The sequence below is a fragment of the Roseobacter sp. HKCCA2468 genome, assembly GCF_037805105.1.
Taxonomy (GTDB): Bacteria; Pseudomonadota; Alphaproteobacteria; order Rhodobacterales; family Rhodobacteraceae; genus M30B80.
Genome location: NZ_JBBLYN010000004.1, coordinates 114,910 through 203,209, shown reverse-complemented (window position 1 = coordinate 203,209; position 88,300 = coordinate 114,910). Strand labels below are relative to the sequence as shown.

Below are 88,300 nucleotides of genomic sequence, written 5' to 3'. Positions count from 1 at the left end.
CCGATCCTTCGGCGTTGATCCACCAAATGCGCAGATGCGATGTGCCCCAATCTACAGCCAACCAATTCGATGTCATCGCGTCTCTCTTATCCGATAGTCAGTTTTGAATGGCTGCGAAAATCAGCTCAGCAATGCGGGGCATTTGCGTGGCCTCATAGTGGATGCCATCCACGGGTGAAACCGTCACCGCGCCTGTGAGATCGACCAAATCCACGCCCTCGCGTGCCGCCATTTCGGCCATGGCGGGCGATAGGCCCACTGATTTTGCAGCGCCGCCACGGAACATTTCCGTCAAAACCCCCCGTTCCTCAATCTGTGGAGGGCAGACCACAATCACCCGCGGGATACCACGCGCAGGCCCGCAGCCAGAGGTGCGGATGATACGCACGAGTTTACCCACAGATTGCGCAATATCGAAAGCATTGACCGAAAAGCGCGGCTTTAGGTCATTGGTGCCAAGTTTCACCACCACCGTATCAATTGGGCTGTGGCTTTCTAAAATCCCAAGTAATGCCGCCGCGCCATTCTTATGCGGCCCTTCCACCGGGTCATCATGCAAAGTCGTGCGACCGGGCAAGCCTTCATCAATCACGCGCCATGTGGCCCCAAGTTTTTGCGCCAAAAGGGTCGGCCATCTTTGCGCAAGGGAATAGCGCTCTGGCTGCCCAAGCACAGTTAAAGGCACAGTGCCATGGGTATTGGAGTCGCCAAAAAGCAAAAGGGTTTTGGGGTCTTGTTCCATCTCTTCCCTTTCCCGACTGGCCCTTAGACCAAGGGCACAAATGGCACGCCACAGCCTGCAAGGATGATACAGGCCAACAGAATGCGATAATGGGTCATGTGATCGTTACTTTCCTGTTTTACTGCGCGAAACAATAAGCGCCACTTGGCTGATTGCAAGCAATGGCTGCGGGGTGCTAGGCAAGAGGTAGGCGTTACAGGAAATGTCAGGGCGCGTGATGGGCGATGCAGCGGCAGATTTTCGCAAATTGTCAGGGCTGATCCGTATCGTTGGCCATCGGGGCGCGCGCGGTGTGTTTCCCGAAAATACAATGCTTGGTTTTGATTATACGCTGGCCGCAGGTGTGCCGTTGCTTGAGTTTGACGTGGTGCTGACGGGCGATGACATCCCCGTCATTACGCATAATCCCACGCTGCACGCCGCAACTTTTCGGGACGAAACAGGACAGTTCATCACCAATGAGATGCCAATCCGTGATTTGAGCTATGCTGATCTCTGTCGCTATGAGGTTGGTAAAATTGATGGGCAGAGCGCTTATGGCGCGGCCTTTCCCGATCAGGCGCAGGTTGACGGGCTACAGGTGCCGCGATTGGCCGATTTATGCGCCCTCATTTCGCGGCCTGAACACGCCGCGGCGCGTCTGCTTCTGGAGATGAAATCTGATCCCGTGCTTGCCCAAGATACCGCCGCGCGGGCGCATTTTGTTGCGGCAGTTTTGGATGTGATCCGTAGCGCCCATGTGGTTGGGCAGACCGTCTTGCACAGTTTTGATTGGGCCATTTTGGCGGAATGTAAGGCACAAGCGCCAGAAATCCCGCGGTCATATTTGTCGATTGCATCCCAGCCCCAGTTTCAATTGCCGCCCGATATTCCCGCTCATATCAAGGCGGAAGGTGGCGCGCTCTGGTGCCCGCATTTCGCGGATATCACCGCAGCAGATGTTGCCTATGCGCAAAGCCTAGATTTGGGCGTAGTTGTTTGGACGGTAAATCAAACCGCAGATATCGATCGCATGATTGATTTTGGGGTGGATGCGATCTGTTCCGACTATCCCGCCCGCGTGCAGCGCTGCTTGTCGGACAGGGGTTTGCGCTGGCAGTAAGGCCGAAAGCGCAATTTTCCCAATGATTTCAGCGCAAAAACCTGTGCCAGACCTTGTTTGTGACAGCTTTTTGTTTTTTTTGAAAATAAATCTTCAGTTTCTGATTTAGCCTGCGATTTGAGCCATGCCTTTTGGGTCATGGTCTGTCGTTCCGTCCACAGGTCGGGCGGCGCTAAGCGCGAAGCGCGAACATTCGATGAGACTTTGTCGGAGGAGGAGCCGCCAAAGCATCGAAAAGGGAGGGACTAGAAGATGTCAGACGCATCAATTGGAACGCCAGAGCAGCTGCGCGATCCGAATTACACGCCGCCTTTGACACAGGCGGTGCCACTTGGAATTCAACACGTTTTGGCGATGTTTGTCTCGAACGTAACACCCGCCATCATTGTTTGCGGTGCGGCTGGGTTTGGCTTCGGCTCAAACAGCCCTGATTTTCCGCAGATGATCTATATGATTCAAATGTCGATGTTCTTCGCGGGCATCGCCACTTTGTTCCAAACCATTGGATTTGGCCCTGTTGGCGCGCGGCTGCCGATTGTCCAAGGAACGAGCTTTGCCTTTATTCCGATCATGATCCCCTTGGTCGCCGGCAAGGGCGTTGACGCGATTGCCGTTTTGATGGGGGGCATTTTGGTCGGCGGCCTGTTTCACGCTTCGTTGGGCCTGTTCATTGGCCGCTTGCGCTTTGCCTTGCCGCCCTTGGTGACGGGCCTTGTGGTGACGATGATTGGTTTGGCACTTGTTAAGGTTGGCATCCAATATGCTGCGGGCGGTGTGCCTGCAATTGGAACCGAGGAATATGGGTCTAGTCTGAACTGGCTCATGGCAGGCACAGTGATCCTTGTGACCTTGGGGCTGAAATTCTTTGCGCGTGGGATGCTGTCTGTCTCGGCTGTTTTGGTTGGCCTTCTGGCGGGCTACGCGGTGGCCTTTGCCTTGGGCCAAGTGAATTTGGGCAATGTTGGCCGTGCAGCAAGCTTTGCGATGCCAAACCCGCTTCACTTTGGGTTAGAGTTTTCGGTTGCCGCAATTATCGGCTTTTGTGCCATGTCTTTTGTTTCCGCCGTGGAAACAGTGGGCGATGTGTCAGGGATCACCAAAGGGGGTGCGAACCGCGAAGCGACCGATAAGGAAATCCAAGGCGCGACTTTTGCCGATGGTCTGGGCACGGCTGTGTCTGGCTTGTTCGGGGCATTGCCGAACACATCCTTCTCACAGAATGTGGGCCTGATTGCGATGACGGGCGTGATGAGCCGCGCGGTTGTCACGATCGGCGCAATATTCCTTATCCTTTGTGGCTTGGTGCCAAAGGTGGGCGCGGTGATTTCCTCTGTGCCGATTGAGGTTTTGGGCGGTGGTGTGATCGTCATGTTCGGCATGGTTGTCGCTGCAGGCATCTCGATGCTGTCTGATGTGAATTGGAACCGCCGCAACATGGTGATTTTTGCGATTGCCTTGTCCTTGGGGCTTGGTTTGCAGCTTGAACCTGACGCACTGCAATATCTGCCAAGCACGATGAAAATCTTGGCAACCTCGGGCATTTTGCCTGCGGCCCTCATCGCGATTATCCTAAACCTCGTGCTGCCCGCAGAACTCAGTGCAGAATCCACGGAAGAGGTTTCTGGTGGCATGTCGGGAAAGAGCTCAAAATAAGCTCACAGGTGAGCATGACCTAAAACGCGAAGCGGCAGGGGAAACCTTGCCGCTTTTGCTTTATCTGGCTTGTGCCTTTGCAGGGCTGGTGTAAATTTTCCCCGATGGCGCGACAGTCAGTCTCAAGCGAGGTGCAATCGGGTGGCAGGCACAGGAAAATACCTTTGGATCATGGTGCTGCTGCAGGCGGCGATTTCCGCATCAAGCCTTGTTGTGGAAATTGTCGCAGGCCGCATGATTGCGCCCTATGTCGGGATGAGCCTCTACACATGGACAGCCATTATTGCCGTTGTTCTGGCGGGCTTTTCCGTGGGTCATTGGTGGGGCGGTCGCATCGCTGCGCATGACAGTCAAAAAGCATTGCGCCAAACTGCATGGACAATGGTTGCCGCCGCTTTGACCACCGCTGCGGCAAGTCTGATGTTGCGCGGGTTTGCAGGGCCGCTGATTGAGGCCTTCAACCATCCCCTCGCCGCCATCACCGCCCTAAGCATGGTCGCGTTTTTCCTACCTTCGCTATTTGCGGGCATCCCTGCGCCTGTTTTGACGGTTGTTGCCATGCGTGGTCACAGCCAGTCTGAACGCGTCTTGGGGGTTATGTTTGCAACTGGGGCGATTGGGGCGATTTTTGGCACTTTGCTTGCAGGGTTTTTCTTTGTTCCGCGCTTAGGCTCGATGACCACCTTGATGGTCATTGCTGTGATTTATGCCCTTGCGGCGGTCGTCTGCTTTGCGTTGGCACGGGTTAGAGGGCGCGATCTTGTTCTTGGCTTCGCGGCATGTTTGGCGCTTGTGGGGCTCGGCTATCAGACCCTCAGCCTGCCAGCGATTTGTGACGAGGAAAGCGAATATTTCTGTATCCGCACAGTGACCCTTTCTGATGCCGAGGGCGCGCGCGTTCATCTGATGGTTTTGGATCACCTTGCTCATGGCATCAGCGGCGAGGCGGAACCGCGCCAGATGCAAACCGATCATGCTGCAATGTTGGACGCGCTGCCGCGCATGCGGATGGGGGAGAAGGATTTCTCATCCTTCCATATCGGCGGCGGATCCTTTTCCGTCCCGCGGGGATGGGCCGCGCATGGTTTAGGGCAGATCACGGTGGCTGAGATAGACCCCGCCGTCACGCAGGTGGCGATTGATGATTTCTGGCTTCCTGCAGATCAGGTCACCGTGCTGCATGAAGACGCGCGTATGGCGCTGCGCAACACCCCCACGCGCTATGATGTGATCATTGGGGACGCTTTCACCGATATTGCCGTGCCCGAACATTTGATCACGCAGGAATTTTTTGAATTGGTTGCAAGCCGCCTGACGGATGGCGGGGTCTTTGCAATGAACTTGATCGACAATGTTGACCGCATGGATGCTTTAGCGGCGATGATTGTGACCTTGCAGGCGGTTTTCCCAAGTGTCGAAGTCTGGACAGAGGCGCGCGGGCCAAGCATGGGTGAGCGGCGGATTTTTGTTCTTCTGTGTGGCGAAACACCAAGTCCTGTCTCTCGCCTCACGGCGGGGTCGCCTGATCCAATGATCTTTCAACCTCTCGATGATGCTTTCGTGGCGCAGATTGTGGCTGATAAGCAGCCGCGCGTTCTGACAGATGACTATGCGCCGATTAGCGCCCTGATCGGGTTTGAGCCCATCTTGAATTAAGCTTGCAACAGCGCCGCGCGCAACGCGGCCTCATCCACGCTGCCGCCCGAAAAATGTGCCCATGCGTGCACGCCTTGATAAAAGAATAATTCCCACCCAGAAATGATTTCTAGACCAAGGGCCGCTGCATCTTTGAGGAACGGTGTCTCAAGTGGGGTATAGACCGCGTCAAACACCCATTTTGCCTCTCGCATATGCGCAGCCGGCAGCGGGGTGCCGCCATAGCCAACCATGCCAATGGGCGTTGCGTTCACAAGGCCCGTGATCTCAGGTGGCAGATTGGACACCCCGCGCATTGTTGTGACCTGCAATGTCGGAAAGCCACGCGCCAGATCACGCTTTAGGCCATCGGCCTTAGCCAAATCTGTATCAACCAGATGCAACGCGCTTGCCCCTAAATCTGCAAGGCCAAAGGCAATCGCGCGTCCCGCCCCACCTGACCCGATGATCAGCACCTCGCTTGGCGCGTCATCGCCCCGCGTGGCCTGATAGGCGGCCTTAAAGCCCGTGTAATCTGTGTTATAGCCAATGGGCCCTTGGGCCGTGAAAAGAACGGTGTTCACGGCCCCAACCGCGTCCAACACGGGATCGGCCAGTTGCACAAGTGGCACCACTTTTTCTTTATAGGGATAGGTGATGTTGAGCCCTGAATAGCCTTCAATTTGCGCGGTCTCAAAGACCTCATGAAAGGTTTCCTCGCGTTCAGGGGGGATCAAGAGATCATAGCTGACCGCGCGGGCGTTCAGGTGGCCTGCAATTTGGTGCAAACGCGGGGCGCTGGATTGTTTTATATTGTCACCGATCAGCCCCAATTTGAGCGGGGCTTGGTTTTGGGTCGGGCTTAAGGACATATCGCCTGGTCTTTCTCTTCGCGCGTGATTTGGCCATCTCGCCACGAATGGCGGGCAGATGCAACTTTTGTTGGCGCTCCTTTTGGAATGGCGATAGCGTTAGATTTGCGCGATGTGAACAGGTCTGATCCATGCAAAGCAATATTCACGATAGCGCCTATTCTTGGGGTAGGCTCGCCATCACCTTGGCGATTGCGATGATTGCTAATGTGGGCATGTGGGCCATCATCGTGATCATGCCTGCGGTTGAGGCGGAATTTGGATCGCTGCGCGCGGCCTCGTCCTTGCCCTACACGATGACGATGGTGGGGTTTGGCGCGGGCAATCTTTTGGTAGGGCGCTTGGTGGATCGTTTTGGTGTCACGATTGCCCTCTCTCTGGCAGCGGTCATGATCGCGGCAGGGTTCGCTCTCTCCACTCTTGCAAGCAGCATTTACACGCTGTCCCTGATCCATCTGATTTTGGGCCTTGGAACGGCCGCGGGCTTTGGCCCTTTATTGGCGGATATATCGCATTGGTTCTTGCGCCGCCGCGGGATTGCCGTGGCCTTGGTGGCTAGCGGCAATTACCTCTCTGGTGCGATTTGGCCGATGGTTCTTTCTGGGATTTTGGCCGAGGATGGATGGCGGGCTGTCTACCTCACCCTTGCAGTGATTGCGCTTGTGGGGATCATCCCGCTCTCATTCGCGTTGCGGCGCAAACTGCCAGAAACCGCCCATGCCCAGTCCGAGGCAATGTCGCGCGCCAAGGCAAATTCGGTTGGCCTGTCCTCGCGCCAGTTGCAATATCTGTTGGGCTTTGCAGGCGTGGCCTGCTGTGTGGCCATGTCGATGCCACAGGTGCATATCGTATCTTACTGCGTAGGCCTTGGATATGGCCCCGCGGTGGGGGCCGAGATGCTGTCTCTGATGCTTCTGGGTGGTGTGGTCAGCCGCATCATTTCAGGCTTAGTCGCTGATCGTTTGGGTGGTGTGCGCACACTCTTGATTGGGTCGGTTTTACAAATGACGGCGCTGTTTTTTTACCTGCCCTATGATGGGCTTGTGTCGCTTTATGTTGTCAGCTTGATTTTTGGTTTGGCACAGGGCGGTATTGTTCCGTCCTACGCCTTGATTGTGCGGGAATATATGCCCGCCCGCGAAGCAGGTCAGCGGGTTGGATTTGTGATCATGATGACGATTGTGGGCATGGCGCTTGGCGGTTGGATGTCGGGGTGGATTTTCGATGTAACAGGCAGCTATCAGATGGCATTCATCAACGGTATTTTGTGGAACGGGTTTAATGTGGCGATAATCGCGTGGCTTTTGACGCGCAGTCGCCGCCCGCAAGCCCCCGTTTTGGCCGCAGGCTAGGGGAGGAGGAGAGTTCATGTTCAATGATGATGTTGCCGCCATTTGTCCTGAATGTGGGGCAAGCGATATCGCGATGGATGCGACAAAGATCACCTGTCAATCTTGCGGTCATTTCGAGGCTTTGGGCCTTGAGGCCGAAGGATCAAGCGCGGCACTCACAAGCCTCTCGCAGGCCTATGCGATTTCCGTTTTGCAACGCTGGAGTTTTGCAGGCTAGCGTTATTGTTGGACAATCGCGTTTTCCCATTCGGCCAAGAAATTGCGCCGATTGAGCGGGTCAAGATAGACCATCAGGGCGGGGCCGATCCGAATAGGCCCAAATCCCGCACTAGACGCAGCAGGCGATGCGTCATTGAGCGGTGGCAGGGGCCAACCATCGGCCCCATCGCGCAGGGCGATACTGAGCAGCGCATCAATAAACGCCCCTGCATCGTTTGGGTTCTGCGCCGTGCTTGGGATCAAGGCGGTGCGCAAAATCACGTTGGAAAAATCGGTCATCCGCAGAATTTGGACACGACCTTCGGATTGATCGGCCAAACGTTCCGCCACGTAACTGCCCAAGACATTATAGGCGAGGGCCAGTTTGCCACTCATCACATCCTCAATCATTTGGCTTGAACAGCAATAGAGCATGGGGTTGAGACGGCCCATCACTTCGGAGAGTCGCCAATAGGCATCTGTGGCACGGGCTTCCTGCGTGGCGAACAGATAGCCAAGCCCGCTGTCCCGCACATCATAGGTGCCGATAGACCCTGCGAACCGTGCAGGGTTGTCGCGCAAAACTTCGATCAAATCCTGCCGCGACTGCGGAATGGATAGCCCCTCAAAATATTCAGTCGAAACCAAGACCACCGCGGGCTCGGTCGTGAATGCGAAAATGACATCACGCCATGTGGCCCAGTCTGGCAGGCTTTGTGTCATGGGCGAGCGATAGCGTTGTGTCAGCCCATCATTGGCCAGTTGGAATTGCAAATCCATCGCCGATGAAATGGCCACATCATAAACCGCGCCTGAACTGATCTCGCGATGCAAATCCGCGGAGGAGGCAACTGTATATTCCAAATCTAAGGTTGGATTGGCGCGATGAAACGCTTCGAGATAGGGTGTGAAGACGTCCAAATCAGCGGTGGAGAGTATCCGCAAAACCCTGTCGCCCGTGCCTTCGATGCGTAGGAAATCCTCTGGTTCAAAGGCGGTTGCAGGGCTGATCCAGAGACTTAAAGCAAGGGTAAGACAAGCGAGGCGCATGTGCCCTTTCCTTCCTTATTATTTGACAATTCTAAGCGCCCCCCATGGGCGGCCAAAACATCAGCGGCAATGGTAAGACCCAATCCTGATCCCACAATGTTTTCGGTGTTGCGTCCTCGTTTGAAACGCTGCGTGAGAACCTCGGCAGGGTCATCGCCTAGCCCTGTGCCCTCATCGCGCACAGTGATGTAGCCATAGCCCCCTTTGGTCTCCACGCAAATTGATATGGTGGTGTCTTCAGGCGAATACTTGATGGCGTTGTCGAGAATATTGCGCAACGCGCTGTCGAGCAGCACCGCGTCACCTGCAACGATGATGTCCTCGGCTTTCAGGTCAATGTCGATATCCTTCATGCTTGCCGTGGGGGTCATTGCAGTCGCCGTTTGGGCGGCCAAACTTTTGAGCGAGATATGATCGCGCAAAAGATCATCCGCGCGGAAGGCTACGGTCGCGTGATCCAAAAGCTGTCCCGCCGAACGGGAGCTTTCGTCAATCGCGCGGATCATCTGGCGCAGGCGGTTGCGTTCAGCCTCGCCTGAGGCGTTGCGCAAGGCAAGATCCGCTTGCACCCGCACAGTTGCCAAAGGCGTGCGGACGCGATGGGCGGCCTCTAGAATGAACTCTTCCGAGCGGCGAATGGATTGCCCCAAACGATCCATAAAGCGATTGAGTGCGGCAATGAGCGGCGCCAATTCATCAGGGGCGGGGCGGCGCAAGGGGCGCAAATCGGATGGCCCGCGCCGCGAGACAGCCCCTGCAATCTCATTCAAGGGCCGCAATGATGTGCGGGCGGCAAAAAAGGACAGCAGCACCGCGACCAAGAAAAAGGCAATCGACAACAGGCCTGCTTGACGCGACAGGTCAAGCGCGATGGCGGCGATACCTTCGCGGGTTTGTCCGACTGTGACGATCACCAATGTCGGTTGATTTCCCGCCAATATGCGGCGCGAGAGCGTGGCCAGTCGCAAATCTTCGCCGCGATAAGATTGCGTTGCAAAACTGACCTCGCCTGCGCGGGTGTTCGGGTCAGTGGCAACGGGAAGATCTGCATAGCCTGTCAGCAATGCGCCATTCGCGGTGACCCGATAAAAAACCCGATCCTCGCTAATCGCGCCGAGCATGGAAAACGCAGAATAGGGCAGTTCAAGCCGCAATTCGCCCTGCTCGCTGCGCAGGGTTTCGGCGATTGCAGTCACAGCAGCGGCCAAGACGTTATCTTGGGTTTCTTCGGCGGCTTGGCGGGCAAATCCCGCAACCATCCCCCAAGACAGCAATGACAACAGTGCCGCCACAATCGCGAGATAGAGCGTTAATCGCCGACCAATGGAACCTGTGCCCTGTTGCGCCTCGCTCACGGGGTTTTCACCTCCATCCGATACCCAATGCCGCGCACAGTCTCGATGTGAATATCCGTTCCCTCAAGACGGCGGCGCAAGCGGCCCACATAGACTTCAATCGCGTTTTCTGTGATCTCTGCATCATAGGAAAACAGCCTGTCCATCAATTGCGCCTTTGACAAAATCTGTCCTTGATGGCGCACGAACACTTCCAAAAGACGCAATTCGCGGCTGCGCAATTCGATTGTATGCGCGCCATGGCGCAGCGTGCCTGCAAGCGGGTCAAAGATGGTTTGGCCAAGCGCGATATCATTGCGCGCGGCCCCGCCGCGGCGGCGCAAAACGGCGCGGCACCGCGCCTCTAATTCGGAAAAATCGAAGGGTTTCGTGATGTAGTCATCGGCCCCTTGGTCAAGGGCGCCGACCCGATCCGACACTTGGCTGCGGGCGGTTAACATGATCACGGGCGTTTCGATATGGATGCGGCTTTGCGCCAAAAATGCGCGACCATCGCCATCGGGAAGCATTACATCAAGCAAGATCAGATCGTAGCCGGCATCCGCAAGGCAAGCGCGCGCATGGGCCAAATCTGGGGCGTGATCGACCGCATGACCGTCCAAGACCAGACGTTTGACCACCGCTTCGGCCAATTCCTCGTTATCCTCTACAAGCAGATAGCGCATTGGGCGCGTGGCCTTTCCCTGACTATTCCCCAAACAGGTGGGCTGATGTTTTCGTCCTGCGTGTCAGGCTCGTGTCAGCTTTCTGTGGTCGGGTGAGACTATGGCGGTGGAGGATCGCCTGTCAAATGGGAGGAATACACTATGAACACCTTTGGGTGGACACGCCGCGCTATGATCGCGGCTGCAACTGCTACGCTTGCATTCTCGGGCATGTCCAATGCAGGCGGGCATCAAATGATGGATCAGGTTCACTTCCTCATCCCCGGCGGTGCTGGCGGTGGTTGGGATGGCACAGCGCGCGGAACGGGCGAGGCGTTGGTCAATTCTGGTCTCGTGGGCAATGCCACATATGAAAACATGTCAGGCGGTGGTGGCGGTGTCGCCATTGCGCATTTGATCGAAAATGCGGCCTCAAGCGATGGCACATTGATGGTAAACTCGACCCCCATCGTGATCCGCGCTTTGACGGGTGAGATTTCTCAAAGCTTCCGTGACCTGACTTTGATTGCAGGCACAGTGGGTGACTACGCGGCATTGGTTGTGACTGCAGATAGCCCGCTGGCTTCGATGGAAGACGCGTTGGCTTCATACCGCGAAGCGCCGATGGATTTCGCCATTGGTGGCGGTTCTGTTCCTGGCGGGATGGATCACTTGGTCGCCGCGATTGTGATGCAGGCTGCGGGCGAAGATCCTACTGCGTTTAACTATATCGGTTATGATGCTGGTGGCGAGGCGATGGCGGGTTTGCTGTCGGGCGAGATTGATGCGCTGTCCACTGGCTTTTCCGAAGCGGTTGCTTTGGCCGAGCAGGGCGAAGTCCGTATCTTGGGCGTGACCGCCCCTGACCGCGTTCCTGCCTATGCAGACGCGCCAACCTTCGCTGAGCAGGGTATTGATGCGCAATTCGTGAACTGGCGCGGGTTCTTCGCCGCACCTGGCATGGCGCAAGAAAAAGTTGAAGTCTACCAAGCGATGTTGGCGGCGATGATGGAAACCCCTGAGTGGGAAGAAGTGCGCGGCCGTATGGGTCTGGTGAATATCTACCGCCCCGGCGCTGAGTTCCAAAGCTTCCTTGAAGCACAAGAGCAGCAGATCGGTGATCTGATGCGCGAGTTGGGCTTCCTCTAAGAGGGGAAGCGCGTTTCGCGCGATTGATCTTTGGGTGGGCTGCCTCATTTTGTGGCCGCCCATCCTTGCAACAGACCCACAAATTTGGCTGAGACAAAGGGGGCGTTTATGGCCTTGGAACGTTGGATTGCATTGGCCTTTGTGGCGCTATGCTGCATCTATGGCTATGCTGCATTTTTCACGATGGATCATCTCTTGCCTGCAATTTTGCAGCGCAATCCGATTTGGCCATCAACATTTCCAAAAATCCTGAGCGTGCTTGGGGTGATTGTGGGTTTGGTTGTGCTGTTTTCTGGCAAGTCCGCAAAGACAGTCGAAGCAGATACAACAAAAGAGCAAAGCGCCGAAGATATCGATCACCGCCGTCTTGGGGATTACAATATCGGCCAAGCCCTGTCGCTTTTGGCGCTGATGGTGGCTTATGCGCTCTTTCTGCGCCCTGCGGGGTTTGTGGGGGCGACCATTCTTTTCCTTGCGCTAGGTGGGTTCATCTTAGGCGAGCGGAAATTTCACATTCTTATACCTGTGGCCGCGATTGCCGCAGGCACGATCTGGTATCTTGTGCAGGAGGTGCTGGGTATTTTCCTGCGCCCTTGGCCTGCGTTTTTGATGTGAGGGGGACGCATCATGCTTGAAGGTTTGCTTCTTGGCCTTGCAGCCGCAATAACGCCCTTTCATCTTGCGATGGTCGTGTTTGGCTGCGTGATTGGCACTATTATCGGTATGTTGCCCGGTCTTGGGCCAATGTCGATTATTGCAATTATGATCCCTGTTGCGATTGGATTGGGCGATCCAACAGGTGCCTTGATCTTGTTATCTGGCGTCTATTATGGCGCGATTTTTGGCGGGTCGACCTCGTCAATTTTGCTCAATGCGCCGGGGGTCGCGGGAACAGTTGCCACCGCCTTTGATGGATACCCGATGGCGCAAAAGGGTCAAGCGGGTAAGGCGCTGACGATTGCAGCCATTGCGTCCTTTGCAGGGGGCACAATCGGCGCGATCTTGTTGATGATCTTTGCACCTGCGCTGTCCTCGGTCGCGCTTTTGTTCCATTCGGCGGAATATTTCGCGCTTATGGTTGTTGGGCTTTCGGCCATTGCCGCCTTTGCGGGCACAGGGCAAGTCGCCAAGGCGCTGATGATGACCATTCTTGGCCTTATCATGGGCACTGTCGGTGAAGGGGCCTTGTCCAATATGCCGCGCTTCACCTTTGGGATCATGGAATTGCAATCGGGGTTTTCCTTCATCACCCTCGCGATGGCCATGTTCGCCCTGCCTGAGGCGCTGTTCTTAGTCTTAAACCCCGCGCGTGGTGCGCAAGGTGGTTCGGGCGGCGAGATCAAAGATCTGCGCATCACCAAAGATGAGGCCCGCAAAATTGCACCCGTCATCGGGCGGCAATCGGTGCAAGGGTTCTTCATCGGTGTCCTGCCAGGTGCGGGGGCCACGATTGCATCCTTTTTGGGATATGCGGTTGAGCGCAACATCGCCAAAGGCGAAGAGCAGGCAGAATTCGGCAAAGGCTCAATCAAGGGTTTGGCCGCACCCGAGACTGCGAATAATGCGGCTTGCACGGGCTCTTTCGTGCCACTGCTGACTTTGGGTATTCCTGGCTCTGGGACAACGGCGATTTTGCTTGGTGCGTTGATCGCCCTGAATGTCACCCCTGGCCCAAGATTGATGACCGATGAGCCTGATGTGTTCTGGGCGGTTATTATCTCGATGTATATTGGCAATCTGGTTCTTTTGGTTCTGAACCTGCCGCTTATCCCCTATATCGCCAAACTGTTGACGATCCCGCGGGCCTATCTGATCCCGTTCATTTTATTCTTCACGTTGATGGGCAGCTATATCGGCCAAAACAATGCGACTGAATTGCTGATCTTGGTGGGTTTTGGGGTGGTTGCTACGATCTTGCGCTTTGCAGATTATCCCCTTGCCCCGCTTCTGATTGGGTTCATCCTTGGCACGATGATGGAGGATAATTTTGCCCGCGCTATGCAGCTTTATCGTGGATTTGGCTTTATCCTTGAACGTCCAATGACCTTGGGGTTGTTGATCCTTGCGGTGGGTCTGGTTTTTGTGCCCGCCTATCGCGCCCGCCGCGCGCGCTTGCGTCAGGCTGGTGTTGCAGATGGCGATTGATCAGCGCAAAACATAAGTAATCGGGCGCGGGGGTAATCCGCGCCCCCTTTTGTTGAAAATTTCAAAGGCCCATCGGGTGCGTCCGACCGCTCAACGCATTGTCAAAGAAACTCTGCCCACGCTTGCGCTTGGCGCGGCGGGGGCTGGGCTTTTTTGGCTGATTGGGTTTCCTGCCTATATGCTGACTGGGCCTGCTGCAGCTGTTTCGGTTGCCACGATATTGGGGCTGAAAAGTTTAATCCCCTTGCCCTTGCGCGATGTGGTGTTCGTGGTGATTGGCGTCTCGATTGGCAGCACGGTCACACCTGAGGTGATCGAGACTGCGCTGACATGGCCAATATCCTTGGCCATTTTGGCGGTCACTTTGGTTGTGCTGATTTTTGCGCTGCGGGCCATCTTGATGCGCGGTTTTGGCTATGATGTGATGACCGCGACCCTCGCCGCCACGCCTGGGCATCTCAGCTATGTTCTTGGGTTGTCGACCTCAATGGGCGTGGATGTGGCGCGGGTTGCGTTGGTGCAGGCCACGCGGGTTTTGTTGCTGACCCTCTGTGTGCCCTTGCTGATCTCACTTTGGGGGATGACAGGCACGGCCTATGTCGTGGATCACGGGGCCATCAGCCTTTTGGCGGCTGCGGTTGTTTTCGCGGCAGCCTTAGCTCTGGGTCTTATCTTTAAACGGGTTTCGATACCTGCGCCGCTTTTATTGGGCGCGATGGCCGCATCGGCCATTGGTCATGGGGCGAACCTGACCCCAGGCAATTTGCCGATCTGGCTGACCTCACTGGCCTTTATGGTGATGGGCTGCTTGATTGGCACGCGATTTCGGGGGCTGGATCGTAAGGGCCTATTGGGGGCCTTGGCGGCGGGGGCGGTGGGAACGCTCGTCTCCTGCGCGGTGGCGGCGCTTGGCGCTATCATTGCGGCGGAACTGATTGGCTTGCCGCCTGCAGCCTTGCTTTTGGCTTTTGCACCGGGTGGGGTGGAGATCATGGCGGCTTTGGCGGTCAGCACAGGCCTTGAGCCTGCATTGGTTGCAGCGCATCATGTGGCGCGCCTCCTGATTTTAAGCGTAGCCGTGCCGCTGCTGATTGTTCGGATGAAGCCATAAGATCAGGCGGCGTGATACCACACCGCCCGATCATTTCTGTCTTTCGTCAGCCGACCAGATAATTGGCGGCGGCCATCCAAAGCGGGATGGAAAGAAGCGCAATCGGTGTCCCGATCCCCGTTGATGTGCCGATATAGGCCGAAGGATTGGCTTTGGGCAAAGCGCCGCGCAATGTGGGCGGGCCAGATATGTCGGAACTCGATGCGGCCATCACCGCCAGAAGCACCATTCCGCCCTCAGAAAAGCCCATGAGGTTATGCGCCACCAACCCAAGTCCAAGCCCGATTGCACCATGCACAAAGGGCGCGCACAGACCATAAAGCAGATAGGCATGAGCCACCTTGCGCAATTCGGACAGCCGCGCCCAAGCCTCCATGCCCATCACAAGCATCAAGAGAGACAGAAGGCCATGAAACAGCGGTTTGTAGAATTCTTGGTAGATGGCATCGGGCTTTGCAAAAAGACCAATGGCCAACCCCAAAAGGAGGGCAGAGATGGCAGGGCTGCGCAGCGTGTCCAATAATATTGTCTTGGCGATTGCGCCTGCCTCTGGGCCATCCCCTCCACCAAGAAGCCCCGCTTTTCTTGTGCCGCCCCCTAAGACCATTGCGCCGCCGTTTATGGTCATGCCCGCCTCTTTGCGGGCGGCGGCCATCCGTGCCACGAGAATTGCGGTGATCAAAGCGGCGACATCCATGAACGGATAGAGCGCGCCAATATAGCCTTCATAGGTGACTCCTTCGGCTTCTAGCATGGCCATGCCTGCGGCCAAGGTCGAGGCGGAAACGGCCCCAAACAGCCCCGCTGTCGCCATTGCATCCATGTCGGTGACCCCGTGTAATTTCCGCAGCGTCACCCGCCCCAACAGCACAATGGCAATACCTGCAACCGTTGCCATCAGCGCGGGCACGGCAAGCTCGATCAGATTGGATTGCGCAATCTCCATGCCGCTCGAGAGGCCGACCTTGAGCAAGAGAAGCATAACGATCAGCTTGTAGATTGGCTCGGGCATTTCAAATTTGCTTGAGGCTGCGGCCAAGACCATGCCGCCGATCAAAAAGGCAAGCGTTGGTTTCTGTAGCTGCTCAAGCATCGTCATCAAGATGTTAATGATAATATCCATGGCTCTCACCCCTTCGTTTGGTGGGGCGGGTGTCGCGCAAATACTGAATTATATCAAATATATGTTTTCTTTGTTTTTGTTCTATTTTATAGAATTATGGGGGGGTGCCATTATGCGATTAAACCTACATCACCTGCATCTGTTCCATGCCATCGCCCAAGATGGCACGTTGACGGGGGCTGCCGCGCGGTTGAACATATCGCAATCTGCTGTCTCGACCCAATTGCGCGCGCTTGAAGCCTCACTTGGGCATGATTTATTCGAGCGGCGCGGGCGCGGTTTGATCCTGACCGAAGCAGGCCGCATCGCGTTGGATCACGCCGATACGATTTTTCGTACCGCCTCTGACCTGACGGCCATATTGGGCGAGGCGGGTCGCGCGCGCAGTCGAGTGCGGGTTGGCGCCTTGGCGACCCTCTCGCGCAACTTTCAAATGCAGTTTCTAAAGCCGCTGTTGAACACCCCCGATCTAGAGGTCAGTGTGCAATCTGGTGTTCAAGATGATCTTTTGCGGGGCCTTGAAGATCTGTCCTTGGATGTGGTGCTGACAAATCTTGCGCCTGCGCGCGATGCGCAGACGCCTTGGCTGATCCATGCGATAGATGAACAACCCGTCAGCCTCATTGCAGCGCCTGCGCGTATCGCTGGTCGTATCACCGGGCGGGGCGATGATTTGGGCGCGCTGCTGCGGGACATGCCATTGATCCTGCCAAGCCCGCAAACCGCAATTCGTGCGGGGTTTGATGCTTTGGCGGCACGACTTGGGGTAACCCCGATTATTGCCGCAGAAGCGGATGATATGGCCATGTTGCGTCTATTGGTGCGCGAAGATGCAGGGCTTGGCGTGATCCCGCCCATTGTTGCGCGCGATGAATTGGCTTCGGGCCGATTGGTTGAGGTAAAGCGGCTAGAGGGCATCACCGAAAGCTTTTTTGCGGTGACCCGTGCGCGCCGCTTCCCAAATCCGCATTTGGCCGAGTTGCTTAAGGTTGCACGGGCGACCTAAAACACAATCTGCGCCAATTTTGTATCGAGGTAATCCTCGATTCCTTCGCTGCCGCCTTCACGACCCAAGCCAGAGAAATTCGTGCCGCCAAAGGGCGCTTCACTTGCGGCAAGGGCGAAACTGTTGATCCCGACCATGCCCGCATGCAGGGCTGCAACTGTGCGCTTGGCGCGGGCGGGATCGCGGGTGAACGCATAGGCGGACAGACCCATGGATGACGCATTGGCGCGGGCCAACACCTCGTCTTCATCACGGAAGCTGGTGATGGCGGCAATTGGGCCAAAGTTTTCTTCCGAAAAGACGCGCATCTGGTCGGTGACATTACTAAGAACCGTTGGGCGATAGAAATAGCCCGAGTTATGCCCACTGTCGCGCACGCCACCACAGTGCAAGGTGGCACCGTCTTGCACCGCCTCCTCGACAATTGCGGTGATCTCAGCGAGGCGACGGGCATTGATCAACGGCCCCATTTCGCTTTTCTCGTCCAAGCCATCGCCAAGCGTCAAAGCATCGGCTCGTTTCGTAAATTCAGTTATGAAGGCATCATGCAGGCTTTCATGGACGAAAAAGCGATCTGGCGTGACGCAGACCTGTCCCGCATTGGCGAATTTTGTGGGGACGGCCATGTCGAGGGCTGTTGCCAAATCCGCATCATCATAAATGATAAGCGGGGCATTGCCGCCCAATTCCATCGAAACTTTTTTCACCGTCTCTGCCGCATCCCGCAGCATCTCTTGGCCCACGCGTGTCGAGCCCGTGAGAGAGACTTTGCGCACACGCGGGTCTTTCATGATGGGCGCATATGTGTCGGCCGTTGCGCCTACGACCAGATTGATTGCGCCATCGGGCCATCCCCCTGCACGCAAACAGTCAATCATGATCATCGCAACCCCAGGTGTTTGGGAGGAGGGGCGCAAGATCACGGGGCATCCCGCGGCCAAAGCAGGGGCCAGTTTGCGCGCAGGGAGTGAGGCGGGGAAGTTCCATGCAGTGAAAGCTGCGGCAATTCCCACGGGGTCTTTGGTCACTTCGAAGCGACCATTGGGGACGCGTGATGCGATGATCCTGCCATAGATGCGGCGGGCCTCTTCGGCATACCAACGGAATTGATCCACAGCCAAAACCCATTCGCGGCGGGATTGTGCCAATGGTTTGCCTGTCTCGCGAGAGATCATTTGCGCAGCCTCTTCGGCGCGGCTTGCCATGGCATCGGCTGCTTTGTGCAACGCATCTGCGCGCCCAAATCCCCCCATGTCCAAAAGTGCGGCGCGGGCCTTATCCGCCGCATCGATGGCGCGCGCAGTATCTGTTGTGGCGGCCGTGTAGACCCGACCGAGAGGGGTTTCGGTGACGGGCGAGATCACATCGCTTTGTTGGCCAGACTTGACCCATGCCCCATCAATAAAAAGACCGAAATCAGCATACATCTTCAAAAACCCTCCCACCGATACACGGGTTAGGGCTATCTGAGTTTCAGGACTCAATCAACAAAAAATGCAAAATAAAGAATTCCGCAATCATTGTTGCAGGTCTGGTGTTAAGCCCCGGCCGCGATGGTCGCAGCAACCGCCCTTTGCCAACGCGCATAATCTGAAGCGCGGGTATCTGCATCCATCTTGGGGGTGAATTGACGATCTATGGCCCAAGTTTTTCTGAAGCCTGCTTGGTCTGGGTAAAGGCCTGCCTTATAGCCTGCCAACCACGCAACGCCGCGGGCAGTCGTCTCAAGGTGCGTGGGGCGGTCGACCGGCGCATTCAGGATATCGGCCACATATTGCAGGGTATAATCTGACGAGCTCATGCCACCATCCACCCGCAGAACCGTTTGGCCCGTTTGCGAAGCTGCCATATCGGCGGCCATAGCCTCCATCAGATCACGGGTTTGCAAGCCCACAGATTGAAGCGCGGCGCGCGCCAATTCATTCGGCCCTGTGTTGCGCGACAGACCGAAAACGGCCCCACGGCATTCGGAATTCCAATAGGGTGCGGCTAAACCCGTAAAAGCGGGCACAAGCGTGATGGCTTGGCCTTGATCTGCGGCTTTGGCCATGTCTTGTGTCTCTGCCGCCGAGGCGATGATGCCCAACCCATCGCGCAACCACTGCACCACCGCGCCCGCAATATAGATGGAGCCCTCTAGCGCATAGGCCGTTTGCCCATCCATGCGATAAGCGATGGTGGTCAAAAGTTTATTCTTCGAAGGGACAGCAGTTGCGCCTGTGTTCATCAGCGCAAAGCACCCAGTGCCATAAGTGACTTTGGCCATGCCTTTGTCAAAACAGGCTTGGCCAATTGTTGCAGCCTGTTGGTCACCCGCAACGGCGCGGATCGGAATTTCTGCGCCGATGACATCCATTGCGGTTGTCCCGAAATGCGCGTCACAATCGAGAACATTCGGCAGGACTGCGCGGGGGATGTTGAAAAGCGAAAGGATATCTTCGCACCACTCAAGGCTGTGGATGTCGAACAGCATCGTGCGCGCGGCATTGGTCACATGGGCCGCGCCCCCCGTCAGATGCCAAATCAGCCAAGTGTCCACTGTGCCAAAGGCCAATTCGCCCGCCTCGGCGCGTCTGCGGGCATCTGGGATTTCATCTAACATCCATGCCAATTTGCTGGCTGAGAAATATGGATCAAGCACAAGCCCTGTCTTGGCGGTGATCATCTCTTCATGCCCTGCGGAACGCAAAGTTGCGCAGCGATCCGCTGTGCGGCGGTCTTGCCAAACGATGGCATTGTGCAAAGGCGCGCCCGTTTTGCGATCCCACAAAAGCACGGTTTCACGTTGATTGGTGATGCCGATGGCCGCAATCGCCGTTGCGGGTGTCGCGGCATCGCGCAAGGCGGATGTGATGCAATTTCGCGTGGTCTGCCACAAATCCATCGGGTCATGCTCGACCCAGCCCGAGCGCGGGTAGTGTTGGGTAAATTCCTCTTGCGCCTGTGCAAGGGCATCAAACCCTGCATCGTAAACAATCGCGCGGGTCGAGGTGGTGCCTTGGTCAATTGCAAGAATATGGGTCATGGTTTAGGCCCCTGTCGAACTGTATGGGATTATATGTGTTGCAAGCCCCCAATCACGGCAACGTGCGGCCAATGGGGCGTCAAGCGGATGATCTGTAAACAGCGCATCAATTTGCGAAAGTGCAGCGATTTTTGCAGGCGCGCTGCGCGTAAATTTTGAGCGGTCGGCCACCAAAAACACGCGCCGCGATTGTGAGATGATTGTCTGGCTGACCCCCACCTCTTGGATGTCGAAATCCAACATATCCCCTTCCGCATCAATGGCTGAGCATCCTATGACCGCAAGGTCAAATTTGAACTGTGCCACCGCATCCGAGGTCAGCTTGCCGATCAGCCCCCCATCGGCGCGGCGCAATTGCCCGCCCGCAAGGATGATCTCGCAATTGGGATTGGCGGCAAGGATGGTCGCGACATTGATGTTATTTGTGACCACCAAGAGATTCTTGTGATGCAGCAAATTTTGCGCAACGGCCTCTGTCGTGGTGCCGATATTGAGGAAGAGCGAAATGTCATCGGGTATTTGGGCCGCACAAGCTGCCGCAATGCGTGCCTTTTCTTCAGCGTATAACCCGCGCCGCATTTCATAGCCGATATTTGATACGCTCGATGGCAGGATCGCGCCGCCATGGACGCGCTCTAATTTTCCCGCATCGGCAAGATCGCTAAGGTCGCGGCGGATGGTTTGGGTGGTCACGCCAAAATGCGCGGCCAGCCCTTCGACACTCACTTTCCCCTCGCGCCGTGCGATGTCGAGAATCTCTGGCCAGCGAAAGCTTTGCGACATGCGCGTTCCTTTTCCTTTTCGCGCATTTGCGCGGTTAACAGACCTTAGATGGCTTAAAATCGGGGGTCAATTCTTCGAATGACGTTAAAAATGAATAATTTTGAAGATTAATATTTTCGTTTGTGTTCGTTTGTGCCATAGCGGCGTTAGGTTTCGGTGGAATGAGGCCCGCAAGAAAGGCGCAATGGATATGACGAGCGAGATTGACGATCTTTTCATCATCGGCGGTGGCATCAATGGCTGCGGCATTGCCCGCGATGCGGCGGGACGCGGCTTGACGGTGCGTTTGGCGGAAATGAACGATCTGGCCTCGGCTACGTCTTCTGCATCGACTAAGCTGTTTCATGGTGGGTTGCGCTACCTAGAATATTTTGAGTTTCGCTTGGTGCGCGAGGCGCTGATTGAGCGTGAAATTTTGCTTAAAGCCATGCCTCATATTTCTTGGCCGATGCGGTTTGTGCTGCCCTACCATAAAGATATGCGCTTTGAGAGCCAAACCCCCACATCGCGACTTTTGGCGCGGCTTATGCCGTGGATGGCGGGGCGGCGTCCGCAATGGTTGATCCGATTGGGCCTGTTTCTTTATGACCACTTGGGCGGGCGGGAGATATTGCCTGGAACCTCGGTGGTGGATTTGCGCAAAGGCCCTGAAGGGGCGGCGCTGCACCGTAAATTTTCCAAGGCCTATGAATATTCAGATTGTTGGGTGGAAGACAGCCGTCTTGTGGCGCTGAATGCCCGCGATGCGGCCGAGCGTGGCGCGGTGTTCTTGCCGCGTCACAAGGTGGTGACCGCCAAGCGGGAGAATGGCATTTGGAAGATCAGCACCCAGACCCGCGATGGTCAAACCCATCACCATCAGGCGCGGATTTTGATCAATGCCGCAGGGCCATGGGTCAGCGATGTGATCGGCCAGAAGATCGGTCAAAACAGCAAAGGCGGCGTGCGTCTCGTGCGGGGCAGCCATATTGTGACCAAGCGTCTTTATGACCATGAGAAATGCTACTTCTTTCAGGGTGAGGACGGGCGCATATGTTTCGCCATTCCTTATGAGCAGGATTTCACCTTAATCGGGACGACCGACAAAGATCACCGCGACCCCGATACCCGCCCCGAATGCAGCACCGATGAGCGGGATTATATGCTGTCCTTTGTGAATAACTATTTCAGCACGGCTGTTACTGCCGAGGATATCGTGTGGTCTTATTCTGGTTTGCGGCCGCTCTATGATGACGGCGCGCAATCGGCATCTGCCGCGACACGGGATTACACGCTGATCCTTGAAGGGGATGGGGATGCGCCCTTGCTGAATATTTTTGGCGGCAAGATCACCACCTATCGCCGTTTGGCGGAATCCGCGCTTGAGAAAATCGCAGAGTTCACGAAATCCGCGCGCGGGCCGTGGACGGCGGGGGTAGCCTTGCCAGGTGGCGATTTCGGGGTGGGGGATGTGGATCGGTTGATTGCAAGCCTTGTGGCGAATTATCCGTTCCTTACGCCCAAATGGGCCACGCGCCTCATTCGCGCCTATGGGCGGGATGCTTGGGCGATACTGGCGGGGGCTCAAACATCAGAGGATCTCGGTCGCGATTTCGGCGCAACTTTGACCGAGGCAGAGGTGCGTTGGCTTATGAAACACGAATTCGCGCAAACAGCCGAAGATGTGGTTTGGCGGCGCAGCAAGTTGGGGCTGCGGCTAGACCCATCACAAATAGCGGCCCTTGATGCATGGATGCAAAGCGCCGCAACGCAGATGGCCGCAGAATAGGCTAATCAAACAGGGACAATTGTTCCGTTGGGTGTTTGGCGGCACGTTTTGTCTTGCGGGGGGATTTGCGGCTGCCATGGCGGGTGAGAACTGCAACCGCGCCCGCCTTGTGATCGGGCGCACGGCGCTTGGCCCAAATCTGATCTTTGGCCCATTTGGCGCGCGCCGCAGGATCAAAGATGGGGTTGGGGTAGGTTCGACCCAAAATGCCATGCGCGTCAGGATGCACCCATGGGCGGTGCAGGGCATCCCCTGAGAGCTGTGCAAGTTCAGGCACCCAACGGCGGATGAACACCCCATCAGGGTCTTGATCCAACCCTTGCTTGATTGGATTATAGACGCGGATCGTGTTGATGCCCGTTGTGCCAGATTGCATCTGCACCTGTGACCAATGAATTCCAGGCTCATAATCGGTGAACATCCGCGCCAGATGCAGGCCCGTTTCGCGCCAATGGAACCACATGTGATAACTGGCAACGGCCATTACCATCGCGCGCATGCGGAAATTCAGCCATCCCGTGTGATGCAGGGATCGCATACAGGCGTCCAGAAAGGGCAACCCCGTTTGCCCCTCTTTCCACGCTTCAAACCATGGATACCCCTGTGGATCATCGCGCAGACCATCATAGGCGGGGTGCATATTCTCCCATTCGATCCGTGGTTCGTCTTCAAGTTTTTGGATGAAATGGCAGTGCCAATAAAGGCGGGATTGAAAGGCGCGCAGGGATCCGCGCCAGTCTTTGTGGCTCGGCCCTTTGGGTAGGGTGCCTGCGCGCCGTGCGGCGGCTTGTGCCACCTCGCGGAGCGAGATTGTGCCGAATGTCAGATGCGGCGATAGGCGCGAGCAGGCATCAGCACCCAAAAGCGGGCTAGACATTGCCGCGCGATAGGGCGCGCCGCGTTCAGTAAGAAAACTATGGAGCAGCGCGCGTGCTGCCATTGATCCGCCAATCTGCAGGTGATCCCCGCCATCGGGCGCAAGGCCGAGATCCGCAGGCTTTGGTAAATCGAAACTGGGTGCATCGCAAATTGGTTCAAGATGCGGGGTTGCATGGCAGGGATGTGACATCTGTTTGTCCCATTCCTCCGCCCATCCGTTGCGCGAGGGTAAGTTTCGGATGACACCGAATTGGCGCGGTTCGTGCCATGGGATGGATTTCGATTTGCACCATGCCGCAACCCGTTTGTCACGCGCATATGTCCAATCATTTCCCGTTTCTTGATGCGACCACAGCGCGGCAATTGTGTGCGCCGTTGCGATTTCTTCGAGCACCGCAACGGCATCCCCGCGAAGGATCACAAGCGGCTGACCCAAGCGCGCCAATGCCTCCCGCAACTCTCCCAAGGATTGCCGCAGAAACGTCCAATGTCGCGCGCTTGCATCAGGCTCGGCCCAGAAATCAGGCTCAATGATATAGAGGGGCAAAACAGGCCCGCGCGCTGCCGCAGAGGCGAGGCAGGCGTGATCTGTAACGCGCAAATCACGTTTGAACCAAACAAGCTGAACAGGCCGCTTTTCCATGATCTTGCAAATTAGTGCGTTCATTGGGCTTGTCAGCAATTTGTCCAGTCGACAGAAGCTGATTTGCGGCCTAAGGATGTGGTATACCAAATCCGTGGGCCCATTATGCCGACCATTCCAGACCTGCCGCATAACACAGCGACACCAAGTGAAACCCCCAAAGCCCCGAGCAATCTCAAGGGTTTGGCCCTTATGGCCTTGGGTTTTTTCTTATTTGCTGCCGTAGACACAATGGCCAAATTCCTGACCGATCTGTTTCATCCAGTGCAGATCGTTTGGACGCGGCAATTGGGGCTGCTGTTTGGGGTTTTGGTTTTGCTGCTGTGGCGCGGGCCTGTGATTTTGCGCACGGCGCGACCGAAATTGCAGGCGTTGCGCGGGGCGATTGCGGTGATTTCGGCCACATGTTTCATCTTGGGCGTCAGTTTCGTGCCGTTGGCCGATGCGGTCGCCGTGACATTTGTGGCGCCTTTGATCGTGACTGTTCTGGGCGCCGTCATCTTGCGCGAAACGGTGGGATGGCATCGGTGGGCTGCGATTTCCATCGGTTTCATTGGCACGTTGATCGTGATCCGACCGGGCCTAGGGATCGTGCATCCCGCGGTTCTTCTGGTGCTTTTTGCCGCCAGTTTATTTGCCTTGCGTCAGGTTTTATCGCGTATGATTGCGCCCTATGACAACACCTATACCACGGTAGCTTATACCGCGCTTGTTGGCAGTGCGTTGATCAGCCTGCCGCTGCCCTTTGTATGGATTTGGCCAAGTGACCCCGTCTCAATCGTTTTGATGATTGCAATCGCGGCGATTGCAGGTGTGGCGGAGCTCATGGTCATCCGCGCGCTGGAGATTGCGGAGGCGGTGGTATTGGCCCCTGTGCATTATTCGATGATCCTATGGTCGGTCATGTATGGCTATCTCGTCTTTGCGCAATTGCCTGATGGGTGGACGCTTATTGGAACGGCCGTGATCGTGGCCACAGGTCTTTACACGATGCATCGGGAGCGCCTTGCCGCGCGCTCACGCCGTGCTGCGGTTTAGGCGATTTGCGGCGACCGCCGATAAGGCCAAAAGTCCGCTTGCTACCATCAAGCAGGCCTCAACCCCGCCCCATTGATAGGCAAGGCCCGATAGGCCCGTGCCCAACAATCGGCCTGCCGCATTCGCCATGTAGTAGAAACCAACATCTTGGCTGACCCGCTCGGATTTTGAAAATGCGAGAATGAGGTAAGAGTGCAGGGCTGAGTTCACGGCAAATATCGCGCCAAAGACCAACAGACCCAAGACCAGCGTCACAGTCAGCCAAGGGGCGGGCGTGCCTGCGGTGGAGACAGTAATCGCCAAAAGCGCAGGGATTGGCACAAGCGCCAAGGCCCATTGGCGCGCACTTGCAGACAGTTGCGCCAGATTGTTAGCCCCTTTGCGCAGGATGCGCGGGGCCATGGCCTGAACAGTGCCATAAAGGATGATCCAGACCGCCATGAAGGTGCCAATCATGAAAAAGGCCGCGCGTCTGCTTTCATCGCTGCCATCGGAAAGAACGGCGTAGAAATAAACGGGGATGCCCACCACAAACCACACATCCCGCGCGCCGAATAAAAAGACGCGGGCCGCAGACAGACGATTGATATTTTTGTCTCGCGAGATGACGGTGGAAAACTTGGTCGCTTTGTTCCCTTTGGGCAGGCCGTCTGGCATGAAGAAAAGCAGCGCCACAAGGATCAGTGCCAAAATAGCTGCCATGCCCAACAAGGCGGTGTTGTAGCCATAAAGTGCCAAAAGGCCTGCGCCCAAAAGGAACCCCAATCCCTTTACCGCGTTTTTTGATCCTGTCAGCCAAGATACCCATTTCAGCAATCCAGCCCCTTCGGGTGCCAAAAGTTTGACAGCCGATTTTGAGGACATTTTCGCCAGATCCTTGGCCACGCCTGAGGCCCCTTGCACGGCCATCACATAGGCCACAGATGCGCCGATCGACCACGCAGGATCCAGCGCGGTGAGGGCCAAAAGCGCACCAACCTGTAGGATCAGCCCCGCATATAAGGTGCGGGTCAGGCCAAACCGCGCGGCCAGCCAGCCCGCAGAAAGATTGGTTATAACGCCTGCAAGCTCATACAGTAAAAACAGATAGGCCAGTTGAACGGGACTAAAGCCGCGCTCGTGAAAGGCCAAGAGAACCAACATCCGAAGCGCGCCATCCGACAGCATAAACGCCCAATAAGCCGCTGTTACGGCGATATAGGCGGGCAGGGCGGATGGCTTTGGCGCGGTCATAGGCTTGCGCCAACCATGCGCGCGACATCAATCAGGCGATGGGCATAGCCCATTTCATTGTCATACCACGCATAAATCTTGGCCTGCGTGCCATTAATGACCATCGTGGATGGCCCATCCACAATCGAGGATCGCGTGTCATTGGTGTAATCCGCACTCACCAAAGGGCGCGCTTCAAAGCCGAGGATGCCGTTCAGCGCCCGTTCTGCCGCACGCGCGAAGGCTGCGTTGATTTCCGCTGCCGTGGTCTCGCGGTCAAGCTCAAAGACGCAATCGGTCAGGGACGCGTTCAACAAAGGCACGCGCACAGCGTGCCCATTCAGCTTGCCCTTCAATTCGGGATAGATCAGCGTGATCGCCGTGGCACTGCCCGTTGTGGTCGGGATCAGCGAGTTCAGCGCAGACCGCGCGCGGCGTAAATCTTTGGCTGGCCGATCCACCATGGTTTGGGTGTTTGTGACATCATGGATTGTGGTGATTGAGCCGTGCTTGATGCCAAATTCTTCCATCATCACTTTAACCACAGGGGCAAGGCAATTTGTGGTGCAGCTTGCCGCTGTCACGATGTGATGCGCGGACGGGTCATAAATCTCATGGTTCACGCCATAGACGATATTCGCGGTGGGGCCATCTTTGACGGGGGCGGAGACAATGACCTTTTTAACGCCTGCGGCGAAATAGGGCGCAAGGGCCGCAGCTGTTTTAAATTTCCCCGTGCAGTCAATGACCACATCCACCCCCTGAAGGGGCAGGTCATGGATGTCTTTGGTGCCAATAAAAGGAATGCGTTGGTCATTTATGATGACAGCATCTTCAGTTGCTGAGAAAGACGCGGGCCAGCGGCCATGCACTGTGTCAAACTCCAACAGATGGGCGTGCATGGCGGCATCACCGACCGCATCATTGATCCATGCGATCTCTGCGCTCGCCTCAAGCAAGGGGCGCAGCGCAAGCTTGCCGATGCGGCCCAATCCGTTCAGCGCGTAGACAGTCATATCTCAATCCTCTTTTGAAATCTCTGCAATGTGATCTACCGCCTTTTGCAGCGCCGCGCGTTCTAGGCTTTCGAGGGGCAGGGCGGTGAAGGCGGCAATACGATTGCGCAACGCGCCATAGGTTGCCTGAAACGCCAGTCCCCGCTCGGCAACGCTGCCTTGAGCCTTTACAGGGTCAGGCAGGCCCCAATGCCCGCTGACAGGCTGCCCTGCCCAAGCGGGGCAATCCTCATTGGCGGCCACATCACAGACTGTAAAAACAAAATCCATCTGTGGCGCTTCGGGCGCTTGGAAAACGCTAAGATGCTTAGAACTGAGAGCAGAGGTATCATGCCCTTTTTGGCGCAGCACCTCGAGCGCGAGCGGGTTGAGCGTGCTTTGCGGTTGGACACCGGCGGAGTATACGCGAAACCGATCCCCGCCCATATCGCGTAGCAAAGTCTGAGCCATGATGGAGCGTGCCGAGTTTCCCACACAGAGGAACAGCACATTAAATGGCCTGCCGTCATTCTGCGGGTCAGGCGCACAGTCAAACTGAAGGTTTACCCGTCCACGGCAGCACTCTGAAAATAGAGCAGCCATCATGTCATGGGTGGCGTCCATCGCCACGCGATAGCGCAGCGAAGTGCCTTCGCGTTCTTGCACGATCAACCCTGCCTGATGAAGCGCGCCAAGATAGGCCGACAAGGTCGAGGGTTTAACCCCCAAAGCAGCACCAATTTCCCCCGCCGCGACCGCATCAGGATAACGGCGCATCAGCAGGCGAAAAATATCAAGGCGTGGGCCATGGCCCAAAGTTGACAGCTGTGTGACGAGTATATTTTCCATATTTCGCGAATAATCGAAATAATAGGCCGCGCATAGGCCCAAATTGTGCTGTCATGAAAAATTCACAGAGAGCGTAAATTAGCCTGCCAAATGGCTTTCACCGCGGGCTTTGGCCAAGGCAATCTGGTGCTGACGTTCGCGGAAACGCGCGCGATCTTCATCGCTGTGCTCGCCCATACATTGATGACAGGAGACGCCTTCTTCGAAATGAGGATGTCTGCGATCTTCGTCAGAAATTGGGCGGCGACAGGCGCGGCACAGACCATAAGGCCCCTGTTTAAGGCCGTGACCGACAGAGACGCGTTCGTCAAAGACGAAACATTCGCCCTGCCAAAGGCTGCTTTCTTGTGGCATTTCCTCAAGATATTTTAGGATGCCGCCTTTGAGGTGATACACCTCCTCCACGCCTTGATCCTTGAGGAACGCGGTGGATTTCTCGCAACGGATGCCACCGGTGCAGAACATTGCGATCCGCTTGTTGTGAAAGCGATGTTTGTTTTCCTCCCACCATTGTGGGAATTGGCGGAAACTTTCGGTCTGTGGATCAACCGCGCCTTTGAAAGTGCCAATGGCCACTTCGTAATCATTGCGCGTGTCGATCACGGCAACATCAGGGGCCGAGATCAATTCGTTCCATTCTTCAGGCGCAACATAAGTGCCCACGATTTTGAGCGGATCAGTTTCTGGCACACCCATCGTGACGATCTCGCGCTTCAGGCGCACCTTGAGGCGGCCAAAGGGCATTTCGGTGGCTGTGCTTTCTTTCCATTCAAACGCCGCACAACCAGGCAGGTTGCGGATATGGGATAGCACCGCGTCAATCCCTGTGCGGCTGCCTGCGATGGTGCCGTTGATCCCTTCGCGCGCCAAAAGAAGCGATCCCTTGATCCCCTGCGCCTCGCAAAGCCCAAGCAGGGGCGCGCGCAACTCTTCGGGCGCGTCAAATCGGGTAAAGTGATAGAGGGCGGCGACAATATACATAGCTGCGCATTTACGCCCTTGCATTGTGCAACTCAACCCTTAGGTGATGCGTCACGCTGCCCTATACGGAGACCATGGTATGAAACCCGATACTCACGCGCTTTTGGTGATTGATGTGCAAAATGACTTTTGCGAAGGCGGTGCCTTGGCTGTGCCTGAGGGCAGCGCGATTGTAGCGGGGATCAACGCCTTGATGGATGACTATGCCGCCGTGATCCTGACCCAAGATTGGCATCCCGCGGATCATTCCAGTTTTGCAAGTCAGCATGAGAGGCGCGCGCCCCTAGAGATGATTGAGATGCCCTATGGCCCACAGGTTTTATGGCCTGATCATTGCGTGCAAGGCAGCGCAGGGGCGGAATTTCATCCAGAACTTCGCACAAACCGTGCGGATCTGATTATTCGCAAAGGGTTTCGGCCTGCCATCGACAGCTATTCTGCGTTTTTCGAAAATGATCACCAGACCCCCACGGGGCTTGAGGGATATTTGCGCAATCGTGGGATCACGCATCTGACTATGGTCGGATTGGCGACAGATTTCTGTGTCAATTATTCCGCGCAAGATGCCGCAAAACTAGGGTTTGCGGTCGATCTGCGCCGCGATTTGTGTCGCGCGATTGATCTGGGCGGATCATTGGCGACAGCTTTGGATGACATGGCCGCTTTGGGTGTGATGATGTCAGAGGGCTGATTGATAGAGTTTGACTGTTAACCCACCGAAGGCCACGGGGCGGCTCACCTCTGACCACGTCAAACCTGTGGCCTTGGCTAACCCTTCGTCCGATGTGACCATGCCAAATTGCCATCCCGTGAACCGTTCGCGCATGACCGCACCAATGGCGCCGTAAAGCCCAAACAACAATTTGCGATTGCCAATCCGCGCGCCATAGGGCGGGTTCAGAATGACCAACCCTTTTTGCTGTGTCGGTGGTTCAAGCGCGCTGAGGGGCTGACAGGCAAAGCTTGTCCATTCCGCAACATCTGCCCGCTCGGCATTGGCGCGCGCGCCTGTAATGGCCCCTTGGTCGCGGTCGAACCCGTAAAATTGCACGGCCTCAGCCTCGCGCGAGGAAAAATTGCGGCGCATTGCAGACCAATCAGCACTCTCAAATCCGGCAAGATCTTCAAACGCAAAGCGGCGTGCACGCCCTGCGGGCAACCGCGCGGCAATCTCGGCGGCCTCAAGCAAAAACGTGCCAGAGCCACACATCGGATCAACCACAGGCATCCCGCCATGATAGCCGCAGGCCCGCAAGAACGCGGCAGCAAGGGTTTCTTTCATGGGCGCTTTGCCGATGAATTCCTTGGCGCCCCGTTTGTGCAAGCTCTCGCCAGATGTATCGAGGCTGAGTGTGCAAAGATCATCTTCGATGCGCAGTTTAACAACAATCTGCGCCTCAGGGTTCGGCGTGCTGCCAAGCGCCGCGCTGATTGCCCCCTCAATTCGTTCCGCAGCTGCGCGTTGGTGGTAAATCTTTGATTTGCGACAGGTGGCCTCAACGCGCCAAGCTCGATCAGGTCGCAAAATGCTGGCCCAATCCAATTTGCGCGCGCGCTTGTCCAATTGTGCCAGATGCATCGCGCGGAATTCCGCGATACGGATCAATACGCGTCCCGCGCTGCGCAGCCACAGATTGGCACGCATTGCTTCAGCGAAATCACCCTGACAGATCACACCCCCTGCCACAGATTGCACACCCAAGAAGGATAAGCTGCGCGCCTCCTCGGCGAGGATATCCTCCAATCCTGGGGTGCCTTGCAGGAAAATTTCCATCGCTCTTGCCTTTATGGCCTATGATTTGCTCTAAACGGCGCGAAACACGCCTGCTTGGAGCCTAGCCATGGTCGATATCGCCACCCGTGTCCATAACCATCGCTGGAGGATTGACCCGATCGTGCGCTCGCTGATCGACACGGATTTCTATAAATTGCTGATGTGTCAGTCAGTCTTTCGCAATCGGCCCAAAACCCAAGTCGCATTTTCACTGATCAATCGCACAACGCGCATCCCGCTTGCGCATCTGATTGATGAGGGTGAATTGCGTGAACAATTGGATCATATCCGCACCCTGCGCCTGACGCGGGGCGAAAGCACGTGGCTGCGCGGGAATACGTTTTACGGCAAGCGCCAGATGTTCCGCCCCGATTTCATGGAATGGTTCGAGGCGCTGCAACTGCCCCCCTACCATCTGGAACGGGTGGGGGATCAATATGAGCTGACCTTTGAAGGCGCATGGCCCGAGGTGATGCTTTGGGAAATCCCCGCGCTTGCAGTTTTGATGGAATTGCGCGGGCGCGCTGTCTTGAAAGACATGGGTAAGTTCGAGTTGCAGGTGCTCTATGCCCGCGCGATGACGAAGCTTTGGGAAAAAATCGAAAGAATGCGCGCGATTGAGGGGTTGCGCATCGCTGATTTTGGTACTCGCCGCCGCCATTCCTATCTGTGGCAGGATTGGTGTGTGCAGGCGATGATCGAAGGTTTGGGGGATAAATTCGCGGGCACCTCGAATTGCCATATCGCGATGAAGCGCGACATTGAGGCCATTGGGACGAATGCGCATGAATTGCCGATGGTCTATGCCGCCTTGGCCCGCGATGATACGGAACTGGCTCGGGCGCCATATGATGTGCTTGCGGACTGGCATGAAGAACATGATGGCAATCTGCGCATCATCCTGCCTGACACCTATGGCACGGCAGGGTTCCTCAGGAACGCGCCCGATTGGTTGGCGGGTTGGACGGGTATTCGTATCGATTCAGGCCAACCCGAGGCAGGGGCCGAGGCCGCGATTGACTGGTGGAAATCGCGCGGCGAAGACCCTACGCAGAAATTGGTGATCTTCTCGGACGGGTTGGATGTCGACCGCATCGCCGAGCTGCACGCCAAATTTTCAGGCCGCGTGCGCGTGTCCTTTGGCTGGGGCACGCTTCTGACCAATGATTTCCGCGGGCTGGTCGAGGGCGATGCACTCGCCCCCTTCTCGCTGGTCTGCAAAGCCATCCGCGCCGACGGCCGCCCCACGGTCAAACTCTCCGACAACCCCGAGAAAGCAATGGGGCCAGAGGAGGAGATTGCTCGGTACAAGCGCGTGTTCGGGGTGGGGGAACAGGAGCGGGTTGAGGTGGTGGTTTAGGGAATTAATACTTTTCGAAAACATTCATCAAAAGCGTTTCGATATGAGCGGCAGATTTGTTTACGGACACTTTCAGGCTGTTGGGGTGTCCGCAGCCATTGCGGAGATCGAGGCACTTTTTCAGTTCCGCTTTCACGTTCTTTCCGATAATCGACAGGGCCTCGATGCGATCCAAGAAGTCGCCTTCGGCCATTTTTCCAATGTCGTCCTGCGATGCGGCGGTCTTCCATTTCCCATTGACCCGACTCGCCTCGGCATTGAACGCAGCAAGGTGATTCTGATGGACGTGCTTCTGCAAGACATCAACCGCGCCCAACCACGACATAACAATTGCCGAGCGATGTAGCTCAGCCTCATGGCACTTGATGGCCTCTTCGACAAAGTCGCGGGTTTGCTGATCGGTTATTTTGGCTAGATGGGCGCGCAAATCAACAGCGACTTGCATAGCAGCCGGGCTGATCGACGCCACCCCAAGACCGCGAACGTGCATACGCCCGGCATCAGTCAGTTCCCAGCCCGAAGTGCGGATGGCTTTGCCCTTGGACGCCCCAAGGGTGGCGGAGACGTTCCATTTCCGCATAGCGCGAAAGCCCGCCGCCTCAGCAAGGTCATTGATTTTGGAAACAGGCACAGGCTCACCCTGCGTGGCGAGGACAAGCAAGACCTTGTCGAGCTTGGAAAGGTCTTTGTGAAGCCATTGCTTTAGCTCGTCAGATTTCAGCAACCTTAGCCTCAATTCGCTTTCGTTCTTTTGCGCTCAGAGCGTATGTATCTTTCGCAATTTGACGTATTGTCTTTGCCTTGGTCAAGTTTCCAAGATTCTGGGACATATTGCCGCTCATGTTTGAGTTGTAATAAGCTGTCGCACCTTTCATCTCGTTAAGTATCTCATTCCGTGTCGCGGAAGCCTTCCTCTGCACCAACTCTAGTTGTGCCATTGCGCAGATTACGAGTTCCGGGCCGGTCTTTGCCTCCAAATGCGCAGCAATCGTGTTGGTCGAGAAGGTATATTGCCCACCGACCACGGCGGTACCGTTGCTTACACCATTTGCAGGCGGCGGCTGAACGGGGGCCTCAATCTGCGGGGTGACTTCCTCTGGCATTTTTGCAGCCATGTCGCCCATTGTGACCAACAGTGCCTCAATGCCACCTGTCAAAAACGATGGGTCGCCTTCATATTCGATTTCCATCGAGCCGACCTTAATTCTGATCTTTGCGCCATTCATGAAGTTCTCACAGTCTTTTCTCGGGGCAGAGCTATCTTGAAATAACATTTACAATTTATGCACATTTTTCAAGAATTGTTGTGAAGGTATCAAGGCGTGCGCCAAAGGAAATTCGACCTTAGACAACTACCCCTCCACCTTCCCCCGTCCTGCCTTCACCTCGGCGCGCACCTTCTTCGCCTTGATCCGCCGTTCCACCGATCCCTTCGTGGGGCGGGTCGGGCGGCGGGGTTTGGGGGCCACTAGGGCGGCGCGGATCATCTCGGTCAGTCTTTCGCGGGCGATCTCGCGGTTGCGGGCTTGGCTTCTGGTGTCTTGCACAAAGATCACCACCGCGCCGTCTTTCGTCCATTTCTGGCCCGCGATGCGTTGCAAGCGGCGTTTGACGGGCGCGGGCAGATGGGGGGAACGGGCGGCCTCGAACCGCAATTCCACTGCCGTTGAAACCTTGTTCACATTCTGACCGCCTGGCCCTTGGGCGCGGGTGAAGCTTTCGGTCAATTCCCAATCGGCAATGGTGATCTGGTCGGTGATGGTCAGCATCTGGGTCTGCCTTGCGGGTTTGTGCGGGCATCATAGCGGGCAAAGGCGGATAATCCCAGTGACGATCCTTCGCCCCAAGCCCATAAGATTTCGCAGATGACGCCCCTTGTTTGAAGGGGGGGGCATCGTTACATGAGGGGCTATGATGAAAAGACCACTCCGCCCTCATCTTGCACAAGCCCCTTGGTCCTTTGTTTTGGGGCGGATTGATTTGTGATGCTTAAGATCATCAGCCTTTTTCTAATTTTTATGGCCGTGCTTGCCATGTTTGGAAAGCTGCGCCTGCCCAAGTTCAAATCGCGCAAGCCGCGCTTTCCCCCAGATCCCCTAAAGCGTGATCCGCTGAGACGTGATCCGAGAGACGAGGACAAACCTGAATGACCGCGCATATTGCCTTGGCTGTTTTGGGCTTGGTGATCCTTGTTCTTGCGGGGGATGCGTTGGTGCGGGGGGCTGTCAACCTTGCGTTGCGGTTGGGCATTTCGGCCTTAGTCGTCAGCCTGACCGTGGTGGCCTTTGGGACATCTGCGCCAGAATTGTTGGTGTCGATCCAAGCAGTGCTTGGTGATGCACCAGGCTTGGCGTTGGGCAATGTTGTGGGGTCGAACATCGCCAATGTTCTTTTGGTCTTGGGGTTGCCCGCAATTATTTCCTGCCTTGACTCCAGTGTCTCGGACACGCGCAAGAATTACATTTTCATGCTCTGCGCCAGTTTGGTCTTTGTCGTGCTTGCGTTTCTGGGGCCCTTTGTCTGGTGGCACGGTCTGATCCTTCTGGCGGTTTTTGCGCTAATATTGGGGGATCAAATTCGTCACGCCTTTACAGGTGATGCGCCCGAGGAATTACCCGAAGAATTGGAAGAAGCTGATCCGTCCATGCCCTATTGGAAGATTGGCATTTATCTTGGGCTTGGCTTGATTGGTCTGCCTTTGGGGGCGGATCTCTTGATTGATAGCGCCACAGAAATCGCACGCGCCTTTGGCGTGTCGGAGGTGGTCATTGGCTTGACCCTTGTGGCCCTTGGCACCAGTTTGCCCGAATTGGCGACATCTGTGATGGCTGCATTGCGGAAACATGCAGATGTGGCCTTGGGCAATGTAATTGGCTCGAACATCTTTAATTTGGTTTTTATTTTCGGGGTCGCGCCATGGTTTGGCGCCATTCCCGTGGATAGTGAATTCCTGCGCTTTGATCTTTGGGTGATGTTGGGCACTTCGCTGATCTTGCTGCCTTTCGTGTTTTTCCGGTGGCGCATGGGGCGCGCGGTGGGACTTCTCTTTGTGGCGCTCTATATCGGCTATGTAAGTTTCTTATTGCACTAGTCGGAGGTTCACAGATGCCCGCAGCTTTGGTGACAGGCGCAGGTCAGCGCTTGGGTCAGGCAATGGCGATTGCATTGGCACAGGCGGGTTACGATGTGGCGATCCATTATGCCTCATCCCGCGAAGGGGCTGAGGCGACCGCGGCAGCCGTTCGGGCTGCAGGGCGTCAGGCGGTTCTGGTGCAGGCCGATCTTTTGGACGAGGCGGCGACACAGGCCCTTTTGCCTGAGGCCCATGCGTCAATCGGGGCGCCTTTTTCGGTTCTGGTCAACAACGCCTCCATATTCGAGCATGATACATTCGGGGGCCTCACCCGCGAGAGTTGGGATCGGCACATGAATTCCAACTTGCGCGCGAGCGTGGTCTTGTCCGAGGCTTTTGCCGCGCAGGCCCCCAAAGCCGTTCAAGATAGCGGCGGTGAGCCGCGCGCAACCTCAGTCATCATCAACATGATCGACCAAAGGGTGCATAAGTTGACCCCCGATTTTGTCAGTTACACATTGGCAAAATCCGCATTGTGGACATTTACCAAAACCGCCGCGCAGAATTTAGCGCCCGATATTCGCGTAAATGCCATTGGGCCCGGCCCAACATTGCGTGGGGGACGGCAGGATGCAGCTGCCTTTGCCCGCCAGAGACAAGCTACAATTTTGCACCGTGGCGCCGATTTGGACGATATCACCGATGCGCTCATCTATTTGGTGAAAGCTAAGGCTGTGACAGGCCAAATGATCGCCGTGGATGGGGGGCAGCATCTGGCTTGGGCGACCCCTGATGTTATAGGGACAGAATAGGTCTAATTTTTAATCATGATTAGAGTTTTCCACCGGGTCTCCTTAGGTAACGTTTAGGTAAAGTTTAAGTAACGCTTTGATCACAAAGCCCCGCTGGAAAAGAAAATAATTAACAAATTCAAATAGTTAAAAAGACGCCTAAAAATTGTGCAACTCACGGAACCCTCCGAAAAACAATGAAAAATTTCGATGCTTCAAGGGTTTTCCGCAGGTTTATCCACAGGTTTAGTGGACATATTTTCCCTTGAACTTGGCTGCTCTTCGTTGCAGCGCGAATTGGAATCAGGGCAAGCTTTGCATCATGGATGACATGTTAGAAAACAGCGTGGAAATTAGCCCCTCAGGAGATGCGCCGCGGCAGGGGCATGAGGTCATCCGCGACTACCTTAAGACACTAGATCAAAGCCCTGGTGTTTATCGCATGCTCGATGCACAGAGCCGCGTTTTGTATGTTGGCAAGGCGCGTGCCCTCAAGCGGCGGGTGTCGAATTATGCGAAACCCTCGGGACATAGTCCGCGTATCGCGCGGATGATTTCGGAAACTGCTTCGATGATGTTTCTGACCACGCGCACCGAAACCGAGGCGCTGTTGTTAGAGCAAAATCTCATTAAGCAGCTCAAGCCGCGATACAATGTTTTGCTTCGTGACGATAAAAGCTTCCCGAATATCGTAATCGGGGCTGCGCATGATTTTCCGCAAATCCGCAAACATCGAGGGGCGAAGACGGAGAAAGGGCAGTATTTTGGCCCGTTTGCATCGGCGGGGGCGGTTAATCGCACGTTGAACCAATTGCAAAAAGTGTTCTTGCTGCGCAATTGCAGCGACACGACTTTTGACAGCCGCACGCGGCCCTGTTTGCTTTACCAGATTAAGCGGTGTTCTGCGCCATGTGTTGGCTATATTAGCGCATCAGATTACGCCGCGAGCGTGGCTGATGCCGCGCGGTTTTTGCGCGGGAATTCCACCGAAATTCAAGAGCAGCTTGGCGCGCAAATGGCCGAGGCTGCCGAAGCGATGGAATATGAGCGCGCTGCAGCGTTGCGCGACCGCATTCGCGCGCTGACGCAAGTGCAAGGCACCCAAGGGATCAACCCGCAAACTGTGCGTGAGGCCGATATCATCGCCTTACATATGGAGGGCGGTCAGGCCTGTGTTCAGGTCTTTTTCATCCGCGCCAACCAAAACTGGGGCAACCATGACTATTACCCGCGCTTGGGTGGTTCTGAATCCCCCGATGAGGTGATGGAGGCCTTTTTGGGCCAGTTCTATGATAACAAGGAACCCCCACGCCAAGTGATCCTGTCGCATGGGCTGGAGGAGGCCGATCTGATGGAGGCCGCCTTGGGCCAAAAGCGCGGTGGAAAGGTTGAGATCCTCGTGCCACAGCGTGGCGAAAAGGCGGAATTGGTTGAGGGGGCATTGCGCAATGCCCGCGAAAGCCTTGCACGGCGTATGGCCGAAAGCGCCACCCAAGCAAAATTGTTGCGCGGTTTGGCCGATGCGTTTGGCCTAGATGGCGCGCCCGCGCGCATAGAGGTTTATGACAACTCGCATATCCAAGGCGCGCATGCCGTTGGGGCCATGATTGTTGCGGGGCCAGAGGGCTTTCTCAAAAGCCAATATCGCAAATTCAACATCCGCGGGGATGATCTTACCCCCGGGGATGATTTTGGCATGATGAAAGAGGTTCTAACGCGCCGCTTTCAGCGCCTCCTTAAGGAAGACCCTGACCGCAAATCCGATGCTTGGCCTGACTTATTGCTTATCGATGGTGGGGCGGGGCAGATCAGTGCTGTTGCCGAGATCATGGGGGATCTAGGTGTTGACGATGTGCCCTTTATCGGTGTCGCCAAAGGTGTCGATCGTGATGCGGGCAAGGAAGAGTTCCACCGCTATGGGGCGCGTCCCTTTGCGCTTAAGCGCAATGACCCTGTGCTCTATTTTATCCAACGCCTGCGCGATGAGGCGCATCGCTTTGCGATTGGGGCGCATCGCGACAAACGATCAAAGGCGATTGGCGCGACCCCGTTGGATGAGGTTCCCGGCATTGGCGCCACCCGCAAGCGGGCGCTTTTGGCCCATTTTGGAAGTGCTAAGGCCGTGTCGCGCGCAGATTTGGCAGATCTTAAGGCGGTAGAAGGAATCTCAGATCGGATGGCAGAAACCATCTATGCCTTCTTCCATGACGGGGCGTGAGCGGATAAGATCGAACCTATGACATGGACACTTCCAAATATTCTGACGGTGCTTCGCCTGTTAGCCGCGATTGCGGTTGGTGTGGTGTTTGCAATCTTTCCGCGTCCGATTGCCGATTGGGTGGCATTGATCCTGTTTATCGGCGCGGCCACCACCGATTATCTGGATGGATATTTGGCCCGCAAATGGGCGCAAGTTTCCCGTTTCGGTGCCATGCTTGATCCGATTGCGGATAAGGCCATGGTGGTGATCGCCTTGGCAATCTTGGTCGGGCTGTTTGATCTATCCGTGGCCCTGATCACACCTGTTGTTCTTATCCTATTTCGCGAGGTCTTCGTCTCGGGCCTGCGCGAATTCTTGGGCGCGGATGCAGGGCGACTAAAGGTTACAAAACTCGCCAAATGGAAAACCATGGTGCAGATGGTTGCGATTGTCTTGATGTTCTTATGGGCGATTGCAGAGCATAATATGCACAATGACCATTCATTTGGCACCTTTGGCTTACATGTGCTGCGCGATGCTTTGGCGTGGGGCGGCATGGGGATGTTGTGGCTTGCAGCCGTTTTGACCTTTGTCACAGGGTTTGATTACTTCCTCAAAGCCTTGCCATTCCTCAGTGACCAGAAAGGCTGACGGGATGATTGAACTGAGATATTTCGCATGGTTGCGCGAACGCATTGGCGCGGATCGCGAGATGATCAACACCGATGCGGCAACAATCGCCGATTTGATTGCTGAGCTGCGTGGTAAATCTGACGCGCATGACTTGGTCTTTTCGGATCTATCCTCTGTGCGCGCGGCGGTTGATCAGGAATTGGTCGATTTGGATCATCCCGTTCAGGGCGCGCGCGAGATTGCCTTCTTCCCACCAATGACGGGGGGCTAGGGTCATGGCGGTAGATGTCCGCGTCCAGTCTGCGCCGTTTGATTTGGGCGCTGAGATTTCGGATTTCGCCGCAGCCGCAACGGGTGCGGGCGCTGTCGTCAGTTTCACAGGTCTGGTGCGCGATTTGCCCGATCAAAGCCTCGCTCACATGGAAATAGAGCATTATGCAGGCATGACTGAAAAAGCACTCGGTGCAATCGCCGCCGAGGCGCAAGCGCGTTGGCCGTTGATCCGTGTCTTGATCATCCACCGCTATGGCAAACTTGTGCCGTCAGACCAGATCATGATGGTTGCGACCGCTTCGCCCCATCGCAAAGCAGCATTTGAAAGCGCTGATTTCCTCATGGATTATCTGAAGTCCCGTGCGCCATTCTGGAAAAAAGAAGCGCGCCACGATGGGCGCGCGGATTGGGTAGAGGCCAAAGACGAAGATGAGGCCGCGCTTGCCCAATGGGTAAAATCTTAGATTAAGATTTCTCCAACTTACTGCGCAGATGGTCGTTTTCGCTGCGGGCTTCACGCAACCCTTCCATCGCGGCGCGCAACTCGGCTTCGGTTTGGGAAAGCTGCGTGGTCAATTCGCTTTCGCGCTGTTCGATATAAGTGATGGCTTGGTCGCGCAATTCTTCGGCTTCGTGCAGCGAAGCGGCGAGGCTTTCCAACTCATTCACATCTGCATCGGATACGCGCGTCAGGCGATGCACAAGCCAATTTGCGAACCACCCAAGGGCAAAGGCGATGATCAAAATGATCGTAATGGCGATAATGAATTCAGTGCGGTTCATTGTTGGGCCTCCTCGCCTGCAGGGGCTTCGGCATCTGCCGCCTCCTCGGGCGTGTCATTTTCGGCTGCGGTTCGATCAATCAGTTTAAACTCGATACGGCGGTTTTGCTCGCGGCCCTCTTCGGTGTCATTATCCGCGATTGGGTTGGCCTCTCCATAGCCGCGCGCCGATAGGTTCGACACTAGAACCCGCCGCGCCAGAAGGCCGTTTAAGACCGCATCAGCGCGGGCTTGGCTCAATGTGAGGTTCATTTCCTCGCGCCCTTGACTGTCGGTATGACCGCCGATTTCCATATCGACATGGCGGCAATCTGGCAGGATCTCAGCCAAGCGATCTAGGATTGCGCCTGTGCTTTCGTTGATTTCAATCGACCCAGGATCAAAGGTGATTTTCGTCTCTGCCAATAGATCATTGATCCGCGAAAGGCAGGTTTCAGGTGACAGCAATTCGGGTTCAGGCGCAAGGCTTGCATCCACGGTCACGTTGATCTCGAAATCTGCACCGTCAAGTTTATCTGAGAGGAGGCGTGAGGCCAGTTCGATATGATCTCGATCTGCAACACGGCCAGACAATGTCAGTTTTGCAGGGGTGATGAGCAAATCGCCGTCATGCAAAAAGGACAGCGCCTCTAAGCCTGCAAGACTGCGGACTGACCATCCTTCGGGCAAGGCTTCGTCCAAATTCGTGGCGAAATAGACATTTTCGCTGCCGAAAAGCGCCTGCGCGAAAGCTTGGTTCGCGGCTTGCAGGTTTTCATCGGGTAAGCGACCGCGCACCTGAACGGCCCCTGTTTCAGAAAGGCTTGCGGTGAATTCTGGCGCTTCTAACGCGCCGCTATCTTGGGGCGGGGGCGGTAGGATGGCCTGCAATGAGAACAGATTGGGAAGGTTGCGATCTAATTCACCCACCACCCGATCAAAAAGACGCTGCGATGTGCCCTCTTTCGCCACAAGGCTGACATCGGCGTCTGAGAAGGTGAGCGTCCCATCCCCGAGTTCTGCCAGAGCCGCAACTGCTACCTCAATGGCCCGCGCCCATTCTGTAGACGGCACGCCAAGGCCCACATCGCAGCTTTCACCTGTGGCAAGGCCTGCGGCCTCAGCCGCGGTGATAATCCTCGCCGCATTCGCCTCCGTATCTGCGGAGCAAACCTCAAGGGTGGCCACATCGCCCTCGCGGATCATACGAAAGGCAAAGGGTGTAATAACGGGACGGGGGGCGGAGATGTCGATAACCACATCCAACCCTGCCTGAGGGTAACTGTTTAAGCGGGATATTGCGCTGTCACGCTCCGCTACGCTATCGGCAACGGCCGTGACAGTCACCTTGCCCTGCATCACCGAGATTTTTGAACGTGGAAGCAAGCGCAAGGCGCGCAGCCCGTATTCAAGTGCGGCATCCCAACCTTGCGGAATAGGATAGTGAACGCTTTCCACGAGATTGGCGACTTCGACCCCATTGGTGATATCGGCAATGCGCGCGGCAATGGTTTCGCCATCGGCATCGGTTGGGATCAGTCCAATCATCGAAATGCCGTCACTGTTGCGCAACATCTCGAGCAGGAAATCTGGGGTTGAAATGCCTGCGGGGTCAGCAACGGTGATTTCATCAATCAGCCGGTCATCATCCACGACTGCCGCGGCAAGGGTCAGCGCGCGAAACCGTGCAGCCTCATTGGGGGCCTCGCCTGAAATGTGAACTTGCAGCCCGTCCCCGCGCAACTCGACCCAACTCACGCCAGATTGCTCAAGCCGCTCCTCAACCGCAGCAACTGAACGGTTTTCGATAAAGATCGCCGCGGCGATTGCCACGAGGTAAGACAACAGGCCTGCGACCAAAAAAGTTAAAACTGCTGCAAGAGAGAGCGAAATTTTCATATTGGAAATGTGATCCGAATTTATCCCCTGCGGATGGCTTAGAGATTAATCGCCCGAGGATCAATCACAGCCATGCTGCAGCGGCAAGAAATAGCCCAAAGATCAGCCCAGCATCGCGATTGCTGCGAAACAGCGACAGGCAGCGGTCGACATTGTTGATGTCCAACTGCTGCATCTGCCAGATCATATGGGCGGCAAAACCCACAACGCCGCAAAGACCCAATATTAGCGCCGCCCCTGATAGGACAACCATCACAGCCGCCGCCGCAAGGCCCGCGCTGAGGATCAAGAAGCCCCAAAGCCACTGCGCCGAATTCTCTCCAAAAAGGCGTGCGGTCGATTTCACGCCCATCAGCGCGTCATCTTCTTTGTCTTGATGGGCATAGATCGTGTCATAGAACAGGGTCCATGCAATTCCTGCGAGATAAAGAAGGAGAGGGGCAAGCGATAGACTGCCTTGATGCGCCGCCCAAGCCAAAAGCGCGCCCCAGTTAAAGGCAATGCCCAAAAACACCTGCGGCCACCATGTGAAACGCTTGGCAAAAGGATAAATCGCCACAGGCAAGAGAGCCAGAATGCCCAACCAAATTGCGGCTGACTGAAAGGTGAGCAGAATGCCAAAAGAGACGAGTGCCTGCACAACCGCCCAAATCAGTGCCCCGCGCACTGTCACCTGACCTGATGGCAAAGGGCGCGATTGGGTGCGGGCAACGCCCGCATCAATATGGCGGTCGGTGATGTCATTCCATGTGCAGCCTGCACCGCGCATGAGAAACGCGCCAATAGCGCATCCTAGTGCAATCCAGAGATCATAGACTGTGCCACCCGCAGGGTCAGCCGCAACAGAAAGCGCCAAACCCCACCAGCACGGCAAAAGCAATAACCATGTGCCAATTGGGCGATCGGCCCGAGATAATCGCAGATAGGGCCGTGTTGCGGCAGGGGCGAGATGATCGACCCAATTGCCCTGATAGGCATCGCGCACGCGACCCTCTGGCATTTGGTTATCTGCGCTCATATGATCCCCTTATGTCTCAAGCCGCCAAGATACGCCTTTACCTAGACCAGCCGCTTGCCAAAGCGCAAACACTCTCTCTCGAGCGTGATCAGGCGAATTATCTTTTTGCTGTGATGCGGCTTTCCGTTGGGGCCGAGATTTTGGTGTTTAATGGCCGTGACGGTGAGTTTCTTGCCGAAGTTGTCGAAGCAAATAAGCGCGCAGGACGGCTTTTGTGCCGCGATCAAACGCGCGCGGTTCAGCTGCCGCCTGACCTATGGCTGATTTTCGCGCCAATCAAAAAAGCGCGCACCGATTTTATCGTGGAAAAAGCGACCGAGATGGGGGCCGCGCGGATCATCCCCGTTCAGACCGAGTTCACCAATTCCGAGCGGATCAGGCAGGATCGCTTGCAAGCCCACGCAATAGAGGCGGCAGAGCAATGTGGCGGCACCTTCGTGCCTGAGGTCAGTGATCTGATGCGCCTTGATCGCCTTTTGGCGCAATGGCCTGAGGATCGTCAGATTATTTGGGCGGATGAGGCGCGGGTTGGTGTTGCTGCGGCTTTTGCGGGGCCGCAGCATAGTCAGAAATGGGCGCTATTGATTGGCCCTGAGGGCGGGTTTTCCCCGCAGGAGCGCGCAAGCCTGTCGCGCCTGCCTTTTGTTACCCCAGTCAGCCTTGGCCCACGCATTTTGCGTGCGGATACTGCTGCCGTGGCCCTGCTGACGCTGTTTCAATCGCATTTGGGGGATTGGCATGATCCGACCTGAATTGCGCCACGCCTTTGTGCGATACTCGGAGGTGATCGCAGCCCTCTGCGCAGTTGGCTTTGGCCTGTGGTTGATCACGCGCCCGAGCCCAATTTTGGGCATGGTTGGGTGGATGGTGGTTGCCGTGGCAACCACAACGGGCTTTGTCGCATGGCGGCGCGCGCGGTTTGCATCGTCTGGGCAAGGCGTGGGGGTGGTCAGCCTTGTTGAAGGGCGCATCGCCTATATGGGCCCAATTTGGGGCGGTGCCGTAGATTTGGATGATTTAGAAAGCCTTGGCTTGCGTGTGGATAAGGACAAAGATCCTGCATGGGTTTTGAAAACCCGCGACAGTGTTTTGACCATTCCCCTTGAGGCAAGCGGCGCAGAGGTTTTGTTTGATGGGTTTTCTGCCCTGCCCAAAATTTCAATGGCCGCGCTGATTGCCGCGCGCGATAAGAAACGCCTTGGCACGCAAATTCTGTGGACGCGTGGCCTTGACACGGATGGTCAGGCGGGCCAGTTCCGCATCGGTGTGCAATCATAATTCAGGCGGGAGCAGCGCCCATGTCGATACCTCAGCAAGGCGGTGGCCCTATTGAACGCGAAAGCCAATTGGCCGAGTATTTGGCCGCTGGGTGCAAGCCGCGGGATCAATGGCGCATTGGCACAGAGCATGAAAAATTTGGCTATTGCCGCGACACGCTAAACCCGCTGCCCTATGATGGCCCTCGCTCAATCAAAGCGGTGCTTGAGGGGTTGCGCGATAAATTCGGATGGGCGCCCGTGATGGAGGGCGCGCACATCATCGGCCTGACCAAGGATGGCGCGAATGTCAGCCTTGAGCCGGGCGGGCAGCTTGAACTTTCAGGTGCACCTCTCGAGACAATCCACCAGACCTGTGACGAGGTGAACCAACACCTCCGCGAGGTGCGTGATGTCGCCGATAAGATCGGGGTTGAATTCATCGGTCTAGGTGCGGCCCCGATTTGGCGGCATGAGGATATGCCAATGATGCCAAAAGGGCGCTATCGCCTGATGACAGGCTACATGGATCGCGTGGGCAGCATGGGCAAAACCATGATGTATCGCACCAGCACGGTTCAGGTGAACCTCGATTTCTCCTCTGAGGCGGATATGGTGCAAAAGCTGCGCGTGGCTTTGGCGTTGCAACCTGTCGCGACTGCGCTGTTTGCGAATTCGCCCTTTATTGATGGCAAACCCAATGGGCATAAATCATGGCGCGCCCGTGTTTGGCGTGACCTCGATGCCGCGCGCACGGGGATGCTGCCCTTTGTGTTTGAGCAGGGTTTTGGCTTTGAGGCATGGGTGCAATATGCGCTCGATGTGCCGATGTATTTTGTATATCGCGATGGGGTCTACATTGACGCGCTTGGTCAATCCTTCCGCGATTTTCTCAAAGGTCAATTGCCCGCCCTTCCAGGTGAGGTGCCGACCCTGTCTGATTGGGCGGATCATTTGACCACAATTTTCCCTGAGGCACGGGTCAAGAAATTCATCGAAATGCGCGGTGCCGATGGCGGCCCGTGGCGCAGGCTATGTGCCTTGCCCGCGTTTTGGGTGGGTTTGATGTATGATCAGACCACATTGGACGCCGCATGGGATTTGGTGAAGGGATGGGACGCTGAGACCCGCGATGCGCTGCGCGTTGCGGCATCCGTAGATGGGCTTCAGGCCGACACTCATGGGATAAAGATGCATGATCTGGCGCGTGAAGTTGTGGCGCTCTCTGAAGCGGGGTTGAAAACCCGCGCGCGCGCGGGCGCGGGTGGGCTTGTGCCTGATGAGACACATTTTCTGAATGCGTTGAAAGAAAGCCTAGAGAGCGGCAAAACCCCCGCCGATGAATTGTTGGAACGCTATCACGGCGAATGGGGCGGTGATTTAACGCGGATCTACGAAGAGTATAAATATTGATTAGGATTTCTGGCCAATTTTCGGCTCGGTGCCAGAGAGCAGTCTTTTGATATTGGCGTGGTGTCTGTTGAAAATCAGCGCAGCCAAGATGACCGTGACGACTGCGGTCTGCGGATAGCCCAAGATTGCCACGAATACAGGTGACAATACTGCTGCGATCAGCGCGGATAGGGACGAAATGCGAAACATCGCGGCCACAATCGCCCATGTGGCGCAAGCCGCAATACCTGCAGGCCAAGCAAGTGTGAGGAGCGTGCCAAGAAAGGTTGCCACCCCCTTGCCGCCCTTGAAACCGATAAACACAGGGTAGCAATGACCGAGAAATGCCGCGCCCCCTGCGACTTGTGCAGCTAAATCGCCAAACAGGGCACGTGCCACCAAAACAGCAATCGCACCTTTTCCTGCATCAAGAACCAAGGTCAGGAAAGCCGCCAGTTTATGGCCTGTGCGCAGGACATTGGTTGCGCCAATATTGCCCGACCCAATGCTGCGCAAATCGCCCAAATTGAACAGGCGCGCCATGACCAGTCCAAAGGGAACCGAGCCCAAGAGATAGGCCCCGATCCCAACGAGGCCCAATTGGATCAAGTTAAATTCAATCACGATGCGTTCCGTTCATAAATGCATTGGCCGTTGACGAAACTTGCCAAAACAATCCCTTGCAGCTGTGCGCCATCAAAGGGCGTGTTCTTGAATTTTGAGTTCAAAGCGAAGCGATCCAAAACAAAAGGTCGATTTGGATCAAACAGAATGAGATCAGCCACAGCACCTTCGGCTAAGCTGCCACCTGGGACATTAAAGCGGCGGGCGGGGTTCAAAGACAACGCTTTGAAGAGATCAGGCAGGCTCAGACCCGCCCCGTGATGCAGCCGCAACGCGGCGGGCAACAGGGTTTCAAGCCCCACTGCGCCACTGGCCGCCGCTTCATAAGGCAGCCGTTTGCTTTCTTCATCCTGTGGCGTGTGCATGGAGCAAATAATATCAATAAGCCCTTCCCGCAGCGCCTCAACCATCGCAACGCGGTCTTCCTCGGCGCGTAAGGGTGGCTTGACCTTAAAGAAGGTGCGGTAATCGCCTACGTCAAATTCGTTGAGCGTCAAATGGTGGATTGAAATACCTGCCGTAACATTCAGCCCTGCCTCTTTCGCGCGGCGCAGCGCGGGTAACGATTTCGCGGTGGAGATCTGATCTGCGTGATAGGCCACGCCGGTCATTTCAACCAATGCAAGATCGCGCTCCAACCCCATACGTTCTGCCATAGGCGACACTGCGGGCAAGCCTTTGAGAGAAGCGAATTTGCCAGAGGTTACAGCCGCCCCTTCTGACAAAATAGGATCTTGTGGATGGCCCACAATGAGCGCGCCAAGACTGCGGGCGTACACCATGCAGCGGCTGAGAACCTTACTGTCGCGCAGAACGAGGTCGCCATCGCTGAAGGCCACAGCCCCTGCATCCAAGAGAAAGCCCAATTCCGTCATCTCGCGCCCCTCACGGCCCTTGGTCAGGGCAGCCATTGGGAGGATACGCACGGGGCTTGCATCTTGCGCGCGGCGGCGCACGAACTCCAATGTTTCAGGCGTATCAATCGGGGGGGTGGTGTCAGCACGCGTGACGATGGTGGTCACGCCACCTGCGGCGGCAGCCGCGCCTGCGCTGCGGAAACTTTCCTTATGCCGTTCACCAGGCTCGCCGATTTTGACGCCAATATCGACCAGACCGGGGGCAAGGCAGGCTTCGGCGCAGTCAATGACGCGCTCTGCGTTTTGGGTCGTGTCACCCGTTCCGCGCGCTGCAATCACCCCATCTTTGACGAGAAGCCAGCCCAAATCCTCGGTGCCTGCCTCTGGGTCTATGAGGCGCGCATTTTTGAATAGGATATTCATGCCTGCGCCCCCTTTTCGGCTCGTCTGGCACGCAAGTTTTGCGCCAGCAAATCCATTGCTGCCATACGCACGGCAACACCCATTTCAACCTGCTCTTGGATCACTGAGCGATTGATGTCATCGGCGATGCTTCCGTCAATCTCGACCCCGCGATTCATTGGGCCGGGGTGCATGACAATCGCATCATCCTTGGCGGCGCTCAGCTTTTCTGCGTCCAGCCCGAAGCGGTGATAATATTCTCGTTCTGATGGGATGAAGGCGCCGTCCATGCGTTCTTTTTGAAGGCGCAGCATCATCACCACATCACAGCCTGCAAGCCCTGCTTGCATATCGTCATACATTTCCACGCCCCATTCGCTGACCCCTGCGGGCATCAAGGTGGGGGGGGCAATTAGGCGAATGCGGTTCTCCATTTTGCCAAGCAGCAGAATGTTTGAGCGCGCCACGCGGCTATGGGCAATGTCGCCGCAAATCGCAATGTTCAGGCGGTGCAAACGCCCTTTTGCGCGGCGAATGGTCAGCGCATCCAACAGGGCTTGGGTTGGGTGTTCATGCTTGCCATCGCCCGCATTCAGAACCGCGCAATTTACCTTTTCCGCCAAGAGGTTCACGGCGCCCGAATGGGGGTGCCGCACAACCAAAAGATCAGGATGCATCGCGTTAAGCGTCAGCGCCGTATCAATGAGCGTTTCACCCTTTTTCAGGCTAGACGCCGCCATCGCCATGTTCATCACATCCGCGCCAAGACGTTTGCCTGCCAATTCAAAACTGGCTTGGGTGCGGGTGGAGGCCTCGAAAAACATATTGATCTGGGTCAGCCCCTTTAAGGCATCACCATGCTTATTATCGCCACGCTCAAGTTCGGCGTAGCGATCGGCAAGATCAAGAATTGTAACGATTTCATCGGGGGCAAGTGTTTCGATACCTAAGAGGTGGTTTTGGCGAAACGACATCGGGCTCCCCCTGATCTGTCTTCCTATTTGACTGCGCCGCTTATAGGCTGTCTTTGGGGGCGGACACAACCCATCCGATAGAGGCTGTTATGGCCCATTTACCTCGCGGCGCACTGGCAGTAGCATTGTGACCATGCGCCATGACCTTGATCAGATGACCTATACCGATGCGCTTGCCGCGCTCAGTTGGCAGGTGGATTTGGGTGTGAGCGATGCGATTGAAGAAGCGCCGATCAACCGATTTGACCTTGAGCCCGAGGTGAAGCCCGCGCCCGTTTCACCAAAGGTGGCGCAGCCTAAGCCTGCACCAACACCCGCACCGAAAGCGGCCACTGTTTCAGATTTGGCCAAAGCCGCCGATGCCCTAGCACAGGCGGCACCTTCCTTAGATGCATTGCGGGCTGCAATGGCGGATTTCCATGGGCTTGATCTGCGCAAAGGCGCGCGGAATATGGTTTTCTCGCAGGGCAATCCTCAGGCCGATGTGATGGTCATTGTCGAAGCCCCAAGCCGTGCCGATGATGAGGCGGGGCAGGGTTTTAGCGATGAGGCGGGCAAACTCTTTGATGCGATGTTTGGCGCGATCGGTCTTTCGCGCTCGGCAGAGGGTCAGAGCGAGGCGCTCTATTTCACCTATGTTTCTCCGTGGCGGATGCCGCAAGATCGCCCAATCACAGAGGCCGAGCATAAGGTGCTGCGCCCTTTCTTGCTGCGCCATATCGCATTATGTGCGCCGAAGGCGGTGGTGCTGCTTGGAAACGCATCTTGCGTTTCAGCCTTGTCACAAATGGGTGTGCAGCGTCTGCGTGAGTCGGATCATATGCTTGAGGCAGGCATACATCGCTGCCCTGCTTTCCCAATTTATTCGCCCGCGCGATTGATGAACGTGCCGTTGCTCAAGCGCGAGGCATGGGCGGATTTGTTGAAACTGAAAGCGAGCCTTGGGGGCGCGAGATGAGCCGCATTGATGAGACGCGCGACTTTATCCCCATCGGCATTGCGGTTCTGGCCGTTTCTGACACGCGGGATTTGACGCAAGATAAATCTGGCGACCTTTTGGAAGGGCGGATCAAAGCGGCGGGCCATTATTTGATCCACCGCGAGATTTTACGAGATGAGCGCACTGAGATCGCAGAAAAACTGCGCGCGTGGTGCGCGGATCCTGCGGTTGACGTGATCCTGACCACGGGTGGCACGGGTCTTACAGGGCGCGATGTCACGGTGGAGGCGCATCGCGATGTCTACGAAAAGGAAATCGAGGCCTTTGGCACCGTTTTCACCATGGTATCGATGCAAAAAATCGGCACATCAGCAGTTCAATCTCGGGCAACGGGCGGGGTCAGCCAAGGCACATATCTCTTTGCCTTGCCGGGCAGTTCGGGGGCCTGCGCCGATGCGTGGGATGAAATTCTAAAATGGCAGCTCGATTATCGCCATCGCCCCTGCAATTTTGTTGAAATCTTGCCCCGCCTTGAGGAACATCGGCGCCGGAAATAGCCATGCCGCGCGTATCCTCCTGTGTGGGGTCACTATGCCGCGCTATTTCCATCGCAGTTTCGTGGTCTATTCTTATGGTAACCTTCCCTGCTGAGGCGATACATTTATGAGATTTTTCAATCGTGCATTGACGGGGTTATTCCTAAGCGCTGTGACCTTCGGACTGTTATCCTTGGCGGTCGGGCTGATCTGGTCATCTTTGCAGGAACGCATGGGCGATCAGGGCAGTCGCCCGCCTGCCCGAGAGCGGGTTTTTGCCGCCGAAGTTCTGACGCTGACCCCGCAAAGCTTGCGTCCTGAACTGACTGCGTTTGGCGAGATTTTGCCGCGGCGCAGTCTAGAATTGCGGGCGGCCATCGGGGGGCGTGTGGTCGAGCTTGCGCCCAATTTCCGCGAGGGGGGGCGTGTTGAGGAAGGCGCGCTTTTGGTGCGGATTGATCCTGCCGAGGCAGAATGGGCGCGCGACACCGCCGCGGCAGATCTACAGGATGCTGAAGCGCAGGAAGAGTTGCGCCGCCGCGCGCTAGAGCGGGCGCGTGATCTTGCGGATCGCGGTGTCGGCAGTTTGGCCGCGGTTGAGGCGGCGGAATTGGCCGTGGCTTCCGCCAGCCAAGCCACATTGGCCCGCAGACAGGCGCTTGCGGATGCAGAGCGGCGTTTGGCTGATACTGAAATTCGCGCTGGATTTGCGGGGGTTTTATCCGAGGTTGATTTGGCCGAAGGGCGGCTGTTGAGCGCGAATGAGCAATTTGGCCGCCTGCTTGATCCTGATCAGCTTGAAGTCGCCTTTCGTCTATCGACCGCGCAATATGCGCGTCTTGTTGGCGAAGATGGCCGCCTGCCGCAAGTTGATGTGGAGTTGCGCATTGATCTGGGTGAGCAAGTTTTGACCCTGCCTGCACGCCTGACGCGGGAAAGCGGGGCGGTGGGTGAAGGGCAAACGGGGCGGTTGCTCTTTGCCGATGTGCTGCGCCCTGCGGGCTTGCAAGCGGGGGATTTTGTCACTGTTCATGTGACCGAGCCCGCGCTTGAGGGCGTCATGATTGTGCCTGCCACGGCCTTGGCCGATGGCGCGCATGTGCTTGTTTTGGGGGATGAAGATCGCCTTGAGGAAGCCGAAGTGACGCTCCTGCGCCGCCAAGGGGATGATGTGATTTTCCGCGCGGATCACTTGGCAGGCCGTGAGATTGTGGCCGCCCGAACCCCCGTCTTGGGGGCGGGGATCAAGGTTGACCCTCTGCGCCCTACAGCCGATGGCAGCCTTCCTGAGGTGGTTCAAGACGAGGAGCTAGAGCTTGACCCTGAACGCCGTGCGCGGCTGATCGCCTATGTTGAAGGCAACAGCTTTATCCCTGATGATGTGAAATCGCGGCTCTTGGATCAATTAAACCAACCCCGTGTGCCAAGTGGGGTGGTGGCGCGGCTTGAAGAACGAATGGGGGGCTAACCATGCGTAGCCTTCCGCCACAGGCCTCGGGCATATTATCTTATTTCACGCGTCACCGCACGGCGGCCAATTTGGTTTTGGTTGCATTGATCGTGGCAGGCTTGTTTGCTCTGCCCAATATGCGCGCGCAGTTTTTTCCCGATGTTGTGGTGGATGATATCGACATCTCGGCCCGATGGGATGGGGCAGGGGCTGAGGATGTAGATGCCGCCATCGTGGGCGTCTTGGAACCTGTTCTTTTGGCGGTTGATGGTGTTGTCGCATCCGAGGCCACCGCGCGTGAAGGTGTGGCCAATATTCGTTTGGAATTTGAGCCCAGCTGGGACATGGCGCGTGCAGCGGATGATGTGCAGCAGGCAGTCGATAGTGTCACCGACCTGCCCCAAGATGCCGATACGCCAGAGGTGCGGCGCGGCACATGGCGTGATCGCGTGACCGATGTGGTGATTACAGGGCCCGTGGCACCCGCCCAACTGGGTCGCTTCGCAGATGAATTCGTGGCGCGCCTCTTTGATCAGGGGGTGACACGCACAACCATTCGCGGGGTCGCTGCCCCGCAGATTTTGATCGAAGTGCCAAGTGTGCGGTTGATTCAATATGATCTCACAATGGCTGATATTGCGGCGGCCATCGCGGCCGAAGTCGATACCGCGCCTGCAGGGGCGGTTGATGGGGCCAATGCACGAGTGCGGGCAGGATCAGCCAAGCGCAGTGCAGAGGAGATCGCGGCAATTGCCCTTATTCGTGACCCCAATGGGCGCACAGTCTCGATTGGGGATGTGGCGCGGGTGATGGAATTGGCGGTTGACCGCGAAAGTGCATACTTCGTGGGTGGCAACCCAGCAATGACGGTGCGGGTGGATCGCTCGGATAAGGGTGATGCGATTTCCATACAGGCAACGGTCGAAGAGATCGCCACGCAAATAGAGGCGACCTTGCCGCAAAATGTGCAGATTGATCTGATCCGCACGCGCGCAGAGTTTATTTCGGGGCGTTTAGAAATTCTGTTGTCCAATGGCGCGACAGGGTTGGCCTTGGTTCTTGGCTTGTTGTTTTTGTTTCTCAATGCCCGCACCGCATTTTGGGTGGCAGCGGGCATCCCCGTGGCGATGTTGGCCGCAATTGCGCTGATGTATGCCGTTGGGATCACCCTGAATATGATTTCGCTTTTTGCTTTGATCATCACTTTGGGGATTGTTGTGGATGATGCGATTGTGGTGGGCGAACATGCCGACTACCGCCATCGTGCCCTTGGGGAAGACCCTATCACTGCCGCCGAAACAGCCGCGCGGCGCATGGCAGCGCCTGTTTTTGCCGCGACCCTCACCACTGTTTTGGCATTTGCAGGACTTGCTGCCATTGGCGGCAGGTTTGGGGATTTGATCGCTGATATTCCCTTTACTGTTATCGTGGTGCTGACTGCCAGTTTGGTGGAATGTTTCCTAATCCTTCCCAATCATATGGCGCATGCTTTGGTGGCGAATGCGAAGGATGCTTGGTATGATCGCCCCTCACGTTTTGTGAACCACTGGTTCGAGAGGCTGCGCGGGCGTTATTTCCGCCCCTTCATCGATTTTGCCGTTAAAGCACGCTATCCTGTTGTGGCCGTGATGCTGCTGCTTTTGGCCACCCAAGCCGCCAGTTTCTTGCGCGGTGATGTCACGTGGCGCTTTTTCAATGCGCCTGAGCTGAGCTCCGTTTCAGGGAATTTTGCCATGCTTGATGGGGCAGGGCGTGAGGATAGCCTTGCCATGTTGGCTGAAATGCAACGCGCGGTTGAGGCCGTTGCAAGCCGGTATGAGGCTGAGCATGGCCGCAACCCAACCTCTTACGTCTTGGCCGAAATTGGTGGGAATACGGGCGGCAGTCTTGCATCTGCCGATGGGAAAGACAGCGATCTTTTGGGGTCAATTTCCATCGAGTTGATTGACCCTGACCTGCGCCCCTATTCCTCCTTTGCTTTTGTTGCGGACTTGCAAAATGAAGTGCGGCAAAATCCGATGGTGGAAGAGATCAGCTTTCGCGGATGGCGCGGTGGGCCAGGTGGCGATGCGATTGATGTTCAAGTCACGGGGGCGGAAACCGAGGTTCTCAAGGCTGCGGCCGAGGCCGTCAAAACCGCGCTTTTGCCCTTTGGCGAGGTATCGGGTTTGGCCGATGATCTGCCCTATGATCGGCAGGAGTTAAGTTTATCTCTGACCCCGCGCGGTGAGGCCTTGGGATTTGAAATTGAGGCTTTGGGGCGGATATTACGCAATCGCTTGGGTGGGGTTGAAGCGGCAAGCTTTCCCGATGGGTTGCGCACGGCCACCGTGCGGGTGGAATTGCCGCAAGGCGAGTTAACCGCTGATTTTCTGGATCGCATGTTGTTGCGGGCGGATGGCGGCAGCTATGTGCCCTTGGCCGATATTGTTTCGGTTGAGACGCGGACGGGTTTTTCCACAATCCGCCGCGAAAACGGACAGCGCGTGGTGTCAGTGACGGGGGATTTATCCGAAGATGACCCGGCCCGCGCTGAGGAAATCATGGAGCAATTGCGTGATCAAATCTTGCCAAATATTGAGGCGCAATTTGGGGTGACCACGACCCTTTCGGGCTTGGCCGAGCAGGAACGCGCTTTCTTGGACGATGCCCTTGCGGGGTTCTTGGCCTGTATGGTTGGCATTTACATCGTTTTGGCGTGGATTTTTGCAAGCTGGCTACGCCCGCTTGTCGTGCTATGCGTGATCCCGTTTGGCCTGACGGGGGCGATATTTGGCCATTGGCATTGGGATGTGCCTTTGTCGATGTTTACGGTTGTGGGTCTGATTGGGATGACGGGTATCATCATCAATGACTCGATTGTTTTGGTTTCAACTGTGGATGAGTATGCAAAAGACCGTGGGCTGATCCCTGCCGTTATTGATGCTGCCTGTGATCGTTTGCGGCCCATTCTTTTGACCACCCTCACCACGGTTCTGGGTCTCGCGCCCTTGTTGTTTGAAACATCGTCACAGGCGCAGTTCCTCAAGCCCACTGTGATTACGTTGGTTTATGGTTTGGGCTTTGGGATGTTTGTTGTTTTGCTCTTGGTGCCAGCGGTTTTGGCAATACAAGCTGATATTGGAAAGCGTGTGCGCAGCTTGCGCCGCGGCTTGGGCCATCGCGGGCGGATTGGTCAAGCAGGCGCCACACTTTGGCTTGCCTCTTTGGGGGTGGTTCTCTGGTGGGGTTTGGTCATGGGCGGCCCAATCTTGACGGGCGGGGCTTGGGGATGGGGGGCCGCACTCCTACCCGCAAGTGCCCTGACGGCGTTCCTTGTCTTTAGCCTTGGCGTGCTGATCTTGGTTTTGGGGCTTGCCGCGGGGGTCGCTTATCAAAATCGCAAGACCTAATGCGCCACGCAGCCCTCAATCTCGATCGCGCGATGAGAGCCGACAAGTGTGATGCGCAGGTCTGAGCGCTCCATCGAAAAGGGCAGGCCTTGCGGGGGCACCAAATCCGCCGTTGCAGTGATCTGCCCCGCGTTGCGCTGAAAGGCGGGCGGCGACATCCAGACATCTGGGAGGGGCAGCTCTAACATCATCGTTTCAGGCGCGCCTAAATCGGGGGCGGTGACCTCTACCGACACTTGCAACCCATCTGAAATTGGCCTGATTGCACATCGGGCAGGGCCAACGCCCACTTCTGCGGCGGGGGTGGGTTGATCTGCCAACGCCTGCAGGATCATCGGATCACGAGCGCCGCTATCTGGTAAAATACCCTCAAGCTCAAGGGTGATTGGCATGCAAATTTCGTCACAAACACCAATGCTCAACTCTGCCGAAAGGGGCATGGGGCCAAGGCCGCGGGGCATTGCAAGCTCAATCGGAAAGACCACGTGATCATGATACCCAATATTGGGCGTGCCCGCTGTGAAGATCACTTCGGGGCGGGGGAAATGCATCCAAGCCGCTGCAATCTGAGCGTTGCTTTCGATCCGCAATTCAGGTGCGAGGCCCCCATCCCCAGGGCTGCGCCAATAGGTTTTCCACCCTTGGGCTAGGCTGATTTCTACGGCGGCCATGTGATGGCCAGTTTCCATGCGCCATCCCGACAGAAACCGTGCCGTGACGACATCATCACCGTTCAAGGCAACAGTTTGGCCTGACGCGGCGCCCGTGATCCCGCAGGCCATGCAAAACGCAAAAGCGCCCAAAGTGAGGGCGCGCGCGGCGGCATTGCATGGGGTGGATCCATTCATCATAGCCTCATTGGTTAGCGGCAGACGCCATGAATGAAAAGTCACGTTTCGGCGAAGATGCGGCAAATTCCGCGCGGTCGCCCCTTGTCCTTGCGACAGGCTCCGCGCATTTTGGACATATGAATGAAATTGAAAATATCGACAGTGCGATCGAGACTTTAACGGGCAAACTTTTGGTCGCTATGCCTGGAATGGGGGATCCGCGTTTTGCGCATGCGGTGGTGTTCCTCTGCGCGCATGATGACGAGCAGGCCATGGGGTTGATCATTAACAAACCTTTGGCCGAACTAACCTTGTCTGAGATGTTCGAGCAATTGGGCATTGCCAATGGCTCGGGATCTTTGCCTGATTTACCAATCTGCTTTGGTGGCCCCGTTGAACAGGGGCGTGGATTTGTGCTGCATGAAACCTCCTATGCGCAAGGTGACGCAGGTCATGCGGGACGCCTAGAGGTGGATGACACATTCGCCATGACCGCGACCCTCGATATCCTAGACGATATTGCGCAAGGCGAAGGCCCAGATCAGGCGATTGTCGCCTTGGGCTATGCGGGCTGGGGTCGGGGCCAGTTGGAAAGTGAGATTGCGCAGAATGCGTGGCTGATTTGCGAGGCCGCGCCTGATCTGGTTTTCAATGTGGATATGCCGCGCAAATGGGAAGCTGCCCTTGCAAAATTGGGCATTGATCCGATTTTGTTGTCTGCGCAGGCAGGGCGCGCTTAATCGCGCGGGGCGGCAGCCCGCATCAGTCGATCATTGATTGCAAGGCCCAATCCCTTTTGTGGGACAGGCGCGACATCAATCCCAGTTTTGCCGTGCAATGCCAGTTCCGCATCGGCGTGATGCAGGATCGAAAACAGTGCCGCAGCCGCTTCGCGCAAATCGCCCTTTTCCGAGAGGGTGAAATCTGCATCCCCAATCGGGCCAAAGGCAATGCGTAGCCGCGTTGGATCGCTGAGATCCTGATTGATGCGCAGCGGTGCATTGGGGGCGTAATGGCTGCTCATCTGACCAGGTGCAGCTACGTGTCCAGGCGTGAGGTCAGACACAAGCGCCCCCGTCAGCGCGCTAATGTCTTCGCGCGCAATGCCACCCTCGCGCAGGAGTTTCGCGGGCTTCTGACTTGCGTCCACGATGCTTGACTCAAGGCCTACGGGGCAAGGCCCACCATCTACGATCGCCGCGATGCGATTGCCCAACGACCGCGCCACATGTTCAGCCGATGTGGGGGACAAGCGCCCTGATCTATTGGCAGATGGTGCCGCAATTGGGCCACTAAAGCGGCGCAAGATATTTTGGGCCACAGGGTGGTTTGGAATGCGAATTGCCACAGTCGGCAGACCCGCACTGACCAAGGGGGATAGCCCGTGATCAGGGCGCAGGCGCAAGACTAAGGTCAAAGGGCCGGGCCAGAAGCGATCTGCCAAGATCCGTGCGGTATCGGTCACCTCTGCAATTTGCGCCACCCGTGCGAGGTCAGCCACATGCACGATCAGCGGGTTGAATGTAGGTCGCCCTTTTGCCTCAAAGATTTTGGCACAGGCTTGGTCATTGCGTGCGTCTGCGCCAAGCCCGTAGACAGTTTCCGTGGGCAGCGCGACCAATTCCCCCTGTTCTAACAAGCCACAGGCCCGCGCGATCCCCTGCTCATCAGGGGACAAACGGGCGGGGCAGTCTTGGGTGGGTGGCACTTGTGACATTGGGGTTCATCGCCTAGGACGGCACTGGTGTTTGCGCGGCCCGATATAGCTTGGGCACGCTGTGAAGCCAAGCCGCGCTGCAAAAGGGTGTAACATGATCCACTATCCACACGAGACCCCACCTGCAAAAGGCACTGCGCGGGAAATAGCGGATGGCATCCTGTGGATACGGTTATCCATGCCCTTGGGCTTGGACCATGTGAATGTTTATGCCTTGCGCGAACCAAATGGCTGGACGGTGATCGACACAGGGCTTGATACAAAACTCAATCGCCGTGAATGGGCCGCGATTATAAAAGATGATCTGCGCGGTGATCCTATCTTGCGGGTGGTTGTCACCCATCACCACCCCGATCATGTCGGGCTTGCGGGTTGGTTTATGGCACAAGGCGCGGAATTATTGATGACCCGCACCGCATGGCTGACGGCAAGGATGCTGACCTTAGACGAGGAGCCAACACCGAGCCCAGAAGCGGTGTCTTTTTGGCGTGGGGCGGGCATGGATGAGGCGCTTTTGAGCAAGCGCCTTGATAACCGCCCCTTTAATTTCTGTGACACAGTTTATCCTTTACCCTTGGGCTTTACGCGGTTGGAGGAAGGGGCGGTGCATCGTCTTGGCGGGCGTGACTGGGTCGTGCATTTGGGCCAAGGTCACGCGCCAGATCATGCCACCTTATGGTGCCAAGATGCGCCGCTTGTTTTGGCGGGGGATCAGCTTTTGCCATCGATATCGCCCAATCTTGGGGTCTATCCTACAGAACCGATGGCAGATCCCGTGGCCGAATGGCTAGAAAGCTGCGCAAGGTTTGAAACCATGGCGCGCGAAGATCATCTTGTTTTGCCAGGTCACAAGCTGCCCTATCACGGATTGCCTGCACGATTGGCGCAATTATCGGACAATCATCACGGTGCGCTTGCCCGATTGCGTGAACATTTGCGCTCGGAACCCCGCACAGCGGTTGATTGCTTTGCCCCCTTGTTCAAACGCCAGATTGATGAGGCGAGTTATGGGCTAGCGATGGTCGAGGCCGTAGCCCATCTCAACCATCTCTATCATCTGGGCGAGGTTGCCCGTGAAATGGACGTGCGCGGTGCATGGGTTTGGCAGTTGCGCAGTTGAGGGCCCCGCCCAGCTTCCTTGTTGCCTTGTAAGATTTTTACGCAGATCGTGTCACAGTGTCGCGTGACAGGGCGTATGAAATTCGGTATGCGCATCATAAAAGCGACCAGTTCAATGGAGACGACCATGGCAAAGAACGAACATAAGCACGGCTCGATGGATATCAGCGAGCAGGAGAAAACCTTTGATGGTTTCATGACATGGAGCATGCGCGTTGGTGCTGTTTCGATCGCTGTTGTGATCTTCTTGGCCCTTTTCGCCCGCTAAGTTTGAAGCCGAACACCGATGGGGTGGCGTTCGTCTCTTACAGTTTTGTGTCTCGCGCTGGCCCTTACGGGCTGCGCGAATCCATCGATTTGGGCCAGTGATCAAGACATTGCGACAGCAAGCTATCGCGAGCCAGGGCCAACGCGCATCACACTTTTGACAATGCTGCGCAGTGAAACAGGCACGGGTGCGCATAGTGCCCTTGTTGTCGATGACGGGACACAGCGATTGCTGTTTGATCCTGCCGGCGGTTGGTTCCACCCTGCCGCACCCGAACGCAATGATGTGCTCTTTGGAATGAATCCCACGCTCTATGGGTTTTATTTGCAATGGCATGCGCGCGAGACTCATCATGTCGTAGCGCAAGAGGTTCTTTTGCCGCCAGAACAGGCGCGATTCGTGGCGCAGCGCATTCAGGAAATTGGCCCTGTCCCCAAGGCAAATTGTTCGCGCTCAATCTCGGAATTGCTTGGCGAATTACCGCAGTTTTCCGATTTGCCAGTTACATGGTTTCCCGAAAAGACCATGGAAAATTTGGCCCGCTATGATGGCATCCGAACCTATGAAATCTGGGATAATGATGACGAAGGGTGATCCCTTCACCCTCTGAGCATAGCGCAAAAGAAAACCCCCGTGCCAAAAGGACGGGGGATATCTTTTTTGAAGAAAACTTCGCATTTGCGAAGGTTCTGCTTAGAGCAGACCCTCACGCTGCGCTTTTTTCCGCGCCAGTTTGCGCGCGCGGCGGATTGCTTCCGCTTTCTCGCGTGCTTTCTTGACGGAAGGCTTTTCGAAATGTTGCTTAAGCTTCATTTCACGGAAAACGCCCTCGCGCTGAAGTTTCTTCTTCAGAGCGCGCAATGCTTGATCAACATTGTTGTCGCGAACACTCACCTGCATGTGGTGTCACCACCTTTCTAAGTTAGAGTTTCAAAGTTGCAGGAAGTGGCCGTCTAGCAAGAATCTGCTAAGTTGTAAAGCAACGCAGAAAAATGGAGTGATGCGATGGAAAGCCAAGCCACGACCGAGCTGAAAGCGCGCATTGTCACCGCAGCATTGGATCATGTGCCATTTGATGGGTGGTCTGATGCAGCCCTTTGCGCTGCGTTGAGCGATTGCGATGTAGACACAGAAACGGGTCGCGCGCTTTTCCCTCGGGGAGCGGTTGATTTGGCCTTGGCCTTTCATCGGCAGGGGGATGCAGATTTGTTGCGCGCCATGCGCAATGCTGACTTGTCTGAAATGCGCTATCGTGATCGCGTGGCTTATGGAGTGCGCCTGCGCCTTGAGGCGGTCGCCGACCACAAAGAGGCCGTGCGCCGCGGCACCACCTTGTTTGCCCTGCCCATCCATGCCGCAGATGGCGCCAAAGCCGTCTGGGAAACCGCTGACAGCATTTGGGAGGGGCTTGGGGATCGCGCCAATGATTTCAATTGGTATTCCAAGCGTGCGACATTGGCGGGGGTGTATTCGGCTACTGTGCTTTACTGGTTAGGGGATCAATCGCCAGATCACGCTGCGACATGGGCGTTTTTGGATCGCCGCATCGATGATGTGATGCAAATCGAAAAGCTAAAGAAATCTGTCAATGAGAACCCTGCGCTTAAGCCTCTTATGGCGGGGCCAAATTGGCTACTTGGAAAGATTCGCCCGCCTGCGCGGGTCGCACGAATTGACCTTCCGGGATATATTCGTCCAAAAGACCAACAGTGAAATCTGTTCTGGAGAGTTACATGACCCTGCCTGAAACCATGCGCGCGGTTGAAATCAGCGAGGCGGGCGGGCCAGACGTATTGATGCTGTGCAGTCGCCCTTGCCCCCGTCCTGCGGCTGAACAGATTTTGATCAAAATTGCCTATGCAGGGGTAAACCGACCCGATGCGCTGCAACGGGCGGGGCTCTATGATCCGCCAAAAGGGGCCTCTGACCTTCCCGGTCTTGAGGCCTCTGGCACAGTTGTGGCGGTGGGCGAGGCTGTGTCCGAGTGGAAAATCGGGGATCAGGTCTGTGCACTTTTGCCAGGCGGGGGGTATGCAGATTATGCGCTGACCCATCAATCCCACGCTTTACCCGTGCCAAGCGGTATGGATCTGCGCGCTGCGGCTGCGCTTTGTGAGACGTTTTTCACTGTGTGGGCAAATCTGTTTCAACGCGCCGCTTTGCGCGCGGGTGAGCGGCTCTTGGTGCATGGCGGCGCATCTGGGATTGGCACAACGGCCATTCAATTGGCGCGTTCTTTTGGGGTGCGGGTTTTTGTGACCGCAGGCCAAGATGAAAAATGCAGAGCCTGCAAAGCCTTGGGGGCGGAGCGGGCGATCAATTACCGCACGGAAGATTTCGTTGAGATCATGCGGGCCGAAGGGGGCGCTGATGTCATTCTCGATATGGTGGGCGGGCCATATCTGCCGCGCAATATTCGGGCTTTGGCGGATGACGGGCGGCTTGTGCAAATCGCCTTTTTGCAGGGCGCGAAGGTTGAGCTGAACTTTACACAGATGATGACGCGGCGGTTGACGCTTACAGGGTCGACCTTACGGCCGCAATCAGATGCCGCCAAAGCCGCAATTGCGTCTGAGTTGCGCGCTCATGTTTGGCCCTTGCTCGAAACTGGCCAAATTGCGCCCGTGATGGATAGCAGCTTTGATCTGACCGAGGCCGCCGCTGCCCATACCCATATGGAGGCGTCCGCCCATATCGGAAAAATCGTTCTCGAAGTTGCGCCTTAGGCCTGCTCCAAGGTTTTGACCAGCGCAGGCAGCCCACCCAAATCGGGTAGGCTGTGATAGCGTGCGTGGGTTTGGGGCGCGTCTGCCTCCTCCAACGCCCAGATATAGGTTGACGGCACATAGACCCCAAACGCCCCTGCCTCAAGGGCGGGGATGACGTCCGATTTCATGGAATTGCCCGCCATCAATGCCACATCGGCACTCGCGCCATGCCGCGCGAAAGCGCGGGTGTAAATTTCAGGTTTCTTGTCGCTGACAATTTCAACGCCATGAAAATACTCGCCCAAGCCTGATTGCGCCAATTTGCGTTCTTGGTCGAGAAGATCGCCCTTAGTGATCAGCACCAATTTGTGGCTTTGCGACAGATCGCGCACCACCCTGTCGGCATGGGGCAGCAGGGTGATGGGATGTTGGAGCATGTCCTGACCCGCGGCCAAAATTTCCGCGATAACTGCACCGCTGACTTTTCCTTCGGTGACTTCAATCGCGGTTTCAATCATGGAGAGCATGAACCCTTTAATGCCAAATCCGTAATGGCCGATATTGCGCCGCTCTGCCGCCAAGAGGCGGTTGTGCAAATCGTCTTCAGCGCAGCAATCCGCCAAAAGTTCTGCAAAGCGCGCTTGGGTTACGCGGTAAAATTCTTCGTTCTGCCAAAGCGTATCATCTGCGTCCAAACCGATTATTTGCAGCTTTTTTGTCATTGGGTTATGCACGACCGCAGGCAGATGCCTTGTGGCCCCTTTTCTGAATCACCTTGCGGCTTATATAAAGGCACATGGACGATGGCACCATGAGCACGCCAGTTTTAGACCAGATGGCCAGTTTTGGAGTAGATATGCGGCGCGATGGCTTGACGATGATGGCGAAACCTCCTGTGGAGGAAAACGACACCACCGTTATATCCAAAACAAAACCAAAAACGCAGCGGCCCCCGATGTATAAGGTGCTGCTTTTGAATGATGACTATACCCCGATGGAGTTTGTCGTTCACGTTCTTGAGCGCTTCTTCGGCATCTCTCACGCGCAGGCGGTCGAGATTATGCTGACTGTGCATAAAAAAGGGGTGGCCGTTGTGGGTGTCTTCTCTTATGAGATCGCCGAAACGAAAGTGGCGCAGGTGATGGAATTCGCGCGCCGCAATCAGCATCCGTTGCAATGCACCATGGAGAAAGAGGACTGATCCCCAGTCCCGCCGCCGCTTATGACCCCAGACAGATGGATTTCCGCGCTTGAGCAAAAAGCGCTCAGCTTGCCGCCCCTTTCGGCGGTTTTGATTTATGGTGCCACGGGCGATATGCAACTTGATGTGTTCGGACAGGCTCGTCTGTTGGCTGTGCAAGGGTTTTACCCCGATTATGCCCGCGTTGCGGCCCGTGGAATTGAAGTGCATCCTGATCTGCCAGCCGATGCGGTGGACGCGTTTGATCTGGCCTTGGTTGCTGCCCATAAATCAAAAAAATTGACCCTGTCGCGGATCGCACAATCACTGATGGCATTGCGCAAGGGTGGTATTTTGATGGTGGACGGGGCGAAAACCATCGGGATTGAATCGATCCTCAAGGCCCTGAAATCAACCTTTGACGGCGTAGAAGTTTTTTCAAAATCGCATGGCAAATTGATTTGGTTCGCGCGCCCAGATGTCCTGCCCCAAACCTGCGCGGAATGGGTTGGCTGCGCCACGGAAACCGAAGATGGCCATATCGTGCCAATTGGCAGCTTCTCTGCGGATGGGCCAGATCAAGGATCGGAAATACTGATTGCACTGGCCCCTAAACTTAAGGGACGCGTTGCTGATCTTGGGGCGGGTTGGGGATATATCGCCGCCCATATTCTGGATGAACAGGATAGTATTGAAACCCTCGATTTGATTGAGGCCGATCACGCGGCGCTTGAGGCCGCCCATCAGAATGTCGATGATCCGCGCGCGCGCTTTTTCTGGGCAGACGCGACTGCATATAAGCCTGATGCACTTTATGATGCGATTTTGTGCAATCCGCCTTTTCATACATCACGCGCGGCTGATCCTGCCTTGGGGCAAGCGTTTATTTCGGCGGCAAGTCGCCTGCTTAAGCCTTCGGGACAATTTTTAATGGTCGCAAATCGTCACCTGCCCTATGAATCGGCGCTGAAGGCGAATTTTTCAACGGGCCGCATGTTGGCCGAGATGCAGGGCTACAAGCTCTATCAAGCTGGGAAACCGAAAGCTGCGCGATCCGCGCGATGATCGGCAAAGGGGTTTTTGGAATGTCTTTATCCATCCAAGGGAAAACTGCGATTGTGACGGGGGCCGCCAATGGGATTGGCCTTGCGATTGCGCGTCATTTTTCTGACCTTGGCGCGAATGTCGTGTTTACAGATCGCGATGAGGAGCGGCTTTTTGATGAATGTGGCGCCTCAGATGATGAGCGCGCGCCAAATATTCGCGCCTTTGCGGGAGATTTGAGCGAAAAGCTGACAGTGGCCAATTTGATCTCGGCCACGATTGATGCCTTTGATCGGGTCGATATTTTGGTCAATGCGTGCCGCCAGATCATACCAACGGACCCGTTTGATCCTGCCGATACCAGCATTGAGCAAATGTTGCAGCAAAACCTGTTTACATCGCTGCGCCTGAGCCAAGCCGTTGCAAAAAAGATGATTGCCCAAGCCGAAGGGGATGACCGCGATGATGAGACGCGCGGCGCGATTGTGAATATCTCGAACATCGCTGCGATGCGCAGCCATCCTGATTTGATGGGCTATTCGGTGTCGTTAGCGGCGCTTGAGCAATCTACGCGGTCTTTGGCATTGTCCCTCGCCCCAAATCGTATTCGTGTGAATGCGGTGTCTTTTGGGTCGGTGATGTCCGCGAGCCTTCAAGCGGGTTTGGCAGAAGATGAATTGAAGCGCAAAGACATCCAAAGCCACACACCGCTTGGCCGCATTGCTTCGGCGCGCGAGGTGGCGGGTGCGGCCCAATTTTTTGCCTCGGATGGGGCGGGATTTGTTACAGGGCAAGTTCTCTGCGTGGATGGTGGGCGCAGCCTGCTTGATCCTGTTGGCGTGCCTTTGCATTAAAAAAAACCGCGCAACCTTTGAGGTCGCGCGGTTTTCAGAGGGCAGGCGTTATAACGCCTGATTATTTGTCGTCTTCGTCTTTATCATCTGGCAGGTTAAAGAAGCTGTCCGCATCATAGGTCTTTTCTGTTTCGTCCCCGTCCTCATCGGCGGCAGACGCATTGCCTGAGAGGCTGAATGTTTCAAGACCTGAAATCGCGCTTGGCATTTTGGGCTCTGGATCACCTGCAAGGCTTTGTTCGGTCGAGACCAATTTACGGCGCTCATCATCGGTCATAACCAGACCTTCTTTGGCGCGTTTCGCGTTGGCTGATTGCACGGCGGCATCCAATTCAGACTGCTTGCACAGACCAAGCGCAACAGGGTCGATTGGTTGGATGTTGGAAATGTTCCAATGGGTGCGTTCGCGGATCGCTTGGATGGTTGGTTTGGTGGTGCCAACCAATTTGCCAATCTGGCCATCGGACAGCTCTGGGTGGAATTTGACCAACCAAAGGATTGAAGCAGGACGATCCTGACGCTTGGACAGGGGCGTGTAGCGTGGGCCACGGCGCTTTTCCTCGCCCAGTGCGGCGGGGTTATGCTTCAGCTTAAGCTTATGCGCGGGGTCTTTCTCGCCACGATCAATCTCGTCTTGGTCGAGCTGGTTATTGGCAATCGGGTCAAAACCCTTGACGCCTGTGGCTACGTCACCATCTGCAATCCCTTGCACTTCCAATTCATGCAGCCCGCAGAAATCGCCGATCTGCTTAAAGCTGAGCGTGGTGTTATCCACCAACCAAACGGCGGTGGCTTTTGCCATGATGGGTTTTGTCATTTTTAGCTCCTTTTCGGATGCAATCGGGCGGGCGCTGAAACAACGCTGCGGCGGGGGCCGCAATTCCTCGATTTCGGGGAAGTTGCCCGTTATATAAGACAGCGATTGGCGCAAGGAAAGAGGGAAACGCGAGATGGGGTGCAGATTGATGCGTGCGGGGCTTTTGGCCTTTGCACTATGTGGCGCGGCACTCCCTGCGCGGGCCGATCAGGCGGGGGTGTTTGACCTTTATGTCTTAGCCCTCAGTTGGAATTCAACATGGTGCGAGATTGAGGGGGATGAGCGTGGCGCGGCTCAATGCGAGACGGGCGCAGGCCATGGGTTCACCTTGCACGGGCTTTGGCCACAATATGAGGAGGGGTGGCCCAGTTATTGCTCAACACCCGCGCGCGGCCCAAGTGATGCGTTGACGGCAGGCATGGTTGATATCATGGGAAGCTCAGGCCTTGCGTGGCACCAATGGCGTAAGCATGGGGTCTGTTCTGGCCTGCCTGCTGAGGATTACTTCGCCCTATCGCGCCGCGCTTATGCGGCGGTGACTGTGCCTGCGGTTTTGACCCAACTTAATCGGCCTGTCCGCCTGCCAGCCGAAGTGGTGGAGGACGCGCTCCGCGAAGCCAATCCCGATTTCAGTGACGCTGGTGTTGTCACCACCTGCCGCGCAGGTCGCATCGCAGAACTGCGCATTTGTCTGACCCGCGATTTAGAGCCCCGTGATTGCCCTGCCGATATGGGGCGCGATTGTTCTTTGCGTGAGGCGCTGTTTGATCCAATCCGCTGATGCATGCTTGCACCTTCGCGGTGGGCATGCATCACTCGCCCCCTCACAGCAATCAGGAGATTCGGCATCATGACCGCCCCCATTCGTGTGGCAATAAATGGCTTTGGTCGCATTGGGCGCACCGTGCTGCGCGCGTGGCTTAAGGGCGGTTGGCCCGAGGTTGAGATTGTCGCCATCAACGACATCGCCCCTCTCAAGACCTGCGCTTACCTGTTCGAATATGACAGCGTCTTTGGCCCTTACGCGGGCGAGGTGACCTGCGGTGATGGCGCATTGGTGATTGATGGACGCCCGATTGCCTTTACCTGCGAGCCTGATCTGGCGGCGCTGCCCCTTGCGGGGGTGGATATTCTGATGGAATGCACAGGGCGCGCCATGGATCGGCGGATTGCCGAGGCAGGTTTGCGCGCAGGTGCCGCACGGGTGCTGATTTCTGGCCCCTCCGTTGATGCTGATGTGACGCTGGTCTTGGGGGCGAATGATGCGGCCTTAGTGCCCGAAGCGCGCATTGTGTCGAACGCATCTTGCACCACCAATGCCACAGCCCCCCTGATGCGGGTTCTCGATGAGGCCTTTGGGGTCGAGACGGCTTTGATGACGACAGTGCATTGTTATACGGGCAGCCAACCCACCGTGGATATGCCGATGGGGGATTTGGTGCGATCCCGTGCGGCGGCCTTGTCGATGGTGCCCACAACGACCAGTGCGGAAAAGTTGATTGATCTTGTGCTGCCCCATCTTGCGGGGCGGATCACAGGCTCGGCCATTCGGGTGCCAACGGCAAGTGTCTCTTGTATCGATTTGGCGGTTATCACCGAGCAGCGACCATCGGTTGAGGCGGCGCGCGATGTCCTGCGCGCAGCCAAAGGGCCGATCTTAGGCTATACCGAGGCGCCTGTTGTCTCGACTGATCTTCGGGCGCGCCCCGAGTCTTTGATCGTGCAAGGGGATCAGATCAAACGCTCCAAAGGCGGGATGCTGCGCGTCTTTGGGTGGTATGACAATGAATGGGGATTTTCTGCGCGCATGTTGGATGTGGCGCGCAAGATGGGGGCGCAAGCCTGAATAAGAAAGGAGCGAGGAGCATGGCAGATTGGAAAAACTGGATGCGCGAGGCGAATTACATCGCAGGCGCATGGGTGGGCGCGGATGATGGTGCTACCTTGGATGTTACAAACCCCGCCACGGGCGAGGTGATTGGGCAAATTCCAAAATCTGGCCAAGCAGAAACCATGCGCGCGATTGATGCAGCCCATGCAGCTTTTCCCGCTTTTGCAGCGATGGACTTGATGGGACGCTTGGCGCTTTTGTGGAAATTGCACGATGCGCTGATGGATAACCAAGACAGTTTGGCCGAATTGTTGACCCGCGAGATGGGTAAACCTTTGGCAGAAGCGAAGGGCGAAATTGCCATCGGTGCGCAATATCTGCGGTGGTATGCAGAGGAGGCCCGCCGTGTGAAAGGCGAGATCGTTCCCGCAGGCGTCAATGGCCGCCGTATTTTGGTAACAAAGCACCCCGTGGGTGTTGTGGGTATGATTACGCCTTGGAATTTCCCCTCCTCGATGCTGGCCCGCAAACTTGCGCCTGCTTTGGCGGTTGGCTGCACAGTTGTCGCGAAGCCTTCGGAAGAAACCCCCTATTCAGGCTTGGCTTGGGCAGCTTTGGCCGAGGATGTGGGCTATCCCAAAGGGGTGATTAACATCGTCACGGGGGATGCACCCGCCATTGGTCGGGCGATGATGGCCCGCCCTGAATTGCGCAAAGTGACCTTCACGGGCTCGACCAATGTGGGCAAATTATTGATCCGCCAGTCAGCTGATACAGTCAAGAAAGTCTCTATGGAATTGGGGGGGAATGCTCCATTCATCGTTTTTGACGATGCTGATCTGGATCGTGCGATTGACGGGGTAATGGCCTCTAAGTTTCGCAATTCTGGTCAGACCTGCGTTTGTGCCAATCGTGTTTTTGTGCAGGCAGGTGTGCATGATGAATTCGTGGCGAAACTGGTTGAGAAAACCCGCGCGCTGAAACTTGGAAATGGCATGGATGCGGGCGTGACCCAAGGGCCGTTGATCAATCAAGCGGCGTTGAAAAAGGTCGAGGGCTTTGTGGAAGACGCCAAAGCCAAAGGTGCCACTGTGGCCACAGGCGGCATGCGGGATCAATTGGGCGGCACATTCTTTCAGCCAACGGTTTTGACAGGGGCCAAAGCCGACATGGAATTTGCACAGGAAGAAATCTTTGGCCCTGTTGCGCCCGTGTTCAAATTTGAGACAGATCAAGACGGGATTGATATGGCCAATAACACCCGCTTTGGCCTTGCGGCTTATGCCTACACCTCCGATTTGGCGCGCGCGATGCGCCTTGATCGAGATTTGCAATATGGCATGGTCGGGATCAATTCTGGCATGATCACCACGGTTGAGGCCCCCTTTGGCGGCGTCAAGGAATCGGGCCTTGGCAAAGAGGGCGGCAGCCAAGGTGTCGAAGATTATCTTGATACCAAATATGTCTGCATTGACGGGCTCTGATCCCACTTCCCTCGACCTGATGCGTGTGGGGGATTGCGCATATGGTCGAGGGGCGCGTGGATGCGCATGAGGCATGCATATGCCCTGACCTGTAAAACGACCGCTTAGGTTTGGGATTTAGGTTAAAATGATTTCCGCGCGCTCAACGCCGCGGAAATCGTGCCATCGTCAAGATAGTCCAATTCGCCCCCGATGGGCACACCTTGCGCCAGTGATGTGATTTTCACGTGTCCTTCGCGCGCCATTGGGGCGAGTTCGCCTGCAATGTAATGGGCGGTGGTTTGACCATCAACGGTGGCATTCAGCGCAAGGATCACTTCTTCAATTCCATCTCTAGCGACCCGCTCAATAAGGCGCGGGATACGCAGATCGTCAGGGCCAACATCGTCTAGTGCCGATAGCGTGCCACCCAAGACATGATAACGTCCGCCAAAGGCGCGGCCGCGTTCCATCGCCCAAAGATCGGCGACATCCTCGACCACGCAGATTTGGCCATTGCCCCGCTTGGGGTTGGTGCAAATTGCGCAGACCTCATCGGTTCCGATATTGCCACAAGAGAGGCATTCACGCGCGTCACGGGCCACTTCGGCCAAGGATTGCGCCAAGGGTGTCATCAGGCCTGCGCGTTTTTTGATCATGTGCAAAACCGCACGCCGTGCCGAGCGTGGCCCAAGACCAGGCAAGCGCGCCATCAGCGCGATCAATTCCTCTATTTGGCGCGCGCCTTCGCTCATCGAAATCAGAAGGGCAGCTTCATGCCTGCTGGCAGGCCAAGCTCAGCAGTGATTTTTTGCAATTCTTCCTGACTGCGATCAGAGGCTTTTGCTTGCGCATCTTTGATGGCGGCCAAGATCAAATCTTCGACCACTTCCTTGTCATCCCCATTAAAGATGGAGGGATCGATATCCAAACCCACCAATTCGCCTTTGGCGCTGGCTATGGCCTTTACGAGGCCTGCGCCTGCTTCCCCTGTGACACGGATTGTGTGCAGGTTTTCTTGCATTTCCGCCATGCGGGTCTGCATTTCTTGCGCCTGTTTCATCATCTTGGTCATATCGCCAAGACCGCCAAGGCCTTTGAGCATATCAATCATCCTTTGTGGTTAATCGTCTTCGAACGGATCCCATTCATCTTCGATCTCGGGCAAGGCCTCGACCGCAGCATGGGCCTGAATATCTGTGTGACTGCGAATATCTGTAATTTTGGCGTGTGGAAAGGCCAAGAGGACGGCCTGCATCAGCGGATGGTCTTTGGTCTCTTTTTCAAGCTCGGCACGCTCCGCATTCGCTTGTTCTTCGATGGTGGGTGCGCCGCCCGAGGAGACGACCGAGACCACCCATCTTGTCCCTGTCCATTGCGTCAAGCGTTGGCCAAGGCGTGGCCCCAAATCTTCGGGCGCGCGGTCAGTAGGTTCAAATTCAATGCGCCCCGCGCGATAGGAGGCCAAGCGCAAAGTGGTCTTAACCTCAACCAACAATTTGATGTCGCGCATTTCTTCGATCAATGCGACCACATGCTCAAAAGTCGGGTATCGGGCCAGTAGGGCCTCTGGGGCCTCGGAAAGGGCCGCTTGCGGCGCGCCATTTGTGCCGCCTGTGCTGCTTGGAAGGCTTGAGCCTCGCGCGGGGGCGCCATGCGATCCGCCTTGTGTGGGGGCTGGCCCGCGCGGTGGTGCGGCAGGGGGCGGTGTTGTGGATTGCAGCTTACGGATCAAATCATCGGGGCTTGGCAATTCGGCCACATGGGTCAGGCGGATAACGGCCATTTCGGCGGCCATCATCGCATTGGGGGCAAAGGCCACTTCCTCAAGCGACTTCAGCAGCATCTGCCACATCCGCGACAAGGCGCGCATTTGCAAATCCCCCGATAGCGCCATCCCGCGGCTGCGCTCATCAGGAGAAATAGAGGGGTCTTCCGCGGTTTCGGGCGAGATTTTCACAACCGACAGCCAATGAGTGATATCGGCCAAATCCCGCAGAACTGCCATTGGGTCAGCGCCATCAGCGTATTGCGTGGCCAATTCATCCAATGCACCCTTGGCATCGCCGCGCATGATCATCTCAAACAGATCCATGACACGCCCGCGATCTGCAAGGCCGAGCATCGCGCGCACTTGTTCCGCGCTGGTCTCGCCTGCGCCATGGGAAATTGCCTGATCCAAAAGGCTGAGCGCATCGCGCACAGACCCTTCCGCCGCGCGCGTGATCAGGGCCAAGGCTTCGTCCGTGATTTCGGCTTTTTCCAGATCCGAGATTTTGCGCAAATGCGTGATCATCACCTCAGGCTCGATGCGGCGCAGATCAAACCGCTGGCAGCGCGACAATACGGTGACAGGCACTTTGCGAATCTCTGTGGTCGCGAAGATGAATTTCACATGGGCAGGCGGTTCTTCCAATGTCTTAAGCAGCGCGTTGAACGCGCTGGTCGACAGCATGTGAACCTCGTCAATTATGTAAATCTTATAGCGCGCGCTGGCAGAGCGATAATTGACGCTTTCAATAATCTCGCGGATGTCATTCACGCCAGTGCGCGAAGCCGCGTCCATTTCCATGACATCGACATGGCGCCCTTCGGCAATAGAGGTGCAATGTTCGCATTGCCCGCAGGGTTCAGTCGTGGGCTTGCCCGCACCATCAGGGCCAATGCAGTTTAGGCCTTTAGCAATAATTCGTGCGGTGGTCGTTTTCCCTGTGCCGCGAATGCCTGTCATAATGAAGGCTTGCGCGATGCGATCGGCAGCGAACGCGTTTTTCAGTGTCCGCACCATGGCCTCTTGCCCGATCAAATCGGCGAAACTTGCGGGGCGATATTTGCGCGCAAGCACCTGATAGGCTTGATCGGTGGTTTGGGTCATAGGGTTTTCCAACGGCTCTTGACGGTTTTTGCTTGGCAGAACGGCGCCCTGCCTGCAGGGTTATTAGCAAACTAGGCGCAGATGAGCGGCGCGGCAACCGCTTCCTGCGCGCAAAGCAAGCGGGGACGCGATGAGCGATAGATCACGGCTTTTGATATTCCTGTTTTTGATCCTAGCCAGCGTCTTTGTCGCGATGGTTCATCTATGGGCCGCTCTTGTTGAGGGCGGGTTTCGGGCCATCCCGTTATCGGTGGTGTCGATCTTCGTGTTGATCCATTTGCCCGCAACCGCCGCGGGCATTTGGTTATGGCGCCAAGGGGCCTTGGGGCGGATGCGCTATTTGGTGCATGGGCTGACCCTCTATTTTTGCGTGGCCCTTTTCTTCGCAATGGCGGGGAATTTTATTTGGGCTTCACTTGTGAATGGCCTTTATGGTGGGGGCAGCTAAGGTCATCACGCTTCGGGCGGTGTGATCCCCGACCAGTCCCATATGGTGCGCCGCTCATCGGGCATTTCAGATGGGGCGGGTTTTGCCTCGAACCCATCCAAAAACGCCAAAGGGTCATCAAAAGGCAGGTCAGATAATGTTTCTGGGGTGCTCTCCCACCACGCGCTGCGTAGAAGTCGCGTTGCAATCTCAGGTGCAAAACGGGGACGGATGACGCGGGCGGGGTTGCCGCCAACAATCATGTAATCTGCCACATCGCGCGTCACCACAGAACCCGCTGCAATCACCGCGCCATTGCCGATGGATATACCATCCCGCAGCAGCACATCTTGGCCAATCCAAACGTCATGACCGATGCGCACAGGCCGTGCCGCGCCATCATACCGAGCAGAGTCAGGCAAGGGGGGTAGGTCAAACATCCGCCGCCTGCGGGGTTGATATTGCACAGGCGAGGTTGTCACCCAATGATGCGGATGGCTGGCCCCCATGACGCGGACATTTTCGCTGATCGAGCAATATCGCCCAATCCAAGCCGCATTAAAAACGGAATGGCTGTAGGAATAGGCACCAAGCGGCATCAGACCTTTTGGATTATGCTGACTGTGACGTTCAAACTTGGCGCTTGCATTGTTCAAAACATGGCCCGTGCGCAGCTTTGGATAAAAACGCATGGGCAGCGCCTCGACCAATGCAAGATCGGTGCAGCGAAAGCGATTCATTGCAGCCTATTCCCCGAAATTCCGTAACCCAAGCCACAGCTTGGTTGGTTTTGGGCATCGCCGCAAGGGTTCAGGTGACACTTATTTGCAGGGGAAAGGTGAGAGGCTGGACAACGACCCAAGCGGGACTCGTTACGGCTGCTTCCTTCCGGATCTGACCGGGTTGGCGAGGAGCCTGTCCGCGCCAACCTCTCAACCCTTCAATTAGTCAATCTTGGCTCTTGGTGCAAGGGCTGCAGAAAAAATGCAGGCTACAGCGTGATTTCAAATTGTGCGAACCCTTGGGCCGAGACGCCAGAATAGGCCAGACCCTTCAAATCGCGCTCTTTCCCGACCTCCCGCGCAGTAGGGGATGTGGTGAATAGAGCCTTCGCGCCGTTTAGGGGCGTAAAGCGCCAAACCTGCTTAGGCGTCACCGCAAGGGGGCTTTGCGTGCTAAGATAGGCGCAGAGGATCTCTTCAATGGGCATCGGTGCCATACCCCCTAATTTTGCTATTCCGCGCGCGGGTGCGGTGAAATGACCGCCCCCGCCTGCCCGATAGGAGTTGGTGGCGACATGAAACCGCGTTTCTGAACTCAGCGGCGCATCTTGATAGGATATGTTCTCAATCCGTCTTGCATGTGGGTTTTTCAGGACACCTTCGGGGTCAAAACGGGCGGGTTGGGCGAGGTTGATCTCATAGCTCAGGCCATAGAGCGTGTCGAAATTATAGCTCATTGCGCGCGGGTCAATAAGTTCGGGCCTGCCATGCCCTGTGATCTGCACAAAGGCCGATGCGCTGCGTTCAAGCCATGCAATAACATCGGCACCCGTCACCTCGACCACCTCAAGGCTGTTGGGATAAAGGCAAATTTCCGCCGCGTGTTTGCGCGTTAAATCACCCGCGGCGATGTCGATGTAATGATCAGGGCCCGCCCGTCCGCCCGCCTTATAAGGTGCAACCGCCGATAGCAGGGGCAGGTCTTCCGCGCCGATCTCGGTTAAAGCATGGGCGGCGGCCTTGCGCTGTGCATCGGCCAAAAGCGTGCCAATCGCGCACGGTGTAATCATCGAAAAATAACTGGTCAGCCGCGTCTCAGTTTGCCCAAGAGGGCGCCGAATATGGGCTATGACGCGGTCATGAATTGGGGTTTGCGGTGGTTTTGCGACCGCTTTTGGGCGCAGCATGTGATGGGCTGCATGGCCCTCTATCGCCCGCCACGCATCGCCATCTTGTGCGAGGGTGAGATGGATCAGTCCAATGCCACGGCCCCAAAATTTGGGTTGAACGGCAGGTTTGCCATGAATGCGCCCGCGGTAATGGTCTAAGGCGGGCAGGGGTTCACTTGCGGCTAATTTTGGATCGGGGAAAAGACGATGCGTATGGCCAAAGATCAGCGCGTCAATTTCAGGAATGCGCGCCACCGCGGCGGCAGCATTTTCGCCTGAAGGATCATGGCCGTTGCGGTCGATTCCACTATGGCAAAGGGCCACAACAATATCGGCCCCGTCAGATTTAAGGGCGCGCGCGGTGATGGCAGCTTGCTCGGCGATGGGGGTGACTGTGACGCGGCCTTTCAAAAGGGCGCGATCCCATTGCAGGATTTGTGGCGGCACCAAGGCCAAAAGCCCGATTTTAATTTCGTGGCTGCGACCCATTTCATCTCGGAAATTGCGGGTGAGCATGTGGGACTTGGCAAGGCCCGCGGGTGCAGCAATACCTTCGACATTTGACAGGACCACGGGAAAATTCGCGCCCTTGGCGATGGCTTGGGTGAAGTCTAGCCCATAATTGAAGTCGTGATTGCCAAGCCCCATTGCATCATATTGCAGCGCATTCATTGCTGCAACGATTGGGTGCGGCCCTGCCTCACGGGCGGCCAAATCCCCCAACGGGGTTCCTTGAAATGTGTCCCCGTTATCAAGCAGCAGAGAATTGGGAAAAGCGCCACGCAATCGTGCAATCAGCGGGGCTAAAGCATCAAGCCCGCGGGTGGGGTCGGGGGTGTCGTGGAAATAGTCATATTCTGTCAGATGAGCGTGTAAATCGGTGGTCGCAAAAAGCGTGACCTTCAGACGCGCGGACCGCGCCGTCCTTGTGATGATCTGTCCCGCAGCCAAATCTCATCCCCTTATGATGGGGGCATCATACAGCCATAAGGGTAGTTCTGCGCAATCCCATTCTTGTTGCACCCCGTTCACGTCTCTGTAAGGTTCGGGCGCGAAGCAAGGATCACATCACATGCCCCTTTTACCAACTGCCTCTGCCGTCACCTTTGGTGGATCGAATTTAGATCGTGCGGCGCATTTGCGGGATGATCCTGAGCAATTGGGGCAAATCGCAAAGGCGCATATCTTGGTTCTGTGGCGCGGCAAGGTGCTATGTCGGCGCGATGCCAACACGGGTCTGGCGTCCTTGTGCTTTTTGCCAAAAGACGCACCGCTTTTGCGCGATCTCGCAGAGGAGGCGCGGTTGTTTTTGGGGCTGTCCGAGGATGGGGTGGCCTATTTTGCGCAAGAGCTAAGCAATTGGGACCCTGAATTGCCAGAAGGGGTCAGCTTGAACTCCTTTGTTGATCTGTCCGAGCAGGCTCATCCAGATGCGCCCGAGGGCGCTGTGTTTTTGGAATTGCGCCGCATTATGATCACCCTGACTCCACGCGCAGCAGAATTGGCAGCAGCAGCCCGTGCTTTGTTGAATTGGCACAGTTCGCATCTCTATTGCGCCAAATGTGGCAGCCCTTCGCAGATGGTGCAGGCCGGGTGGCAGCGCAAATGCCCCGCCTGTGGCGCCTCGCATTTCCCGCGCACGGATCCTGTGGTGATCATGCTTGTGACCTATGGCGATCAAATTTTGTTGGGGCGTTCGCATGGTTGGCCCGAAGGGATGTATTCCGCACTCGCAGGGTTTGTCGAACCTGGTGAGACAATCGAGGCCGCCGTGCGCCGCGAAGTGTTAGAAGAAGCGGGGATCACCACATCCGAAGTGCGCTATGTTGCCAATCAACCTTGGCCTTACCCCAACTCTTTGATGTTCGGTTGCCTAGCCACCGCCACAAGCACAAAGATCACGGTTGATCCAAATGAATTGGATGATGCGCGATGGTTAAGCCGCCAAGAGGCGATGGATGTCTTTTGTGGGTCACACCCAGAAATATCTTCGCCGCGCAAAGGTGCAATTGCGCGGTTTTTGCTGGAAAACTGGCTCGCAGATCGGTTCATATAGGCTGCAAACGGTGCGCGACTGGGGTGGTCTTTGGCCAGACGCCCTGCCTTCACAGCGCGTAAAAGATCGGCGTATAGCATTGGGGTGATCAGCTATGAAATTCAAAGCGACCGAAGATATTGATGCCCCGCTTGAACTTGTGTTCGAGCGGTTTTGCGATTTTACGCAGATCGAAGCCGATTTGACGGGACGCGGCGCTAAGCTCGTGCGGGAAGGCGGGTGGTTGCAGCCCCGCAAAGGCACAGGCTGGTCAGGTGAGATCAAATTGCGCGGCCGCGCGCGCCCTGTTTCTTCGCAAATCACGAATTTCATCCACGAAGAGGTGATGGTGATTGAAAGCCAAATCGGGGGAATGCAGACGATCTATGAGCTGCGCTTTCAAGGCATCAATCCGCAAATGTCGCGTGTCAGCGCGACCTTGGAGTTGAAGCCAACCACGTTAAGTGCGCGGCTTGTGATCCAATCTTTGAAACTTGCGCGGGGCCGCGTTTTGCAACGGATGACGGGTTATTTGGTGCGCCGTGGCAATGAGGTCGAGGCGGAATATCGCGCCTCCTTGGGCTAGGTTTAGCCTTGCGGCGTCATGGCCTTGCGTTGACGGGCGCGCTCTATGCCCAATTGCCGTTCTCTTAGTATGATGGCGATGCCTGCCGTGATGATGATGGCCGCACCCACCAACATGGTCGTGCTTGGGATTTCGTCAAATATGATATAGCCCACCCCAAGCGCCAAGAGCATTGAGCTATATTCAAACGGCGCGATCAAGGAAGCATCGGCTTCGCGATAGCTTGAGGTGAGCAGAATCTGACCCACGCCGCCTAAAACGCCCGCCAAGATCAAGAGTATCGCGTCGCGGGGCGCAGGGATGACCCACCCCCATGGTAGGGTCAAAAGGGACATTAAGGTCGCCGTGATTGAGAACCAAAAAACGATGGCCGATGTGGTTTCGGTTGCAACCATTTTGCGCACAAACACCTGTGCAAGGGCGGCGCATACCGCGCTCATCAAAACAATCATTGCGCCAAGCGCCTCGGCATGGGTGGTGTCAGCGCCGCCAAGGCTGAGGCGCGGAGAGAGAACAATCACCACGCCAAGCATCCCCAAAGCCACCATGCTCAGGCGAAAAAGCCGCACATCTTCGCCCAAGAACATGGCGGCAAAAACAACCACCAAAATTGGTGCGGCATATCCAATCGCGGTTACTTCGGGCAATGGCAAAAGGCCAAGCCCCGCGAACCCAAGCCCCATCGCACTGGTGCCCACAACCCCACGCCAAACATGACCCAAGGGCGAGACTGTGCGCAGGCCGGTTGACAATTCATGTCGCATCCACAGCCATGCGATGATCACAGGCAGCGCAAAAAATGATCGAAAGAAGACGGCCTGACCCGGCGGCACATGGTCAGAGGTGGCTTTGATCAACGATGCCATCCCCACGAAAACGCATACAGACGCGATTTTCAGGGCAATGCCGCGAAGGGGGTTCATGTGAGGGGCGCTCGCGCAAATCTTGTGTCGGCGCAAACCTTGCGCGAGGCGCGATGGCAATGCAAGGGCGGATTAGGCCCCGTAATCGCGGCTAGGATCAGCGGGATAGCTGCCTAAGATTCGCAACTCGCTGGTGAAATATTCCAACTCTTCCAAGGCCAATTGCACGGCGCGATCATCGGGGTGCCCTTCGATATCGGCATAAAATTGTGTCGCCGAAAAAGATCCCCCAACCATATAGCTTTCAAGCTTGGTCATGTTCACGCCATTGGTCGCAAAGCCGCCCATAGCCTTGTAAAGCGCCGCAGGGATGTTGCGCACGCGAAAAACGAAGGTGGTCATCATATGTTCCGCGCGTGGGCGCAGATCGGCCTTTGGCTCCATGATCAAGAAACGGGTGCGGTTGCTGTCTTGATCTTCGATATGACGGGCCAAAATATCGAGATCATAGATTTCAGCAGCAAGTTCCGAGGCAAGCGCGGCCTTGGCTTTGTCGCCCCATGCAGCAACATCGCGCGCGGCGCGGGCATTGTCGGTGGTTACACAGCCTTTAATGTTGTTTTCTTTCAAGAATTTCGAGCATTGCGGCAAAAGAACCAGATGCGACCACGCCTCTTTTACGTCAGAAATCTGGCTGCCTTTGACACCCAAAAGATTGATGTGAACGCGCACAAAGGCCTCGCCCACGATATAAAGGCCACTTTCAGGCAGCAGACGATGAATATCGGCCACACGGCCATAAGTCGTGTTTTCTACCGGCACCATCGCGGCTTGAGCATCGCCTTGGCGCACCGCATCCATCGTTTCCTCAAAGCTTGCACAGGGCAGCACATCCCAATCGGGGCGTGCTTCGCGGCAGGCTTGGTGAGAATAGGCACCAAGCTCTCCTTGAAAGGCGATGCGGCGTGGGTTTGCGGTGGCAGTCATAATAAATCTTTCAGATGGGCGTTCTGTCGCGCTTCCTATACCTTGCCATCTTATGTTGGAAGAAGATAGATAGCCCTCAACTCGGGCTAGAGAACGGGAACGACATGTTTGATACAATGACCATCACGAAAGCAGGCGCATCGCTTTGCGCAGCCCTGCTTGCACTTCTCCTCGCTGGTTGGGCCAGTGACGGGCTATATTCCGTTGGCACTGCAAGCCATGGTGAAGAACACGTTAGCGGCTATCCGATTGAAGTGGCCGATGCCGGTAGCGCCGAACCTGCCGAAGAGGTGGTTGAGGTTGCCTTTGCCGATGTATACGCCGCCGCAGATGCGGGCGCGGGTGAAGGCCTGTTTCGCCAGTGTCAGGCCTGCCATTCGCTGGAGCAAGGCGCCAATGGTGTAGGCCCCTATCTTTATGGCGTTGTTGGCCGCGCAAAGCATTCGGTTGACGGGTTCAACTATTCGGATGGCCTCCGCGCCTTGGAAGGCGATTGGACACCAGAGAACCTCAATGGGTTCTTGGAAGCACCTCGCGAATATGCACCTGGCACCGCCATGGCCTATAACGGGATGCGCAAGGTCGAAGACCGCGCAAACCTGATTGCCTATCTCGCGACCATCGGCAACTAAGCTCGTCTCGAGAGATTGTATTTTTCAGAAGGCCGCCCTGTCAGGGGCGGCTTTTTTCATTCACAGATTCGCGCGCAAACTTCATGGGGTCTGGTTCTTTGCTGTGTGATCGCTAAGTTATTAGGAAATGACAAATCGCCCTGCATGGGCGCACGCAGAGATAAGGGTCGGGAGGTTGCGATGCACGAGAGACGGATGGTGCCGAAATCCTTGGCAACGGGCCTGATGGGGGCCGTGATAATTGGCATGGGTGTCACGCAGGCATTGGCGCAAGACTTGATCGAAACCCACGCCATATCTACCTTCGGAACACCAAAATACGCGGCGGATTTTGAGCATCTCGACTATGTGAACCCAGACGCGCCACAGGGTGGGGAGATGTCCTTTTCGTGGCCCTCAGGCACGTTTGACTCGCTGCACCCTTACACGCGCGTGGGTAATTCGGCGGTTTTGTCCTCGATTTTCTTTGAATCCATGCTGACAGGCACGGCGGATGAAATCGGCGCCTCTTATTGTCTTTTATGCGCAACCATGCGGTTTCCTGAGAGCCGTGACTATGTGATTTTCACCCTAAGGCCAGAGGTGCAATTCTCAGATGGCACGCCTGTCACCGCGGATGATGTGCTGTTCTCTTACGAAATTCTGCGCGATGAGGGTTTGCCATCCTTCCGTGCATCTCTGCCCATGACCATTGAAAGTGCGGAGGTTTTGGGCCCGCGCGAGATCAAATTCACTTTCAATCCCGAAAGCCCGCTGCGGGGGCGGATTGAGGCGGCGGGTGGCTTGCCCGTTTTCAGCCGTGCGAGCCATGAGGCATCAGGTTTGGCCTTTGAAGACAGCCGCCTCACGCCCCTAATCGGCTCTGGCCCTTATGTTTTGGGCGAAGCGAATCCGGGTCAACGTGTGGTCTATGTTCGCAATCGGGACTATTGGGGAAATGATCTGCCCATCAATCGCGGGCGGAACAATTTCGATAGCATCCGAATTGAATATTATGGCGATGCGATTGCCGCCTTTGAGGGGTTTAAGGCGGGCAATTACCTGTTCCGTCAAGAATCCAGCAGCCAAACTTGGGCCACAGGCTATGATTTCCCGCGTCTGAATGATGGGATCATTATTCGCGAAGAATTGCATGATGGGTCTATCACTTCGGGTCAAAGTTTTGCGATGAATTTGCGGCGTGAAAAATTCGCTGACCCGCGTGTGCGCGAAGCGATTGCGTTGATGTTCAATTTTGAATGGACGAACCAGACCTTGTTTTATGGACTTTACGCGCCGAATACGAGTTTCTGGGAAAACACCTATTTAGCCGCGCATGGCCTGCCATCTGAGGCTGAGTTGGCGCTGCTGGACCCATTGCGGGATCAACTGCCTGCACGGGTCTTTAGCGAAGATGCCTTTGCCACCCCGCCCTCTGACCCAGATCGCAGTCTCGACCGCCGCGCTGCGCGCCGTGCCTCTGCCTTGCTCGAGGCGGCGGGATGGGTCGTTGGTGATGACGGGATGCTGCGTGACGCGAATGGCGCGACATTGGATGTGGAATTCCTGAATGCCAGTCCGTTGTTTGATCGGATCATCAACCCCTATGTCGAAAACCTACAGGCGATTGGGGTGAACGCCATTTTGACCCGCGTTGACCCTGCGCAATTGCAGCAGCGGCAACGAGATGCGGATTTTGACATTATCACGGATCACTTCCCCATGGGCTTTGAGCCGGGATCAGGGTTGCGCCAATATTTTGGGTCGCTTGGGGCGGATGAGTCACTCTTTAACGTCATGGGTTTGGCTGATGAGGGTGTCGATGCCTTGATCGAAAAAGTGGTCGATGCTGAAACGCAGGAGGAGTTGACCCCCGCCGTGCAGGCGCTTGACCGCGTGCTGCGTGCCCATGTCTTCCGCGTGCCGCAATGGTATAACCCCAACCATTGGGTCGCCTATTATGACATCTATCGCTATCCCGACACGCTGCCGCCCTATGATCTTGGCTTCCTCGATTTCTGGTGGGTTGATCCCGCGGCTGAAGCCGCGCTCAAAGAACAAGGCGTGTTGTAAGCTTTATGGCAAGCTATATCCTCAGACGTCTTTTGCTGATGATCCCCACATTATTGGGGATCATGGTGATCAATTTCGCCCTTGTGCAATTCGTGCCAGGCGGGCCGATTGAGCAGGTGATCGCACAGCTTGAGGGGGAAGGGGATGTATTCGCAGGCATTTCTGGCGGCGGCGGTGACGCAGGCGCGCAGATGGAGCAGGTCGGCAGCGATTACCAAGGCGCGCGCGGCTTGCCGCCGCAATTTTTGGATCAGCTGAAGCTAGAATTTAACTTCGCGCGCCTTGTTTGCGAAGATGGGTTTACGGGCACCCCTTCGTTGCGTGCGCCAGAATGTGTGGCCGAAGACATCCCCGCGATGGAACGGTTTTTTCTTATGATGGGGGATTATCTGCGCTTTGATTTTGGCGACAGTTATTTCCGCTCAATCTCTGTGGTGGATTTGGTGATCGAGAAATTGCCTGTCTCCATCACCTTGGGGCTGTGGTCGACCCTGATTGCCTATTTGGTCTCGATCCCCCTTGGCATCCGTAAAGCGGTGCGCGATGGCAGCCGCTTTGATACTTGGACAAGCGGGTTGATCATCGTGGCCTATGCGATCCCTGGGTTTCTGTTTGCGATTTTGCTGTTGGTTTTGTTGGCGGGGGGCAGTTATTTTCAGATTTTCCCGCTGCGTGGTCTGACTTCGGACAATTGGGAAGATCTGAGCCTCTTGGGTAAGATCGGGGATTATTTCTGGCACATCACCCTACCTGTGCTCGCCTCGACCATTGCAGCTTTTGCCACGCTTACGCTTTTGACCAAGAACAGCTTTTTGGATGAGATCAAAAAGCAATATGTCATGACAGCCAAGGCAAAAGGGCTGTCGGAGGGGCGGGTGCTTTATGGGCATGTGTTCCGCAATGCCATGCTGATTGTCATCGCGGGCTTTCCCGCGGTTTTTGTGTCGGTATTTTTTGGTGGTTCACTGATCATCGAGACCATTTTTTCCCTTGATGGGTTGGGGCGTTTGGGCTTTGAGGCGGCAGTCAGCCGTGATTACCCCGTTATTTTCGGAACGCTTTTTGTGTTTGGGCTGATTGGTCTGGTCGTGGGGATCTTGTCGGATCTGATGTATGTTTGGATCGACCCGCGCATTGATTTTGAAACGCGGGAGGTGTGAGCGCATGATCACGGTCTCCCCTCTTAACCAGCGCCGTTGGCGCAATTTCAAGGCTAACCGCCGCGCGCTTTGGTCATTGATGATCTTTCTTGTGCTTTACGGGATTAGCCTATTCGCAGAAATCATTGCCAATGATAAACCGATTTTGGTGCAATATCAGGGCGGCTATTACACGCCTATTTTCAACTTTTACCCTGAGACAGAGTTTGGCGGCGATTTCCGCACCGAGGCGGTTTATCGCGATATTGAAGTGCAATGTCTGATTATCTCGGGCGGGTTAGACGCCTGTTGGGATGATCCAGAAGGCGTGATTGAAACCGTTCAAACCACAGGGCGGTTTGATGGCGTAGAGGTTGCAAAGGGCTGGCTCCTCTGGCCGCCCATTCCCTATAGCTACAATACCGTCAACGATATCGGGCGCGCGGCCCCATCGCCGCCTGATGGGAACCATTGGCTTGGCACGGATGACACCGCACGGGATGTTTTGGCGCGTGTGATCTACGGGTTCCGTCTTTCAGTGACATTCGCGCTGATCGTCACCGCGCTGGCCTCGGTGATCGGAATCGCGGCGGGGGCGGTGCAGGGCTATTTTGGCGGCGTGATTGATCTTATTTTCCAGCGTGTGATCGAAATTTGGGGCGCGACCCCAAGCCTTTATATCATCATCATCGTTGCCGCGATTTTCACCATGGATTTCTGGCTCTTGGTGTTTTTGATGGTCTTATTCGGTTGGACATCCTTAGTCGGGGTTGTCAGGGCCGAGTTTTTGCGCGCCCGCAATTTCGAATATGTGCGCGCGGCCCGTGCGCTTGGCGTCTCGGATCGTGTGATCATGTTCCGCCATGTGTTGCCAAATGCGATGGTGGCCACGCTGACTATGCTGCCCTTTATCGTCACGGGCACGATTGGTTCACTGGCTGCGCTAGATTTCTTGGGTTTTGGCTTGCCCTCATCCGCCCCGTCTTTGGGCGAGATGACCTTGCAGGCCAAAAACAACCTGCAAGCACCATGGCTGGCCTTCACGGCGTTTTTTGCCTTTGCGATCATGCTGTCGCTGTTGGTGTTCATTTTCGAAGGGGTGCGCGATGCGTTCGACCCCAGAAAGACGTTCCAATGAGCCTGCTGTCGGTCGAAAATCTACGCATCACCTTTCAGCAAGATGGGCGGCGGATCGAGGCGGTGCGCGGTGTGTCTTTTCACATCGAGGCAGGGGAAACTGTTGCTTTGGTGGGCGAGTCTGGATCAGGCAAATCTTTGACCGCGCTTTCTACTGTATCGCTTTTGCCTGATGCGGCCGAAGTATCGGGCGAGGTGCGCTATCGCGGCGAAGGCCTGATCGGCGCGCCTGAGGCGCGGCTGCGCGCGGTTCGGGGCAATGACATAAGCTTTATCTTTCAAGAGCCGATGACATCGCTGAACCCCCTCCATACCATTGAAAAGCAACTGGGCGAGGCGCTGAGCCTGCATCAGGGCCTGAGCGGTGCAGAGGCGCGGGCGCGCAGTGTCGCGCTTTTGGAAAAGGTTGGTATCCCTGATCCTGCGGCGCGGCTCGGGGCCTATCCGCATCAATTGTCAGGCGGACAACGGCAGCGCGTGATGATTGCAATGGCCTTGGCCAACGGGCCTGATCTTTTGATCGCAGATGAGCCAACCACTGCGCTTGATGTCACCATTCAGGCGCAAATCCTTGATCTTTTGGCCGAATTGAAAAAATCCGAAGGGATGAGCCTTTTGTTCATCACGCATGATCTCGGCGTTGTGCGCAAAATCGCGGATCGGGTTTGCGTGATGCAAGCGGGCGAAATTGTTGAGCAGGGCAAAACAGCGGATGTTTTTGGGGCGCCTCAGCATCCTTATACCCAAAAGCTTTTGGCGGCTGAGGCCACGGGAGCGCCTGCCCCTGTGGCGAAAGATGCGCCCGAAGTGATCGCATGTGACGCCTTGCGTGTTTGGTTTCCAATCACTGCGGGGCTGCTGCGCCGCAAAGTGGGGGATGTGAAGGCGGTCAACGCCGCCACTCTCTCAATCCGCGCGGGGGAGACAATTGGCATCGTGGGCGAGTCGGGATCAGGTAAAACCACGCTGGCGCTTGCGCTGATGCGCTTGATCTCGTCACAAGGGCCGATCCGTCTAGAGGGGCAAGACATTCAAGGTTTGAAAAGCGCGGCAATGAAACCCTTGCGCCGCGATATGCAGATTGTGTTCCAAGACCCTTATGGCTCGCTTAGCCCGCGCATGACGATTGAACAAATCATTGCCGAGGGGTTGAGCATCCATCACCCTGAAAGCAAATCCGCGCGACAAGAGCGCGTGGCTGAGATGTTGCAAGAGGTGGGGCTTGATCCAGCCATGATGCATCGTTACCCGCATGAATTTTCGGGCGGTCAAAGACAGCGCATCGCAATTGCGCGTGCGATGGTGCTTAATCCAAAGCTTGTCGTTTTAGACGAACCAACATCGGCACTTGATATGACCGTGCAAGTTCAAATCGTGGAATTGTTGCGCGATCTGCAAGCAAAAAAGGGGCTGGCCTATTTGTTCATCAGCCATGATCTGCGTGTTGTGCGCGCCTTAGCGCATCGGATTTTGGTGATGAAATCAGGCGATGTGGTCGAGATGGGTGAGGCGGCGCAGGTCTTTGATGCACCCGCCCACCCTTATACGCAATCGCTGCTGCGGGCTGTTCTGAGCCATTAGATGGCTGAAGAATGTCCTTCGCTGCGCATTTCATAAGCATCAAAAGCGCGCGCGATCATGCGGGTCAGGGGGCGCCCCTCTGGATGAATAAAGAAACCAGATTGCGTGACTGACACCATATTGGGAAACTGTCGCGCCGTGCTTTGAAGCAGGGCCTCAAGACTTGCGGGCGCGACTTCAAAATTCCCCAAAATTTCGGCGCGGTCGATTTGGAAATCGCACATGATGGCTTCGATCAGTCGGGATCTGAGCCGATCTTCTCCTTTGAAGACATGACCACGCCCTGTGGCCAATGCGCCTGCACGGACGGCTTTTTGATATTCGGCGGTGCTTGAGGCGTTTTGCGCATAGCCTTGTGGAAAGCGCGAAATAGCCGAAGCGCCTAACCCAATCAGCGTATCGCAGGTGTCATCTGTGTAACCCTGGAAATTGCGCCGCAGACGACCTTCACGCGCGGCACGGCCCAAGCTGTCATCGGGTCGAGCGAAATGGTCGATCCCGATTTCCTGATATCCATCCCACATAAACAATTCACGCGCGACATCGAACAAGGCAAGCCGTTCTTCGGGTGTCGGTAAAGCATCGGTTGGGATCATGGATTGACGCTTGGACATCCATGGCACATGGGCATAGCCATAAAGCGCCACGCGGTCAGGGCTTAGCGAGAGCAGCATTTGAACAGTTTCTGCGATGCGCTTTGCATCCTGATGAGGCAGGCCGAATAGAATATCTGCATTCAGCGAAGTAATCCCACGCGCGCGGATGGCATCCACCGCAGCTTTTGTCACATCATATGTTTGCAGGCGGCCAATTGTGTTTTGAATTTCGGAATGAAAATCTTGCACCCCGATTGAAGCGCGATTCATTCCTGCGGCCACCAATGCATCAAGGCGCGCGTCATCTATTTCGTTTGGATCAATCTCAACCGAGAATTCATAGTTCTCATCAAGAGGAAGCACAGTTTGCAAATGGCTTGCGAGATCTGTCATCTGTGCAGGGCTCAGCAAGGTGGGCGTGCCGCCGCCCCAATGCAATCGCGCCAGTTTCACTCCCTTTGGGAGGAGTGCAGAGAGATTGGTGATTTCTTGTTTTAGGCTTGCCAGATAGGCAATGATCGGCTCGTCCGAGCGTACCCCTTGTGTGCGGCAGGCACAGAACCAACACAGGCGTCTGCAAAATGGCACATGGATATAGGCCGAAATGCGCGCAGCTTCGGGCAACCCTTGGATCCATGATGCGAATCTTTCCGAAGTCACGTCATTCGAAAATTTCGTGGCGGGCGGGTAACTGGTATAGCGCGGCACTTTGGCGTCGAACAAACCCAGTTTGCGGAGTTGCGTGTTATTGTCCATCAGACTACCATAGGGCGAACCGACCAAACTGGGATTGACCTAGATCAACCCAAACTGACTTGAGCTAAACTGACGGATGGCATCCATGCCAAACAGACCGCTGACCCTCCCAAAACAGGACTGCGCTGATTGTCCTATTCGCCACAAAGCGGTTTGTGCGCGATGCGAGCCTGATGAACTAACGCTTTTGGAAGAAATCAAGTATTATAAAGGCTTTACGGCAGGGCAGCCGATTGTTTGGGCAGGCGATCCGATGGAATTTGTGGCATCGGTTGTCTCGGGTGTTGCGTCAATGACCCAAACCATGGAGGACGGCCGCCGCCAAATGGTCGGTCTTTTGTTGCCTTCAGATTTCTTGGGTCGTCCGAATCGTGACACAGTGTCTTACGATGTGCATGCGGCAACCGATATTGTGCTATGCTGTTTCCGCCGTAATCCGTTTCAACAATTGATTGCCACCACACCTCATGTCAGCCAACGCTTGTTGGAAATGACATTGGATGAGTTGGATGCCGCGCGGGAGTGGATGCTGCTCTTGGGCCGCAAGACCGCGCGCGAGAAAATTGCCTCTTTCCTGACAATCATTGCGCGGCGTGATGCTAGTCTTAAAAATGTGCCCTCTCTGGGCGGGCCTTTGAGCTTTGATTTGCCGCTCACGCGCGAGGCGATGGCGGATTATATGGGCTTAACCATCGAGACAGTCAGCCGCCAAATGACTGCCTTGCGCAAGGACGGCGTCATCGAATTGGACGGCAAGCGGCGCATCATCATCCCAGATTTCGAAGCCTTGTTGGATGAGACGGGCGATGATGATGATGGGGGCTTGCCATCCTAGGGCGTTGCGCGATTTAATTTATCCCACGCGCGCGCAGGCCAGCCGCGCAAGATTGGGGGGATCGCAATGCAAAGACGCAGGCGGCAGCTTGTTGTTGGGGCTGTGTCAGCATTGGCTGCGCCCGCATTATTTTTTGGAAAATCTTATGCCGCTACCCCGCGTGCCGTGCTGCGCACTGCGTGGTGGTCTGATCCTTTTGCGCGGGGGTCTTATTCGCATTTAGGTTTGCATGGCACTCGGGCAGATCGCGCGCAGTTGGCGCAACCTGTCGCTGAGCGGTTGGTGTTCGCGGGTGAGGCGACCGAACCTGATTACCCCTCAACAGTGCATGGGGCGATTTTATCAGGCAGGCGGGCTGCGGATCAAATCCGCGATTTGGGCGTGGATCATGTTGCCATCATCGGTGCAGGCGTTGCGGGATTGGCGGCGGCTGAACTTCTGTTGCGCGATGGCATTGCGGTTGATCTCTTCGAGGCGCGCGCGCGCATTGGCGGACGGGTGATAACGGATCGCAGTCTTGGCTTTGGTGCCGATCTTGGGGCGTCATGGATACACGGCAGCCATGCCAATCCAGTGACGGAGATTGCGCACGCGCTTGGCCTGACCCTATTGCGCAGTGATTGGGAAGGGGTTGTGACCCGCAACAGGGAAGGCCGCATTGTGGATATGCCAGAATGGCTGCTCTGGCACAGCATCGTTAATCTTGATTACGCCGATGAATATGACAACCTCTCCGATCTTGCGCTGGATGAGGGGGAAGAATTCGGCGGGCCTGATGTGATGATTTCAGGCGGCTATGATCAGATCTTGGCAGGCTTTGAGACGGATGGGGTGCGGTTGCATCTCGCAAGCCCCATTGTGCAAATCAGATATGGCACGGGCGGCGTAGAGATCGTCACGGCAGCTGGATCAAACTCAGGGACGCTGACGGCGCAGGCTGCGATTGTCACATTGCCTTTGGGGGTGTTGCAATCAGGTGCGGTGCAGTTCGCGCCGAGCTTGCCGCCAGAGGTTCAAGCGTCCCTGTCACGTTTGCGGATGGGCAGTTTGGAAAAGGTCGTTTTGCACTATGATCACGCCTTTTGGGATCAGGGGGCAGAGGTCATTTTGGCCGCTGATGCCCGTGATGGTGCCTTTGCCGCTTTTGTAAATTTGCTTCCCC

The 88,300-nt window shown here is 56.1% G+C and carries 86 protein-coding genes and 1 other RNA gene (1 of these 87 cut by a window edge); 49 read left to right on the top strand and 38 right to left on the bottom strand.

Annotation, left to right across the window (positions count from 1 at the left end; all coding sequences use genetic code 11):
* Nucleotides 1–97 precede the first annotated feature (97 nt).
* Nucleotides 98–742: an SGNH/GDSL hydrolase family protein gene (locus AAC620_RS10895; RefSeq protein WP_340244949.1), complete on the bottom strand. Its 645-nt coding sequence runs from the start codon at nt 740–742 to the stop codon at nt 98–100.
* A 202-nt stretch (nt 743–944) separates the two neighbouring features.
* Between AAC620_RS10895 and AAC620_RS10890 the strand changes: the two genes are divergently transcribed.
* The 3 genes from AAC620_RS10890 (at nt 945) to AAC620_RS10880 (ending at nt 5,153) form a co-directional block, all read left to right on the top strand.
* Entirely contained in the window at nt 945–1,844 is a 900-nt protein-coding gene (locus AAC620_RS10890; RefSeq protein ID WP_340244948.1) for a glycerophosphodiester phosphodiesterase family protein, read from the top strand.
* A gap of 252 nt (nt 1,845–2,096) precedes the next feature.
* Nucleotides 2,097–3,497 (top strand): uracil-xanthine permease family protein, encoded by a 1,401-nt coding sequence (locus AAC620_RS10885; protein WP_340244946.1) that lies wholly within the window; start codon nt 2,097–2,099, stop codon nt 3,495–3,497.
* A gap of 141 nt (nt 3,498–3,638) precedes the next feature.
* Nucleotides 3,639–5,153 carry a fused MFS/spermidine synthase gene (locus AAC620_RS10880; RefSeq protein WP_340244945.1) on the top strand — a complete coding sequence of 505 codons (1,515 nt, stop codon included), beginning with the start codon at nt 3,639–3,641 and terminating at the stop codon, nt 5,151–5,153.
* Here AAC620_RS10880 and AAC620_RS10875 read toward each other — a convergent pair.
* Nucleotides 5,150–6,004, bottom strand: coding sequence for a shikimate dehydrogenase family protein (locus AAC620_RS10875; RefSeq protein ID WP_340244943.1), 855 nt, complete (start codon nt 6,002–6,004; stop codon nt 5,150–5,152). The two genes, AAC620_RS10880 and AAC620_RS10875, sit on opposite strands and share 4 nt — an antisense overlap.
* 131 nt (nt 6,005–6,135) lie before the next feature.
* Here AAC620_RS10875 and AAC620_RS10870 point away from each other — a divergent pair, with 131 nt between their 5' ends.
* Nucleotides 6,136–7,356 carry an MFS transporter gene (locus AAC620_RS10870; protein WP_317656629.1) on the top strand — a complete coding sequence of 407 codons (1,221 nt, stop codon included), beginning with the start codon at nt 6,136–6,138 and terminating at the stop codon, nt 7,354–7,356.
* 16 nt (nt 7,357–7,372) lie between these two features.
* On the top strand, nt 7,373–7,573 hold the full coding sequence (locus AAC620_RS10865; protein WP_340244940.1) for a hypothetical protein: 201 nt from the start codon (nt 7,373–7,375) through the stop codon (nt 7,571–7,573).
* Nucleotides 7,574–7,575: 2 nt separating this feature from the next.
* Here AAC620_RS10865 and AAC620_RS10860 read toward each other — a convergent pair whose 3' ends face one another.
* The 3 genes from AAC620_RS10860 to AAC620_RS10850 are packed head-to-tail and all read right to left on the bottom strand — an operon-like array spanning nt 7,576 to nt 10,624.
* Nucleotides 7,576–8,604 (bottom strand): ABC transporter substrate-binding protein, encoded by a 1,029-nt coding sequence (locus AAC620_RS10860; protein WP_340244939.1) that lies wholly within the window; start codon nt 8,602–8,604, stop codon nt 7,576–7,578.
* Nucleotides 8,574–9,959 (bottom strand): sensor histidine kinase, encoded by a 1,386-nt coding sequence (locus tag AAC620_RS10855; protein WP_340244937.1) that lies wholly within the window; start codon nt 9,957–9,959, stop codon nt 8,574–8,576. The genes AAC620_RS10860 and AAC620_RS10855 overlap by 31 nt, the downstream gene beginning before the upstream one ends.
* Nucleotides 9,956–10,624 carry a response regulator transcription factor gene (locus AAC620_RS10850; protein WP_340244935.1) on the bottom strand — a complete coding sequence of 223 codons (669 nt, stop codon included), beginning with the start codon at nt 10,622–10,624 and terminating at the stop codon, nt 9,956–9,958. The genes AAC620_RS10855 and AAC620_RS10850 overlap by 4 nt, the downstream gene beginning before the upstream one ends.
* Nucleotides 10,625–10,765: 141 nt before the next feature.
* On the opposite strand from AAC620_RS10850, the gene AAC620_RS10845 reads away from it, so the two are divergent.
* The 4 genes from AAC620_RS10845 (at nt 10,766) to AAC620_RS10830 (ending at nt 15,008) form a co-directional block, all read left to right on the top strand.
* Nucleotides 10,766–11,752, top strand: a complete 987-nt coding sequence (locus tag AAC620_RS10845; protein ID WP_340244933.1) for a tripartite tricarboxylate transporter substrate binding protein — start codon at nt 10,766–10,768, stop codon at nt 11,750–11,752.
* A gap of 108 nt (nt 11,753–11,860) precedes the next feature.
* Nucleotides 11,861–12,367, top strand: a complete 507-nt coding sequence (locus AAC620_RS10840; protein ID WP_340244931.1) for a tripartite tricarboxylate transporter TctB family protein — start codon at nt 11,861–11,863, stop codon at nt 12,365–12,367.
* 12 nt (nt 12,368–12,379) lie between these two features.
* Nucleotides 12,380–13,897, top strand: a complete 1,518-nt coding sequence (locus tag AAC620_RS10835) for a tripartite tricarboxylate transporter permease (protein ID WP_340244929.1) — start codon at nt 12,380–12,382, stop codon at nt 13,895–13,897.
* Between the two features lie 76 nt (nt 13,898–13,973).
* Nucleotides 13,974–15,008: an AbrB family transcriptional regulator gene (locus tag AAC620_RS10830; protein WP_340244928.1), complete on the top strand. Its 1,035-nt coding sequence runs from the start codon at nt 13,974–13,976 to the stop codon at nt 15,006–15,008.
* 46 nt (nt 15,009–15,054) lie between these two features.
* On the opposite strand, the gene AAC620_RS10825 is transcribed toward AAC620_RS10830, so the two are convergent.
* Nucleotides 15,055–16,131, bottom strand: coding sequence for a sodium-dependent bicarbonate transport family permease (locus AAC620_RS10825; protein WP_340244927.1), 1,077 nt, complete (start codon nt 16,129–16,131; stop codon nt 15,055–15,057).
* A gap of 112 nt (nt 16,132–16,243) precedes the next feature.
* Between AAC620_RS10825 and AAC620_RS10820 the strand changes: the two genes are divergently transcribed.
* On the top strand, nt 16,244–17,137 hold the full coding sequence (locus AAC620_RS10820; RefSeq protein WP_340244926.1) for a LysR family transcriptional regulator: 894 nt from the start codon (nt 16,244–16,246) through the stop codon (nt 17,135–17,137).
* Here AAC620_RS10820 and AAC620_RS10815 read toward each other — a convergent pair.
* The 3 genes from AAC620_RS10815 to AAC620_RS10805 all read right to left on the bottom strand — a co-directional run bounded on the left by AAC620_RS10815 (nt 17,134) and on the right by AAC620_RS10805 (nt 20,945).
* Nucleotides 17,134–18,564: an NAD-dependent succinate-semialdehyde dehydrogenase gene (locus AAC620_RS10815; protein ID WP_340244925.1), complete on the bottom strand. Its 1,431-nt coding sequence runs from the start codon at nt 18,562–18,564 to the stop codon at nt 17,134–17,136. The two genes, AAC620_RS10820 and AAC620_RS10815, sit on opposite strands and share 4 nt — an antisense overlap.
* Before the next feature lie 110 nt (nt 18,565–18,674).
* Complete coding sequence (glpK, locus tag AAC620_RS10810; RefSeq protein WP_340244924.1) at nt 18,675–20,162, bottom strand: glycerol kinase GlpK; 1,488 nt, start codon at nt 20,160–20,162, stop codon at nt 18,675–18,677.
* A gap of 3 nt (nt 20,163–20,165) precedes the next feature.
* Nucleotides 20,166–20,945, bottom strand: a complete 780-nt coding sequence (locus AAC620_RS10805; RefSeq protein ID WP_317656614.1) for a DeoR/GlpR family DNA-binding transcription regulator — start codon at nt 20,943–20,945, stop codon at nt 20,166–20,168.
* Between the two features lie 190 nt (nt 20,946–21,135).
* Here AAC620_RS10805 and glpD point away from each other — a divergent pair, with 190 nt between their 5' ends.
* Nucleotides 21,136–22,713, top strand: a complete 1,578-nt coding sequence (glpD, locus tag AAC620_RS10800) for a glycerol-3-phosphate dehydrogenase (RefSeq protein ID WP_340244922.1) — start codon at nt 21,136–21,138, stop codon at nt 22,711–22,713.
* A gap of 1 nt (nt 22,714) precedes the next feature.
* On the opposite strand, the gene AAC620_RS10795 is transcribed toward glpD, so the two are convergent.
* Nucleotides 22,715–24,235: a deoxyribodipyrimidine photo-lyase gene (locus AAC620_RS10795; RefSeq protein ID WP_340244921.1), complete on the bottom strand. Its 1,521-nt coding sequence runs from the start codon at nt 24,233–24,235 to the stop codon at nt 22,715–22,717.
* A 78-nt stretch (nt 24,236–24,313) separates the two neighbouring features.
* Between AAC620_RS10795 and AAC620_RS10790 the strand changes: the two genes are divergently transcribed.
* On the top strand, nt 24,314–25,273 hold the full coding sequence (locus AAC620_RS10790) for a DMT family transporter (protein ID WP_340244919.1): 960 nt from the start codon (nt 24,314–24,316) through the stop codon (nt 25,271–25,273).
* Here AAC620_RS10790 and arsJ read toward each other — a convergent pair.
* The 4 genes from arsJ to trhO form a co-directional block, all read right to left on the bottom strand.
* Nucleotides 25,253–26,506 (bottom strand): organoarsenical effux MFS transporter ArsJ, encoded by a 1,254-nt coding sequence (gene arsJ, locus AAC620_RS10785; protein ID WP_340244918.1) that lies wholly within the window; start codon nt 26,504–26,506, stop codon nt 25,253–25,255. The genes AAC620_RS10790 and arsJ overlap by 21 nt on opposite strands.
* Entirely contained in the window at nt 26,503–27,501 is a 999-nt protein-coding gene (locus AAC620_RS10780; RefSeq protein ID WP_340244916.1) for an ArsJ-associated glyceraldehyde-3-phosphate dehydrogenase, read from the bottom strand. Before AAC620_RS10780 ends, arsJ begins: the two co-directional genes overlap by 4 nt.
* A gap of 3 nt (nt 27,502–27,504) precedes the next feature.
* The gene (locus AAC620_RS10775; RefSeq protein WP_340244914.1) at nt 27,505–28,329 is read right to left on the bottom strand and encodes an arsenate reductase/protein-tyrosine-phosphatase family protein; all 825 of its coding nucleotides are present in this window, start codon (nt 28,327–28,329) and stop codon (nt 27,505–27,507) included.
* 78 nt (nt 28,330–28,407) lie between these two features.
* The gene (gene trhO / locus AAC620_RS10770; protein WP_340244913.1) at nt 28,408–29,310 is read right to left on the bottom strand and encodes an oxygen-dependent tRNA uridine(34) hydroxylase TrhO; all 903 of its coding nucleotides are present in this window, start codon (nt 29,308–29,310) and stop codon (nt 28,408–28,410) included.
* Between the two features lie 79 nt (nt 29,311–29,389).
* Here trhO and pncA point away from each other — a divergent pair, with 79 nt between their 5' ends.
* Entirely contained in the window at nt 29,390–30,001 is a 612-nt protein-coding gene (gene pncA / locus AAC620_RS10765; RefSeq protein ID WP_340244911.1) for a bifunctional nicotinamidase/pyrazinamidase, read from the top strand.
* Here the strand turns inward: pncA and AAC620_RS10760 are convergent.
* Nucleotides 29,990–31,084: a THUMP domain-containing class I SAM-dependent RNA methyltransferase gene (locus AAC620_RS10760; protein ID WP_340244909.1), complete on the bottom strand. Its 1,095-nt coding sequence runs from the start codon at nt 31,082–31,084 to the stop codon at nt 29,990–29,992. The two genes, pncA and AAC620_RS10760, sit on opposite strands and share 12 nt — an antisense overlap.
* A 67-nt stretch (nt 31,085–31,151) precedes the next feature.
* On the opposite strand from AAC620_RS10760, the gene pncB reads away from it, so the two are divergent.
* Nucleotides 31,152–32,444, top strand: coding sequence for a nicotinate phosphoribosyltransferase (pncB, locus tag AAC620_RS10755; protein WP_340244907.1), 1,293 nt, complete (start codon nt 31,152–31,154; stop codon nt 32,442–32,444).
* A 4-nt stretch (nt 32,445–32,448) separates the two neighbouring features.
* Here pncB and AAC620_RS10750 read toward each other — a convergent pair whose 3' ends face one another.
* The 3 genes from AAC620_RS10750 to arfB all read right to left on the bottom strand — a co-directional run bounded on the left by AAC620_RS10750 (nt 32,449) and on the right by arfB (nt 34,213).
* On the bottom strand, nt 32,449–33,168 hold the full coding sequence (locus AAC620_RS10750) for a hypothetical protein (RefSeq protein WP_340244905.1): 720 nt from the start codon (nt 33,166–33,168) through the stop codon (nt 32,449–32,451).
* Nucleotides 33,155–33,670, bottom strand: coding sequence for a hypothetical protein (locus AAC620_RS10745; RefSeq protein ID WP_340244903.1), 516 nt, complete (start codon nt 33,668–33,670; stop codon nt 33,155–33,157). The genes AAC620_RS10750 and AAC620_RS10745 overlap by 14 nt, the downstream gene beginning before the upstream one ends.
* A gap of 126 nt (nt 33,671–33,796) precedes the next feature.
* Nucleotides 33,797–34,213: an alternative ribosome rescue aminoacyl-tRNA hydrolase ArfB gene (gene arfB, locus AAC620_RS10740; RefSeq protein ID WP_340244902.1), complete on the bottom strand. Its 417-nt coding sequence runs from the start codon at nt 34,211–34,213 to the stop codon at nt 33,797–33,799.
* Between the two features lie 377 nt (nt 34,214–34,590).
* On the opposite strand from arfB, the gene AAC620_RS10735 reads away from it, so the two are divergent.
* From AAC620_RS10735 to AAC620_RS10710, 6 genes are all read left to right on the top strand, one after another.
* Entirely contained in the window at nt 34,591–35,535 is a 945-nt protein-coding gene (locus AAC620_RS10735) for a calcium/sodium antiporter (protein ID WP_340244901.1), read from the top strand.
* Between the two features lie 14 nt (nt 35,536–35,549).
* The gene (locus AAC620_RS10730) at nt 35,550–36,329 is read left to right on the top strand and encodes an SDR family oxidoreductase (protein ID WP_340244899.1); all 780 of its coding nucleotides are present in this window, start codon (nt 35,550–35,552) and stop codon (nt 36,327–36,329) included.
* Between the two features lie 310 nt (nt 36,330–36,639).
* On the top strand, nt 36,640–38,526 hold the full coding sequence (uvrC, locus tag AAC620_RS10725) for an excinuclease ABC subunit UvrC (RefSeq protein WP_445322465.1): 1,887 nt from the start codon (nt 36,640–36,642) through the stop codon (nt 38,524–38,526).
* Between the two features lie 18 nt (nt 38,527–38,544).
* Entirely contained in the window at nt 38,545–39,159 is a 615-nt protein-coding gene (pgsA, locus tag AAC620_RS10720) for a CDP-diacylglycerol--glycerol-3-phosphate 3-phosphatidyltransferase (protein ID WP_317656587.1), read from the top strand.
* Nucleotides 39,160–39,163: 4 nt separating this feature from the next.
* Nucleotides 39,164–39,412 (top strand): molybdopterin converting factor subunit 1, encoded by a 249-nt coding sequence (gene moaD, locus AAC620_RS10715; protein WP_317656585.1) that lies wholly within the window; start codon nt 39,164–39,166, stop codon nt 39,410–39,412.
* Nucleotides 39,413–39,416: 4 nt separating this feature from the next.
* Nucleotides 39,417–39,878, top strand: a complete 462-nt coding sequence (locus AAC620_RS10710) for a molybdenum cofactor biosynthesis protein MoaE (RefSeq protein WP_340244895.1) — start codon at nt 39,417–39,419, stop codon at nt 39,876–39,878.
* A gap of 1 nt (nt 39,879) precedes the next feature.
* On the opposite strand, the gene AAC620_RS10705 is transcribed toward AAC620_RS10710, so the two are convergent.
* The 3 genes from AAC620_RS10705 to ubiA form a co-directional block, all read right to left on the bottom strand.
* On the bottom strand, nt 39,880–40,197 hold the full coding sequence (locus AAC620_RS10705; protein ID WP_317656582.1) for a hypothetical protein: 318 nt from the start codon (nt 40,195–40,197) through the stop codon (nt 39,880–39,882).
* Nucleotides 40,194–42,074, bottom strand: coding sequence for an OmpA family protein (locus AAC620_RS10700; protein ID WP_340244892.1), 1,881 nt, complete (start codon nt 42,072–42,074; stop codon nt 40,194–40,196). Before AAC620_RS10700 ends, AAC620_RS10705 begins: the two co-directional genes overlap by 4 nt.
* Before the next feature lie 64 nt (nt 42,075–42,138).
* Entirely contained in the window at nt 42,139–43,092 is a 954-nt protein-coding gene (gene ubiA, locus AAC620_RS10695; protein ID WP_340244891.1) for a 4-hydroxybenzoate octaprenyltransferase, read from the bottom strand.
* A gap of 11 nt (nt 43,093–43,103) precedes the next feature.
* On the opposite strand from ubiA, the gene AAC620_RS10690 reads away from it, so the two are divergent.
* Genes AAC620_RS10690 through AAC620_RS10680 form a run of 3 tightly spaced genes read left to right on the top strand, consistent with a single transcriptional unit; the run spans nt 43,104 to nt 45,761 of the window.
* On the top strand, nt 43,104–43,844 hold the full coding sequence (locus AAC620_RS10690; RefSeq protein ID WP_340244889.1) for a 16S rRNA (uracil(1498)-N(3))-methyltransferase: 741 nt from the start codon (nt 43,104–43,106) through the stop codon (nt 43,842–43,844).
* Nucleotides 43,831–44,370, top strand: a complete 540-nt coding sequence (locus AAC620_RS10685; RefSeq protein WP_340244887.1) for a hypothetical protein — start codon at nt 43,831–43,833, stop codon at nt 44,368–44,370. Before AAC620_RS10690 ends, AAC620_RS10685 begins: the two co-directional genes overlap by 14 nt.
* A 20-nt stretch (nt 44,371–44,390) precedes the next feature.
* Nucleotides 44,391–45,761 (top strand): glutamate--cysteine ligase, encoded by a 1,371-nt coding sequence (locus AAC620_RS10680; protein WP_340244885.1) that lies wholly within the window; start codon nt 44,391–44,393, stop codon nt 45,759–45,761.
* Here AAC620_RS10680 and plsY read toward each other — a convergent pair whose 3' ends face one another.
* Genes plsY through AAC620_RS10665 form a run of 3 tightly spaced genes read right to left on the bottom strand, consistent with a single transcriptional unit; the run spans nt 45,762 to nt 48,597 of the window.
* The gene (gene plsY, locus AAC620_RS10675) at nt 45,762–46,367 is read right to left on the bottom strand and encodes a glycerol-3-phosphate 1-O-acyltransferase PlsY (protein WP_340244958.1); all 606 of its coding nucleotides are present in this window, start codon (nt 46,365–46,367) and stop codon (nt 45,762–45,764) included.
* Nucleotides 46,361–47,644 carry a dihydroorotase gene (pyrC, locus tag AAC620_RS10670; protein WP_340244883.1) on the bottom strand — a complete coding sequence of 428 codons (1,284 nt, stop codon included), beginning with the start codon at nt 47,642–47,644 and terminating at the stop codon, nt 46,361–46,363. The genes plsY and pyrC overlap by 7 nt, the downstream gene beginning before the upstream one ends.
* Nucleotides 47,641–48,597: an aspartate carbamoyltransferase catalytic subunit gene (locus tag AAC620_RS10665; protein WP_340244881.1), complete on the bottom strand. Its 957-nt coding sequence runs from the start codon at nt 48,595–48,597 to the stop codon at nt 47,641–47,643. The genes pyrC and AAC620_RS10665 overlap by 4 nt, the downstream gene beginning before the upstream one ends.
* A gap of 133 nt (nt 48,598–48,730) precedes the next feature.
* Here AAC620_RS10665 and AAC620_RS10660 point away from each other — a divergent pair, with 133 nt between their 5' ends.
* The 4 genes from AAC620_RS10660 (at nt 48,731) to AAC620_RS10645 (ending at nt 54,915) form a co-directional block, all read left to right on the top strand.
* The gene (locus AAC620_RS10660) at nt 48,731–49,555 is read left to right on the top strand and encodes a uracil-DNA glycosylase (RefSeq protein ID WP_340244879.1); all 825 of its coding nucleotides are present in this window, start codon (nt 48,731–48,733) and stop codon (nt 49,553–49,555) included.
* Nucleotides 49,552–50,094: a molybdenum cofactor biosynthesis protein B gene (moaB, locus tag AAC620_RS10655; protein ID WP_340244878.1), complete on the top strand. Its 543-nt coding sequence runs from the start codon at nt 49,552–49,554 to the stop codon at nt 50,092–50,094. Before AAC620_RS10660 ends, moaB begins: the two co-directional genes overlap by 4 nt.
* A gap of 106 nt (nt 50,095–50,200) precedes the next feature.
* Nucleotides 50,201–51,541, top strand: coding sequence for an efflux RND transporter periplasmic adaptor subunit (locus AAC620_RS10650; RefSeq protein ID WP_340244877.1), 1,341 nt, complete (start codon nt 50,201–50,203; stop codon nt 51,539–51,541).
* A 2-nt stretch (nt 51,542–51,543) separates the two neighbouring features.
* Nucleotides 51,544–54,915, top strand: coding sequence for an efflux RND transporter permease subunit (locus AAC620_RS10645; protein ID WP_340244875.1), 3,372 nt, complete (start codon nt 51,544–51,546; stop codon nt 54,913–54,915).
* Here the strand turns inward: AAC620_RS10645 and AAC620_RS10640 are convergent.
* Complete coding sequence (locus tag AAC620_RS10640) at nt 54,912–55,766, bottom strand: protein-disulfide reductase DsbD domain-containing protein (protein WP_340244874.1); 855 nt, start codon at nt 55,764–55,766, stop codon at nt 54,912–54,914. The genes AAC620_RS10645 and AAC620_RS10640 overlap by 4 nt on opposite strands.
* Nucleotides 55,767–55,882: 116 nt before the next feature.
* Here AAC620_RS10640 and AAC620_RS10635 point away from each other — a divergent pair, with 116 nt between their 5' ends.
* A complete protein-coding gene (locus AAC620_RS10635) occupies nt 55,883–56,485 on the top strand; it encodes a YqgE/AlgH family protein (protein ID WP_317656708.1) in 603 nt (200 codons plus the stop codon).
* Here the strand turns inward: AAC620_RS10635 and AAC620_RS10630 are convergent.
* Entirely contained in the window at nt 56,482–57,462 is a 981-nt protein-coding gene (locus AAC620_RS10630) for an L-threonylcarbamoyladenylate synthase (protein WP_340244872.1), read from the bottom strand. The genes AAC620_RS10635 and AAC620_RS10630 overlap by 4 nt on opposite strands.
* A gap of 94 nt (nt 57,463–57,556) precedes the next feature.
* Here AAC620_RS10630 and AAC620_RS10625 point away from each other — a divergent pair, with 94 nt between their 5' ends.
* The 3 genes from AAC620_RS10625 (at nt 57,557) to AAC620_RS10615 (ending at nt 59,443) form a co-directional block, all read left to right on the top strand.
* Complete coding sequence (locus tag AAC620_RS10625) at nt 57,557–58,582, top strand: MBL fold metallo-hydrolase (protein WP_340244870.1); 1,026 nt, start codon at nt 57,557–57,559, stop codon at nt 58,580–58,582.
* 126 nt (nt 58,583–58,708) lie between these two features.
* Nucleotides 58,709–58,849: an aa3-type cytochrome c oxidase subunit IV gene (locus AAC620_RS10620; RefSeq protein ID WP_340244868.1), complete on the top strand. Its 141-nt coding sequence runs from the start codon at nt 58,709–58,711 to the stop codon at nt 58,847–58,849.
* 18 nt (nt 58,850–58,867) lie between these two features.
* Entirely contained in the window at nt 58,868–59,443 is a 576-nt protein-coding gene (locus tag AAC620_RS10615; protein ID WP_340244866.1) for a hypothetical protein, read from the top strand.
* A 99-nt stretch (nt 59,444–59,542) separates the two neighbouring features.
* On the opposite strand, the gene rpsU is transcribed toward AAC620_RS10615, so the two are convergent.
* Nucleotides 59,543–59,749: a 30S ribosomal protein S21 gene (gene rpsU, locus AAC620_RS10610; protein WP_009806335.1), complete on the bottom strand. Its 207-nt coding sequence runs from the start codon at nt 59,747–59,749 to the stop codon at nt 59,543–59,545.
* Between the two features lie 105 nt (nt 59,750–59,854).
* Between rpsU and AAC620_RS10605 the strand changes: the two genes are divergently transcribed.
* On the top strand, nt 59,855–60,562 hold the full coding sequence (locus AAC620_RS10605) for a COQ9 family protein (protein WP_340244861.1): 708 nt from the start codon (nt 59,855–59,857) through the stop codon (nt 60,560–60,562).
* Nucleotides 60,563–60,588: 26 nt separating this feature from the next.
* Entirely contained in the window at nt 60,589–61,575 is a 987-nt protein-coding gene (locus AAC620_RS10600; RefSeq protein WP_340244957.1) for an NAD(P)H-quinone oxidoreductase, read from the top strand.
* Here AAC620_RS10600 and AAC620_RS10595 read toward each other — a convergent pair.
* A complete protein-coding gene (locus AAC620_RS10595; protein ID WP_340244860.1) occupies nt 61,572–62,279 on the bottom strand; it encodes an HAD family hydrolase in 708 nt (235 codons plus the stop codon). The two genes, AAC620_RS10600 and AAC620_RS10595, sit on opposite strands and share 4 nt — an antisense overlap.
* 155 nt (nt 62,280–62,434) lie before the next feature.
* Here AAC620_RS10595 and clpS point away from each other — a divergent pair, with 155 nt between their 5' ends.
* Genes clpS through AAC620_RS10580 form a run of 3 tightly spaced genes read left to right on the top strand, consistent with a single transcriptional unit; the run spans nt 62,435 to nt 64,635 of the window.
* Nucleotides 62,435–62,758, top strand: coding sequence for an ATP-dependent Clp protease adapter ClpS (gene clpS, locus AAC620_RS10590; protein WP_317656706.1), 324 nt, complete (start codon nt 62,435–62,437; stop codon nt 62,756–62,758).
* A gap of 21 nt (nt 62,759–62,779) precedes the next feature.
* Nucleotides 62,780–63,802, top strand: a complete 1,023-nt coding sequence (locus AAC620_RS10585) for a methyltransferase (protein WP_340244859.1) — start codon at nt 62,780–62,782, stop codon at nt 63,800–63,802.
* 20 nt (nt 63,803–63,822) lie between these two features.
* Entirely contained in the window at nt 63,823–64,635 is an 813-nt protein-coding gene (locus AAC620_RS10580; protein ID WP_317656550.1) for an SDR family NAD(P)-dependent oxidoreductase, read from the top strand.
* 61 nt (nt 64,636–64,696) lie between these two features.
* Here AAC620_RS10580 and AAC620_RS10575 read toward each other — a convergent pair whose 3' ends face one another.
* A complete protein-coding gene (locus AAC620_RS10575) occupies nt 64,697–65,452 on the bottom strand; it encodes a DUF1013 domain-containing protein (protein ID WP_340244855.1) in 756 nt (251 codons plus the stop codon).
* Between the two features lie 133 nt (nt 65,453–65,585).
* Here AAC620_RS10575 and AAC620_RS10570 point away from each other — a divergent pair, with 133 nt between their 5' ends.
* The 3 genes from AAC620_RS10570 to AAC620_RS10560 all read left to right on the top strand — a co-directional run bounded on the left by AAC620_RS10570 (nt 65,586) and on the right by AAC620_RS10560 (nt 68,767).
* The gene (locus AAC620_RS10570; RefSeq protein WP_340244854.1) at nt 65,586–66,233 is read left to right on the top strand and encodes a ribonuclease T2; all 648 of its coding nucleotides are present in this window, start codon (nt 65,586–65,588) and stop codon (nt 66,231–66,233) included.
* 69 nt (nt 66,234–66,302) lie between these two features.
* Entirely contained in the window at nt 66,303–67,298 is a 996-nt protein-coding gene (locus AAC620_RS10565; protein WP_340244853.1) for a type I glyceraldehyde-3-phosphate dehydrogenase, read from the top strand.
* Between the two features lie 20 nt (nt 67,299–67,318).
* Entirely contained in the window at nt 67,319–68,767 is a 1,449-nt protein-coding gene (locus AAC620_RS10560; protein WP_340244851.1) for an NAD-dependent succinate-semialdehyde dehydrogenase, read from the top strand.
* Nucleotides 68,768–68,889: 122 nt separating this feature from the next.
* Here the strand turns inward: AAC620_RS10560 and recR are convergent, their stop codons facing one another.
* The 3 genes from recR to AAC620_RS10545 are packed head-to-tail and all read right to left on the bottom strand — an operon-like array spanning nt 68,890 to nt 71,621.
* Nucleotides 68,890–69,501 (bottom strand): recombination mediator RecR, encoded by a 612-nt coding sequence (gene recR, locus AAC620_RS10555; protein WP_340244850.1) that lies wholly within the window; start codon nt 69,499–69,501, stop codon nt 68,890–68,892.
* Between the two features lie 5 nt (nt 69,502–69,506).
* On the bottom strand, nt 69,507–69,851 hold the full coding sequence (locus tag AAC620_RS10550; protein WP_340244848.1) for a YbaB/EbfC family nucleoid-associated protein: 345 nt from the start codon (nt 69,849–69,851) through the stop codon (nt 69,507–69,509).
* 18 nt (nt 69,852–69,869) lie between these two features.
* Entirely contained in the window at nt 69,870–71,621 is a 1,752-nt protein-coding gene (locus AAC620_RS10545; protein ID WP_445322464.1) for a DNA polymerase III subunit gamma/tau, read from the bottom strand.
* A gap of 130 nt (nt 71,622–71,751) precedes the next feature.
* Here AAC620_RS10545 and AAC620_RS10540 point away from each other — a divergent pair, with 130 nt between their 5' ends.
* The gene (locus AAC620_RS10540; protein ID WP_340244846.1) at nt 71,752–72,069 is read left to right on the top strand and encodes a hypothetical protein; all 318 of its coding nucleotides are present in this window, start codon (nt 71,752–71,754) and stop codon (nt 72,067–72,069) included.
* 5 nt (nt 72,070–72,074) lie between these two features.
* Here AAC620_RS10540 and AAC620_RS10535 read toward each other — a convergent pair whose 3' ends face one another.
* From AAC620_RS10535 to AAC620_RS10525, 3 genes are all read right to left on the bottom strand, one after another.
* Nucleotides 72,075–72,788, bottom strand: a complete 714-nt coding sequence (locus AAC620_RS10535; RefSeq protein ID WP_340244844.1) for a CatB-related O-acetyltransferase — start codon at nt 72,786–72,788, stop codon at nt 72,075–72,077.
* 96 nt (nt 72,789–72,884) lie between these two features.
* Nucleotides 72,885–72,983, bottom strand: an RNA gene (gene ffs, locus AAC620_RS10530) — signal recognition particle sRNA small type.
* Nucleotides 72,984–73,039: 56 nt separating this feature from the next.
* On the bottom strand, nt 73,040–74,890 hold the full coding sequence (locus AAC620_RS10525; protein ID WP_340244842.1) for a bifunctional 2',3'-cyclic-nucleotide 2'-phosphodiesterase/3'-nucleotidase: 1,851 nt from the start codon (nt 74,888–74,890) through the stop codon (nt 73,040–73,042).
* A 121-nt stretch (nt 74,891–75,011) separates the two neighbouring features.
* Here AAC620_RS10525 and nudC point away from each other — a divergent pair, with 121 nt between their 5' ends.
* Nucleotides 75,012–75,995, top strand: coding sequence for an NAD(+) diphosphatase (nudC, locus tag AAC620_RS10520; protein WP_340244840.1), 984 nt, complete (start codon nt 75,012–75,014; stop codon nt 75,993–75,995).
* 94 nt (nt 75,996–76,089) lie between these two features.
* Nucleotides 76,090–76,560: a hypothetical protein gene (locus tag AAC620_RS10515; RefSeq protein ID WP_340244838.1), complete on the top strand. Its 471-nt coding sequence runs from the start codon at nt 76,090–76,092 to the stop codon at nt 76,558–76,560.
* Between the two features lie 2 nt (nt 76,561–76,562).
* Here AAC620_RS10515 and AAC620_RS10510 read toward each other — a convergent pair whose 3' ends face one another.
* On the bottom strand, nt 76,563–77,483 hold the full coding sequence (locus tag AAC620_RS10510; protein ID WP_340244836.1) for a DMT family transporter: 921 nt from the start codon (nt 77,481–77,483) through the stop codon (nt 76,563–76,565).
* Between the two features lie 72 nt (nt 77,484–77,555).
* Entirely contained in the window at nt 77,556–78,410 is an 855-nt protein-coding gene (locus AAC620_RS10505) for a prephenate dehydratase (RefSeq protein WP_340244834.1), read from the bottom strand.
* Nucleotides 78,411–78,526: 116 nt separating this feature from the next.
* On the opposite strand from AAC620_RS10505, the gene AAC620_RS10500 reads away from it, so the two are divergent.
* The 5 genes from AAC620_RS10500 to AAC620_RS10480 all read left to right on the top strand — a co-directional run bounded on the left by AAC620_RS10500 (nt 78,527) and on the right by AAC620_RS10480 (nt 84,951).
* Nucleotides 78,527–79,042 carry a c-type cytochrome gene (locus AAC620_RS10500; protein ID WP_445322463.1) on the top strand — a complete coding sequence of 172 codons (516 nt, stop codon included), beginning with the start codon at nt 78,527–78,529 and terminating at the stop codon, nt 79,040–79,042.
* A 144-nt stretch (nt 79,043–79,186) separates the two neighbouring features.
* On the top strand, nt 79,187–81,094 hold the full coding sequence (locus AAC620_RS10495; protein WP_445322462.1) for an extracellular solute-binding protein: 1,908 nt from the start codon (nt 79,187–79,189) through the stop codon (nt 81,092–81,094).
* 5 nt (nt 81,095–81,099) lie between these two features.
* The gene (locus AAC620_RS10490; protein ID WP_317656530.1) at nt 81,100–82,254 is read left to right on the top strand and encodes a microcin C ABC transporter permease YejB; all 1,155 of its coding nucleotides are present in this window, start codon (nt 81,100–81,102) and stop codon (nt 82,252–82,254) included.
* 7 nt (nt 82,255–82,261) lie between these two features.
* Nucleotides 82,262–83,371, top strand: a complete 1,110-nt coding sequence (locus AAC620_RS10485; RefSeq protein WP_340244952.1) for an ABC transporter permease — start codon at nt 82,262–82,264, stop codon at nt 83,369–83,371.
* Nucleotides 83,368–84,951: an ABC transporter ATP-binding protein gene (locus tag AAC620_RS10480; protein ID WP_340244830.1), complete on the top strand. Its 1,584-nt coding sequence runs from the start codon at nt 83,368–83,370 to the stop codon at nt 84,949–84,951. Before AAC620_RS10485 ends, AAC620_RS10480 begins: the two co-directional genes overlap by 4 nt.
* Here AAC620_RS10480 and hemN read toward each other — a convergent pair.
* Nucleotides 84,948–86,303, bottom strand: coding sequence for an oxygen-independent coproporphyrinogen III oxidase (hemN, locus tag AAC620_RS10475; protein WP_340244828.1), 1,356 nt, complete (start codon nt 86,301–86,303; stop codon nt 84,948–84,950). The genes AAC620_RS10480 and hemN overlap by 4 nt on opposite strands.
* 85 nt (nt 86,304–86,388) lie before the next feature.
* Here hemN and fnrL point away from each other — a divergent pair, with 85 nt between their 5' ends.
* Nucleotides 86,389–87,138, top strand: a complete 750-nt coding sequence (fnrL, locus tag AAC620_RS10470) for a transcriptional regulator FnrL (protein ID WP_317656527.1) — start codon at nt 86,389–86,391, stop codon at nt 87,136–87,138.
* A 66-nt stretch (nt 87,139–87,204) separates the two neighbouring features.
* Nucleotides 87,205–88,300, top strand: partial view of a flavin monoamine oxidase family protein gene (locus AAC620_RS10465; RefSeq protein WP_340244823.1) — the 5' portion only. The gene runs 122 nt beyond the window's last position; only the first 1,096 of its 1,218 coding nucleotides appear in the window; it begins with the start codon at nt 87,205–87,207; the stop codon falls past the right edge of the window.

Excerpts from the sequence above, each read along its gene's own strand:
- AAC620_RS10895 (WP_340244949.1), bottom strand. The coding sequence starts at position 742 with ATGGAACAAGACCCCAAAACCCTTTTGCTTTTTGGCGACTCCAATACC.
- AAC620_RS10890 (WP_340244948.1), top strand. The coding sequence starts at position 945 with ATGTCAGGGCGCGTGATGGGCGATGCAGCGGCAGATTTTCGCAAATTG.
- AAC620_RS10885 (WP_340244946.1), top strand. The coding sequence starts at position 2,097 with ATGTCAGACGCATCAATTGGAACGCCAGAGCAGCTGCGCGATCCGAAT.
- AAC620_RS10875 (WP_340244943.1), bottom strand. The coding sequence starts at position 6,004 with ATGTCCTTAAGCCCGACCCAAAACCAAGCCCCGCTCAAATTGGGGCTG.
- AAC620_RS10870 (WP_317656629.1), top strand. The coding sequence starts at position 6,136 with ATGCAAAGCAATATTCACGATAGCGCCTATTCTTGGGGTAGGCTCGCC.
- AAC620_RS10865 (WP_340244940.1), top strand. The coding sequence starts at position 7,373 with ATGTTCAATGATGATGTTGCCGCCATTTGTCCTGAATGTGGGGCAAGC.
- AAC620_RS10860 (WP_340244939.1), bottom strand. The coding sequence starts at position 8,604 with ATGCGCCTCGCTTGTCTTACCCTTGCTTTAAGTCTCTGGATCAGCCCT.
- AAC620_RS10850 (WP_340244935.1), bottom strand. The coding sequence starts at position 10,624 with ATGCGCTATCTGCTTGTAGAGGATAACGAGGAATTGGCCGAAGCGGTG.
- AAC620_RS10845 (WP_340244933.1), top strand. The coding sequence starts at position 10,766 with ATGAACACCTTTGGGTGGACACGCCGCGCTATGATCGCGGCTGCAACT.
- AAC620_RS10840 (WP_340244931.1), top strand. The coding sequence starts at position 11,861 with ATGGCCTTGGAACGTTGGATTGCATTGGCCTTTGTGGCGCTATGCTGC.
- AAC620_RS10835 (WP_340244929.1), top strand. The coding sequence starts at position 12,380 with ATGCTTGAAGGTTTGCTTCTTGGCCTTGCAGCCGCAATAACGCCCTTT.
- AAC620_RS10825 (WP_340244927.1), bottom strand. The coding sequence starts at position 16,131 with ATGGATATTATCATTAACATCTTGATGACGATGCTTGAGCAGCTACAG.
- AAC620_RS10820 (WP_340244926.1), top strand. The coding sequence starts at position 16,244 with ATGCGATTAAACCTACATCACCTGCATCTGTTCCATGCCATCGCCCAA.
- AAC620_RS10815 (WP_340244925.1), bottom strand. The coding sequence starts at position 18,564 with ATGTATGCTGATTTCGGTCTTTTTATTGATGGGGCATGGGTCAAGTCT.
- glpK (WP_340244924.1), bottom strand. The coding sequence starts at position 20,162 with ATGACCCATATTCTTGCAATTGACCAAGGCACCACCTCGACCCGCGCG.
- AAC620_RS10805 (WP_317656614.1), bottom strand. The coding sequence starts at position 20,945 with ATGTCGCAAAGCTTTCGCTGGCCAGAGATTCTCGACATCGCACGGCGC.
- glpD (WP_340244922.1), top strand. The coding sequence starts at position 21,136 with ATGACGAGCGAGATTGACGATCTTTTCATCATCGGCGGTGGCATCAAT.
- AAC620_RS10795 (WP_340244921.1), bottom strand. The coding sequence starts at position 24,235 with ATGGAAAAGCGGCCTGTTCAGCTTGTTTGGTTCAAACGTGATTTGCGC.
- arsJ (WP_340244918.1), bottom strand. The coding sequence starts at position 26,506 with ATGACCGCGCCAAAGCCATCCGCCCTGCCCGCCTATATCGCCGTAACA.
- AAC620_RS10780 (WP_340244916.1), bottom strand. The coding sequence starts at position 27,501 with ATGACTGTCTACGCGCTGAACGGATTGGGCCGCATCGGCAAGCTTGCG.
- AAC620_RS10775 (WP_340244914.1), bottom strand. The coding sequence starts at position 28,329 with ATGGAAAATATACTCGTCACACAGCTGTCAACTTTGGGCCATGGCCCA.
- trhO (WP_340244913.1), bottom strand. The coding sequence starts at position 29,310 with ATGTATATTGTCGCCGCCCTCTATCACTTTACCCGATTTGACGCGCCC.
- pncA (WP_340244911.1), top strand. The coding sequence starts at position 29,390 with ATGAAACCCGATACTCACGCGCTTTTGGTGATTGATGTGCAAAATGAC.
- AAC620_RS10760 (WP_340244909.1), bottom strand. The coding sequence starts at position 31,084 with ATGGAAATTTTCCTGCAAGGCACCCCAGGATTGGAGGATATCCTCGCC.
- pncB (WP_340244907.1), top strand. The coding sequence starts at position 31,152 with ATGGTCGATATCGCCACCCGTGTCCATAACCATCGCTGGAGGATTGAC.
- AAC620_RS10745 (WP_340244903.1), bottom strand. The coding sequence starts at position 33,670 with ATGAATGGCGCAAAGATCAGAATTAAGGTCGGCTCGATGGAAATCGAA.
- arfB (WP_340244902.1), bottom strand. The coding sequence starts at position 34,213 with ATGCTGACCATCACCGACCAGATCACCATTGCCGATTGGGAATTGACC.
- AAC620_RS10735 (WP_340244901.1), top strand. The coding sequence starts at position 34,591 with ATGACCGCGCATATTGCCTTGGCTGTTTTGGGCTTGGTGATCCTTGTT.
- AAC620_RS10730 (WP_340244899.1), top strand. The coding sequence starts at position 35,550 with ATGCCCGCAGCTTTGGTGACAGGCGCAGGTCAGCGCTTGGGTCAGGCA.
- uvrC (WP_445322465.1), top strand. The coding sequence starts at position 36,640 with ATGTTAGAAAACAGCGTGGAAATTAGCCCCTCAGGAGATGCGCCGCGG.
- pgsA (WP_317656587.1), top strand. The coding sequence starts at position 38,545 with ATGACATGGACACTTCCAAATATTCTGACGGTGCTTCGCCTGTTAGCC.
- moaD (WP_317656585.1), top strand. The coding sequence starts at position 39,164 with ATGATTGAACTGAGATATTTCGCATGGTTGCGCGAACGCATTGGCGCG.
- AAC620_RS10710 (WP_340244895.1), top strand. The coding sequence starts at position 39,417 with ATGGCGGTAGATGTCCGCGTCCAGTCTGCGCCGTTTGATTTGGGCGCT.
- AAC620_RS10705 (WP_317656582.1), bottom strand. The coding sequence starts at position 40,197 with ATGAACCGCACTGAATTCATTATCGCCATTACGATCATTTTGATCATC.
- AAC620_RS10700 (WP_340244892.1), bottom strand. The coding sequence starts at position 42,074 with ATGAAAATTTCGCTCTCTCTTGCAGCAGTTTTAACTTTTTTGGTCGCA.
- ubiA (WP_340244891.1), bottom strand. The coding sequence starts at position 43,092 with ATGAGCGCAGATAACCAAATGCCAGAGGGTCGCGTGCGCGATGCCTAT.
- AAC620_RS10690 (WP_340244889.1), top strand. The coding sequence starts at position 43,104 with ATGTCTCAAGCCGCCAAGATACGCCTTTACCTAGACCAGCCGCTTGCC.
- AAC620_RS10685 (WP_340244887.1), top strand. The coding sequence starts at position 43,831 with ATGATCCGACCTGAATTGCGCCACGCCTTTGTGCGATACTCGGAGGTG.
- AAC620_RS10680 (WP_340244885.1), top strand. The coding sequence starts at position 44,391 with ATGTCGATACCTCAGCAAGGCGGTGGCCCTATTGAACGCGAAAGCCAA.
- pyrC (WP_340244883.1), bottom strand. The coding sequence starts at position 47,644 with ATGAATATCCTATTCAAAAATGCGCGCCTCATAGACCCAGAGGCAGGC.
- AAC620_RS10665 (WP_340244881.1), bottom strand. The coding sequence starts at position 48,597 with ATGTCGTTTCGCCAAAACCACCTCTTAGGTATCGAAACACTTGCCCCC.
- AAC620_RS10660 (WP_340244879.1), top strand. The coding sequence starts at position 48,731 with ATGCGCCATGACCTTGATCAGATGACCTATACCGATGCGCTTGCCGCG.
- moaB (WP_340244878.1), top strand. The coding sequence starts at position 49,552 with ATGAGCCGCATTGATGAGACGCGCGACTTTATCCCCATCGGCATTGCG.
- AAC620_RS10650 (WP_340244877.1), top strand. The coding sequence starts at position 50,201 with ATGAGATTTTTCAATCGTGCATTGACGGGGTTATTCCTAAGCGCTGTG.
- AAC620_RS10645 (WP_340244875.1), top strand. The coding sequence starts at position 51,544 with ATGCGTAGCCTTCCGCCACAGGCCTCGGGCATATTATCTTATTTCACG.
- AAC620_RS10640 (WP_340244874.1), bottom strand. The coding sequence starts at position 55,766 with ATGATGAATGGATCCACCCCATGCAATGCCGCCGCGCGCGCCCTCACT.
- AAC620_RS10635 (WP_317656708.1), top strand. The coding sequence starts at position 55,883 with ATGAATGAAATTGAAAATATCGACAGTGCGATCGAGACTTTAACGGGC.
- AAC620_RS10630 (WP_340244872.1), bottom strand. The coding sequence starts at position 57,462 with ATGTCACAAGTGCCACCCACCCAAGACTGCCCCGCCCGTTTGTCCCCT.
- AAC620_RS10625 (WP_340244870.1), top strand. The coding sequence starts at position 57,557 with ATGATCCACTATCCACACGAGACCCCACCTGCAAAAGGCACTGCGCGG.
- AAC620_RS10620 (WP_340244868.1), top strand. The coding sequence starts at position 58,709 with ATGGCAAAGAACGAACATAAGCACGGCTCGATGGATATCAGCGAGCAG.
- AAC620_RS10615 (WP_340244866.1), top strand. The coding sequence starts at position 58,868 with ATGGGGTGGCGTTCGTCTCTTACAGTTTTGTGTCTCGCGCTGGCCCTT.
- rpsU (WP_009806335.1), bottom strand. The coding sequence starts at position 59,749 with ATGCAGGTGAGTGTTCGCGACAACAATGTTGATCAAGCATTGCGCGCT.
- AAC620_RS10605 (WP_340244861.1), top strand. The coding sequence starts at position 59,855 with ATGGAAAGCCAAGCCACGACCGAGCTGAAAGCGCGCATTGTCACCGCA.
- AAC620_RS10595 (WP_340244860.1), bottom strand. The coding sequence starts at position 62,279 with ATGACAAAAAAGCTGCAAATAATCGGTTTGGACGCAGATGATACGCTT.
- clpS (WP_317656706.1), top strand. The coding sequence starts at position 62,435 with ATGATGGCGAAACCTCCTGTGGAGGAAAACGACACCACCGTTATATCC.
- AAC620_RS10585 (WP_340244859.1), top strand. The coding sequence starts at position 62,780 with ATGACCCCAGACAGATGGATTTCCGCGCTTGAGCAAAAAGCGCTCAGC.
- AAC620_RS10580 (WP_317656550.1), top strand. The coding sequence starts at position 63,823 with ATGTCTTTATCCATCCAAGGGAAAACTGCGATTGTGACGGGGGCCGCC.
- AAC620_RS10575 (WP_340244855.1), bottom strand. The coding sequence starts at position 65,452 with ATGACAAAACCCATCATGGCAAAAGCCACCGCCGTTTGGTTGGTGGAT.
- AAC620_RS10570 (WP_340244854.1), top strand. The coding sequence starts at position 65,586 with ATGGGGTGCAGATTGATGCGTGCGGGGCTTTTGGCCTTTGCACTATGT.
- AAC620_RS10565 (WP_340244853.1), top strand. The coding sequence starts at position 66,303 with ATGACCGCCCCCATTCGTGTGGCAATAAATGGCTTTGGTCGCATTGGG.
- AAC620_RS10560 (WP_340244851.1), top strand. The coding sequence starts at position 67,319 with ATGGCAGATTGGAAAAACTGGATGCGCGAGGCGAATTACATCGCAGGC.
- recR (WP_340244850.1), bottom strand. The coding sequence starts at position 69,501 with ATGAGCGAAGGCGCGCGCCAAATAGAGGAATTGATCGCGCTGATGGCG.
- AAC620_RS10550 (WP_340244848.1), bottom strand. The coding sequence starts at position 69,851 with ATGCTCAAAGGCCTTGGCGGTCTTGGCGATATGACCAAGATGATGAAA.
- AAC620_RS10545 (WP_445322464.1), bottom strand. The coding sequence starts at position 71,621 with ATGACCCAAACCACCGATCAAGCCTATCAGGTGCTTGCGCGCAAATAT.
- AAC620_RS10540 (WP_340244846.1), top strand. The coding sequence starts at position 71,752 with ATGAGCGATAGATCACGGCTTTTGATATTCCTGTTTTTGATCCTAGCC.
- AAC620_RS10535 (WP_340244844.1), bottom strand. The coding sequence starts at position 72,788 with ATGAATCGCTTTCGCTGCACCGATCTTGCATTGGTCGAGGCGCTGCCC.
- nudC (WP_340244840.1), top strand. The coding sequence starts at position 75,012 with ATGCCCCTTTTACCAACTGCCTCTGCCGTCACCTTTGGTGGATCGAAT.
- AAC620_RS10515 (WP_340244838.1), top strand. The coding sequence starts at position 76,090 with ATGAAATTCAAAGCGACCGAAGATATTGATGCCCCGCTTGAACTTGTG.
- AAC620_RS10510 (WP_340244836.1), bottom strand. The coding sequence starts at position 77,483 with ATGAACCCCCTTCGCGGCATTGCCCTGAAAATCGCGTCTGTATGCGTT.
- AAC620_RS10505 (WP_340244834.1), bottom strand. The coding sequence starts at position 78,410 with ATGACTGCCACCGCAAACCCACGCCGCATCGCCTTTCAAGGAGAGCTT.
- AAC620_RS10500 (WP_445322463.1), top strand. The coding sequence starts at position 78,527 with ATGACCATCACGAAAGCAGGCGCATCGCTTTGCGCAGCCCTGCTTGCA.
- AAC620_RS10495 (WP_445322462.1), top strand. The coding sequence starts at position 79,187 with ATGGGCGCACGCAGAGATAAGGGTCGGGAGGTTGCGATGCACGAGAGA.
- AAC620_RS10490 (WP_317656530.1), top strand. The coding sequence starts at position 81,100 with ATGGCAAGCTATATCCTCAGACGTCTTTTGCTGATGATCCCCACATTA.
- AAC620_RS10480 (WP_340244830.1), top strand. The coding sequence starts at position 83,368 with ATGAGCCTGCTGTCGGTCGAAAATCTACGCATCACCTTTCAGCAAGAT.
- hemN (WP_340244828.1), bottom strand. The coding sequence starts at position 86,303 with ATGGACAATAACACGCAACTCCGCAAACTGGGTTTGTTCGACGCCAAA.
- fnrL (WP_317656527.1), top strand. The coding sequence starts at position 86,389 with ATGCCAAACAGACCGCTGACCCTCCCAAAACAGGACTGCGCTGATTGT.